The sequence below is a fragment of the Streptomyces sp. NPDC048523 genome (assembly GCF_043199815.1).
Classification (GTDB): domain Bacteria; phylum Actinomycetota; class Actinomycetes; order Streptomycetales; family Streptomycetaceae; genus Streptomyces.
Genome location: NZ_JBICWQ010000004.1, coordinates 789184 through 901137, shown reverse-complemented (window position 1 = coordinate 901137; position 111954 = coordinate 789184). Strand labels below are relative to the sequence as shown.

103 protein-coding genes and 3 pseudogenes (1 of these 106 only partly in view) are annotated in these 111954 nt (G+C 71.7%); 58 read left to right on the top strand and 48 right to left on the bottom strand.

Going from position 1 to position 111954, the window contains the following annotated elements:
• Window positions 1-57: 57 nt before the first annotated feature.
• Both ACGFWE_RS24920 and ACGFWE_RS24915 read right to left on the bottom strand, forming a co-directional pair.
• Window positions 58-1650, bottom strand: a complete 1593-nt coding sequence (locus ACGFWE_RS24920; RefSeq protein WP_393601802.1) for a cation acetate symporter — start codon at window positions 1648-1650, stop codon at window positions 58-60.
• Window positions 1644-2000 (bottom strand): DUF485 domain-containing protein, encoded by a 357-nt coding sequence (locus ACGFWE_RS24915; RefSeq protein WP_393601800.1) that lies wholly within the window; start codon window positions 1998-2000, stop codon window positions 1644-1646. The genes ACGFWE_RS24920 and ACGFWE_RS24915 overlap by 7 nt, the downstream gene beginning before the upstream one ends.
• Before the next feature lie 477 nt (window positions 2001-2477).
• Here ACGFWE_RS24915 and ACGFWE_RS24910 point away from each other — a divergent pair, with 477 nt between their 5' ends.
• From ACGFWE_RS24910 to ACGFWE_RS24885, 6 genes are all read left to right on the top strand, one after another.
• A complete protein-coding gene (locus tag ACGFWE_RS24910; protein ID WP_393601798.1) occupies window positions 2478-4019 on the top strand; it encodes an acyl-CoA carboxylase subunit beta in 1542 nt (513 codons plus the stop codon).
• Between the two features lie 25 nt (window positions 4020-4044).
• On the top strand, window positions 4045-5757 hold the full coding sequence (locus ACGFWE_RS24905; RefSeq protein WP_393601796.1) for a fatty acyl-AMP ligase: 1713 nt from the start codon (window positions 4045-4047) through the stop codon (window positions 5755-5757).
• Window positions 5754-9683 (top strand): beta-ketoacyl synthase N-terminal-like domain-containing protein, encoded by a 3930-nt coding sequence (locus ACGFWE_RS24900; protein ID WP_393601794.1) that lies wholly within the window; start codon window positions 5754-5756, stop codon window positions 9681-9683. The genes ACGFWE_RS24905 and ACGFWE_RS24900 overlap by 4 nt, the downstream gene beginning before the upstream one ends.
• A 22-nt stretch (window positions 9684-9705) precedes the next feature.
• Window positions 9706-10629 carry an alpha/beta hydrolase gene (locus ACGFWE_RS24895; protein ID WP_393601792.1) on the top strand — a complete coding sequence of 308 codons (924 nt, stop codon included), beginning with the start codon at window positions 9706-9708 and terminating at the stop codon, window positions 10627-10629.
• A 122-nt stretch (window positions 10630-10751) separates the two neighbouring features.
• Window positions 10752-11984: a PucR family transcriptional regulator gene (locus ACGFWE_RS24890; protein ID WP_393601790.1), complete on the top strand. Its 1233-nt coding sequence runs from the start codon at window positions 10752-10754 to the stop codon at window positions 11982-11984.
• Window positions 11985-12065: 81 nt separating this feature from the next.
• Window positions 12066-12707, top strand: coding sequence for a cutinase family protein (locus tag ACGFWE_RS24885; RefSeq protein WP_352389803.1), 642 nt, complete (start codon window positions 12066-12068; stop codon window positions 12705-12707).
• Between the two features lie 65 nt (window positions 12708-12772).
• Here the strand turns inward: ACGFWE_RS24885 and ACGFWE_RS24880 are convergent, their stop codons facing one another.
• The 3 genes and pseudogenes from ACGFWE_RS24880 to ACGFWE_RS24870 form a co-directional block, all read right to left on the bottom strand.
• Entirely contained in the window at window positions 12773-14485 is a 1713-nt protein-coding gene (locus ACGFWE_RS24880; protein WP_393601788.1) for a hypothetical protein, read from the bottom strand.
• Between the two features lie 136 nt (window positions 14486-14621).
• Window positions 14622-14771: pseudogene (locus ACGFWE_RS24875) on the bottom strand (PepSY domain-containing protein); the annotation flags it as partial.
• Entirely contained in the window at window positions 14764-15750 is a 987-nt protein-coding gene (locus tag ACGFWE_RS24870; RefSeq protein WP_352389805.1) for a helix-turn-helix transcriptional regulator, read from the bottom strand. The pseudogene ACGFWE_RS24875 and the gene ACGFWE_RS24870, both read right to left, overlap by 8 nt.
• Before the next feature lie 179 nt (window positions 15751-15929).
• Between ACGFWE_RS24870 and ACGFWE_RS24865 the strand changes: the two genes are divergently transcribed.
• A complete protein-coding gene (locus ACGFWE_RS24865) occupies window positions 15930-16328 on the top strand; it encodes an ANTAR domain-containing protein (protein WP_352389806.1) in 399 nt (132 codons plus the stop codon).
• A 180-nt stretch (window positions 16329-16508) separates the two neighbouring features.
• Window positions 16509-17678: an alanine--tRNA ligase-related protein gene (locus ACGFWE_RS24860; RefSeq protein ID WP_393601786.1), complete on the top strand. Its 1170-nt coding sequence runs from the start codon at window positions 16509-16511 to the stop codon at window positions 17676-17678.
• A gap of 3 nt (window positions 17679-17681) precedes the next feature.
• On the opposite strand, the gene ACGFWE_RS24855 is transcribed toward ACGFWE_RS24860, so the two are convergent.
• Both ACGFWE_RS24855 and ACGFWE_RS24850 read right to left on the bottom strand, forming a co-directional pair.
• The gene (locus tag ACGFWE_RS24855) at window positions 17682-20033 is read right to left on the bottom strand and encodes an ABC transporter permease (RefSeq protein ID WP_393601784.1); all 2352 of its coding nucleotides are present in this window, start codon (window positions 20031-20033) and stop codon (window positions 17682-17684) included.
• Complete coding sequence (locus ACGFWE_RS24850) at window positions 20030-20722, bottom strand: ABC transporter ATP-binding protein (RefSeq protein ID WP_352389809.1); 693 nt, start codon at window positions 20720-20722, stop codon at window positions 20030-20032. Before ACGFWE_RS24850 ends, ACGFWE_RS24855 begins: the two co-directional genes overlap by 4 nt.
• A 216-nt stretch (window positions 20723-20938) precedes the next feature.
• Between ACGFWE_RS24850 and ACGFWE_RS24845 the strand changes: the two genes are divergently transcribed.
• A complete protein-coding gene (locus ACGFWE_RS24845; RefSeq protein ID WP_393601781.1) occupies window positions 20939-22237 on the top strand; it encodes a sensor histidine kinase in 1299 nt (432 codons plus the stop codon).
• Window positions 22238-22409: 172 nt separating this feature from the next.
• Window positions 22410-23141 (top strand): response regulator, encoded by a 732-nt coding sequence (locus tag ACGFWE_RS24840; protein ID WP_393601987.1) that lies wholly within the window; start codon window positions 22410-22412, stop codon window positions 23139-23141.
• Here ACGFWE_RS24840 and ACGFWE_RS24835 read toward each other — a convergent pair.
• Window positions 23138-23590, bottom strand: coding sequence for a flavodoxin family protein (locus ACGFWE_RS24835; RefSeq protein ID WP_393601779.1), 453 nt, complete (start codon window positions 23588-23590; stop codon window positions 23138-23140). The genes ACGFWE_RS24840 and ACGFWE_RS24835 overlap by 4 nt on opposite strands.
• A 99-nt stretch (window positions 23591-23689) precedes the next feature.
• On the opposite strand from ACGFWE_RS24835, the gene ACGFWE_RS24830 reads away from it, so the two are divergent.
• Window positions 23690-24319: a class I SAM-dependent methyltransferase gene (locus ACGFWE_RS24830; protein WP_352389812.1), complete on the top strand. Its 630-nt coding sequence runs from the start codon at window positions 23690-23692 to the stop codon at window positions 24317-24319.
• 28 nt (window positions 24320-24347) lie between these two features.
• On the opposite strand, the gene ACGFWE_RS24825 is transcribed toward ACGFWE_RS24830, so the two are convergent.
• Together ACGFWE_RS24825 and ACGFWE_RS24820 are read right to left on the bottom strand one after the other, a co-directional pair.
• Window positions 24348-27329, bottom strand: coding sequence for a glycosyl hydrolase (locus ACGFWE_RS24825; protein WP_393601777.1), 2982 nt, complete (start codon window positions 27327-27329; stop codon window positions 24348-24350).
• A gap of 78 nt (window positions 27330-27407) precedes the next feature.
• Window positions 27408-29411: a BTAD domain-containing putative transcriptional regulator gene (locus ACGFWE_RS24820; protein ID WP_393601775.1), complete on the bottom strand. Its 2004-nt coding sequence runs from the start codon at window positions 29409-29411 to the stop codon at window positions 27408-27410.
• A 92-nt stretch (window positions 29412-29503) separates the two neighbouring features.
• Between ACGFWE_RS24820 and ACGFWE_RS24815 the strand changes: the two genes are divergently transcribed.
• A complete protein-coding gene (locus tag ACGFWE_RS24815; RefSeq protein ID WP_352389815.1) occupies window positions 29504-30382 on the top strand; it encodes an alpha/beta hydrolase in 879 nt (292 codons plus the stop codon).
• A gap of 60 nt (window positions 30383-30442) precedes the next feature.
• Here ACGFWE_RS24815 and ACGFWE_RS24810 read toward each other — a convergent pair whose 3' ends face one another.
• Window positions 30443-31060 (bottom strand): histidine phosphatase family protein, encoded by a 618-nt coding sequence (locus ACGFWE_RS24810; RefSeq protein ID WP_352389816.1) that lies wholly within the window; start codon window positions 31058-31060, stop codon window positions 30443-30445.
• 214 nt (window positions 31061-31274) lie between these two features.
• Here ACGFWE_RS24810 and ACGFWE_RS24805 point away from each other — a divergent pair, with 214 nt between their 5' ends.
• Window positions 31275-31493 (top strand): CbtB-domain containing protein, encoded by a 219-nt coding sequence (locus ACGFWE_RS24805; RefSeq protein WP_352389817.1) that lies wholly within the window; start codon window positions 31275-31277, stop codon window positions 31491-31493.
• A gap of 16 nt (window positions 31494-31509) precedes the next feature.
• The gene (locus tag ACGFWE_RS24800; RefSeq protein WP_393601772.1) at window positions 31510-32253 is read left to right on the top strand and encodes a CbtA family protein; all 744 of its coding nucleotides are present in this window, start codon (window positions 31510-31512) and stop codon (window positions 32251-32253) included.
• Between the two features lie 311 nt (window positions 32254-32564).
• Here the strand turns inward: ACGFWE_RS24800 and ACGFWE_RS24795 are convergent, their stop codons facing one another.
• Complete coding sequence (locus ACGFWE_RS24795; RefSeq protein WP_352389819.1) at window positions 32565-32801, bottom strand: hypothetical protein; 237 nt, start codon at window positions 32799-32801, stop codon at window positions 32565-32567.
• Between the two features lie 239 nt (window positions 32802-33040).
• Between ACGFWE_RS24795 and ACGFWE_RS24790 the strand changes: the two genes are divergently transcribed.
• The 5 genes from ACGFWE_RS24790 to ACGFWE_RS24770 all read left to right on the top strand — a co-directional run bounded on the left by ACGFWE_RS24790 (window position 33041) and on the right by ACGFWE_RS24770 (window position 37789).
• Entirely contained in the window at window positions 33041-33661 is a 621-nt protein-coding gene (locus ACGFWE_RS24790; RefSeq protein ID WP_352389820.1) for an L-threonylcarbamoyladenylate synthase, read from the top strand.
• 121 nt (window positions 33662-33782) lie between these two features.
• The gene (locus ACGFWE_RS24785) at window positions 33783-34538 is read left to right on the top strand and encodes a dienelactone hydrolase family protein (protein ID WP_393601769.1); all 756 of its coding nucleotides are present in this window, start codon (window positions 33783-33785) and stop codon (window positions 34536-34538) included.
• 110 nt (window positions 34539-34648) lie between these two features.
• Window positions 34649-36031, top strand: a complete 1383-nt coding sequence (locus tag ACGFWE_RS24780) for a DEAD/DEAH box helicase (protein ID WP_393601767.1) — start codon at window positions 34649-34651, stop codon at window positions 36029-36031.
• Window positions 36032-36225: 194 nt separating this feature from the next.
• Window positions 36226-36918, top strand: coding sequence for a 2-phosphosulfolactate phosphatase (locus ACGFWE_RS24775; RefSeq protein ID WP_393601765.1), 693 nt, complete (start codon window positions 36226-36228; stop codon window positions 36916-36918).
• Window positions 36919-37009: 91 nt separating this feature from the next.
• Complete coding sequence (locus tag ACGFWE_RS24770; RefSeq protein ID WP_393601763.1) at window positions 37010-37789, top strand: alpha/beta fold hydrolase; 780 nt, start codon at window positions 37010-37012, stop codon at window positions 37787-37789.
• A 47-nt stretch (window positions 37790-37836) separates the two neighbouring features.
• Here the strand turns inward: ACGFWE_RS24770 and ACGFWE_RS24765 are convergent, their stop codons facing one another.
• A complete protein-coding gene (locus ACGFWE_RS24765) occupies window positions 37837-38619 on the bottom strand; it encodes an SDR family oxidoreductase (protein WP_393601762.1) in 783 nt (260 codons plus the stop codon).
• A gap of 273 nt (window positions 38620-38892) precedes the next feature.
• Between ACGFWE_RS24765 and ACGFWE_RS24760 the strand changes: the two genes are divergently transcribed.
• The 3 genes from ACGFWE_RS24760 (at window position 38893) to ACGFWE_RS24750 (ending at window position 42528) form a co-directional block, all read left to right on the top strand.
• Window positions 38893-39771, top strand: coding sequence for an MHYT domain-containing protein (locus ACGFWE_RS24760; RefSeq protein WP_352389826.1), 879 nt, complete (start codon window positions 38893-38895; stop codon window positions 39769-39771).
• A 116-nt stretch (window positions 39772-39887) separates the two neighbouring features.
• Entirely contained in the window at window positions 39888-41396 is a 1509-nt protein-coding gene (locus tag ACGFWE_RS24755; protein WP_352389827.1) for a metallophosphoesterase, read from the top strand.
• A 103-nt stretch (window positions 41397-41499) separates the two neighbouring features.
• On the top strand, window positions 41500-42528 hold the full coding sequence (locus ACGFWE_RS24750; RefSeq protein ID WP_393601761.1) for an LLM class flavin-dependent oxidoreductase: 1029 nt from the start codon (window positions 41500-41502) through the stop codon (window positions 42526-42528).
• A 513-nt stretch (window positions 42529-43041) separates the two neighbouring features.
• Here ACGFWE_RS24750 and ACGFWE_RS24745 read toward each other — a convergent pair.
• Entirely contained in the window at window positions 43042-44007 is a 966-nt protein-coding gene (locus ACGFWE_RS24745) for a TauD/TfdA family dioxygenase (RefSeq protein WP_352389829.1), read from the bottom strand.
• Between the two features lie 84 nt (window positions 44008-44091).
• Here ACGFWE_RS24745 and ACGFWE_RS24740 point away from each other — a divergent pair, with 84 nt between their 5' ends.
• The 5 genes from ACGFWE_RS24740 (at window position 44092) to ACGFWE_RS24720 (ending at window position 49523) form a co-directional block, all read left to right on the top strand.
• Window positions 44092-44718, top strand: a complete 627-nt coding sequence (locus ACGFWE_RS24740; RefSeq protein ID WP_393601760.1) for a hypothetical protein — start codon at window positions 44092-44094, stop codon at window positions 44716-44718.
• A gap of 188 nt (window positions 44719-44906) precedes the next feature.
• Entirely contained in the window at window positions 44907-46316 is a 1410-nt protein-coding gene (locus tag ACGFWE_RS24735; protein WP_393601759.1) for an extracellular solute-binding protein, read from the top strand.
• Window positions 46313-47269 (top strand): carbohydrate ABC transporter permease, encoded by a 957-nt coding sequence (locus tag ACGFWE_RS24730; protein WP_393601758.1) that lies wholly within the window; start codon window positions 46313-46315, stop codon window positions 47267-47269. Before ACGFWE_RS24735 ends, ACGFWE_RS24730 begins: the two co-directional genes overlap by 4 nt.
• A 56-nt stretch (window positions 47270-47325) precedes the next feature.
• Window positions 47326-48159: a carbohydrate ABC transporter permease gene (locus ACGFWE_RS24725; protein WP_352389877.1), complete on the top strand. Its 834-nt coding sequence runs from the start codon at window positions 47326-47328 to the stop codon at window positions 48157-48159.
• Window positions 48156-49523, top strand: coding sequence for a glycoside hydrolase family 32 protein (locus ACGFWE_RS24720; RefSeq protein ID WP_393601757.1), 1368 nt, complete (start codon window positions 48156-48158; stop codon window positions 49521-49523). Before ACGFWE_RS24725 ends, ACGFWE_RS24720 begins: the two co-directional genes overlap by 4 nt.
• A gap of 21 nt (window positions 49524-49544) precedes the next feature.
• Here the strand turns inward: ACGFWE_RS24720 and ACGFWE_RS24715 are convergent, their stop codons facing one another.
• Window positions 49545-50609 (bottom strand): LacI family DNA-binding transcriptional regulator, encoded by a 1065-nt coding sequence (locus tag ACGFWE_RS24715; protein ID WP_393601985.1) that lies wholly within the window; start codon window positions 50607-50609, stop codon window positions 49545-49547.
• Window positions 50610-50703: 94 nt separating this feature from the next.
• On the opposite strand from ACGFWE_RS24715, the gene ACGFWE_RS24710 reads away from it, so the two are divergent.
• From ACGFWE_RS24710 to ACGFWE_RS24700, 3 genes are all read left to right on the top strand, one after another.
• The gene (locus tag ACGFWE_RS24710; protein ID WP_393601756.1) at window positions 50704-51534 is read left to right on the top strand and encodes an aldo/keto reductase; all 831 of its coding nucleotides are present in this window, start codon (window positions 50704-50706) and stop codon (window positions 51532-51534) included.
• Window positions 51535-51575: 41 nt separating this feature from the next.
• Window positions 51576-52157 carry a DNA polymerase ligase N-terminal domain-containing protein gene (locus ACGFWE_RS24705; RefSeq protein ID WP_352389835.1) on the top strand — a complete coding sequence of 194 codons (582 nt, stop codon included), beginning with the start codon at window positions 51576-51578 and terminating at the stop codon, window positions 52155-52157.
• A 108-nt stretch (window positions 52158-52265) separates the two neighbouring features.
• Complete coding sequence (locus tag ACGFWE_RS24700; protein ID WP_352389836.1) at window positions 52266-52700, top strand: cupin domain-containing protein; 435 nt, start codon at window positions 52266-52268, stop codon at window positions 52698-52700.
• A 9-nt stretch (window positions 52701-52709) separates the two neighbouring features.
• On the opposite strand, the gene ACGFWE_RS24695 is transcribed toward ACGFWE_RS24700, so the two are convergent.
• From ACGFWE_RS24695 to ACGFWE_RS24655, 9 genes are all read right to left on the bottom strand, one after another.
• A complete protein-coding gene (locus ACGFWE_RS24695; RefSeq protein ID WP_393601755.1) occupies window positions 52710-55058 on the bottom strand; it encodes a SpoIIE family protein phosphatase in 2349 nt (782 codons plus the stop codon).
• A 64-nt stretch (window positions 55059-55122) separates the two neighbouring features.
• Window positions 55123-55590: a peroxiredoxin gene (locus tag ACGFWE_RS24690; protein WP_393601754.1), complete on the bottom strand. Its 468-nt coding sequence runs from the start codon at window positions 55588-55590 to the stop codon at window positions 55123-55125.
• On the bottom strand, window positions 55587-55967 hold the full coding sequence (locus ACGFWE_RS24685) for a MauE/DoxX family redox-associated membrane protein (protein WP_393601752.1): 381 nt from the start codon (window positions 55965-55967) through the stop codon (window positions 55587-55589). The genes ACGFWE_RS24690 and ACGFWE_RS24685 overlap by 4 nt, the downstream gene beginning before the upstream one ends.
• 213 nt (window positions 55968-56180) lie before the next feature.
• Window positions 56181-56696 (bottom strand): MarR family transcriptional regulator, encoded by a 516-nt coding sequence (locus ACGFWE_RS24680; protein ID WP_352389840.1) that lies wholly within the window; start codon window positions 56694-56696, stop codon window positions 56181-56183.
• A 63-nt stretch (window positions 56697-56759) separates the two neighbouring features.
• Entirely contained in the window at window positions 56760-57947 is a 1188-nt protein-coding gene (locus tag ACGFWE_RS24675; RefSeq protein ID WP_352389841.1) for an FAD-dependent oxidoreductase, read from the bottom strand.
• Complete coding sequence (locus ACGFWE_RS24670) at window positions 57944-58138, bottom strand: ferredoxin (protein WP_352389879.1); 195 nt, start codon at window positions 58136-58138, stop codon at window positions 57944-57946. The genes ACGFWE_RS24675 and ACGFWE_RS24670 overlap by 4 nt, the downstream gene beginning before the upstream one ends.
• A 53-nt stretch (window positions 58139-58191) precedes the next feature.
• Window positions 58192-59424, bottom strand: a complete 1233-nt coding sequence (locus ACGFWE_RS24665) for a cytochrome P450 (RefSeq protein WP_393601749.1) — start codon at window positions 59422-59424, stop codon at window positions 58192-58194.
• 313 nt (window positions 59425-59737) lie between these two features.
• Entirely contained in the window at window positions 59738-60469 is a 732-nt protein-coding gene (locus ACGFWE_RS24660) for a response regulator transcription factor (protein ID WP_393601747.1), read from the bottom strand.
• Window positions 60470-60545: 76 nt separating this feature from the next.
• Window positions 60546-61199, bottom strand: coding sequence for a TetR/AcrR family transcriptional regulator (locus tag ACGFWE_RS24655; RefSeq protein WP_393601745.1), 654 nt, complete (start codon window positions 61197-61199; stop codon window positions 60546-60548).
• A gap of 268 nt (window positions 61200-61467) precedes the next feature.
• Between ACGFWE_RS24655 and ACGFWE_RS24650 the strand changes: the two genes are divergently transcribed.
• From ACGFWE_RS24650 to ACGFWE_RS24640, 3 genes are all read left to right on the top strand, one after another.
• On the top strand, window positions 61468-62943 hold the full coding sequence (locus tag ACGFWE_RS24650) for an MFS transporter (RefSeq protein WP_393601743.1): 1476 nt from the start codon (window positions 61468-61470) through the stop codon (window positions 62941-62943).
• 256 nt (window positions 62944-63199) lie between these two features.
• Window positions 63200-63391, top strand: a complete 192-nt coding sequence (locus tag ACGFWE_RS24645; RefSeq protein WP_352389846.1) for a hypothetical protein — start codon at window positions 63200-63202, stop codon at window positions 63389-63391.
• Window positions 63388-64071: a response regulator gene (locus ACGFWE_RS24640; protein WP_393601741.1), complete on the top strand. Its 684-nt coding sequence runs from the start codon at window positions 63388-63390 to the stop codon at window positions 64069-64071. Before ACGFWE_RS24645 ends, ACGFWE_RS24640 begins: the two co-directional genes overlap by 4 nt.
• Before the next feature lie 4 nt (window positions 64072-64075).
• Here ACGFWE_RS24640 and ACGFWE_RS24635 read toward each other — a convergent pair whose 3' ends face one another.
• Complete coding sequence (locus ACGFWE_RS24635; RefSeq protein ID WP_352389848.1) at window positions 64076-64783, bottom strand: TetR/AcrR family transcriptional regulator; 708 nt, start codon at window positions 64781-64783, stop codon at window positions 64076-64078.
• Between the two features lie 114 nt (window positions 64784-64897).
• Between ACGFWE_RS24635 and ACGFWE_RS24630 the strand changes: the two genes are divergently transcribed.
• The 5 genes from ACGFWE_RS24630 to hemC all read left to right on the top strand — a co-directional run bounded on the left by ACGFWE_RS24630 (window position 64898) and on the right by hemC (window position 69875).
• Window positions 64898-65647 (top strand): SDR family oxidoreductase, encoded by a 750-nt coding sequence (locus tag ACGFWE_RS24630; protein ID WP_352389849.1) that lies wholly within the window; start codon window positions 64898-64900, stop codon window positions 65645-65647.
• 161 nt (window positions 65648-65808) lie between these two features.
• On the top strand, window positions 65809-66789 hold the full coding sequence (locus tag ACGFWE_RS24625; protein ID WP_393601983.1) for an ATP-dependent DNA ligase: 981 nt from the start codon (window positions 65809-65811) through the stop codon (window positions 66787-66789).
• 131 nt (window positions 66790-66920) lie between these two features.
• Window positions 66921-67697, top strand: coding sequence for an NPP1 family protein (locus ACGFWE_RS24620; protein ID WP_393601738.1), 777 nt, complete (start codon window positions 66921-66923; stop codon window positions 67695-67697).
• A gap of 100 nt (window positions 67698-67797) precedes the next feature.
• Entirely contained in the window at window positions 67798-68823 is a 1026-nt protein-coding gene (locus ACGFWE_RS24615) for a questin oxidase family protein (RefSeq protein ID WP_393601736.1), read from the top strand.
• A gap of 116 nt (window positions 68824-68939) precedes the next feature.
• On the top strand, window positions 68940-69875 hold the full coding sequence (gene hemC / locus ACGFWE_RS24610) for a hydroxymethylbilane synthase (RefSeq protein WP_352389852.1): 936 nt from the start codon (window positions 68940-68942) through the stop codon (window positions 69873-69875).
• 13 nt (window positions 69876-69888) lie between these two features.
• Here the strand turns inward: hemC and ACGFWE_RS24605 are convergent, their stop codons facing one another.
• The 4 genes from ACGFWE_RS24605 to ACGFWE_RS24590 form a co-directional block, all read right to left on the bottom strand.
• Complete coding sequence (locus tag ACGFWE_RS24605) at window positions 69889-70404, bottom strand: hypothetical protein (RefSeq protein ID WP_352389853.1); 516 nt, start codon at window positions 70402-70404, stop codon at window positions 69889-69891.
• A 192-nt stretch (window positions 70405-70596) separates the two neighbouring features.
• The gene (locus tag ACGFWE_RS24600) at window positions 70597-71448 is read right to left on the bottom strand and encodes an ABC transporter permease (RefSeq protein WP_393601734.1); all 852 of its coding nucleotides are present in this window, start codon (window positions 71446-71448) and stop codon (window positions 70597-70599) included.
• Window positions 71408-72229, bottom strand: coding sequence for an ABC transporter ATP-binding protein (locus ACGFWE_RS24595; protein WP_393601732.1), 822 nt, complete (start codon window positions 72227-72229; stop codon window positions 71408-71410). The genes ACGFWE_RS24600 and ACGFWE_RS24595 overlap by 41 nt, the downstream gene beginning before the upstream one ends.
• The gene (locus ACGFWE_RS24590) at window positions 72226-72681 is read right to left on the bottom strand and encodes a MarR family winged helix-turn-helix transcriptional regulator (RefSeq protein WP_393601730.1); all 456 of its coding nucleotides are present in this window, start codon (window positions 72679-72681) and stop codon (window positions 72226-72228) included. The genes ACGFWE_RS24595 and ACGFWE_RS24590 overlap by 4 nt, the downstream gene beginning before the upstream one ends.
• A gap of 241 nt (window positions 72682-72922) precedes the next feature.
• Between ACGFWE_RS24590 and ACGFWE_RS24585 the strand changes: the two genes are divergently transcribed.
• Window positions 72923-73711, top strand: coding sequence for an RNA polymerase sigma factor SigF (locus ACGFWE_RS24585; protein WP_352389857.1), 789 nt, complete (start codon window positions 72923-72925; stop codon window positions 73709-73711).
• A 29-nt stretch (window positions 73712-73740) separates the two neighbouring features.
• Here the strand turns inward: ACGFWE_RS24585 and ACGFWE_RS24580 are convergent, their stop codons facing one another.
• A complete protein-coding gene (locus tag ACGFWE_RS24580; protein ID WP_352389858.1) occupies window positions 73741-74073 on the bottom strand; it encodes an ANTAR domain-containing protein in 333 nt (110 codons plus the stop codon).
• A gap of 171 nt (window positions 74074-74244) precedes the next feature.
• Between ACGFWE_RS24580 and ACGFWE_RS24575 the strand changes: the two genes are divergently transcribed.
• Complete coding sequence (locus ACGFWE_RS24575) at window positions 74245-75048, top strand: VOC family protein (RefSeq protein WP_393601728.1); 804 nt, start codon at window positions 74245-74247, stop codon at window positions 75046-75048.
• 200 nt (window positions 75049-75248) lie between these two features.
• Here ACGFWE_RS24575 and glgX read toward each other — a convergent pair whose 3' ends face one another.
• The gene (glgX, locus tag ACGFWE_RS24570; protein WP_393601981.1) at window positions 75249-77345 is read right to left on the bottom strand and encodes a glycogen debranching protein GlgX; all 2097 of its coding nucleotides are present in this window, start codon (window positions 77343-77345) and stop codon (window positions 75249-75251) included.
• Window positions 77346-77389: 44 nt separating this feature from the next.
• Window positions 77390-77884 (bottom strand): pep a2, encoded by a 495-nt coding sequence (locus ACGFWE_RS24565; RefSeq protein WP_352389860.1) that lies wholly within the window; start codon window positions 77882-77884, stop codon window positions 77390-77392.
• Window positions 77885-78179: 295 nt separating this feature from the next.
• Here ACGFWE_RS24565 and ACGFWE_RS24560 point away from each other — a divergent pair, with 295 nt between their 5' ends.
• The 6 genes from ACGFWE_RS24560 (at window position 78180) to ACGFWE_RS24535 (ending at window position 87039) form a co-directional block, all read left to right on the top strand.
• Entirely contained in the window at window positions 78180-78479 is a 300-nt protein-coding gene (locus tag ACGFWE_RS24560; RefSeq protein WP_393601725.1) for a DUF5133 domain-containing protein, read from the top strand.
• 73 nt (window positions 78480-78552) lie between these two features.
• Window positions 78553-80529, top strand: a complete 1977-nt coding sequence (locus ACGFWE_RS24555) for an alpha-1,4-glucan--maltose-1-phosphate maltosyltransferase (protein ID WP_393601723.1) — start codon at window positions 78553-78555, stop codon at window positions 80527-80529.
• A complete protein-coding gene (treS, locus tag ACGFWE_RS24550; RefSeq protein ID WP_393601721.1) occupies window positions 80526-82244 on the top strand; it encodes a maltose alpha-D-glucosyltransferase in 1719 nt (572 codons plus the stop codon). Before ACGFWE_RS24555 ends, treS begins: the two co-directional genes overlap by 4 nt.
• Window positions 82245-82270: 26 nt before the next feature.
• Window positions 82271-83632 carry a maltokinase gene (locus ACGFWE_RS24545; protein WP_352385830.1) on the top strand — a complete coding sequence of 454 codons (1362 nt, stop codon included), beginning with the start codon at window positions 82271-82273 and terminating at the stop codon, window positions 83630-83632.
• A gap of 3 nt (window positions 83633-83635) precedes the next feature.
• Window positions 83636-85843, top strand: a complete 2208-nt coding sequence (gene glgB / locus ACGFWE_RS24540; protein ID WP_393601719.1) for a 1,4-alpha-glucan branching enzyme — start codon at window positions 83636-83638, stop codon at window positions 85841-85843.
• 107 nt (window positions 85844-85950) lie between these two features.
• Complete coding sequence (locus ACGFWE_RS24535) at window positions 85951-87039, top strand: glutamate--cysteine ligase (protein WP_393601717.1); 1089 nt, start codon at window positions 85951-85953, stop codon at window positions 87037-87039.
• Between the two features lie 4 nt (window positions 87040-87043).
• Here ACGFWE_RS24535 and ACGFWE_RS24530 read toward each other — a convergent pair whose 3' ends face one another.
• On the bottom strand, window positions 87044-87277 hold the full coding sequence (locus tag ACGFWE_RS24530) for a DUF6480 family protein (RefSeq protein ID WP_352385836.1): 234 nt from the start codon (window positions 87275-87277) through the stop codon (window positions 87044-87046).
• Between the two features lie 152 nt (window positions 87278-87429).
• Between ACGFWE_RS24530 and ACGFWE_RS24525 the strand changes: the two genes are divergently transcribed.
• Together ACGFWE_RS24525 and ACGFWE_RS24520 are read left to right on the top strand one after the other, a co-directional pair.
• Window positions 87430-89334, top strand: coding sequence for an AMP-dependent synthetase/ligase (locus tag ACGFWE_RS24525; protein ID WP_393601715.1), 1905 nt, complete (start codon window positions 87430-87432; stop codon window positions 89332-89334).
• Between the two features lie 152 nt (window positions 89335-89486).
• Complete coding sequence (locus ACGFWE_RS24520; RefSeq protein WP_352387090.1) at window positions 89487-89891, top strand: ATP-binding protein; 405 nt, start codon at window positions 89487-89489, stop codon at window positions 89889-89891.
• A 15-nt stretch (window positions 89892-89906) separates the two neighbouring features.
• Here ACGFWE_RS24520 and ACGFWE_RS24515 read toward each other — a convergent pair whose 3' ends face one another.
• Complete coding sequence (locus tag ACGFWE_RS24515; RefSeq protein ID WP_352385840.1) at window positions 89907-90266, bottom strand: PRC-barrel domain containing protein; 360 nt, start codon at window positions 90264-90266, stop codon at window positions 89907-89909.
• Between the two features lie 279 nt (window positions 90267-90545).
• Here ACGFWE_RS24515 and ACGFWE_RS24510 point away from each other — a divergent pair, with 279 nt between their 5' ends.
• From ACGFWE_RS24510 to ACGFWE_RS24500, 3 genes are all read left to right on the top strand, one after another.
• Entirely contained in the window at window positions 90546-91913 is a 1368-nt protein-coding gene (locus ACGFWE_RS24510; protein ID WP_352385842.1) for an NAD(P)/FAD-dependent oxidoreductase, read from the top strand.
• Window positions 91914-92007: 94 nt separating this feature from the next.
• Window positions 92008-92220 (top strand): DUF4287 domain-containing protein, encoded by a 213-nt coding sequence (locus ACGFWE_RS24505; protein WP_352385844.1) that lies wholly within the window; start codon window positions 92008-92010, stop codon window positions 92218-92220.
• A gap of 61 nt (window positions 92221-92281) precedes the next feature.
• A complete protein-coding gene (locus tag ACGFWE_RS24500) occupies window positions 92282-94513 on the top strand; it encodes an FUSC family protein (RefSeq protein ID WP_393601712.1) in 2232 nt (743 codons plus the stop codon).
• A gap of 8 nt (window positions 94514-94521) precedes the next feature.
• Here ACGFWE_RS24500 and ACGFWE_RS24495 read toward each other — a convergent pair whose 3' ends face one another.
• The 5 genes from ACGFWE_RS24495 to ACGFWE_RS24475 form a co-directional block, all read right to left on the bottom strand.
• Window positions 94522-94956: a hypothetical protein gene (locus tag ACGFWE_RS24495; protein WP_352385848.1), complete on the bottom strand. Its 435-nt coding sequence runs from the start codon at window positions 94954-94956 to the stop codon at window positions 94522-94524.
• A 28-nt stretch (window positions 94957-94984) separates the two neighbouring features.
• Window positions 94985-95818, bottom strand: coding sequence for a DUF1206 domain-containing protein (locus tag ACGFWE_RS24490; RefSeq protein ID WP_393601710.1), 834 nt, complete (start codon window positions 95816-95818; stop codon window positions 94985-94987).
• A 55-nt stretch (window positions 95819-95873) separates the two neighbouring features.
• Window positions 95874-96092 (bottom strand): DUF5133 domain-containing protein, encoded by a 219-nt coding sequence (locus tag ACGFWE_RS24485; protein ID WP_352385851.1) that lies wholly within the window; start codon window positions 96090-96092, stop codon window positions 95874-95876.
• A 24-nt stretch (window positions 96093-96116) separates the two neighbouring features.
• Complete coding sequence (locus ACGFWE_RS24480) at window positions 96117-96974, bottom strand: SigB/SigF/SigG family RNA polymerase sigma factor (protein ID WP_352385853.1); 858 nt, start codon at window positions 96972-96974, stop codon at window positions 96117-96119.
• A 204-nt stretch (window positions 96975-97178) separates the two neighbouring features.
• The gene (locus ACGFWE_RS24475; protein WP_393601707.1) at window positions 97179-97622 is read right to left on the bottom strand and encodes an ATP-binding protein; all 444 of its coding nucleotides are present in this window, start codon (window positions 97620-97622) and stop codon (window positions 97179-97181) included.
• Window positions 97623-97853: 231 nt separating this feature from the next.
• On the opposite strand from ACGFWE_RS24475, the gene ACGFWE_RS24470 reads away from it, so the two are divergent.
• The 3 genes from ACGFWE_RS24470 (at window position 97854) to ACGFWE_RS24460 (ending at window position 100316) form a co-directional block, all read left to right on the top strand.
• Entirely contained in the window at window positions 97854-98063 is a 210-nt protein-coding gene (locus tag ACGFWE_RS24470; protein ID WP_352385857.1) for a hypothetical protein, read from the top strand.
• Window positions 98064-98122: 59 nt separating this feature from the next.
• On the top strand, window positions 98123-99601 hold the full coding sequence (locus ACGFWE_RS24465) for an aminotransferase class I/II-fold pyridoxal phosphate-dependent enzyme (RefSeq protein WP_393601705.1): 1479 nt from the start codon (window positions 98123-98125) through the stop codon (window positions 99599-99601).
• A gap of 259 nt (window positions 99602-99860) precedes the next feature.
• The gene (locus tag ACGFWE_RS24460) at window positions 99861-100316 is read left to right on the top strand and encodes a cyclic nucleotide-binding domain-containing protein (RefSeq protein WP_352385860.1); all 456 of its coding nucleotides are present in this window, start codon (window positions 99861-99863) and stop codon (window positions 100314-100316) included.
• 21 nt (window positions 100317-100337) lie between these two features.
• On the opposite strand, the gene ACGFWE_RS24455 is transcribed toward ACGFWE_RS24460, so the two are convergent.
• Entirely contained in the window at window positions 100338-101636 is a 1299-nt protein-coding gene (locus ACGFWE_RS24455; RefSeq protein ID WP_393601703.1) for an MFS transporter, read from the bottom strand.
• Window positions 101637-101746: 110 nt separating this feature from the next.
• Complete coding sequence (locus tag ACGFWE_RS24450; RefSeq protein WP_393601701.1) at window positions 101747-102364, bottom strand: LysE/ArgO family amino acid transporter; 618 nt, start codon at window positions 102362-102364, stop codon at window positions 101747-101749.
• Between the two features lie 80 nt (window positions 102365-102444).
• On the opposite strand from ACGFWE_RS24450, the gene ACGFWE_RS24445 reads away from it, so the two are divergent.
• Window positions 102445-103335: a LysR family transcriptional regulator ArgP gene (locus ACGFWE_RS24445; protein ID WP_393601699.1), complete on the top strand. Its 891-nt coding sequence runs from the start codon at window positions 102445-102447 to the stop codon at window positions 103333-103335.
• Here ACGFWE_RS24445 and ACGFWE_RS24440 read toward each other — a convergent pair.
• Window positions 103318-104053: pseudogene (locus tag ACGFWE_RS24440) on the bottom strand (TetR/AcrR family transcriptional regulator). The gene ACGFWE_RS24445 and the pseudogene ACGFWE_RS24440 overlap by 18 nt on opposite strands.
• A 121-nt stretch (window positions 104054-104174) precedes the next feature.
• Here ACGFWE_RS24440 and ACGFWE_RS24435 point away from each other — a divergent pair.
• Window positions 104175-105395 carry a saccharopine dehydrogenase family protein gene (locus ACGFWE_RS24435; protein WP_393601697.1) on the top strand — a complete coding sequence of 407 codons (1221 nt, stop codon included), beginning with the start codon at window positions 104175-104177 and terminating at the stop codon, window positions 105393-105395.
• Window positions 105396-105506: 111 nt separating this feature from the next.
• On the top strand, window positions 105507-105761 hold the full coding sequence (locus tag ACGFWE_RS24430) for a WhiB family transcriptional regulator (protein WP_352385870.1): 255 nt from the start codon (window positions 105507-105509) through the stop codon (window positions 105759-105761).
• 358 nt (window positions 105762-106119) lie between these two features.
• On the opposite strand, the gene ACGFWE_RS24425 is transcribed toward ACGFWE_RS24430, so the two are convergent.
• From ACGFWE_RS24425 to ACGFWE_RS24405, 5 genes are read right to left on the bottom strand one after another with little or no spacing between them, the layout of a single operon-like run.
• Window positions 106120-106569, bottom strand: coding sequence for a DUF6098 family protein (locus tag ACGFWE_RS24425; RefSeq protein WP_352385872.1), 450 nt, complete (start codon window positions 106567-106569; stop codon window positions 106120-106122).
• A gap of 58 nt (window positions 106570-106627) precedes the next feature.
• Window positions 106628-108478: a sensor histidine kinase gene (locus ACGFWE_RS24420; protein ID WP_393601694.1), complete on the bottom strand. Its 1851-nt coding sequence runs from the start codon at window positions 108476-108478 to the stop codon at window positions 106628-106630.
• The gene (locus ACGFWE_RS24415) at window positions 108475-109176 is read right to left on the bottom strand and encodes a response regulator (protein ID WP_393601692.1); all 702 of its coding nucleotides are present in this window, start codon (window positions 109174-109176) and stop codon (window positions 108475-108477) included. Before ACGFWE_RS24415 ends, ACGFWE_RS24420 begins: the two co-directional genes overlap by 4 nt.
• Window positions 109177-109194: 18 nt before the next feature.
• The gene (locus ACGFWE_RS24410; RefSeq protein ID WP_393601690.1) at window positions 109195-109938 is read right to left on the bottom strand and encodes a L,D-transpeptidase family protein; all 744 of its coding nucleotides are present in this window, start codon (window positions 109936-109938) and stop codon (window positions 109195-109197) included.
• A 41-nt stretch (window positions 109939-109979) separates the two neighbouring features.
• A complete protein-coding gene (locus ACGFWE_RS24405) occupies window positions 109980-111365 on the bottom strand; it encodes a M1 family metallopeptidase (RefSeq protein WP_352385880.1) in 1386 nt (461 codons plus the stop codon).
• A 141-nt stretch (window positions 111366-111506) separates the two neighbouring features.
• On the opposite strand from ACGFWE_RS24405, the pseudogene ACGFWE_RS24400 reads away from it, so the two are divergent.
• Window positions 111507-111832: pseudogene (locus tag ACGFWE_RS24400) on the top strand (DUF488 domain-containing protein).
• Here ACGFWE_RS24400 and ACGFWE_RS24395 read toward each other — a convergent pair.
• Window positions 111829-111954, bottom strand: partial view of an FAD-binding dehydrogenase gene (locus ACGFWE_RS24395; RefSeq protein ID WP_393601688.1) — the end only. The gene runs 1548 nt beyond the window's last position; 126 of the gene's 1674 nt are visible here — the last part of the coding sequence; its start codon lies off the right edge, out of view; the stop codon is at window positions 111829-111831. The pseudogene ACGFWE_RS24400 and the gene ACGFWE_RS24395 sit on opposite strands and share 4 nt — an antisense overlap.

The following is a 111954-nucleotide window of genomic DNA, read 5'->3' as shown; positions in this document are numbered from 1 at the left end:
TCGACGAAATATCCACGTGTTCGCCACACGGTTCCCGGAAAAGTGAGGGCGAAACAGCTAGTCGGCTCCTACAAGAGCGCGCACTTCGAAGTCCTCGTATGTCTCCTTTGCTTCGGGACGGCTGAGTATCGACCCCGTCCAGCCCAGCAGGAAGCCGGCCGGGATGGAGACGATTCCGGGATTCTGCAAGGGAAACCAGGCGAAATCGGCGTCCGGGTAGAGTGAGGCGGGAGCGGAGGAGACGACCGGGGAGAAGACGACGAGGAGGACCGAGGTGAGCAGTCCCCCGCAGAGGCTGAGGAGAGCGCCCTGCGCGGTGAACCGCCGCCAGAAGAGGCTGTAGACGAGGGTCGGGAGGATGGCGGACGCGGCGATGGCGAAGGCGAGGAAGGCGAGGGTCGCGGAGTTGGCGCCCCAGGAGACCAGGGCGAGCAGCATGCCGAGAACGCCGATGACGGCCGCCGCGAGCCGGGCCACGGCCAGCTCCTCCGTCTCGGTCGCCCTGCCCTTGCGGATCACCTCGCCGTACAGGTCGTGGGCGAGCGAGGAGGCGGCGGCCAGGGTGAGGCCCGCGGCGACCGCGAGGAGGGTGACGAAGGCGAGGCAGGACAGCAGGGCGGTCAGGACTGCGCCGCCCAGCTCGTGCGCGAGCAGCAGGACGGCCGCGTTCCCGGTGCGGTCGTTCTCCGCGATGGTGTCGCTGCCGAGGACGGCGGTGGCGCCGAGACCGAGGATGCCGGCCACGAGGCAGACGAGGCTGACCAGGCCCATGGCCCACACCACCGAGGTGCGCAGGACCTCGACCGACTTCGGGGCGAGCAGGCGCATCATCACGTGCGGGAGGGCGGCGAGGCCGAGCACGATGGCCAACTGGAGGCTGAAGAAGTCGAGTTTGCTGGTGGCGCTGCCCCCGTACCGCAGTCCGGGTTCCAGGAAGCGCGCGCCCTGCCCGCTGTTGTCGGCGGCCGCGGCGAGCAGGTTCTCGAAGTTCCAGTCGAAGCGGTGCATCACCATCACCCCGGCCACGGTGACGCCGCAGATGAGCATGACCGCCTTGACGACCTGGATGAAGGTGGCGCCGGGCATGCCTCCGATGGCGGCGTACACGATGACGATGGTGCCGATCACGACGACGCACAGAGTGCGGGTGGCGGCGCTGGGTTCACCGGTGAACTGGGTCAACAGCGCGACACTGCCGACGAGTTGGGCCACGAGGTAGAGGGTGGTGATGGCCAGAGTGCACAGCGCAAGGGCGAGGCGGACGGGGCGCCGCATGCGGGACAGGCGGATCGCCAGGGTGTCGCCGAGGGTGAACTTGCCGGTGTTGCGCAGGGGTTCGGCGATCAGCAGCAGGACCATCATCCAGGCGACCGCGGTGCCGCACAGGTAGAGCAGTCCGTCGTAGCCGGTCAGGGCGACCAGGCCGGTGCTGCCCAGGAGGGTCGCGGCCGACAGGTAGTCGCCGCACATCGCCAGCCCGTTGCGCAGCGGGGACATGGCGCGGTTGCCGAGGTAGAACTCGCCGATCTCGTCGCGTTGGGGCGCGGTCAGCAGCGCGGTGAACAGGGTCACGACGACCACGGACAGGAAGAGCACGAGCGTCAGCTGGAGGCTGAGGCGGTCCACGACGGAGGCGCCGAGCGTCACCACGGGCGGTACTCCTCGTCACGGGAGGTCGTGCGCGCCTCGAAGGCCGCGCGTTCGCGTTCCGTGCTCTCGTGGTGGCGGGCCAGGCCGCGCAGCCCGCGGACCACCGGGGTGACCTGGGTGCGCGTGTACACGAGGTAGCGCCACACGATCACGCCCATCAGCACGAACTGCCCCAGCCCCAGGGCCAGTCCGACCGTGAGATGGCCGCTCACGGAGGTGTTCATCAGGCCGGGCACGAAGCTGGACAGCAGGACGTACAGGAGGAAGCCGCCGACGGCGACGGCCGTGGCCCGGGCACCGAAGCGCCGGTGCCGGCCGCGCAGCGACTGGTACGCGGGCTGGCGGGCCACCGACCGGCATAGGGGGTCGGCGGCCCGCCGAGCCCCAGGGAGTGCCGTGACACATGCACCTTCTTCACTGCCATGTGCTGTGCGGACGTGTGGGGGATTCGTGAATCCGGAATTCCTGCGAAGGATGGCGCCGAGGCCAGGACCGGGATTCTCGCAGCGCCCCCGTTGAACTATCAACGGGACGGTCGAACCGAATCAGGGAACTGACTCATTCGCACGCTTCGATTCACGTACCCGGAATCCCGCGGCCTGCAAAAAGGCTGACCTCCGGAACAGGTCTGCACCTTTCCTCCGGGCAGGTTGTCTCAAATGCGGTGCACAGGGGAGGCCCGCGTCGTGCACCGGTCCTTGTCACGCACGGACTAAGGCCGGCCTCCCGGGACTCACCTCGCGCAAACAGAACGGCGTTGGGCTCGGCCCGCGCCGGAGGCGCTGCCATATTCGAAGGCCACTTCGGAGGTGGCTGTGACACTAGAGGTGACGACGACACGTCTGCCCGACCGCACCGCCGACCGCGTCCTCGCGCTCGAAGCCCGCCGGGCGCAGGCCGTGGCCGCGGACCGGCCGAGGAGACGCGGCAAGTTCGGCGCCCGGGAGCGGATCGACCTGCTGCTGGATTCCGGCTCGTTCACCGAGACCGGACTGTTCGTACGGGCCAGACCGGCCGGGGACGACGCCGACCGCCCTTACGGCGACGGTGTGATCACCGGGTACGGCACGGTCGACGGGCGTCCCGTCTGTGTCTTCTCCCAGGACTCCACGGTCTTCGGCGGCAGCATGGGCGAGGCATTCGGCCAGAAGACCGTGGCGCTCATGGACCTCGCCCTCAGAACCGGGTGCCCGGTCATCGGACTCAACGACGGCGGCGGCGCCCGCATCCAGGAGGGCGTCGTCTCGCTCGCTCTCTACGCCGAGCTGGTGCGCCGCAACGTCCAGGCGTCCGGGGTGATCCCGCAGATCTCCGTCGTCCTCGGCCCGTGTGCCGGCGGGGCCGCCTACTCCCCCGCCATCACCGACTTCACCGTGATGGTGGACGGTGCCTCGCACATGTTCGTCACCGGACCCGACGTCATCGAGGCCGTCACCGGGGAGCGCACCAGCGCCGAGGAGCTGGGCGGTGCCCGCACCAGCAACTCCCTCAACGGCAACGCCCACTTCCTCGCCGCCGACGAGACCGAGGCCCTGGACACCGTACGGGAGCTGTTGTCGTACCTGCCCGTCAACAACCTGGAGCGGCCCCCGCAGTACGCCCCGCTGCCGCCGCCTACCGACGTGCCGCTCGACGAAATCGTGCCGGACCGGCTCGGGCATGCCTACGACATGCGGGACATCCTGCGGGCGGTCGTCGACGACGGTGAACTCCTGGAGGTGCAGGAGCTGTTCGCGCCGAACATCATCTGCGCGCTGGCCCTCGTCGAGGGCACGTCCGTCGGAGTCGTCGCCAACCAGCCGCTGCACGCGGCCGGGGTGCTGGACATCGACGCCTCCGAGAAGGCCGCGCGGTTCGTGCGGTTCTGCGACGCGTTCGGCATTCCGCTGCTGACCTTCGCCGATGTGCCGGGCTATCTCTCCGGGGTCCGCCAGGAGCAGGCCGGGATCATCCGGCGCGGCGCCAAACTCCTGTACGCGTACGCCGAGGCGACCGTGCCGAAGGTGACCGTGGTGGTGCGCAAGGCGTACGGCGGCGGGTACGCGGTGATGGGATCCAAGCACCTGGGCGCCGACATCAACCTCGCCTGGCCCACCGCGCGGATCGCGGTGATGGGCGCCGAGGGGGCGGTGGGCGTCCTGCACCGGCGTGAACTCGCCGCCTCCGACGATCCCGAGGCGTTGCGGGCCCGTCTCGTGGACGCCTACGAGAGCACGCACGGCACGCCCTACCTCGCCGCCGAGCGCGGGTACGTCGACGCCGTCATCGCCCCGCGCGACACCCGTGACCACATCTGCCGTGCCCTGCGCGCGCTGCGCGGCAAGCGCTCCCCGATGCCGGAGCGCCGGCACGGCAACATCCCGCTCTGATCTGCCTCGCGAGGAGACCTGCCCGATGGACATCCCCCGTCCCCCGCTCGCCCCCGCGTTCCGGAGTCTGCCGGAGTACGTACGCCACTGGGCCCACACCACCCCGGACCGCCGGGCCTTCACCTTCGTCGGCCATCCCGCCCCGCATTCGCGCGGTGTCCACCGCACCCTGACCTGGCGCCGGCTGGACGTGCGGGTACGGGCGGTGGCCGCCCGGCTCTCCGAGGAGGCCGAGCCCGGGGCCCGGGTCGCCGTGCTGTGCCCCCAGGGGCTGGAGTACGTCACCGGGTTCCTGGGGGCGCTCGCGGCCGGGATGGTCGCCGTACCGATGTATCCGCCCGGTCTGCCCGGGCACGGTGACCGGCTCGCGGCCGTCCTGGCGGACGCGCGCCCCGCGGTGGTCGTGACGGTCAGTCAGGTCCTCGACGAGGTGCGGGACTTGTGCGGGGACAGCGCCGCGCAGGTCGTCGCCGTGGACCAGGTGCCCGACGGAGCCGCGAGGGAACTGCCGCCGCCCGAGGGGGAGATCGCCTACCTCCAGTACACCTCCGGGTCGACGCGCACCCCGGCGGGGGTGGAGATCGGGCACGCCAACGTCGTCGCCAACGCCCGGCAGGCGCTGGGCGCCTACGGTGCCGACGCCCACCCGGTAACGTGTGTGGGCTGGCTGCCGCTCTACCACGACATGGGCCTCGTCCTCAGTGTCGCCGCCCCCGTCGTGCGCGGGGTGCTGTCGGTGCTCATGGACCCGGTCGCCTTCCTGCACGAACCCGCGCGCTGGCTGCGGCTGTTGTCAGCGCATCCGCGGGCGCTGAGCGCGGCACCCAACTTCGCCTACGACTACTGCGCCTCGACGGTGACCGAGGCGCAGAAGGCGGATCTGCGGCTGGACGGTGTCGTCGCGCTGATCAACGGCAGCGAGCCGGTCCGTCCCACCACGGCCGACAGGTTCCAGGCCGCCTTCGCCGCCCAGGGGCTCGTCCCGGAGACCCACTGCCCGTCGTACGGGCTCGCCGAGGCGACCGTCTTCGTCAGCGCCGCCCGGCCCGGGGAGCCGGTGCGCCGGTTCGCCCTCGACCGGGACGCCCTCGCCGAGGGGAAGGCGCTGCCCGCGCGGCCCGACGATCCCCGGGCCGTACTGCTGGCGGGCTGCGGAACTCCGGTGGGCCAGGAGGTCCGCATCGTCGACCCGGTCTCCGGCGCCCACCTGTCCGAGGGTGAGGTCGGCGAGATCCAGGTGCGGGGTCCCAACGTGGGCCGCGGCTACTGGAACCGGGACGAGCAGACCCGGCGCGTCTTCGGCACGGACGGCCGGCTGCGCACCGGTGACCTGGGGACGGTCCTGGAGGGGCAGTTGATCGTCACCGGCCGGCTGAAGGACCTGATCGTCGTCGACGGACGCAACCACTATCCGCAGGACCTGGAGGCCACGGTCCAGGACACGCATCCGGCGGTGCGGCGCGACCGGCTCGCCGCGTTCGGGCTGGCGGGCGCCTCCGGTGAGCGGGTGGTCGTGGTGGCCGAGCACGCACGGACCACGAGCCTCGCCGAGATCGACGTACCGGCTCTGGTGCGGGCCGTGCGTGCGGCCGTGTCCGGGCGGCACGGGCTACGGCTCGCCGATGTGCTCCTGGTCCCGCCCGGCACGGTGCCGCGGACGTCGAGCGGCAAGGTGTCGCGGGCGCTGACGCGTGAGCGGTATCTGGCGGGTGCCTACGGGGCGGGCGGCGCCGCGTGAGGGCCGTGGACGCGGGCGCGGTGCGCCGACTGGTCGCGGAGCGCGTCGCCGGCTGGACCGGCTCGGCCGTCGCGGACGTTCCGATGGACCGGCCGCTGGCGGACCTCGGCATGTCCTCGCGGGACGCGGTCGTGCTGGCCGGGGACCTCGCCCGGCTCACGGGCCGGGAGCTGCCGCCGACGCTGCTGTGGGAGGCGCCCACCGGGGAGGCGCTGGTGGCGCACCTGTGCCGGACGCCGTCGCAGAGTGCGCCGCCGGCGCCGGTGCCCGCCACGGTGGCTCCCCCGCCGGAGCCCGTCGCCGTCATCGGCCTCGGCTGCCGTCTGCCCGGCGGGGTGCACGGCCCGGCGGACTACTGGCGGCTGCTGACCGACGGCGTCGACGCGATCAGACGGGTCCCCGAGGACCGGTGGCGCGACTTCACGCCCTTCCCGCCCGAGGACGCGCCCCGGTACGGCGGTTACCTCGACGACATCGCCGGGTTCGACGCGGACTTCTTCCGGATCACCCCGCGCGAGGCCGCCGTGATGGACCCGCAGCAGCGGATCCTCCTGGAGGTCGTCCACGAGGCCCTCGCCCACGCCGCCGTCCCGGCCGCCTCGCTCGCGGGCACCGCCACCGGTGTCTTCGTCGGGGTCTCCGCCCCGGAGTACGGCTCGCTCACCGGCGCCGACCCGGCGGCCGTCGATCCCTGGGCGCCGGCGGGCGGCGCGCTGAGCGTGACCGCGGGCCGGCTGGCGTACGTGCTGGACACCCGGGGGCCGAGCATGGCCGTGGACACCGCCTGCTCCTCCTCGCTGGTCGCGGTGCACCACGCCTGCGTGAGCCTGCGCACCGGCGAGAGCGACACGGCGATCGCCGCGGGCGTCAACCTGCTGCTCTCCCCCACCGTCAGCATGGCGTTCCGGCGGGCCGGGGCCCTCGCGCCGGACGGGCGGTGCAAGCCGTTCTCGCCGGACGCCGACGGCATCGGACGCGGTGAGGGCTGCGCGGCCGTGCTTTTGAAACGGTTGTCCGACGCCGAGCGGGACGGCGACCGCGTGCTCGCCGTCATCCGCGCCACGGCCGTCAACTCCGACGGCCGCTCCAACGGCCTCCTCGCCCCCAACCCGGCCGCCCAGCAGGCCCTGTTGACCACCGCGTACGCGCGGGCCGGGCTCGCCCCCTCCCACGTCGACTACGTCGAGGCGCACGGCACAGGCACCCCGCTCGGCGACCCGATCGAGGCGGGCGCGCTCGGCGCGGTGCTCGGCGCGGACCGCGACCCCGACCAGCCGCTGCTGCTGGGCTCCGTGAAGTCGAACCTGGGGCACCTGGAGTCCGCCGCGGGCATCGCCGGGCTGGTGAAGACGGTGCTCGCCCTGCACCACGACGTCATCCCGCCGTCCCTGCACTGCACCGCGGGCAGCGCCCTGGACGACGTACGCCTGCGCGTGGTCACCGAGGACGAACCCTGGCCGCGCTACGGCGGTACGGCCGTCGCCGGGGTCTCCGGTTTCGGGTTCGGCGGCACCAACGCCCATGCCGTACTGGAGGAATGGCGCCCCGGCGTCCTGCCCTCGCACCCGGCCGAGGAACCCGGTGCCCGCCTCCACCTCCTGTCCGACGTGGACGAGGAGCGGCTGCGGGACACCGCGGCCCGGCTCGCCGACTGGCTGCCGACAGCGGCCGCGCACCCCGCCGACGTGGCACGCACACTGGCCGGACGGACGGGCCGCGGAGGCGTGCGGGCCGCGGTGGTCGCACGGGACCATGCCGAACTCGCGGACGGGCTGGAGGCGTTGGCGCAGGGACGCCCGCACGGGCAGGTCGTGACCGGCGAGGGTGACCTCGTCGGTCCCGGCCCGGTGTGGGTCTTCTCCGGGTACGGCAGCCAGTGGGCCGGGATGGGACGCCGGCTGCTGGCCGAGGAGCCCGCCTTCGTCGCCGCCGTGGAGAAGCTCGACGCGGAGTGCGGACTGTCGCTGTACGACCGTCTCTCGTCCGGGAGCGGGCTCGACCGGCTGGAGGTGGCCCAGCCCGTCCTGTTCGGACTCCAGGTGGCACTCGCCGAGTTGTGGCGTTCCTACGGCGTCGAGCCCGCCGCGGTCATCGGCCACTCCCTGGGCGAGGTGGCCGCCGCGGTGTGCGCGGGCGCCCTGGACGTGGCGGAGGGCGCCCGGATCGTGGCTGTACGGGCCCGGCTGCTCAGCCGGCTGCGGGGCGGGGCCATGGCGGTCGTCGACCTCGGCGACGGTGAACTCGACGCCCTGGCGCGGGACTTCCCCGGTGTGCATGTCGCCGTCCACTCCTCGCCCGGGCAGAAGGTCGTCACCGGCGAGGAACCCGCGGTGGCACGACTCGTGCGGTGGCTGGAGGAGCGGGGGCGGACCGCTCGGTCCATGCGGGTCGTCGGCGCCGGGCACTCGCCCCAGGTGGAGCCGCTGCTGGGCGAGTTGACCGAGTCCCTGGCCGACGTCGGAGGCAGAGCGCCTCGGGTGCCCGTCTACTCCACCGTCCTGGACGATCCGCGCGGCGACTGCGTCTTCGACGCCGCGCACTGGGCCGCGAACCTGCGGCGGCCCGTACGGCTGGACCGGGCCGTCGCCGCGGCCGCGGCCGACGGCCACACCGCCTTCGTCGAGATCTCCCCCCACCCGGTCCTGGCCCGGGCCGTCACCGACAACGTGCCCGGTGCCCTCACGATCGGCACACTGCGGCGGGACGCCGGCGGATGCGCCGACTTCCTCACCCAGGTGGGGGCCCTGTACTGCGCGGGCGGGCGGCTCCCGCAGCCGCCCGGGCGGGTCGTCGACCTGCCCGTGCCGCGCTGGAAACATGTGCGGCACTGGTGGACGGACGGACGGGGGGCGTCACCCAAGGAGGTGCGGCCCCCAGCGGTCCACGCCGAGCTGGATACGTCCGTCGCCGCCCGCCTGTGCCATCACATCGCCACCGTCACCGGCCACCCCGGCGGCCGCATCACCCCCGCCACCGCGCTGGCCGACCTCGGGCTCGACTCGCTGATGGCGGTCCGGATCCGCACCGCCCTGCGGCGCGAGTTCGCCGTCGAGCTGCCGCTGCGCGATCTGCTCGGCGCCACCACGGTCCAGGACGTGGCAGACCGTGTCCGGACCGGCCCGGTACGCCCGCTGCGCGTCACCGGAAGCCGCCCCCCGCTCTTCCTCGTGCACGCCGCCGGCGGAACGACCGACGTCTACCGGACGCTCGCCGAACGCCTCGGCGAGGAGCGGCCCGTGTACGGTCTCGAACGCCTCGAGGACGCCCCGACGGTGACCGAGAAGGCGCGCCGCTACGCCGAGGCCATCACCGCCGTCCACCCCGACGGGCCCTGTCTGCTGGGCGGTTGGTCCTTCGGCGGCTTCGTCGCCCAGGAGACCGCGCGCCAACTGGCTGCCGCCGGACGGGACGTGGAGCGCGTGGTCCTCATCGACTCGGTACGGCCCCTCCCCCAGCCGGACCGCACACCGGCCGACCGGCTCCGCGCCCACTTCGAGGGGTTCGCCCACCACGTCCGTGACGCCTACGGGGTCTCCCTGGAGCTGCCGTACGACGACCTCGTCGCGATGGACGACGACGCCGAACGCATCGACACCGTGCTGGACATCCTGCGCGCGTCCGCCGATGTGCCGGCCGCCGCCCTGGAGCACCAGCGCTCCTCCTATCTGGACCTGAGGATCGGCGAGGCCCACCGGCCGGGCCGGTACGACGGGCGGGTGGTCCTGTACCGGGCCACGGAGCCCGCTCCGCACACCGTGCGCGACCCCGCCTACGAGCGCGAGGACCAGGCGCTGGGCTGGGACGAGGTGTGCCCGCGCCTGACCGTCGTACCGGTGGGAGGACACCACCTGTCACTGCTCGACCCGCCGTACGTCGACGAGATCGCCGCCCACCTGGGGCGCGAGCTCGCCGCAGGGACCCACTGAACGTGATCCGAGGAGAGCCGCCATGCACCGTCGCAGTACCGGAGTGTCCCGCCGTACCGTCGCCAAGGCCGCGGCAGGTGCCGGTCTGGCCGTCCTGTTCGGCGCCCGGACCGCCTCCGCGCTCGGGTCCCGCACCGTCGACGTGTCCGTGTCCTCCGCCGCGCTGGGCCGCAACGCCCCGGTGCGGCTGATCCTGCCGACGGGGTTCGACGCGCGGGCCACCCGCACCTACCCCGTGCTGTACCTGCTGCACGGCGCCCACGACGACTACACCTCCTGGACGCGGGAGACGGACATCGAGGCCTTCACCGCGGGCCGGGACCTGATCGTGGCGATGCCCGACGCGGGCCCCACGGGTATCCCCACCGCCTGGCGCGGCGGCCCCGACTACGAGACCTTCCAGCTGAAGGAGGTTCCGGCACTGCTCGCCCGCGACTACCGGGCCTCCGGGGTACAGGTCGTCGCGGGGGTCTCCACGGGCGGCTACGGTGCCATGGCGCACGCGGCCCGGCATCCCGGCATGTTCACCGCCGCGGCCTCCTACAGCGGGATCCTCGACACCAGGGCGCCCGGTGTGCCGACCTTGATGGACGCCATCGTGGCCCGCGAGAACCTGGTGCCCACCTCCCTGTGGGGCAATCCGTTCCTGAACCTGCTCACCTGGCGCGACTTCAACCCGCGCGACCGTGCGGTGGGACTGCGCGGCACCGCCCTGTACGTCTCCAGCGGCAGCGGGCTGGCGGGGGGCACGGGTGACTGGCTGCCGGAGGCCCTGGAGAGCGCGCTGTGGCCCTCCGCGCACAGCTTCACCGACACGCTCGCGCTGCTGCGCATCCCGGTCACCACGCACTTCTACCCAGGAGGAGGACACAGCTGGGCGTACTGGAAGCAGGAGTTCACCGCCTCGTGGCCGATGCTCGCGCGAGGGCTGGGGGTGCCGCAGTGAAGTCGGTACCGTCGGGACACGGAACGCAACGCAGGGGACGTCCGTCCAACACAGGACTTACCCCTCGTCCCACGGGCAACGGCCCGCGGGTGAGCCGCTTCCGGGTGAAAGGAGGGCCTCCTTTGGCCACCCCAGTCCCGCACGGTGCTCCGGAGAACCTCGGCGCCGCTCCGGTACCGCCCGACCTCGCCGAACTGCTGCGTTCCCAGCTGGCGGAGGTCGCCGACGAGGTCGAGGAGGAGGTCCGCCGGCAGGTGCCCGAGTACGCGCGCCCGGCCGACGGGACCTACCGCGAACACCTCAGAGCCGGTGTGGTGCAGGCGCTCACCCTGTTCGTCGACCACATCGCCGACCCGCGCAGGCGTGGGGACGAGATCGCGGCGACGTACTACGAGCTCGGCCGTGGTGAGGCCCTGGAGGGGCGCAGCCTGGACGCGTTGCAGTCCGCGCTGCGGGTCGGGGGGCTGCACGCCTGGCGGCTGATGGGCCGTACGGCGGAGGAGCTCGGCCTCGACTCCGCGGTGGTCACGGCGTTGGGCGAACTCGCCTTCCGCACGGTGCACGAGGTCGCGGAGGCGGCGGCGGCCGGGTACTCCGAGGCCCGCTCGCACAACACGGACGAGCTGGAACGGCGGCGCAGACGCCTGCTGGACCTGCTGCTCGGCGACGGGCCGGTGGCGCCGGCCGCGGTGCAGGATCTGGCGCACGGTGCCCGGTGGACGGTGCCCAAGCAGGTCGCGGTCGTCGCGCTCGCGGCCACCTCGGACCAGCGGGAGGAGGACTGGCCGCTGGCCGCCGCGGGGGCGCTGGTGGACATGGAGTCGCGGCCGCCGCGGATGCTGATCCCCGACCCGGACGGCTCCGCGCGTTTCGGCGGGCGGGCGTTCAGCCTCGCGCTGCGCGGACGGCCGGCCGCGATCGGGCCGACGGTGCCGCTCGCGGAGGCCGCCCAGTCGCTGCGCTGGGCCATCCGGGCACTGGGGTTGATGGGGCGGGGGATCCTCCCCCGGCAGGGCGTGGTGCGCTGCGCGGACCATCTGTCGACTCTGCTGCTGCACAGCGACGAGCCGATGCTCGACCAGTTGCGGGCGCGGGCCCTCGCTCCGCTGGAGACGGTGTCGGAGGGGCAGCGGGAGCGGCTCGCCGAGACCCTGCTGGCGTGGCTGCTCAGCGGCAGCAATGTGCCCGACGTCGCCGCCCGTCTCCATGTCCATCCGCAGACGGTGCGTTATCGGCTGCGTCAGCTGGAGAAAGTCTTCGGTGACGCCCTGCACGATCCCGGTGCCCGTCTGGATCTCATTCTGGCACTCACCACCGCACAAAAGAACGAGGAATTCTTGAATTCCCGTCCATAACACAGTGCTTGGTCAAGCGAATACCTTCGGGACATCCTTTCCACGGCGTTTCACACGCCCCACCCGCAAAAGGATCCCCCCATGCGCATTCGCTTGTACCTCGCTGCGCTCTCGCTGATCGGCGGAGCCGGAGTGGCCACCGTCACGGCACCGTCGGCATCCGCCGCGGCCTGCTCGGACATCGACGTCGTCTCCGCTCGCGGGACGTTCGAGCCGGGCAACCTCGGTCTGATCGTCGGCGACCCGGTGTACTCCTCCCTGCAGAGGAAACTCACGGGCCGGAGCCTGACCAGCTACAAGGTGAACTACCCCGCGGACCTGTCCCTCACCTCGGCCGCACAGGGCAACGCGGATCTGGTGAACCACGTGAACAGCCAGGCGTCCTCGTGTCCGAACCAGCGCTTCATTCTGGTCGGCTATTCGCAGGGCGCGAACGTCGTCGACAACTCCATCGGCATCAGCAGCGCCGGTGCGGTGGTCGGAAGTCCCATCGTGGCCACCATTCCCGCCGCACTTCAGTCACGGGTGGCCGCGGTGCTGCTGTTCGGCAACCCGATCCGGGCGATCGGCAAGAGCGTCACCGGCACGTACCAGAGCCGCACCATCGACTTCTGTGCCAAGGGCGACCCCGTCTGCGAGGCGGGCGGCGGCGACACGCTGGCGCACCTCGGCTACACGGCGAACGCCGACGCGGCGGCGACCTTCGCCGCGGGCAAGGTCTGAGCCGGGCGACGGCATACGGAAGGGCCCGGGAGGAACTCCTCCCGGGCCCTTCCCCCTTGTGGTGGTTATCGGGGTGTGCGGGCGAACTCGGTGAGGGCGGTGGACACCGGCTCGGGCCGGCCGTTGTTCTGTACCGGCGCCGCCGTCAGCACGTCGAGGTGCTGGTAGCCGTCCGCGATCACGGGGTGCAGGTCGGCGGGGGCCCGCCCGGCGAGCAGTCCGTCGCCCGCGAGGACGGTGAGCGTCGGATTGGCGGTGAGCCCGTCCGGGTGTACGACGAGCCGCTTGACCTGCGGGGAGGTGGACAGTTCGAGGTCGGTGACGAGCTTGGTCGGGAAGTACTGCTCGGTGAAGTCCAGCGGCTGTGCGGCCATGCTGCGCGCCAGCTCCTGGATGTCGGTGACCTCCTTGCCCGCCGCGGTGAACGGAGTCCCGTCCGAGGACCGGTACCCGGGGTCGTCCGGATCGCCGACGCGGTCGTAGTTGCGCCACGTGTAGAGCGGGCCGTGGGGCACGGCCGGGATGGCCTTGTACTCGGTGCCGAAGAGGCCCGGCTGCGACGAACTCCCGTTGGCGGCGGGGAAGTTCTTGTCGGTGATCGGCCCGCCGTCGAAGAAGCCCACGCTGCTCTGCAGGAAGGCGAGCGGTACGGACTGGTCGTCCATCAGCGAGCCAAGCACCGCCTGGTTGGTGAGCCGGAAGTCCTTCACCGCGGGGGAGCCGGTGAGGAAGGTGGCGGTGTCCTTGGAGAACAGGAAGCGGTTGGTGGCCTCGATGTTGGTGTTGGCGGGCAGATAGCTCGGCAGGTCTGCCTCACCGCCCGGATCCTGCAGGGCACCCACGCCCGCGATGGCGAGCAGGGTCATGGTCTCGGGGTTGAGCAGGACGGGCGCGGACAGGGAGCGCGGGAGCACTCCGCTGTCGAGTCCGGCCTGGACGACGCCGTACCCGAGGCCGATGTCGGGCAGGTTGGTGTCGTCCGGGATGCTGCCGCTCAGGTCACCGAGCGAGGTGGAGACGGTGGTGTCGAGGGCGAAGTAGCCGGCGCACTGATTGTGTCCGGCGTCGGCGGTGGTGGCGGGGTTGCCGTCGAAGTCGGCGGCGGCGAAGTAGCCGGTGATGACACCGCCGAGCGAGTGGCCGCCGCACAGCACCTTGTCCTTGCGGACGCTCCGGTCGGGCAGTTCGGCGGTGAGCAGGTCGTATTCGTCGCGGACGGTCTGCTCGATGCCGAGCTTGGCCATCCATCCGAGCTTGTCGTTGCCGACGAACCCGGCGAAGGTGCGGCCCTGGACCTGCTTGCCGCGGTAGTAGTAGTCGACGGCGGTGTGCTGGTCCCCGGAGGCGATCCCGGTGCGGTCCTCCAGGCAGTTGGAGCGCCGGTCCAGGGCCCAGAACTCGATGTGCCGGCCCTGCTCGGCGGCGCGGGTCACGGTGTTGCGGGCGACGCTGTCGAAGGCTCCGGCGCCTTCCAGGATGCCTGGCTGGGCGACCAGGACCCGGTCGGCGTCCGCCGATGCGGCGGGGCCGTCGGCGGACCGGTAGCGCAGGTACGACAGCCAGTCGCACGCCGCGGGCCGGGCGCCGAAGGACGCGGGCAGGGGGGCTTTCACCCGCACCACGGTCTCGGTGACGCCGGCGCTCGTGCCCACGGGGGTCTCGGTTCTCGCGCTGTCTCCCTGGGCGTCGGGGGACGACACGGTGAACGCCCCGGTGGTCAGCAGCACCGCCAGCGCTGCGGTGCGCCACCTGTTTCCTCTGCTGCGACTCGTGTTCATGCTGGGACCGTAGGGCGGCGCGGGCCACGCCCTCGGGAGTTGCTCACAAGAACGCAGGGCCCGGTGGACGCTTTGTCACCAGCCGCAGAGCAGGGTCGCCGGCAGGAGGACGAAGCCCGGCCGCGGCCGGGACGCCGACGCTGCCGCCCGCGATCACCCACAGCCAGGTGGCGGCGAACTCGCTGTAGAGGCCGTTCTCGTCGAGGTGGAACTCGTCGATCCAGGTGCGCAACGGCAGTGCACCGGTCGAGCCGTACTGCTCCAGCGCGCCGCGGACCTCAGCCGTCGCGCAGGGTATGGCGCGGTGAGCGGTCGTAGGTGTGCCGGTACAGGGTGGCGAAGCGGCCCGGATGGGAGAAGCCCCAGCGGGCGGCGATGTCGGTGACCGTGACACCGTTATCGGGGTCGGCGGCCGCCAGTTCGTCGTGGGCGTGGGACAGGCGGACCCGGCGGACGTACGCGAGCGGGGTGCTGTCCAGGTGACGGCGGAAGGCGTACTGGAGCGCGCGGACGCTGATGTGGGCCGCCTGCGCGATCTGGGCGACGGTCAGGGGCTGGTCGGCATGGTCGTCGATGTAGGAGAGGGCGCGGCGCAGGGCGGCGGGGTGGGCGTCCTGGCGGTCGGAGCCGGTGGGATCGGTGGACGCGGTGTTGGGGAAGGTGGCCAGGACGGCCGCGGCCAGGTGCTGGGCGGCGGTGGAGGCCACCAGCGGCTCGTCGGCGACGGCGGCGTCCGCCAGGACATGGTCCTGCACGTAGCGGATGGTCGCCCGCAGCCGGTTGCCCGCCGCGGGGCTGAGGGGTCGGTGGCCGGTGAGCCGGACCGGTTCCGGTCTGCGGGTGTCCGCGGTCGCCGCGACCTGGGTGAGCAGGTCGGGGTCCAGCATGGTGATGTTGTAGCGGGCCGCGTGGACACGGCCCGCGTAGGACAGCTCGGGCGGGGCGAAGGACACCACGTCGCCGGGGCCGAAGGAGTCCGAGACTCCTTGGTAGACGTGGTCCTCGATGGTGCCCTCGTGGACCACGCACAGGCAGATCCGGCCCAGCGGGGTGACGGCGTAGCTCATGTCGAAGTCCAGGTCGAGCTCGTCGACGCTGACCGAGTCGATGGCACTGCGGTGGATCCGCGCCCGGCTGCTGTCCGGCGTGCCGTTGCCGATGCGCATCCTCGCGTAGGCGTGACTGAGGAACGCCTCGGTCCGTTCCAGATCGTCGCTGTCGAACGTCAGCGTCTCCATCGCGCCGGGGCCTCCCACTCTCTGCATTTCTTTCGCACCTACCCGCGAATGGCGCGATGCTGCGGATGGCGTTTCGTTTTCTGTCCTGCCGGCTCACAGGGTGTGCGTCTGCCGGCTCGTCACGGGCGGTCCACGGTGTGCAGGCTGGAACGGGCGGCGACCGCCGGAGTCGCCGGGCAACGGGCGAAGAGGGCGACAGGCTGTACATGACGGAACGCGAAGAGCTGGTCGAGCAGATCGAAGAACTTCAGACGGAAGTCGCCCAGCTCCGGCAGGCCCTTGTCTCGCACGCCGTCGTCGATCAGGCGATCGGTGTCGTCCTCGCCCTCAGCGGTCTCCGCCCCGAGCAGGGGTGGGAGGTTCTCAAGACCGTGTCCCAGCACACCAACATCAAGCTGCGGGACGTCGCCCGGCACGTCGTGCGCTGGCCCGACTCCGGCAGCCTGCCCGCGGAGATCCGCCGGGCCCTGCGCAGGGCGCTGGTCGAGGCACAGGCCGCGCACGAGGGCCGGTCGCTCGTCGGCCGGTACATCGGTACACGAGTCCTGGCATCGCCCTCCCCGGCAAAATCGGGTGACGGGCAGGAGACCTGTGCGTACCGTTGATCACATGAAGGTCATCAGCCGTACCCACACCGCAGCCGCGCGAGCGACCAGCTCACCGGCTGCCGACGCCTGACCTCCCCCCTCTCCCCCGGCGGCCGGAAACGGACCGCCGGTGCAGGGCCTCTTCTCGCGCTGTTCCCGTGGTCGTTTCCGGTCCCACGAGACCGAAGGACCACGACCATGGACACGGACCGGACCGTAGGCGTCTTCACCGACTTCTACCGCGAGCGCGGACATCACCTGATCACGGGCAGCACGCTGCTGCCACCACCCGGGGACCCGGTGCTGTTCACCACCTCGGGGATGCATCCGCTCACTCCCTATCTGGAGGGCCGCCCGCACCCCCGGGGCCGCCGTCTCGTCAATGTGCAGCGCTGTCTGCGGACGACCGACCTCGACGAGGTCGGTGACTCCACGCACCTGACGGTGTTCGAGATGCTCGGCTCGTGGTCCCTCGGCGACTACGGCCACTCGCAGAGCCTGCGCTGGGGGTACGAGCTGCTCCGCGACGGTTTCGGCATTCCCCACGACAGCCTCCACGTCACGGTCTTCGGCGGTGACGAGCAGGTGGGCCCCGACCTCGAATCCCTGCGCACCTGGGAGGAGTTGGAGGTCCCCGTGGAGCTCACCGGGGAGGACAACTGGTGGTCCAACGGGCCCGTCGGCCCGTGCGGACCCGACTCGGAGATCTTCGTGTGGACCGGCGGCACCCCACCGCGGGGCACCCCCACGACCGACCCGCGCTGGGTGGAGATCTGGAACCACGTCGTCATGCGCTACCGGCGCCTCGAGGACGGCTCGCTCCAGCCCCTCGATCGTCCCGGCGTCGACACCGGGATGGGGCTGGAACGCCTGGTCACCGTCCTTCAGGGCCGCGACTCGGTCTACGACACCGACCTGTTCGAGCCGTGGATGCGACTGCTGCCGCTCCTGTGGCCGCTCGACGTGCCCTCGCTGCGTCTGGTCAGCGACCACCTGCGCTCCGGTGTCGTCGTCATCGGCGACGGGGTACGGCCGTCCAACACCGGCCGCGGTTACGTCCTGCGCCGCGTCGTACGCCGCCTGCTCACCACCCTGCGGCGCGACGACCCGTCCCGCACCCTCTCCGACCTGCCGGTCGAGCTCCTCCAGCACACGCTGGACCACTTCCGCACGGACTGCGGGACAGGGCTCGTCCGCGACGTGCTGCTGGAGGAGGAACGCCGGTTCGACAGACTGCTGGAGCGCGGTCGGCGTCTGCTGTCCGGGCCGCGGTACCGGAGGCCGCTGAGCGAGGAGGACTACGAGTACCTCCACGACACCCACGGTCTGCCCCGCGACCTGGTGCTGAGCCTGCGCCGAGAGGGGTGACGGCTACTCGGTGCGCAGGGCCGTCGCCGTGCGGGCCTTCGCCGCCCAGCCCGCCGGGAGCATCGCGCCCAGCAGGGCGATGACGACACCGGCCAGGCCCAGCAGGAGCAGCTGCGGGGTGTCGTAGACATCGAGGACGGACCTGGGCAGGCCGGTGCCCGCCGCGTGTCCCATCACCGGGAGCACGAAGCCGTGCAGCGCGTATCCGGCCGGGACGCCGACGAGACCGCCGAGCACGCCGATGCCGGCCACCGAGGCGAGGACGAGGCCCACGGTCTGCCGGGGCGACATGCCGAGCGCCTTGCACACGCCGAGGTCGTGGACGCGCTCCCGGGTGTCCAGGACGACGGAGTTGAGGACGCCCAGGGCCGCGACGGACACGAGCATCAGGGTGAGGAGGGCGGCCATCGTGTTCAGGATGACCACGAAGTTGTCCCCCTGGGAAGGGGCGTTGACCCGGGCTTCGGCGCCGAGGGGCTCGATCCGCGCGGCGAGCTTCTCGGCGTACGCGACGGGGGAGACGCCGGCTTTCACGTCGACGAGGAACAACTGGGGCCTGGTCGCGGGGAAGTCCGCGAGGTTCGCCTGGACCTCCATCACGTCGTCGGAGGTGCCGAAGGCCTCGCCGACGATCCTCAGGGTGGCCGTCTCCTTTCCGACGGTCACGCGTACGGTGTCGCCGATCTCGCTGCCGGTGGTGTCCAGGAACTGGCCGGGCACGACGACCTGGCCCGCGCCGGTGAGCCAGTGCCCGGAGACCATGGCGTAGCCGCCGCGGCTGGAGTCGCCCTGGTACAGGGTCGCCCGGACGATTCCGGAGACCCCGGCCACGGTGGCGTCCTGCTGGCCCATCCCGTAGTACGAGGCGGTGTCCGCCTGCGCCTTGATGGCGGCGCTCACCTTCGCCGGGTCGGCCGGCTCGGGCTCCGGGGCGCTGCCCGGCGCCGGGACGTGCTCGCCGCCCGCGATGCTCGGGCCGCCGGTGAAGACGGTGACCGCGGAACGGTTCTCGGGGTCCTGTACCGCGTTGACCTCGTTCAGTGAGGAGGTGAGTCCGACGGCGAAGGTCGCCGCGATCGTGCCGAAGGCCACGGCGAGCAGCATCGCCAGGGCACGGACCGGATGTGCGAAGGGGCTGGCGAGGCCGTAGGTCACCGCCCTGGGCAGCGGCAGCCGGCCCGCCGCGCGGTGCGCCCACTGCCCCCGTCCGGTGCGCGGTGCCCGGCCGACGGCGATGGCCTCGACCGTGCGCAGCCGCCCGGCCCGCAGCGCGGGGACGAAGGCCGCGATCCCGACGACCAGCAGCGCGCCGGCGGGGACCACGACGTCCACCCACCAGGCGACGGACAGGGTGGCGGTGCCGTACGCCTGCTCGGTGTCGTCGAGGAGGGGTACGGCCAGCAGGTTGCCGAGGACGACGCCGAGCGCGATGCCCACGGTTGCCGGGATGAGCGCCTGGGCCACGTAGGCGCGGACGACTTCGCGCGGGGTGAAGCCGACGGCCTTGAGGATGCCGATCCTGCGCAGGCCGGTACCGACCGCGCCGCTGATGACACTGCCGACGATGATCACCGACATGACGATGCCGAGGACCCCGAAGGCGACGAGGAACGGGATGGTCGGGGCGGCCCCCCGGTCTGCGGCGCGCTTGGTGTCGAGGTAGGACTGAGTGCCGAGGAGCGCCCCGGCCGGGACGGCGGCGAGGAGCTTCTTGCGGTCCGCGGCGATGTCGCCCTTCGAGCCCGCCGAGTCGAAGCGGTAGAGCATCTGGCTGCTGACCGGGGCGTCCTTCGCGTCGAGTGCCGTGACCTGTGCGGGAGTTGCCCACACGTCGGCGGTCCTGCTGGCCGAGGTGGCGAAGCCGACGACCGTGAGAGTCGTGCCGGAGGCCGTCAGGGTGCCGCCCACCTGGAAGGCGGGCCCCTGGTAGGAGGAGCTCAGCACGATCTCGCCCGGTTTCCTCGCCCACCGGCCGGCCGTGAGGTCCAGATCGTCCACTTCGGCCTGCGGGCCGGGGCGTCCGACCAGGGTCATGGCAGGAGGCCGGCGACCGGACGAGTCGGTCGCCCGCAGGATCGTGGTGGGGTACGGTCCCGCGCTCGCCGTGACACCCGCCAGCTTCCCGGTGGCCCCGAGCTGTTCGGCGCCGACCTTGGCCGGGTCGAACTCGGCGGTGACATGGGCGCCGTTCTGCTCGGCGAACGCGTGGTCGAAGGGCGCGTTGGAGACGACCATGAGGGAACCGGCGACCACGGCCGCCGCCACGGCCATCATCGTGGCGATGGCGATGACGACGGTCTGCACCCGGCGCCGGCTCACCCCGGAGCGTACGACGCGGACGAGCGGGCCGGTCATCGCACGGCCCCGGCGCGGGAGTCGAGGGCGACATGGCCGTCGACGAGGTGGACCGTGCGGCTCGCGCAGGCCTCGGCCAGGGCCGGGTCGTGGGTGACGAGGACGATGGTCTGGCCGCCGCGGTGCAGGTCGACGAGGAGTTCCCGGACGTCCTGTCCCGAGGCGCTGTCGAGGGCGCCGGTCGGTTCGTCGGCGAGCAGCAGGGCGGGCCGGTTCACCAACGCCCGGGCGACGGCGACACGTTGGCGTTCACCGCCGGAGAGTCGGCCGGGGTAGGCGTGGGCGTGCTTCTCGATGCCCAGGACCGCCATGAGCTCAAGTGCCCGGGCCTCCGTCTTGCGCCGTGCGGTCCCGGTGAGCTGGGCGGGAAGCCGGATGTTGTCCAGCACGGTGAGGTCGTCGAGGAGGTTGAAGAACTGGAAGACCATGCCGACGCTTTCCCGGCGGAACCGGGCCAGGGCATGCTCACCGAGTCGGTCGATCTGCTGCCCGGCGACGGTCACGGTGCCCTCGGTCGGCTTGTCGAGGCCCGCGACGAGGTTCAGCAACGTGGATTTGCCGCTGCCGGAAGGACCGGTCACGGCGAGGGCCTCGCCCTGGGCGACGGAGAGGTCGAGCGGTCCGAGCGCGGGTGCGCCGGCGGTGTCGTAGCGCTTGGCCACGCCCTTCAGTTCGATCACTGCGGTCATGGGAGGTGCCCGTCCTGTCGGTTGTCGGGTCGTGTCCTGGTCGGCGTGGCGAAGGTACGGGCGGGCGGGCGGCGGGCGCGTCGGCCGGGGCACCGACATGCGGCCCTCCGTGCGGAGGACCCGGCCTGGGGTCATCCCTGCGAAGTACGCCCGCAGAAGGGGGCGTTGGTCGTGGAGACGGACGCGCGGCGGGACGGGGGCCGCGACAATGAGCGCATGGAGACGGAGTACCTGCGGGGATGGCGTCGGCAGGTGCGTGTCGCGCTGCGGCCGGAGCCGAAGGGCGCCGCGCTGTCACGGCGGTCGGTGTGGTTCGACGTGCTGCTGGCCGTGCTGCTGACGGTGGTCGCGCTGGTGGTGGCGTCGCGCTATCCCGGCGACGGACCGGTGCGGGTGTCGAAGTTCGAGTACGGCGTGCCGGTGCCGCCCCGGCCTCCCGTGCTCCCGGGCGCGCGGATCGAGGAACCGGTCTCCGCACCGCCCTGGGTCCTGGTCGTGCTGTCGGCACTGCCGCTGGCGGCGCGCCGGCGGTTTCCCCTGACCGTGTTCGCGGTGGTGCTCTGCGCGGGGCTGGCCATCGGCGACGACGCCTCCTGGATCAACGTCCTGACCTGCGTGATCGGCACCTACAGCGCGGTGACGCACAGCCGGCACCGGGCGGGCGCGATGGCCGGGCTCGTCGTCGCGGCCGTCCTCGCCGGGGTGGCCTTCCGGTCGACGGAGCCGGTGCTGCCCGGCTGGTCGAGTCCCGGGGTGGTGCTGCTCGTGGCGGGGGTGCTGGCCAGCGTGGTGCGGATCGGGCGGCGGCGCCTCGCGGCCAGCCGGGACCGGTTCGCGGCGCTGGAGCGGACGCACGAGGAGGCGACGCGCCGGGCCGTGGCGGAGGAACGGGCCCGGATCGCCGCGGAGTTGCACGACGTCGTGACCCACAATGTGAGCGTGATGGTCATCCAGGCGGGCGCCGCGCGCAAGGTCATGGACGCGGCCCCGGAGCGGTCCAAGGAGGCGCTGCTCGCGGTCGAGGCCGGGGGCCGGGCCGCGATGGCGGAACTCCGGCACGTGATGGGCCTGTTGGCCGCGCCGGACACCGGCCGTGCGGACTCCCCCGCCGACGGCCTCGAACCGCAGCCGGGGCTCGGGCAGTTGGACGCCCTGATCGATCGGGTGCGGGCCGCGGGGACACCGGTCGGTGTCGCGGTCTCCCTGCCCCCGGAACCGCTGCCGCCCGGCGTGGACCTCACGGCGTACCGGGTGGTCCAGGAGGCGCTGACCAACACCCTCAAGCACGCGCCCGGCGCCGAGGCCGCCGTCACCGTCGGCTGGTCCGGCGGCCGGCTGGAGATCGAGGTCATGGACACCGGCGCGGTCCGCGACGGGGTGCCCGCGGACGGGAACGGACGCGGGCTGATCGGCCTGCGCGAGCGCCTCGCGGTCTACGGCGGCGAGCTGACGGCGGGCCCGACCCTCGCCGGTGGCTTCCGGATCAGGGCGGAGGTGCCGTGGCGGACGACGTGAACGGCCACGGCCGGGCCCACCCGGTCGGGTCGGCAGACCGACCGAACGGTGCGGCGGCCCCGGCAACAGCCCCGCGAACCCGGGGCACGGCCTCCTCGGCGGACCGGCGGATCGGTCGGGCCGCTTCGTCGGCGCACGGCACGGGCGAGGAGTGGCAGCGGTGACGGACGGCATGAACGGCATCCACGCCGGCACCGGCCTCGACGGCGACAGGCTGCGGGCCGTCATCGCCGACGACCAGGCCCTCGTACGGACCGGGTTCGGGATGATCCTCACCGCGGACGGCATCGAGGTGACCGCGGAGGCGGCGGACGGGGCGGAGGCGGTCGCCGCGGTCCGGCGGACCCGCCCCGACGTCGTCCTCATGGACATCCGGATGCCGGGCATGGACGGCATCGAGGCCACCCGGCGGATCTTGGCGGAGGACACCGCGGGCGAGATCCGCGTGATCATCCTGACCACGTACGACCTCGACCACTACGTCTACGCCGCGCTCACCGCCGGGGCCAGCGGTTTCCTCCTCAAGGACGTCACGCCCGAGCATCTGGTGGCCGCCATACGGCTGGTGCGGTCCGGGGACGCCCTGCTGGCGCCCACGATCACCCGTCGCCTGATCGAGCGCTTCGCCCGGCGGGAGGAGGCGGTGCCCTCGGCCGAGCTGCACCGGGACCTGTCCGGGCTGACCCCGCGCGAGCTGGAGGTGCTGCGGCTGCTGGCGACGGGGCTCAGCAACGCCGAGCTCGCGGATCGGCTCTTCCTCAGCCCGACCACGGTGAAGACGCACATCGGCCGGATCCTGTCCAAGCTGGAGCTGCGCGACCGCGTCCAGGCGGTCGTCCTCGCCTACGAGAGCGGGCTGATCACGCCGGGCGGTACCGCGGAAGGCGCCGTCCGGGACCCCTAGGACATCAGCCCGGCCGCGACCGTCGCCCCCAGCTCCCAGCACGCCTCGATGTCGGCCTTGCCCGGTTCACCGGTGACGGTCACCGGTTCGGCCGCACGCCGCCAGCCGAGACCGGTCGTGATCGACTCGATGCCGCGCAGGGCACCGGTGACGTCGTTGCCGCCGTGCACGTAGCAGCCGAAGGACCGGCCGCGCGTCTCGTCGAGGCACGGGTAGTAGATCTGGTCGCAGAAGTGCTTGAGGGCGCCGGACATGTAGCCGAGGTTGGCCGGGGTGCCGAGCAGGTAGCCGTCCGCCTCCAGCACGTCCGAGGCGGTGGCGGACAGGGCCGCGCGCCGTACGACCCGCACGCCCTCGATCTCCGGCGCCGTGGCCCCGGAGACGACGGCCTCGAACATCGCCTGGCAGTTGGGCGAGGGCGTGTGATGCACGATCAGCAAGGTGGCCACGGTCGAACCCTGCCCTGCCCCGGCTTTCGTCCGCAAGCCGTGCCCCGGCCGGGCACCGCCGGGCTACGATGCCGGGAACCGCGACGGGGGAGCGAAGTCATGGCCGACAAAGGGCAGCGGGCAGCAGCGGTCTTCGATGCGCTGGGTCTGGCGTACGAGAAGGCCTTCGCCCGTTCGGAGGCTCACCTGGCCTCGCTGGAGTGGCTGCTCGGAAGGCTGGCTCCCGGAAGCCGGGTCCTGGACGTCGGCAGCGGCACCGGCCGGCCCACCGCGTCGACGCTGACCGCCGCCGGCCACGAGGTGCTGGGGGTGGACGTCTCCCCCGTCATGGTCGACCTCGCCACGCGGCAGGTGCCGCAGGCCACCTTCCGTCACGCCGACATCCGTGAACTGCCGCTGGAGCAGGGCTCGTTCGACGCGGTCTGCGTGTACTTCTCACTGCTCCAGATGACCCGGGCCGAGCAGTCCGAGGTGATCGGACGGCTGGCGCGGGCCCTGCGGCCGGGCGGGACTCTGGTCTTCGCCACCGTGCCGGCCGACGTGGAGGACCTGGCGGTCGAGTTCATGGGCCAGCCTGTCCGGGCGACCAGTTTCGCCGCCCAGGACGTGGCCGCCGTGGTGCGCGACGCGGGTCTGACGGTGGAGTCCGAGCATTTCACGGAGTTCACCCCGGACCATCCCGAAGGCGCCACCGAACCGCATGTGTTCCTCTACTGCACTCTTCCGTAGGGACAGCGAGTACGCCGTCGTCGGTCGGTCAGCGCACGGCCACCTGCACGTACGGCACCAGCCGCACCGGCCCCACCAGACCGTGGTCCTGGCGGGTGACCCCGCCGAACACGGTGGGCTGCTCGACCCTGAGCCGGTTGATCAGCGGGGTCGCCACCTCGATCTCGAGGGTGTTCACACCGCGCCGTAGGAAGGGGCCGAGGTCGAGGACGGGGTGGAGCCGGTCGGCCGCGGGCAGCCGCCGGCCGTTGACGCTCACCCGGAACGTGTCGCTGACCTGGCCCAGCTCCAACTCGGCGCCGTGGGACGGCGTCCAGTCGGCCGGCAGGGTGACCGTGGTGCGGTAGCGGCCGACGCCCGCGGAGTCAGCCAGCTCGGGGATCTGGGACCAGGGCCTGAGCGTGTCGAGGGTGAGGCTGCGCCGGACGTGTTCGGTCCGGGTGGCGTCCGGGCCCGGGTACCAGTCGTCCACGTCCAGCTCCCAGCGGGCCGGGGTGATCGGCGCGGGCACGGCGGGGGTCCTGGTGGTGACAGTGCGGCCCCGGGACAGGCGTGTGGTCCAGGTACCGGCCGTGCGGGCGCGCACGGTCAGCCCGCGCTCGGTGAACAGCACCGCGTCGGCGTCGGTGGCCTCGGCGTGGGGTCTGCCGCCGTGCCGGTCGCCGAACAGGCCCGGCCGCCCCAGGGCGACGATCATCGTCTGCCCCGGCTGGAGCGTCACCCGCAGGGTGACATCGTCCCCGTCCTCGGTGTAGCGCGCGAGCCGGGTCGCCTCGCCCGTCCAGGGATCGAGCAGATACGGCACCGTCCGGCCGCCGTGTGTGCGGCGCAGCGTGACGTCGTGGTCGATCGCGGCCACGGGCGGCTTGACCGTCTCGGCGTGCTTGCCGTTGCACAGGTAGTAGAAGTCCGCGTCGGCGGTGACCCGGTGGGCGTTGAGGAGCGTGGACGCGGTCGCGTGCCGCACGTCGGCACTCACGCCCAGTGCGGTGAGGGCGTCGCCGACCGCGGCCTTGTCGGTGACCCGCACGACATGGGGCAGGGCGAGCAGTCGGCCCAGAAGCCCGCGCAGCCGGTCCGTCTCGCCGTGGTCCGGGACGCCGGGGGTCAGCGCCTGGTCGAAGGCACCGAACAGGACCACGGGGAGCTCCGCCTCCGCCAGGGCGAGGATCCTGCGGGCGTCCTCGACGGCGAGCGTGGGCGTGGAGCCGTAGAAGAAGTCGCCCTCGACGAACAGCGCCTTGTAGGCGGGTCCTTCGGGGGCGAGCCGACCGCCGGAGACGGTGGCGGAGGGCAGGTCGAGGAGGGGGCCGCTGAGGAACTGGTGGGTCCAGCCGAGCGGGACACCGGTCGCCGTGAACCAGGAGGCCCCGATGCCGGTGGCGGTGTAACCGGTCTGCCGGAACACGGCGACGTCCGCTCTGGCGGTGCCGCTCTGGAGCACCTGGTGCACGCGGCCCAGGTAACCGGAGATGTCCTCGACGTGCCGCCAGGTGGGCTGGCGCGGGCCCCACGACTCGCCGTAGCCCGCGGTGCCGTTGTACGGGCTGAAGGCCGCGAACCCCGGCCAGTTCACCCCGGGGGCGGTGGCGTAGGAGAAGCCGTGCACGACGGTCTGGTTGACACCGGCCGCGTAGGCGCCGCCCATGGTTCGCAGGAAGCGGTCCCAAGTGGTGCTGTACGCGGACCCGTTGTAGGCGCCCGCCTCGCAGGACAGGACGGTCCGTCCGGCCATGTCCCGGCCGCCGGCCAGGCAGCGGTAGTCGTCCAGGTTCTTGAAGCCGAGCGACTCGCCCTCGGGGACGTCGAGGATCGCGGCCGCGGCGATGGCGTCCGTCTGGAGGCCGTACGGCTGTGAGCGCAGGGTCATGCCGAGGGTGTGCGCCCAGTCCCGCAGGGCCGTCAGGTGGTTGCGGTTGAAGAGGCCGGAGACGGCCTCCCAGAAGTCGTGCCGGATCTGGCGGGTGAACTGGGCCTCGAAGGCGAAGACCTGATTGCCGTTGTCCAGGACGAGGGCGGGCAGGTACGGCAGCAGGGGCCGTCCGGTGTGCTTCTCGAAGGCCTCGGGCAGCAGGGGTGTCCAGGCCAGGCCGTCGGTCTCCAGCTCCACGGAGTCCTCGAAGAAGGAGCCGCCCGCGGCCCTCAGCAGGCGCCGCAGGGACGGGGTCAGCAGGTGGTCCTGCCAGTAGGAGGCGACCGCGGTAGTGCCGGCCGGGCTGAAGTGGTCGACGGCGTGGGCGGCCGGGGCGGAGTGGGGTCCGGACTCCGGCTGCTGGCCCGAACCACGTACCCAGTAGGAGATGAGCACCCAGTCCCCGCCCTCGGGCGCGGTCCAGGTCAGTGCGCCGTCGGCGACGGTGGCGGTGACGTCCTGGACGCTCGTGGGGTCGAGACCGGTCTCCTTGCGGGTCGAGTTGGCGGGCTCGACCCGGGCGGCGTGGACGGCGAGGAGCTGCTGGCGGCTCACCCCTGCGGCCGGGGCGTGGACGGGCGGTGGGACGGGGCCCTGGTAGGTGCTCCCGCCGGTCAACGGGACGCGGCCGTGGGCGAGTTCCTTGGCGGCGGCCTCGTCGTCGGGGGTGAGACCGGGGACTGCCACGGGCCAGCTGGGGCCGAGGGTGAGGTCGACGGTGAGCCCCCGTCTCGCCGCGCGGCGCAACGCGGCCTCGACACCGTCCCGCCAGGGTCCGCTCCCCCAGCCGTGGTGCGCGGTGTCCAGGACGGACTTGTCCCTGATGCTGTGGTGGACGGCGGCGATCTCCACACCGCCGAAGCCCGCGTCCGCGATCTGGTCGATCTCGCGGGCGATCTCGTCCGGGTCCACCAGACCGTCCGGCCACCACCAACGGAACCTGGGCCGCACGGACTTCACCGGGGCCGCGAACCAGTCGGCGGTCGTCCCCGAGGCCGGGACCGCCACGCCGAGCGCCGCGACGGCGCCGACGCTCAGTCCGGCGGCCAGGACCACGCGTCGGGATATCCCGCCGCGCCGCGGGATGGCTTCATGCATGTGGGCGCCCCCAGATGGGTATTGAATCGTTTCAATCACGGTGAACGCCCGAACGCTAAGCCTCCGTCTCGACCAAGGTCAAGATGCGTGCACCGCCAACGCGGTGGCCAGGGCGTCCAGATGGCCCGCGACGGGACCGGCGGTGAGCAACCCGCTCGCGGCGCCCGCGAGTTCACCCCTGGCGGGGCCGAGTGCCTCCTGGGCGCGTCGCATCAGCGGGCGGTCGTCCACCTGGACGGCCGCGCGGGCGAGCAGACTCCACAGGGCCTCATGCAGTAGGTCCCCCGGCGGGGAGGGGACAGCGGCCAGCGTACGTACGGCGTCCTGGTCGCGCCCCTCGGCGAGCAGCAACAGGGGGCGCACCCATGGCTCGTACGGGCCCCAGTCGGTGTGCGGGTCGGCGGTGGCGGGGAGGCCGTGGTGCAGCCGGAGGCACAGCAGGGCCAGCGGCAGCAGTCCGTGTTCCAGGCCGGGCATGCCGGCGCCGTCGAGGGACCTGGCGGCGGCGCGGTACGCGGACTCGCCGAGGTGCGGGGGCCCGGTGGCCGCGGTGCGCAGTGCGCGGTACCACGTGGTGAACACGGCGACGAGGGGCAGTGCGTGGCGTTCGGCGAGCGCGTCGGCGGCGGCCGCGTGCCGGTCGGCGGCCGTGAAGTCGGCGGTGGCGCAGCGGGCTTGCAGCCGGATGAGGTGGCCGAGGACCTCGTAGGTGAACAGGCCGTGCCGCGCGGCCACTTCGGTGATCTCCGCGCCGATCCCGTCCCGTCGGCCGGCGAGTCCGGCGCGTTCGAAGGTCTGCATGAACAGGCCGTTGAGGGCGAAGACGAGCAGGTTGGCGTCCTCGAGTCGGCGTGCGCCGGCCACGGCCTGGTGGGCCGCCTGGAGGGCGCGTGTCCCGTCGGGGAGGGTGCCGCGGGACTCCAGCGCCACGGTGGCCAGGAGCCGTGCCCTCGCCGCCTCGGGCGCGCCGGGCGGCAGGAGGCGCAGGGTGCGTTCCGCCGCGCCCACCAGCCGCTCGGCCTGGGCCGGGTCGTCGGAGCGGGTCCAGACGGCGGGGACGTCGTAGACGCCGATGACGCGGGCCGTCAGCTCCGGATCGCCCAGCTGCTCGGCCGCCGCCACGGCCGCGGCCCGGTGCCGTCGTGCCGCCTCCAGGCCGCCGCCCCCGGTGACGGCGAGATCACGCATCAGCCCGGCGGTCGACTCCAGACGGGTACGGGCCCGCAGCGGGACCATGCTCTCGTACGACGCCGAGGCCTCGGCCCAGACCTGTGCGGCCGTGTCCGAGGGGCCAGGGTCCAGGTGGTCGGCGTGTCGCAGGATGTCCTGCTCGGTCCTGCGCAGCCGCGGGCCCGGCTCCACGCCGAGGTGCTCGCGCAGCAGCTGCCGGGCACGCCGCAGGACGGACAGGGCGTCGGCCTGGCGGCCGGAGCGGTACAGGGCGAGGGCGAGCAGCTGCCAGGCGTCCTCCCGCCAGGGGTGCTCGGCCACGTGGGCGTCGAGGTCCGCGGCGGCGTCGGCGGGGGCGCCGAGGGCGAGCTGGGCCTCGGCCCGGCGTTCGACGGTGGTCAGCCGGAGCGCGGCGAGCCGGGAGCGTTCCGCGCGCGCCCATGGCTCCTCGGCGAAGTCGGCGTAGGCGGGGCCGCGCCACAGCTCCAGAGCCTCGGTCAGCCGGGCCACCGCCTGGGCGGGCAGCAGGTCCGCCGAGGCGGCGACGGCGTGCTCGAACCGCCAGGCGTCCACGTGGGCGGGTTCGGCACGCAGGGCGTAACCGGGGCCCTCGGTGACGAGGAGGCGGGACGCGGTCCGGCGGGGCCGCTCGGGTTCCAGCGCGCGGCGCAGCCCGGCGACGAAGGTCCGGACGGTGCCCACCGCGTCCGCCGGCGGCTCCCCGCCCCACAGGTCCTCCACCAGACGGGGGACGGGCACGACCCTGCGGCGGGCGACGAGGAGACGGGCCAGCACGGCGCGGTGCCTCGGGCCCTTGAGGGCGATCGGTTCCCCACTCTCGCCCCAGGCGGCCACGGCCCCCAGGACTCCGAACTCGACCACGCGCACGCACCTCAACGTACACGCGTTCATCCGTTGCTCATTCGCTCCCCGGACTCTGAGCACATGGGCGACTCCGGGCCCGGACGTCTCCCCCGTACAGCCCCAGCGAAGGAAGCCCTACCGTGAAAACCGTCATCCCCGGATTCGAGTACCACCGTGTGTCCGTCGCCGAGGACGTGTCTCTCCATGCGGCCGTAGGAGGCACCGGCACACCCGTCGTCCTGCTGCACGGCTTCCCGCAGACCCATCTGATGTGGCGCCACGTCGCGGCGGACCTGGCGGCCGACCACACCGTGATCTGCCCCGACCTGCGCGGTTACGGCGACAGCGACAAGCCGCGCGAGGACGGCCCCCACACCTACTCCAAGCGGACCATGGCCGACGACGTCGTCACCCTCGCACGCCGGCTCGGGCACCCCCGGTTCGCGCTGGCCGGCCACGACCGGGGCGCACTGGTGGCCTTCCGCGCGGGTCTCGACCACCCGGACGCGGTCTCCCACCTGGCCTGTCTGGACATCCTGCCGACGCTCGACATGTGGGACGCCCTGCACGGCACGTCGGCGGCGGTCGCCTTCCACCTCTACCTCATGGCCCAGCCGCCCGGCCTGGCCGAGCGGATGATCTCCGCGAGCGCGGACGCGTTCTTCGGCCACTTCCTCGACCTGTGGGCGAACCGGCCCGACGCGATCCCGCCCCACGTCCGTGCCGAGTACCTGCGGGCCTGTCGCGAGGCGGTGCCGTCGATCGTCGCCGACTACCGCGCCTCCGCGGGCATCGACGTCGAGCACGACGAGACCGACCGGGCCGCGGGGCACAGGCTCGGCATGCCGGTGACCGTGCTCCAGCAGGACTGGGGGTCCGCGCTCGGCTACGACGCCACCGCGCTGTGGGAGGCCTGGGCCGACGACCTTCGTCATACGACCGTCTCCTGCGGTCACTTCATGGCGGAGGAGGCGCCGGGTGACGTGGTGAAGGCCCTGCGGGAGCTCGTTCTTCGCTGACCGTGCCTCGGAGCCGGCGGCAAGGAGCGCACCATCCCGCGCGGGGCCTTGACCCGGCTCTCACCGTGGTGGACGAGGGATGGACGGCAGCTCGGCCATCCGCAGATTCCATCGGCCGCCGCGGCCGGTGAGTTCGACGGTGGACAGCGGCGGCACGTCGACTCTCCAGAACGCCTGGTGCGGTGCCCCGAGCGCGTGCACCACGGCGGCCCGCGCCACCGCCTGTTCGACCACCGCGAGCACGCGTCCCACGTCGGGCTGCAGCGCGTCCAGCCAGGCGGCGACACGGTCGCAGAGCTGCGTCACGCTCTCCCCGCCGTGCGGCGCCGCCCCCGGGTCGGCGAGCCAACCGGCCAGCCCCGACGCGTCGGCCGCCGCGATCTCGTCGAGTGTGCGGCCGTACCAGGAGCCCATGTCGAGGTCGCGCAGCGCCGGTTGCGAGGTGGCGGACTCCCAGCCCAGGGTCCGGGCCGTCTCGGTGCAGCGCCGGGAGGGTGCCGTGCAGCGGGTGGCGGCCTGCGGGAGGGATCCGGAGACGGCCCGCACCCGGTGCAGCGCGCGCTCGTCGAGGGGGTCGTCGGCGAAGCGGACGGCGCGTTCCGTACGGGCTGCGGCGCACAGCAGGGTGAGCCGGACGGTCATACGGGCCCTTTCGTCGAGTCGCCTGGGGTGGTTCATCGTAGGTGCCGTACGCCCTGTTGGCCGAGACGCTCATTGCCCCTACCATCTGGGACGACAAGGACGACGGCGCCACGGAAGTCCGGTGCAAGCCCGGCACGGTCGCGCCACTGTGTGCCACCCCTCGGCCGACGAGGTGTGGTGAGTCAGACCCCACGCCGTCGTCGAGTGCCCCACATGACACGGGACGCGTTGTTCCCGAGGAGGTCTCGCCATGGCGCAGTCCACTGCCGCCCCCACGCCCACCACCCCTGCCCTCGCACCACTGCCGGTGCGGGCGCTCGTCCCCTGGGCCGTCTTCTTCGGCGTCCTGATGCTGGTCCTGCTGTACTTCGTCGGCGCCGAACAGGGCGCCACCGCACTCGTCTCCGGCGAGGGCGTCCACGAGTGGGTGCACGACGCACGCCACCTGCTCGGCTTCCCCTGCCACTGAGGCGGGGCGGACCCTCATGAACTCCACAGTCGTACGTACCCTGTTGGCGCGCGGCATGCTCGCCGGGCTCGGCGCCGGCGTCCTGGCCTTCGTCTTCGCCTACCTGGTCGGGGAGGGCCCGGTGGACGCGGCCATCGCCTTCGAGGAGGCCGGCTCCCACGAACACGGCGAGGAACTGGTCAGCCGTTCCGTGCAGTCGACCGCCGGGCTGGCCACCGGCGTCCTCGTCTTCGGAGTCGCCATCGGCGGCATCATGGCGCTGGCGTTCTGCTTCGCGCTGGGCCGGATCGGCCGGTTCGGCGCCCGGGCGACGGCGGGTCTGGCGGCGCTCGGCGGATTCCTCACCGTCTACCTCGTGCCGATCCTCAAGTACCCGGCGAACCCGCCCGCGGTGGGTGACCCGGACACCATCGACAAGCGCACCGGCCTGTTCGTCCTGATGATCGCGCTCAGCGTGCTCCTCGGGATCGGCGCGGTCCTGCTGGGCCGCAGACTCGCCCCGGCCCGGGGCAACTGGAACGCCTCCACCGCGGCCGCCGTGGCCTTCGTCGCCGCGGTGTCGGTGGCGATGGCCGTCCTGCCCGCAGGGGACAACACCCCGAAGGGCTTCCCGGCCACCGACCTGTGGGAGTTCCGCCTGGCCTCCCTCGGCGTCCAGGCCGTCCTGTGGTCGGCGTTCGGGCTGCTGTTCGGCTACCTGGCCGAGCGGGTCCTCGAACCGGGGCCGACCCGGAGCGAGGTCTCCGCGCTCGTCGCCTGACGGCGTGGGTTCCGCCGGGGGCGCGCCCGGCGGAACCCACGCCGTGCCCGGCAGCTGCCGTATGGTCCCGCCCAGCTTGTTCCTGGCCTGTTCCAGATGCGGTACTGGGCCTGCGGGGAGTGGCACAGTCCCTCGCGCGCTTCGTCCGCGTCGATACGGATCTCGGCCTCGCAGCCGGCCGGCCCGGCGATCACCTCGACCCTGGCCGGGTGCCACGATGCCGGGTGCCACGATGCCGGCGGCGGGCGCCGCCTCCGGGCACGACGGAAGGGCCGGACACCCGTCTGTCCGGCCCTTCCGCACCTATCGGGTCAGCCGCCGTTCAGGCGGGCGCGCAGGAGCTTCTTGCCGATCTCGGCGCCCTTGCGGCTGTCCGCCTGGGCCTTGCGGAACAGGTCGGCGACCTCGGTGTCCTTGCCGCGTTCCGCGTCCTCGATGTAGCTCTCCAGTCGCAGCGCGTTGCTCAGGCACGCCTCCACATACCAGATCAGGTTGTAGTCCTTGTCCGGCGTGCCGGTCGCGCCGCCGGTCTCCGTGCTGCTGGTCATTCCGGCCTCCTCGAGCGGTAGTCGTTCCGGAGCCGGACGAGTACCCGTCGTGCGCAGGTCAGTCCACGCCGGGGCAGAAAATCCGCCACGGGAACGCGACCGGTCCCTCGCGGTGCGCGGTACGGAGGTGCGGGCGGGCGCGAAGGAAAGGGAGGGAAGGCGGCGCAGCCTTGAGGGCGCCGGTCGCCGCCGCCCCGGCCCTGCGTCGCCGCCGTGCGCCGACCGCATAAGCTCGACGGATGGCGAAGTACTTCGACGTGCACCCCGACAATCCGCAGCCCCGCACCATCTCCCAGATCGCCGAGAGCATCCGCTCGGACGCGCTGATCGCGTATCCGACGGACTCCTGCTACGCGCTCGGGTGCCGACTGGGCAGCCGCGACGGCATCGACCGGATCCGGACCATCCGGCGTCTGGACGACCGCCACCACTTCACCCTGGTCTGCCAGGACTTCGCGCAGCTCGGCCAGTTCGTACGGGTCGACAAGGACGTGTTCCGCGCGATCAAGGCGTCGACGCCCGGCAGTTACACCTTCATCCTCCCGGCGACGAAGGAGGTGCCGCGCATGCTCCAGCACCCGAAGAAGAAGACGGTCGGCGTGCGCATCCCCGACCATGTCGTCACCCAGGCGCTGCTCGCCGAGCTCGGGGAGCCGCTGCTGTCGAGCACCCTGCTCCTGCCGGACGAGGAGGAGCCGATGACCCAGGGCTGGGAGATCAAGGACCGTCTCGACCATGTGCTGGACGGGGTCGTCGACTCCGGGGACTGCGGCACCGAACCGACGACGGTGATCGACTTCTCGGGCGGCGAGGCGGAGATCGTACGGCACGGGGCGGGTGACACCAGCCGGTTCGAGTAAAGCGGCGCTCAAGCGGGAGGGGTCGCGGCGGGCCAGGTGGGTGGTGCGTGCAACCATGTGCTCCGGCCCGGTTCCGCCGGGTCGGCGACCCGCTCGCCCTGCCGCGCAGAGAGGCACCCCCATGACCTCCGTACAGGGAACCGCCGTCGACATCCCCACCGAGGACGGCACCACCGACGCCTATCTGGCCCACCCGGCCGACGGTGCGCCACGGCCGGCCGTCCTGCTCTTCCAGGACGCCTTCGGGCTGCGCCCCCAGCTCAGGTCGATGGCCGACCGGCTCGCCGGGGCCGGCTACACGGTCCTCGTGCCCAACGTGTTCTACCGTCACGGGCGCGCGCCGGTCTTCGAGCTGCCCGAGTTCATCGACCCGGGCGCGCGGCCGGAGATCTTCAGGAAGATCATGCCGGTCATGCAGGCACTGACGCCCGAACTGGCGATGCGGGACGCCGGGGCCTATCTGCGCTGGCTGGCCGACCGCCCCGAGGCCGCCGCCGGTCCGGTCGCCCTCACCGGCTACTGCATGGGCGCACGGCTCTCCCTGCTGACCGCCGGCACCTATCCGGACCGGGTGGCCGCGGCAGCCGGTTTCCACGGCGGGCGCCTGGCGACCGACGCTCCGGACAGCCCGCACCTGGTGGCCGGCACCATCACCGCCGAGCTGTACTTCGGTCACGCCGACGACGACCCGTCACTGCCCCCGGAGCAGATCGAGCGCCTCGCCGCCGCACTGACCGAGGCCGGGGTCCGCCACCGCTGCGAGGTCTACGACGGTGCCCCGCACGGTTTCACCCAGGCCGACACCGCCTCGTACCACCCCGAGGGCGACGAACGGCACTGGGCGGCACTGCTCGATCTGCTCAAGCGGACGTTCTAGACATTCACGCACCCGACCCCACCATCACTTTGTGTTACCGTTTAACGTTTGCGCGCTCATGACTTCCTGCCGGGCCTTCCTCGGTACGTCCCCTCTGCGGAAGGCTCCTCATGGACCACCCCGACCACCCGGACCGCCCCGGCACGGCGTCCCCCACCGCCTCCTTCGCCGACCTGGCACTCCCGGACCAGGTGCTGCGCACCCTCACCGAACGCGGTGTGCGCGAGCCGTTCCCGATCCAGGCGGCCACGCTGCCCGACGCCCTGGCGGGACGTGACGTCCTGGGGCGAGGACGCACCGGATCGGGCAAGACGCTCGCGTTCGGTCTCCCGTTGCTCGTCCGGACGGCCGGGCAGCGTGCGGAGGCGAAGCAGCCCCTCGCGCTGATCCTGGTGCCCACCCGGGAACTCGCCCAGCAGGTCACCGAGGCGCTGGCGCCGTACGCCGAAGCGCTCCGGCTGCGAATGGCCGCGGTCGTCGGCGGTATGTCGATCGGTCGGCAGATCGCCGCGCTGCGGGAGGGCGCCGAGGTGGTCGTGGCGACCCCCGGCCGCCTGCACGACCTCGTGGAGCGCAAGGCCTGCCGCCTGGGGCGGGTGCGGATCACCGTGCTCGACGAGGCCGACCAGATGTGCGATCTGGGCTTCCTGCCGCAGGTCACGGAGGTGCTCGACCAGGTGCGGCCCGAGGGTCAGCGGATGCTGTTCTCGGCCACCCTGGACCGCGATGTCGACCAGCTGGTCAGCGACTACCTCAGTGACCCCGTCGTCCACTCGGTCGACCCGTCCGCGGGTGCCGTCACGACGATGGACCACCACCTCCTGGTCGTGCACGGCCCCGACCGGTACGCCGTCACCACGGAGATCGCCGCCCGCGAAGGCCGCGTACTGCTGTTCCTGGACACCAAGCACGGCGTCGACCAGCTCACCCGGCATCTGCGGACCAGCGGGGTGCACGCGGCGGCCCTGCACAGCGGCAAGTCCCAGCCGCAGCGCACCCGTACGCTCGCTCAGTTCAAGGACGGGCAGGTCACCGTCCTGGTCGCCACCAACGTCGCGGCGCGCGGCCTGCACGTCGACGACCTGGACCTCGTGGTCAACGTGGATCCGCCGACCGACGCCAAGGACTATCTGCACCGCGCGGGCCGCACCGCCCGGGCGGGTGAGTCCGGAAGGGTCGTCACCCTGGTGCTGTCGGGCCAGCGCCGCGAGACGAGCCGTGTCATGACCGAGGCCGGCATCGAGCCCACCGTCACCAAGGTGCGCTCGGGCGAGGCCGAGCTGAGCCGGATCACCGGCGCCAAGGCGCCCTCCGGCACCCCGCTCGACCGCGGGCCCGCCGCGCCGCGGCCCAAGAACACCAACACCCCCTTCCGCGGGCTGGGCACCAGCAAGGACACCTCCCGCGGCGCCGGCGGCAAGTCCCGGAAGGTCGGCGAGGCCCACAAGCTCGCCGAGGCCCGCAGGGCCGCCCAGGTACGCCGCGGCGGCTGAGCGCGCGGCTGCTCTGCCTCGGAACGTCTCTGCCTCGGAGCGTCTTTGCCTCGGGGGTGGCCCCGGGCCGACCCGAAAACCCGAACTGGCGGAATATCGGCGGGCGGCCGACCAGTCGCCGTTGCGCAGCGGCGGCTTGTGCGCGCAGTGATATTCGTGACCGCGTACGGCCGCGCTCGGGCAGTATGGGCCGGATGCGCTCTCGTTTCCTCGGTATTCCGGAGGTGACGCGGACTCCCGCCGTCGCCGTCGTCATCGATGTTCTTCGCGCGTTCACCGTGGCCGCATGCGCCTTCGACGGTGGTGCCGAGAAGATCGTCCTGGCCTCCTCGGAGGAGGAGGCCCTGGAGCTGAAGGCCCGTCATCCGGGCTGGCTGGCCCTCAAGGACGGTGCGCCCGCGCCCGGGTTCGACGCGTTCAACTCCCCCGCCATGCTGGCGACGCACGACCTCTCCGGCCGCACGATCGTGCAGAAGACGACCTCGGGGACGGTGGGCGCCCTGGCCGTGGCCGACGCCCGGCTGCTGCTGTGCGCGAGCTTCGTCGTGGCCGGTGCGACCGCGCGGCTGTTGCGGGAGCGTGGCGTGCGGGAGGTGACGTTCGTCGTCACCGGCGAGGAGGGGCGGGCCGAGGAGGATCGCGCGTGCGCCGAGTACATCGGGCGGCGCGTCGAGTCCGCCGAGGTGGACGCGGAACCGTATCTCCGTCGTGCGCGGGAGTCCCGTTGGGCGGCCGAGCTGGCGCAGGGTGCGCGGCGGGGACTGCCGGGGGTCCACCCGGACGACGTCGGCCTCTGTCTGGAGGCCGACCGGTTCCCGTTCGCCATGCTCGCGGGGCGCGAAGGCCCCCTGATGGTGCTGCGGCCGGTACCCGCCCCGCCCACCTGACACCTCGCCGATGACTTCCGCGGCCGGGCAGGGTCTTCCTCACATAGGACTGCGTACCACCACTGCGTACGACTTCCGCAGGACGGATGTGATGACCATGCCGAACAGTTCCGCCTACGCCAAGGTCAACGGCCTGGAGATGTACTACGAGACTCACGGCGCCGGCCCCGAGGGCAGCCGCCCGCTGGTGCTGCTGCACGGGGGTGGCCTCACCGTCGGTCTGACCTTTTCCGCCGTACTGCCCACCCTGGCCGCCGGCCGGCGGGTCGTGGCTCCCGAACTGCAGGGGCACGGCCACACCGCCGACACCGACCGTGCGATGACGGTGTCGGATCTGGCGTCGGACGTGGTGGCGCTGCTCGACGAACTCGGCATCGTCCAGGCCGACTTCCTCGGCTTCAGCCTCGGCGGGCTGACCGCGCTGGAGATCGCGGTGCGGCACCCGGAGCGCGTGGGACGGCTTGCGCTCGCCGCCACCATGTACACCCAGGACGGGGTGCATGACGAGGTCCGCGTCCCGGACTACAGCTCGCCCCGGCTCCCGAGCCAGGACGACTTCCAGGAGATGGCCGACACATACGCGGCCCTCGCGCCCCATCCCGAGCACTTCCAGGACTTCCTCGCCAAGGTCTCGGCGGCCGCCCACGCCCCGCTGCCCTGGACCGCCGACGACCTGCGAGGACTGCGGGTGCCCACACTACTGCTCGTCGGCGACAGCGACTTCGTACGCGTGGAGCACGCGGCGGAGATGCAACAGCTCATCCCCGGAGCACAGTTGGCCGTCCTTCCCGCCACCACGCACATGGCCCTCATGCAGCGAACGTCCCTGATGGTGCCGCTCCTGGGCGAGTTCTTGGGGGACGGTGGCTGAGGCGCAACCGGCGACTGAGCCGCAATCGGCGGGTGAGCCGCAATGTTTTACCCGAAGCCCCCGTTGCTCTTCAACAGCTGCCCGTTGACCCACTGGCCCTCCCGCGAGCACAGAAAGTCCACCAGGTGGGCGGTGTCCTGCGGGGTGCCGAGGCGGCCGAGCGGCGTGGCGCCGAGACAGTGCGCGCGGACCCCCTCGGTCATCCAACCGGTGTCCACGGGCCCGGGGTTGATGACGTTTGCGGTCACGCCGAGGTGGCCGAGTTCGTGGGCGGCGGCAAGGGTTATGCGGTCCATGGCACCCTTGCTCGCCCCGTACGGCAGGTTCCCCACGGTGTGGTCGCTGGTGAGGCCGATGATCCGCCCGGTGCCCCGTTCCGCGGTGAAGCGGCGGCCGAACTCACGAACGAGCAGCCAGGTCGCGCGGGTGTTGACGGCGAAGTGGCGGTCGAAGCTCTCGACGGTGGTGTCGAGCAGGCCCGAGTCGACCGACTCGCAGTGGCTCATCACCAGCGCGGTGACGGGCCCGAGGCGTCGCTCCGCCTCGTCGAAGACCCGGGTCGGTGCCTCGGGGTCGGCGAGGTCCGCCTCGATGGCGGCGGTGGCCGCGCCCCGCTCGGACAGGCTCCTGCCGATCGCCTCGGTCGCGCCGGGCTCGGCGCCCCAGGCCATGCGGGCGTCGTACGGGTTCCAGTAGGTGAACGCGATGTCCCACCCCGAGGCCGCCAGCTGCTGGGCGATGCCGGCGCCGATACCGGCGGTGCGGCCCACACCGGTGATCAGGGCGAGGGGGCGGGCGGCGGAGGACGGCTGATCGGTGCGCGGGGTCACAGGCGGGATCGTTCACGAACGGCGCCGAACCGACAACCGCTTTTTCCTGATCGAACAGGTTCGCCGGAACCGCGGTAATGCTGAAAATTGCTCAACTCTCGCACACGCGCGAACCGCTGGAGTCCGCTTGGCCGAAACTCGTCCCCATGTGACTAAAGTTCAACAGCGCTCCTGGAGAGATAACCGCTTACCCCCGGTAATGCCTTGCTTTACCGGATCGCCAGCCGTAACCCTTCCTCAACAACCAGCCAAGACCCTGGGGGGAGTTGGCTTATGGAAGGCACGGTTGACGGGTTCCGCTATGGCGCGGTGACCCCGGTCGCCGCCTATGTGATGGCGTGCCTGGGAGGGGCCCTGGGGCTGCGCTGCATCGTGCGCACTCTGCTCAGCAGCCAGTCGTGGAAGGCGGGATGGCTGGCGCTCGGCGCCGCCTCGATCGGCTGCGGAATCTGGACGATGCATTTCATCGCCATGATCGGTTTCCAGGTCGTGGAGACCCGGATCCGTTACAACGCCGGTCTCACGGTCCTCAGTCTCGCCGTGGCCATCGTCGTCGTGGGCATCGGCGTGTTCATCGTCGGCTATCGCGGCGCCAGTGCCCTGAACCTGTCGTTCGCGGGCGTGATCACCGGAGTCGGCGTGGCCGCGATGCACTACCTCGGTATGGCGGCGCTGCACATCAACGGAACGATCCGGTACGACGCCGCCGCCGTCACCCTCTCCGTGGTCATCGCGATCGTCGCCGCGACCGCTGCGCTGTGGGCGGCCGTCACGATCCGGGGCTTCCTGACGAGCCTCGGCGCCAGCCTGATCATGGGCATCGCCGTGACGGGAATGCACTACACGGGCATGTCCGCGGTCAGCGTCCATGTGCACGACAGGACTGGGGGCTCGTGGGCGGGCGATTCGCCCACGTCGCTGCTGCTGCCGATGCTCCTGGGACCGGCGATCTTTCTGCTGCTGGCCGGAGTGGTGGTCATGTTCGACCCGCTCCTGGTGCTCGGCGACGGCGACTGGAACCGTCCGTCCCCCTCGGCCGCGCCCACCGCCCCGCCGTCCGGGTCGCTCGTCGAGGACCAGGAGGTCCGGGTGATCCACGCCCGCGCACCACAGGATCCGCAATGGGCCGCACCGCACACCCCGCAGAGCTGAGAGCCGTCCCCCTGGAGTACCCACGCATCCGGTGAGGTCCGGTCGAGCCCGGAGGGGGAGCGCTGTACGGCACTCCCCCCTCCGGGCCGGTTCTAGATCGTTGTTACGGTGCACCGGTGTCAGACTCCTCACGCGATACCGCTGAAGGCGCCGGCTGGGGCTCCACCCGACTCGGCGAGTACAAGCGGCTGATGCCGCCCAAGGTCGAGAAGATCTCTTGGTTGAACCCCAGGACGCTGTGGGCCGCCCGCAACGGCGTGGCCGCCTCCTGGTTCGGGGACCCCACGGGCCGTACCCGAAGCCGCTGGGTGGCCCAGCGCGCGGCGGCCGGCGCACCCGCCGACAAGGTGATCAGGCGGGCGGATCCGGAGCGCTTCTCGTTCATGGTCATCGGCGACACCGGCGAGGGCGACGACCCCCAGTACGCCGTCGTGCCAGGGTTTCTGAAAATCAGTCAGGACACCCGCTTCGCGGTCGTCGCCAGTGACGTGATCTACCCCGTGGGCAGCGCGGACGACTACGGCACGAAGTTCTTCCGGCCGTACCGGGACTACCCGGCGCCGATCTACGCGATACCCGGCAACCACGACTGGTACGAGGATCTCGACGCCTTCATGCGCGTCTTCTGCGGTGACGCCCCACCCCTGGACCCCGAACCCGCGCCCCGCCCCCTGACCCGCGCCTGGCTGCGCTCCCTGCTGTGGCACCGGCCGCGCGCGAACGACGGCCAACACCTCGACGAAGCGCGCCGGTTGCGTGCCGAGCCGTCCCAACAGGCCGCCCAGCCAGGCCCCTACTGGGCCGTCGACGCCGGCCCGCTGCGCATCATCGGCATAGACACCGGGCTGCTCGGCACCATCGACGCCGAACAGGGCGCCTGGCTGCGCGAGGTCTCCCGGGGCCCGCGCCCGAAGATCCTCATTACGGGTTCACCCCTGTACGTGGACGGCGAGCACCACCCCTGCGCCATCGACGGCGGCGGCACGGTCGACGGCATCGTGCGCGACCCGGACCACCACTACATCGCGGCGATAGGCGGCGACATCCACAACTACCAGCGCTACCCGGTCGACGTGGACGGCCGCACCATCCAGTACGTCGTCTCGGGCGGCGGCGGCGCGTTCATGCACGCCACGCACACCATCCCGCACGTCTCCATCGCCGACGTCACCGAGAAGGACTTCCGCTGCTACCCCCTGCGCGGCGACTCCCTGGCCTTCTACAGCAGGCTCTACGGCCGCCGACTGCACCTGCGCCGCTTCTTCACCCTCACCGAGGCCGAGGCCACCGCGGTGATCGCCGAGCGCCTCGGTATCCCGCCCACGCGCGTTCCGGGCGAGGTGCAGCGCGTCACGCTCCGCATCCGACTGGTGGCCAGTCTCCTGGGCGCGGGCGGCCGGCCGAACCGCACGTCGCGGTTCCGCCTCCCGGTGCGCAAGATCTACACCCAGCTGTTCTCGCCGAGCTCGGCGACGTACAGCCCGCCGTTCTTCAAGTGCTTCCTGCGGCTGGACGTCACCCCGGAGGCGGTGCGGCTGCGCTGCTTCGCGGCCACCGGCAACCTCGCCCAGGAGATCGACCCGCCGGTCGAGGACGAGGTGACCATTCCCCTGACCCGGACTTGATCTTCTCCTTGACCTTCACGGCCCGGCGAGCGGGAACATCACGCCTGACGGCCGGGTTGGCACAGCCGTACTACTTGATACGTCAAACAACCCGGAGGAGCCCGTGCCGCCGACCCCCCGCCCCCTGCGCAAGCTGGGCTTCCTGACCATCGGCCTGTTCGACGAGGCGGATCCACGACGCGGACACGAGTCCACGCTGGAGATCATCGAGCTGGGCGAACGGCTCGGCTTCGACAGCGCGTGGCTGCGCCACCGGCACCTCCAGTACGGCATCTCGTCCCCCGTCGCCGTCATGGCGGCGGCCTCGCAGCGCACCACCCGCATCGAGCTCGGCACGGCGGTGATCCCGCTCGGCTGGGAGAACCCGCTGCGGCTGGCCGAGGACCTGGCGACCGTGGACATCCTGTCCGGCGGCCGGATCAACCCGGGCGTGAGCGTGGGTCCGCCGATGCACTTCGACGAGGTCAAGGGGGCGCTGTACCCGGACACGGCCGACACCGAGGACTTCTCCCACGAGCGGGTACGGCGGCTGCTGGACCTCGTGCGCGGCGAGCCGGCCAGCGACTTCAGCGGGGTGCAGGGCTTCGAGGTCTTCTCGGACCGGGTCCAGCCGCACTCGCCGGGCCTCGGCCGACGTCTCTGGTACGGCGGCGGCAGCGTGAGCTCGGCGCGCTGGGCCGGTGAGCACGGCATGAACTTCCTGACCAGCAGCGTCGTCAAGGCGGAGGGTCCACAGGGGCCGTACGACTTCGCGGAGATCCAGCTGTCGCACATCCGCGCCTTCCGCGCCGCGCACCCGGACGGCGAGGCGGCCCGGGTGTCCCAGGGTCTCGTGGTGATCCCCACCGACTCGGCGTCGGCGGAGCAGCGGGCGCGGTACGAGGAGTACGCGGCGAAGCGCACCCCTCGTACCGCGGCACCGCAGGGTCCGGCGCGGTTGATGTTCGCTCCGGACATCGTCGGCACGTCGGAGGAGATCGCCGAACGGCTGCACGCGCACGCCGCGTTCCGGGAAGTGGACGAGGTTGCCTTCGCGCTGCCGTTCACCTTCGAGCACGAGGACTACGTACAGATCCTCACCGACATGGCGACCAAGCTGGGCCCGTGCCTGGGGTGGCGACCGGGCGCATAGACCCACGGCATGGGTGACGGGGCGGTCGGCTCAGCCGGCCGATCGGGCGCCGCCCCGGCTCCGCCGGTCGATCGCGGGCTGTGCGGCGTGTCCGGTCCGTCGGCCGTGCGAGGCGGGCCGCCGATGCCACGAGCCGACCGGACCCTGCTCCCGTGCCCCCGCTCGGAAGCCGCCGACCTCACAAGGCGGCCCGTCCCGCACCGCCCCTGCGAGGGGACCCCTCAAGCGACGGCCGCAATCAACCGGCGCCGCTGATCACCGAGACGTACCGGCCGGCCTACCGTCGACATGAGCACCCACGATCGCCCAGGACGCACCGCCCAGAGCCCTGAGCCGGTCCAGTCGGCACCACGGGCCCCGCGACGCAGCCTAGAAAGCTGACGACCGACACCAACCACAGCTCACGACCGCCCGACCCGCACCGCCCACACCCCCGAGCCCCGCCCGGCACCACCCCACGGCCCCTCTCCGGCCCGCCGCCCCCGCGCCCCGCGCCCCGCGCCCCGCGCCCGCTCACCAACGCCCCACCTCCGTCCCCGTAACCGCCTCCGACGGCTTCCCGTCCACCCCCACCGGCACGTCCCCCGCCAGCATCACGCGGTGCATGGTGCGGGGAAATCCGAGGTGGGCGTTGTCGCCGGGCGCCAGGTGGATGGTGGCGCGGTTGTCCCAGAAGGCCACGCTGCCCGGCTCCCAGCGGAAGCGGACCGTGTACTCGGGGCGGACCGCCTGTTCGAGGAGCATGTCGAGGATCGCCCGGCTCTCGGCGCGGGAGAGGTCGGCGATCTGCTCGACGTAGTAGCCGTTGATGTAGAGGATCCGCTCACCCGTCTCGGGGTGGACCCGCACCAGCGGGTGCAGGGAGGCCACCTGGTGGTCCAGGAGGTGCCGGAGGTAGGCGTCGTCGCCCGGCCGGGGCTGGTAGCCGACGCCGAGGCGGTGCTCCACGCGCAGGCCGTCCACGAACTCCCGCACCGGCGCGGACAGTCCGGCGTAGGCGGCGGCGAGGTTGGACCACTGGGTGTCGCCGCCGTACGGCGGTACGGTCTCGGCGCGCAGGATCGTCGCCGCGGGCGGGTCGATCCGGGCGCCGTGGTCGCAGTGCCAGCCGCGCAGCAGCGTGTGCCGCCGGCGCTGCAGCCACTCCTCGTGCTCCATGCCGAACTTCCCGCCCAGCTCCAGGCGGTCGGCGGTCGTCTCGACCTCCGGGAAGCCGGCGGGCGAGGCACTGCCACGCCTGCGCAGGACGACGGGCTCACCGAACTTCCGGGCGAAGGCCACGTGCCCGGTGTGATCGAGCTTCTGTCCGCGGAAGAACACCACCTTCCACCGCAGCAGCGCGGCCCGGATCGCGGCGACCACCGAGTCGTCGAGGTCACCCGACAGGTCGACCCCCGTGATCTCGGCACCGATGTGCCCGGCGACCGGGTTCACCTCGATGCCCGCGTCCCGCTCCGCCGTGCCCTTGTCCGTCGTCATGCGTGCTCCGTTGTTCGCCGGCGTCCGTACCTGTCCGGGGTGACGTGCCCCACGGGGCCCGTCACCCATGGTTGACTGCCCATCGTGGCCACCGCCTCAACGCCTCAAAACCCCAGCGCCTTCGTCCGACGCCTGCCGGCGGGCGAGCGGCTGCCCCTGCCCGCCGACTCGGTGGCCGACTGGGAGACCTTCCCCTTCGAGGGTGACCTCCGCGTCAAGCCCCTGCACCCTCCCGTCCTGCCCGAACCCGCTCGTCAGGGCGAGAGTGGCCCCGAAGAGTGCCGTGCGTGCCTCAAGCCGGTGACGCAATCCCTCTGGGCCGACGATCACTGGCGGCTGGACGCGGTCGGCACCGAGTCCCGGCTCCCGGCGGTCGTGATGCTCCAGCCTCGCGGCCACTACGACCTGGGCGACCTGCCCGCCGAGCGAACGGCCGAACTCGGCCCCCTCCTCCAGCGGGCCGAACGCGCGGTGCTCGGCCTGGACGGCGTCGCCCGCGTCCACGTCAACCGCTGGGGCGACGGAGCCGCCCACCTCCACTTCTGGCTGCTCGCCCGCCCCGCGGGGCTGCTGCAGCTGCGCGGCACCTTCCTCGCGGTGTGGGAGGAACTCCTGCCGCCCGTGCCCGACGAGGAGCGCCGGCAGGCGCATCGGCAGATCGCCGCAGCCCTGGCCGCGGACGGCGGCACGGCCCACGCCCTCGGAGGCTGAGCTCTCAGCCGCGAGTCAGGTGGAGATCAGGTAGGGGAGCGCCTCCGATGAGTGCCCGTACCCCGGCCCTCGTCGGCGAACGACCTAACTCGTTAAAGCTCATCTGTTCACGAGCCTTGACAGCGCCATGACCCGCTTTCCATCATCTGGGGCATCAGACTCTGACTAACACGAGTTAGGCCCTGTGGATGACCGACTCGCACTTCACCCGTCGCACCCTGTTGCGGTACGGCGCCTACGGCGCGGGCGCCGCCGCGCTCGCCGGTACCGCCGCGAGCTGGGACCGGCTCACCGGAGCCGACATCCCCGGCCGCGACGACGGCTCCCTCGTCGTCGCCACCCTCGGCCCCGCCTACGGCCCGGAGGCGATCCGCACGCTCACCGAGGGCTTCAAGAAGGTCCACCCGGACATCAGGCTGCGGATCAACGCGGTGCAGGCCACGGACTGGTCGGACTTCTTCGCGAAGATCCTCACCCAGATCGCGGCGGGCACCGCCCCCGACCTCGTCTATGTCGCCACCGAGGGCGTCCAGCTCTTCGCCCAACGGCTGGGCGTCGCCCTCGACAAGTGGGTGAAGCGGGACGCCGCCGAACTGCGCGAGTACTTCGCCGACGTCCATCCCTCGCTGGTGGAGTCGATGATGTACGAGGGGAGCCTCTACCAGCTACCGGTCGAGTTCAACGCGGCCGACATGTACCTGAACAGCCAGGTGCTGAAACGGGCGGGCGCGGGCTTCCCGGCGGCCGACTGGACCCGCGACGACTTCACCGAACTCCTGCGGGACATGAAGAAGTCCAGCGGCTCGCAGTTCACCCCCTACTTCTGGACCAACCGCCTGTGGGGCGGGGTCGTCCCCTGGCTGTTCGCCAACGGCACCAACCTGCTCGCCGAGTCCAAGGCGCCGGGCGGCGCGTGGCTGTGGGACGGCTTCTACCCGAGCGCCCAGCGTCAGGGCCGCGGGGGCGGCTTCCGGTGGACCACCCCGCAGGCCACGGACGCACGGGTCGAGGAGTCGTACGACTATCTCGCCTCGCTGATCCAGGAGGACCTGTGCACCCGCCCCGAGGGCGGCAACGGACAGAACCTCATCGGGGTGTTCTCCACCGGCCGGGTCGGCGTCACCCCCGCCGGCGGCTTCTGGGCGGGCGGCCTGCACCTGGCGGGGATGAAGCCGGGGAGCTTCGACGTGCAGTACTTCCCCCGCTGGCGCACCCAGCGCATGCAGTTCGGCGCCGCCGGTTACGCGCTGCTGCGCACCTCGAAGAAGCAGGACGAGGCGTGGGAGTTCATCAAGTTCGCGGCCCGCAGGGACACCCTGATGCGGCTGTTCGAGACCAACCAGACGACCCCGGCCCGCCGTTCGATGCTCACCGCGGACCGCTACCGGGAGATCGGCCCGAGGCACTGGCAGGTCTTCTACGACACCCTCGACAAGTTCCCCGACACCGGGCCGATCCCCGCGCCACCGCAGGTGGCCGAGGTCGAGCAGGTACTGCTCAAGCACACCGGGACCGCCCTGTCCTCGCGGCGCTCGGTGGGCCCCGCGCTGCGCCGGATGCAGAGCGATCTGGAGAAGGCCATGGAGCGTGACGTATGACGAACACTCAGATTCCCGCCGTACGGCCGTCACGGGCCGCGACCGCGCCCGCCGCCGGCACCGTGCGGCCCTCGGGCCGCGATCGCGGCAGCCGCCTGCTGGCCACCCTGTTCCTCACGCCCACCGTCGTCGGCATCGTGGTCTTCACGGTCGTGCCGATCGTCGGCTCGGTCGTGCTGAGCCTCTTCCACTGGAACGTGATCGACTCCCCCAAGTGGGCCGGGGCCGCCAACTACCGTGAGGTCTTCACCGATTCGACCGTCCTGGTCTCCTTCCGCAACACGCTCGTCTTCATGGTGCTCGCGGTGGCGCTGCAGCTCCTGGTCGCCCTCACGCTGGCGCTCGCGGTGAACGGGCGGATGCCGGTGTGGCTGCGCTCGGTGTTCCGCTCCGCGTTCTTCTTCCCGCTGGTGCTGTCGGCGGCGTCGATCTCGGTGGTGATGAAGTACCTGTTCAACCAGGACTTCGGAGTCGTGAACTGGGCGCTCGGACTGATCGGTATCGCCCCCGTGCCGTGGCTGACGTCCGAGAACTCGGCGATGGCGGCGGTGATCCTGGTCTACGTCTGGCAGCAGTTCGGCTTCTCGTTCCTGCTGTTCGTGGGCGGTCTGAACACCATCCCCAAGGAGATCCACGAGGCCGCCGCCCTGGACGGGGCGACCGGCCTGCGCAAGCACCTGCACGTGACGGTGCCGCTGCTGTCGCCGACCCTGCTGGTGGCGACCGTGGTCGGGGTCATCAACGCGCTCCAGGTCTTCGAGCAGCCGTACGTCCTGACCAACGGCGGGCCCGGCGACTCCACCCGCACCGTCGTGATGGTCATCTACGAGTCGGCGTTCGAGCAGCTGCGCTTCGGCGAGGCGTCCGCGGTGGGCGTGCTGCTGTTCGTGCTGATCATGGCGGTCACCGCCCTCCAGTTCCGGCTCAGCCGGCGTTTCGTCCACTACCAGTGAGCCGGGTGAGTCCCTTGAGCCAAGCGACCCTGAAGACCAGCGGCGCGCCCTTGTCCATGAGCCGTGCACGGTACTCGCTCGCCCCCTGGGCGCGGATCGCCGGTCTCGCGGCCGTCGCGCTGCTGACCCTCGGGCCGGTCATCTGGACGGTCTCGACGTCCCTGCGCACCCCGGCCGAGTCCTTCGACCTGCCCCCGAAGATCATTCCGACGCATCCGACGGTCGACTCGTACCGCGGGGTCTTCGACCAGATCGACGTGTGGCTGCTCGCTCTCAACTCCACGCTGGTGACCGCTCTGGTCGCGGTGGGCCAGATGATCACCGCGGGGCTCGCCGGTTACGCGTTCGCCCGGCTCGACTTCCGTTTCAAGAAGCCGCTGTTCGCTCTGGTGCTCGCGACCATGATGGTCCCCTTGCAGGTCACGATCGTGCCGGTGTTCCTCGTCCTCAAGTCGATGAGCCTGACGGACACCCTGCTCGGTCTGATCATTCCGGCGTTCCCGACCGCCTTCGGCACCTTCCTCATGCGCCAGTACTTCCTGGGCATGCCGAAGGACCTGGGCGAGGCCGCGATGCTGGACGGCGCCGGACCGTGGCGGACCTTCCGGTCCGTGTACGCGCCGCTGGCCACGCCCGGGCTCGCGATCGTCGGCGTCCTCGCCTTCAACTACCACTGGAACGAGTTCTTCCGGCCTCTGATCCTGGAGACCTCCGGCCAGAACTACACCCTGCCGCTGGGTCTGGTCTCGCTCCAGGGCAACCTCGGCACCGGCTCCATCTCGGTGGTCCTCGCCGGTGTGGTGCTCTCCATGATCCCCGCCGTCGCCGTGTTCCTCGTCGGCCAGCGCCCTCTCCGCGAGGGCATCACCTCCGCAGGAGTCAACCGTTGAGCCCCGACACCGACGCCCCGCGTTTCCGGGTCCGTCCGCCCGCCAACTGGGTCAACGACCCCAACGGGCCCTTCCGTTGGCGCGGCCGCTTCCACCTCTTCTACCAGCACAACCCGAACGCCCCGGTGCACGCCGACGTCCACTGGGGTCACGCCTCCAGCCCCGACCTGGCCCGCTGGGAGCACCATCCGGTCGCGCTCACCCCGACGCCCGGCGGTCCCGACGAGGCGGGCTGCTGGTCGGGGTGCGTGGTGGACGACGACGGTGTGCCGACAGCCGTGTACACCGGTGTCGACCGCACCCACGCGGGACTGGGCTCGGTCTGCCTCGCGGTGGCGCAGGACGACGATCTGGTGACGTGGAAGCCGGTTCCGGTACCGGTGGTGTCCGGTCCGCCGACGGGCCTGGACGTGACGATGTTCCGCGACCCGTTCGCCTTCCGCTTCGGCGGACGCCGCTGGGCGCTCGTGGGCGCCGGGCACGCGGACGGTACACCGTCGGTGCTGGTGTACGACTGCGAGGATCTGCACGACTGGCGGTTCGCCGGGGTGTTGCTGGACGGCCGGGATCCGGTGGCGGCCGAGGCCTTCGGCCCGGGAGCGACCGGGTGGGAGTGCCCGCAGCTGGCGCGGACGCCGGGGGGCGAGTGGGTGCTGGCGGTGGCATTGTGGGACGGCGACCCACGGGGCACGGCCTATGTGACGGGCCGGCTGGAACAACTGCCGGGCGCGGGGCCGACGTTGGTCCCCCGGTTCGGCGGCCGCCTCGATCTGGGGCGTGACTTCTACGCGCCCTCCGTCCTCCAGGACACCGAGCGGGACCGGGCGCTGCTGTGGGGCTGGTCCTGGGAGGCTCGTCCGCAGCAGGACGTCGACCGGGCGGGCTGGGCCGGGGTCCTCACGGCACCGCGAGTCGTGGACGTGCACGAGGACGGCTCACTGCGGGTGGTACCGGCACCGGAGCTCGAACTCCTGCACTCCGCCGAGCCGTTGGGCCCGGGACCGCTCCCGGACGCGTACGACCTGACGGTGACCGCGCGCTCGCCCGGCACCGTGAGCCTGCTGCGGGCGGCCTCGGGAGCCGAGCTGACGGTGCGGCTGGACCCCGCGGCGGGAACGGTGACGCTGGACCGCTCGGGGTGGCCCCGGTCGAGGCCCGACGGCTCCGCTCCTCTGGTCGTACGGATCCCCGAAGGCGAACTGACCGTGCGCGTCCTCGTCGACGGCTCCCTGCTCGAACTCTTCGCCGGGGAGCGGGCGATGGTCACCGAGCGGGTGTACCGGCGGCCCGGAGACACCGCCGAGCTGACGGTGTCGGGGGACGGGATCGAGGTCGCGTGCCGGGCTCTCGTGCACGGACGGTGAGGTCGGCCGGCTCGGCGCGCCTCACCCCGTCGGCGCCGGTCCCACCGAACCCCGGCCGACCACCGGGCAGGCGATGCGCCGTGCGGTGGCGGGGGGCGTGCGACCGGTGTCGATGGCGTCGAGGAGGAGACGTGCGGCGGCCTCGCCCATCTCCCGGTGCGGCAGCGCGACGGTGGTGAGGGGCGGGGACAGATACGCGGCCATGTGCTCCTGGTCGTCGTAGCCCACCACCGACAGCTCGTCGGGCACCGTGATGCCGAGGCGGGCCGCGCAGTGCAGGGCGCCCGCCGCGACCCGGTCGTTGTAGCAGAAGATCCCCGTCGGGCGCAGCTCGGCGGGGACGCCTTCGAGCAGACGGGCGGCGCCCTCGTAGCCGCTGGAGATCTCGCCGCCGGTGCGCACCACCCACTCCTTGGGCAGGTTGACGCCCGCCGCGCGCAGGGCGTCCCTGAAGCCGCGCAGCCGTTCGACGGAGGCGATGTCCTGTTGCCCCCCGACCAGCGCGATCCTGCGGTGCCCCTGGTCGAGGAGCAACCGGGCCGCCGTACGGCCGCCGGCCCGCTCGGCGGGGACGACGCACGGCAGGGAGTCGTCTTCGGGCAGGCAGTTGGCGAGGACCGAGTGGGTGCGGTGCAGGCCCTCGGGGACGCGGACGCGGCGCAGGGACATGGCCGCGTAGATGATCCCGTCGACGCGTCGGTCGAGGAGTTCGGCGACGGCCGCGTCCTCCTTGGCGCGGTCGCCGCCGGAGTCGACGGTCAGGACGAGGTGGTCCCTGTCCCAGGCCGTCTCCATGGCGCCGCGCAGCAGCCGGCCGGCGAAGGGCGAGGAGGCGATCTCGTCCGTGACCAGGCCGATCACGGCCGTACGGCGGCTGCGCAGACCGCGGGCGACGGGGTCGGGGCGGTAACCGAGCTGAGTGGCCGCCTGCCGGATGCGTTCCTGGGTGGCGGGCGAGAGGTTGCCCTCGGCGCGGCCGTTGAACACGAAGGAGACGGCGGTGTGCGACACGCCGGCGAGCCGGGCGACGTCCCGTGACGTGGGACGCCCGGATCCCGCCGACCGCTTGTCCTCGCTGCCGCCCATGCCGTCCGCTGCCCTCGTCCCGCCCGTCCGGTTGATCATTGCTCACCCTATCCGTGAGGCTGGGGGGACGACACAGTCAAGGGAAGGTCCGGACGTGATCAGCATCCCGACGCACACGCTCAACGACGGTACGAAGATCCCCGCCCTGGGTCTGGGCACCTGGCCGATGGACGACACCGAGGCGGAGCGGGCGGTCGCCACCGCCCTGGAGAGCGGCTACCGGCTCCTCGACACGGCGACGAACTACCGGAACGAGACCGGGGTCGGCCGTGGGGTGGCCGCCGGCGGGGTGCCACGCGAGGAGATCCTCGTGACGACGAAGCTGCCCGGCCGGCATCACGGCTACGAGGAGACCCTGGCCTCCTTCGAGGAGTCCCGCGCCCGTCTCGGCCTGGAGTACGTGGACCTGTATCTGATCCACTGGCCACTCCCCCGGGTCGACAAGTTCCTCGACTCGTGGAAGGCCATGATCAAGCTCCGCGAGGACGGTCTCGTACGGTCCATCGGGGTCTCCAACTTCACGGCCGCGCACATCGAGCGGCTGGAGAAGGAGACGGGGGTCCTGCCGTCCGTCAACCAGATCGAGCTGCACCCCCTGTTCCCGCAGGACGAGCTGCGCGCCTTCCACGCCGGCAAGGGCATCGTCACCGAGAGCTGGAGCCCGCTGGGCCGGGGCTCGGACCTCCTGGAGGACCCGGCGGTGGCCGGCGTCGCCGAGGCGCACGGTGTCACGCCCGGCCAGGTGATCCTGCGCTGGCACGTCCAGCTCGGCGCCCTGCCGATCCCGAAGTCCGGCGATCCCGAGCGGCAGCGCGCGAACCTCGACGTGTTCGGCTTCGAGCTGACCGAGGCCGAGTTGGCGGCGATCGGCGACCGTGAGCACCGGCGCCTGGGCGGGGACCCCGAGGTGCACGAGGAGTTCTGAACACCGGGAGGGGTACCCGGGAGGTCCGGAAGGAGCCGCAGGTGAGTGAGCGACTGAGGGACTACCACGGCAAGCGGGACTTCGGGCGTACTCGTGAGCCGGAAGGGCGGCGGGCCTCCATGGGTGACGCGCCCCGGTTCGTCGTGCAGATCCACGACGCCAGCACGATGCACTTCGACTTCCGGCTCCAGGTCGGCGACGTGCTGAAGTCCTGGTCGGTCCCGAAGGGCCCCTCCGACGTACCCAAGGACAAACGCCTCGCCGTGCCGACGGAGGACCATCCGCTCGAGTACGAGGACTTCGAGGGCGTGATCCCGCGGGGCGAGTACGGCGGCGGCACGGTGATCGTCTGGGACCGCGGGACCTACGAGCCGCTCAGCCATGACAGGAAGGGGCGTCCCGTCGACTTCGCCGCGTCGCTGGAGGGCGGGCACGCCACGTTCCGGCTGCACGGGACGAAGCTGCGCGGCGCGTACGCGCTCACCCGCTTCCGCGAGGACAACTGGCTGCTGGTGAAGAGCGCCGAAGGACGGGCGCGCGGACGCGGCTCCCCCGATCCGCGCCGGGCACGCTCGGTGCGGACCGGCCGGACCCTGGCTCAGGTCGCCGCCGAGGAGGCCTGAGCCGGAAGATCCACCGAATACCGCCCCGGCGGGCCTTCCCGGCCTCTATGTTCACAGCGACGCTGCGACACGTCGTCGCTCACGCACACGAGCCAGGAGGCCTTCCGTATGCGCATCGCGCTCCGTACCGCCCTGTCCGGCGCGGTCGTCACCGCCACCGTTTTCGTCGGCGGCACCGCCCAGGCGACCCCGCCCGGCCCCGGAGTGACCGGCACGCTGATCGCCCAGAAGACCGTGGGCGACACCGACTACGTCCTCAGAGAGATCACCGTCCCGCCGGGCCAGACGACCGGCTGGCACTACCACGACGGCGTCGTCCGCGGCTACGTCAAGCAGGGCACGCTCAGCCACTACCACTCCGACTGCGCCCGTGACGGCGTCTATCCGCAGGGCACCGTCGTGCGCGAGCCGGGCGGTCCGGGCGACGTCCACCTCGGCCGCAACGAAGGCACCACCCCGCTGGTCCTGGAGGTGCTGTATGTGCTCCCGCACGGCTCGCCGTACTCGGAGGACGTGCCGAACCCCGGCTGCTCCTTCCAGTGAGCGCGGTGATCAGAAGTCGGGCGGTTCCAGGGACTGTTCGGCCCAGATCGTCTTGCCGCTGCCGGTCTGCCGGCTCCCCCAGCGCTGGGTGAGCTGGGCGACCAGCAGCAGCCCGCGGCCGCCCTCGTCGAAGGCGTGGGCGCGCCGCAGGTGCGGCGAGGTGGAACTGCCGTCGGACACCTCGCAGATGAGGGTGCGGTCCCTGATCAGCCGCAGCTGGATGGGCGGTTCGCCGTAGCGGATGGCGTTGGTGACCAGTTCGCTGACGACGAGTTCGGTGACGAAGGAGGCCTCCTCCAGTCCCCAGACGGTCAGTTGCTCGGTGGCGGCCTGTCGGGTCGCGGCCACGTGGACGGGGTCCGGCTCGACGTCCCAGGTGGCGACCCGGTCGGCGCCGAGAGCCCGGGTACGGGCCAGCAGCAGGGCCACGTCGTCGCCGGGTTCTTCGGGCAGTACGGCCTTCAGGACGGTGTCGCACAGGTCGTCGAGGGTCTCGGACTTCGCCGTCAGCGCGCGGCACAGTTCGTCGGTGGCGTGGTCGACGTCGCGGTCCCGGTCCTCGATCAGCCCGTCGGTGTAGAGGGCGACGACGGCTCCCTCGGGCAGTTCGATCTCCGTGGCCTCGAAGGGCAGTCCGCCGACGCCGAGCGGGGGCCCCGCGCTCAGGGGGACGAGGTGCGCGGTGCCGTCGGGCAGGACGACGGCGGGCGGCGGGTGGCCGGCGGCGGCCGTGGTGAGGCGGCGCGAGACGGGATCGTAGACGGCGTAGAGGCAGGTGGCGCCCAGTTCGGCGGCGTCGTCCTCGCGGTCGTCCGAGGCGAGGTGGGTGACCAGGTCGTCGAGGTGGGTGAGCAGTTCGTCGGGGGGCAGGTCGACGTCGGCGAGAGTGCGCACCGCCGTGCACAGGCGGCCCATGGTCGCCGAGGACGGGATGCCGTGGCCGACGACGTCACCGACGACGAGCGCGACGCGGCTGCCGGAGAGCGGGATGACGTCGAACCAGTCACCGCCGATGCCGGCCAGGGAGCCGCAGGGCAGATAGCGGTGGGCGACCTCGACCGCGGCCTGTCCTGGCAGGCCGCGCGGCAGGAGGCTGTTCTGCAGGGCTAGTGCGGTGGTGCGTTCGCGGGCGAAGCGGCGGGCGTTGTCGATGCAGACGGCGGCCCGGCTGGCGAGTTCCTCGCCGAGGACGGCGTCGTCGCCGCCGAAGTCGTCGGGGTGGGCGATGCGGACGGCGACCACGACGCCCAGGGTGATGCCACGGGCTCTGAGCGGCACGGCGAGCAGGGAGTGGACGCCCTTGCGGTAGGTGCGGCCGGCCGGGGCGCGGGTGTTGCGTTCGGCGACCCAGCGCATGAAGTCGGGCTCGCCGGCCTGGCTGAGGGCGGCCCGGCCCTCCCGCACCGCGCGCGCGGGCGGTGAGGAGGCCAGGTAGATGTCCGTCTCACCCAGGCGGACGGCGGCCTCGGGGGTGCCCTCGTGGGCGGAGCCGTGCGCGACGCGGCGCAGGGCGATGTCGCCTTCCAGGACGGTGGGCGGTTCGTCCGCGCCCAGGACCCATTCGAGGAGGTCGACGCTGGCGAAGTCGGCGTAGCGGGGCACGAGGAGTCCGACGAGTTCCTCGGCGGTGCGCACCACATCCAGGGTGGTGCCGATGGTGGCCGCCGCCTCGTTGAGCAGGGCCAGTCGCTGCCGGGCCCAGTACTGGTCGCTGCTGTCGAAGGCGGCCAGGGCGACGCCGATCGGTTCCGTGGAGCCGGCGTCGCGGAGGGGCCACATCTCGCAGGTCCAGGCGTGTTCGTGGTTGAGGGCGGGGGCGCCCGTGAAGCTCTCGTAGCGGGCCGGTCTGCCGGTCTCGACGACCTGGCGCAGGTTGGCCAGGAATCCCCGGCTGTGTTCGGCGTCCTCGACGGTCTCCGAGAAGAAGCGGCCGATCAGGGCTTCCTCCGGCACCCCCATGACCCGGCAGGCCACGTCGTTGAGACGCACGTAGTGCTGCTGTGCGTCGAAGACCGACATCGACATGGATGCCTGCTGGAAGGCCTGACCGGCCAGGGTCGGCTCGGCGGCACCGGGGCGACGGCCCGTGATCACGTATCCGGCCGGCGTGCCGTCGCCGCCCAGCACGGGGCACGCGTCCAGGACGAGCGTGTGGAGGGAACCGTCGCGGTGGCGCAGTACGACGGTCCCCTTCAGCGCGGCCATGGCCGATCCCGGCGGGTCCTCGGCGAGCAGCTCCCGGGCCGCCCGCCCCACGACCTCCTCGGCCGTGTGTCCCGTCAGACGCCGGGCACCCTCGCTCCACCCCGTCACAATGCCTGCGGCATCGGTGACCGCCGTAGCGGAGACGTGCTCCATATCGTCCAGGATGGTCCTATTGTCGGACCACATCAACCGAAACGGGGCAACCGGGCCCCGTTCGTCACGCGTGGTGGGCGCGCAGGGCTTCAAGGGCGCGGTCGGCGTGGGTGTTCATCCGCAGTTCGCTGCGGACGACCTCCAGTACGGTGCGGTCCTGGGCGATGACGAAGGTGACCCGCTTGGTGGGTGCCAGGGAGAAGCCGCGCTTGACGCCGAACAGCTCGCGTATCTTCCCGTCGACGTCGGACAGGAGGGGCATGCCGAGGGTGTGGCGCCCGGCGAACTCCTGCTGGCGCTCGACGCTGTCACCGCTGATGCCGACCGGCTGGGCCCCGGCGGCGGCGAACTCGGCGGCCAGGTCGCGGAAGTGGCAGGCCTCCGCGGTGCAGCCGGCGGTCAGCGCGGCGGGGTAGAAGAAGAGGACGACCGGGCCGTCGGCGAGCAGCTCGGACAACTTGCGGCCGGCGCCGGTCTCGTCGGGGAGCTCGAAGTCCTCGACGGTGTCGCCGGTCTCGATCGCCTTGCTCATGCCTGGCCCTTCCCGTTCTTCGCGATGCCGCGTGCCCACAGCACGAGCGGCACTTGCAGCGGCAGCCGTCCCAGGGCCGCCGCCCTCTGGGGTGCGGGGCGGTGGCGCCAGTCGACGGCCATCTTGACGTTGGCGGGGAACACCCCGACGAAGAAGGCGGCGCTGGCGAGCGCGGCGGTCCGCCGGGTCTTCGGCAGCGCCAGACCCGCGGCGAGCGCGAGCTCCACGGCACCGCTGGCATAGGTCCAGGTCCGGGGCTTTCCGGGCAGGGCCTGCGGGATGGTCGCGTCGAACGAGCGCGGTGTGGCGAAGTGGGCGACACCCGCGGTGGCCAGTAGGCCGGCGAGCAGCAGGGGTGAGCGTGGGGACCGTGGCACGGTTCTTCCTCCTCGTGAGGGGGTTGCCGCGCACATTACTGGACGGTACAAGCACCTCGGACGGCGGCCTCCGCGCTCAGGGGGAACGGGGGTTGCGGGCGCCCAGGGCCGCGCGGGCCGTCGCGTCCGGCGCCAACAGAGGGGGCCTCGCTCGGCGTCCTGCTGTTCCGCGGTCCCGCTCCCGCCGAACGGCACGCCCGTGCCGGATGAGCCTCAGCCGGTGCCGGCCGGTGCCGCCTCGTGGGTCTCGTCGTCGACGGCGTGGGAGAGGAAGTCGTCGACCATGCGGTGGAACAGACCGGCGAGTTGCCGCAGCTCCTCCGGCGACCAGTCGGCCAGGGCCAGCTGCATGCCGCGGGCGCCGGCGTCACGGATGCGGTCGATGGCCTGCCGGCCGGTCTCGGTGAGCTGGATGCGCTGGGCGCGCCGGTCGTCGGGGTCGGGGACGCGGGTGACGTACCCCGACTTCTGCAGCTGCTGGACGGTACGGGTGACGTGGGAGGCCTCAACCCCCAGCCGGTTGGCCAGCTCCCCCGGACGCATCGGCTCGGTGTCGGCGACCTGCCGCAGCAGGGCCACGGCGGCCCGGTCCAGCGGCACCTCGGCCAGGGCCATCAGCCGGTCGTGCTGCCGGGCACGGGTGCTCAGGTAGGTGATGCGGGTGAGCGCCCGCTCGATCTCGATGACTTCCGGGGACGCGGGGACGCCGGGGAGCGGCTGTGAGGACATACTCGCCAGTTTACCATCTTGTTGCGTAACTCAAGTAAACTGCGGGCGGCGTGCGCACCGCCCTCAGACCTCGGCCGTCCGCGCCTCGGTCCGGACCGTGTCGCGCCAGGCCGCTCCGGCCGCGATGGTCTGCCGCCACTGCCGGATGACCCTGGGCGGCATGCCGATCGCGAGCGCACCGCTGACCCGGTCCCCCGTGCGGTACACGGCGACGAACCGGCGCTGCGCCACCTCGCCCTCCACCACGGCGACCTCCTCGTGCCCGCGCAGGAAGCCGTACGCCTGGACCTTCATGTCGTACTGGTCCGACCAGAAGTACGGCACCGGAGCGAACGGCTTGCGTGCTCCCGGAGCGGCCAGCAGGTTGCGGGCGGCCGCCATGCCCTGCTCGGCCGCGTTGGTGCGGTGCTCGACGCGCATCGAGGTGGCGAACAGCGGGTTGTGCCAGCGGGCGACATCACCGGCCGCGTACACGTTCTCCGCAGCCTCGCAGTACTCGTCGCACGCCACCCCGTCGCCCAGCGCGAGCCCGCTGTCCTCGAGCCACTCGGTGTTCGGCAGTGATCCGACGGCCACCAGCACATCGTCCGCCTCGACGATCTCCCCGCCGGCGAGCCGGACGCCCTCCTCGGTCACCTCGGTCACGGTGACCCCGCAGCGCAGGTCGATGCCTCTGTCCACATGGGCCCGGGCCAGCAGCCGCCCGACCTCCGTGCCGACCGCGTGGGCGAGCGGTACGGCGGCGGGTTCGAGGAGGGTCACCCGGACACCGAGGCGCCAGGCGACCGCGGCGGCCTCGGCGCCGAGGAAACCGGCGCCCACCACGACCAGCCGCTGCCCCGGAAACAGCCGCTTCCGCAGGGTGAGCGCGTCGTCGAGGGTGCGCAGCACGTGCGCGCCCTCGCCGGGCAGACGGCGGGGCCGCACGCCGGTGGCGATGACGAGTCCGTCGTACGGCACCTCGGAGCCGTCGGCCAACCGCACTGTGCGGGCAGGGAGTTCGAGGCCCGTCGCGGCGACTCCGAGCCGCAGGTCGAGGTCGAGCGCGGTGAGGTCGGCCGAGGTGCGCAGGGCGAGCCGGTTGGCCTCCCACTCCGCGGCGAGGAGCTGCTTGGACAACGGCGGCCGGTCGTAGGGGAGTTCGGGCTCCTCGCCGACGAGGGTGATCGTTCCGTCGTACCCCTCGCGGCGCAGCGTCTCGACCGCGGCGAGCCCGGCGGCGGAGGCACCGACGACGGCGATCCGCCTCACTGCCGGACCAGCCGGATGGCCGCGGCCGGGCAGACCGCGACGGCTTCCCTGACGTCGTCGAGTCGGTCCTCGCCGACCTCGTCCGTCAGGAGGATCGCGATGCCGTCGTCGTCCTGGTCGAACACCTCCATGGCGGCGACCACGCACTGCCCCGACGCGACACACTTGTCGGCTTCCAGCTCCACCTTCATGGGATTCCCCTCGCTCTTCTCGTGGTTGCGGCTCGTCTGCGGCGCGGAAGCCGTCACCAGGCGACCGGCAGCTCGTGGATGCCGTAGATGAACGCGTCGTGCTTGAACTTCACGTCCTCCAGGGCGCAGGCGAGCCTGAGGGTGGGGATGCGCCGGTAGAGGGTGCCGTAGACGACCTGGAGTTCCATGCGGGCGAGCGGCTGGCCGAGGCACTGGTGGACGCCGAAGCCGAAGGCGACGTGGCGGCGGGCGTCGCGGGTGAGGTCGAGGCGGTCGGGGTCCTCGAACACCTCGGGGTCGCGGTTGCCGATCTCGTTGACCATGATGACGCCCTCGCCGGCCTTGATGACCTGGCCGGCGATCTCGATGTCCTCGGTGACCGCGCGTCGGCGCCCCAGGTGCGTGATGTGGAGGTAGCGCAGCAGTTCCTCGACCGCGGAGGCCACCAGCCGGGGGTCGTCGGTCTCCCGCAACAGGGCGAGCTGGTCGGGGTGTTCGAGGAGGACGGCGGTGCCGAGCGCGATCATGTTGGCGGTGGTCTCGTGCCCGGCGATCAGCAGGAGGAGCGCCATCTCCGTGGCCTGCCCGTGGGTCAGTTCCCCGGCGGCGACGCGTCCGGCGATGTCGGAGAGCAGGTCGCCCCTGGGCCCGGTGAGTCGCTCGGCGAGCTGACCGGCCAGGTATCCGGCGATCTCCCGGGTGGCCGTGCCGCGCTCCTGGGGGCTCGCGGTCGTGCGGACCATCGTCTTGGTGTTCTCCTGGAACATCGCGTGGTCGTCGTACGGCACGCCGAGCAGTTCGCAGATGACCAGCGAAGGGATCGGCAGGGCGAACGCCTCGACGAGGTCGACCGGTTGGGGACCCGCCAGCATGTCGTCGACCAGGCCGTCCACGATCCGCTGCACGGCGGGCCTGAGCGCCTCCACCTTCTTGATGGCGAACGGTGCCGTCACCATCCGGCGCAGCCGCGCGTGTTCCGGGTCGTCCATCATGATGAAGCTGAGTTTTCCCTCGCCGGCCTCGGCGCTCGCCTTGGCCGGGTAGCCGGGCCGGTCGGTGTCGGCGCTGACCCGGGCGTCGCCCAGGATCGCCCGCTGCTCGGCGTAGCGGGTCACCAGCCACGGCTCGCTGCCGTCCCACAGCCGGACCTTCGTCAACGGCCCCTGCGCCTGGAGTTCCTTGAGGCCGGGCGGCGGGTCGAAGGGACAGCCGGAGGCGCGTGGCATGGGGAACTCGGGGGCGGTACCCGCGGCGTCGTGCGCGGGACCGGCCAGGGTGTCGGCCATGGTTCTCCTCGGTGATGGGGGGGCTCCGCGGGAGGGGACGGCGGAGCGCCGGGGCGAAGTGGTCGAGGCCTCGATGAGCACATGCAAACAGACCGGCCTGACACCGGCCCGCCAGGAACCTGACGGGAAGCTGACGTGACCCACGTCACATCGCAGGCGGACGTCAACCGCCGTCGGACACAAGGGGGTTACACAGACGCGCGGCGCCTCCCGCCTGCGGAAGTCGTCGACTGCGGCGTTTGCGCGGAGCTTTCACGGCAGGGCATGCCTTTCCGGGTAGGGCTCTCCCGGCGAGGCTTTCAAGGCAGGGCCTTCACGCACCGCCGTCCGCGCGCCCCAGCCAGTACCCGAATCCGCGACGGGTGTGGATCAGCTCCGGTGCACCCGACGGGTCCTGGTCCACCTTACGGCGCAGTCGGGAGACGAGCTGCTCGATGGCGTTGTCGCCGCGATGGTGACCCCAGACGTACCGGCCGATCTGCTCCTTGGACAGCACCCGGTGGGCGTTGACCAGGAGATGGCGCAGCAGCCGGTACTCGGCGGGCGTGAGATCGAGGGCGCGCGCTCCGCGCCGGGCCTCGCACAGGGCGTCATCCAGGACGAGGTCGCGGTAGCTCAGGGCTCGGCCCGCGGCCGGTCCCGCACCGGTGCCGCGCAGCAGGATCTGCACCCTGGCCAGGATGTCGGCCACACGGAACGGCTTGGCGACGTAGTCCCGCTCCCCCAGGCCGAGTTCGGGCACGATCCGGTCCAGGGACTCGTAGTCGATCAGCAGCAGCACCGGCGGCCGGCGGGCCAGTGTCGGCCGGGTACGGCCCAGTTCGGTCACGTCCGGCAGGGTCGCGTCGACGAGCACGAGGTCGAACCGCTCCCGCATCAGCAGAGCCACACCGTCGGCGGCGGCCGCGACGGTGACGATGCGGTAGCCCGCCAACTCCAGGGTAGTGGAGAGCAGTTCGGCGACGTCCGGGGCGCCGGCGACGATCAGGAGGCGCTGACCGGCACCGCGGGCGAGTGCCGGCCGGTGGCTGGGGGTGCCGTGCATGGAAGGGACCCATTCGTGGGGGAGCGTGCGCGCCTCCCCACCCTAGCGTCTCCTTGCCTAACTCAAGTAATGTTCTTCAGGACCTGGTCGGAGTGACCGGAGCCGTCCACATGGCGACCACGACGTCACCGAGGCCGGTGGCCGCGTCGTGCCAGGTGGCGCGGGGTGTCGGGGTGTTCTCGGCGAGGGCGCGCTCACGGTCGGCGGCCATGTGCACGATCAGATGGCGGGCCATCTCGGCGCGCTCGGCGCGGACGTCGGCGGGCAGTTCGGGCAGGCAGCGGTTCAGGCCCTCGACGATCTGCCGGAGCGAGGGCGAGGACATGGATTCCTCGACCATGATCTGCTGGAGCACGGGGTCGGTCATGACCTGTGCGCAGAACCGGGCGAACCAGGTGGGGCTGCCGAGCTCGGCCAGATGTTCGGGCACGGGCCGGACCAGGCAGTCCACCCAGTCTCGTACGTCCGTGGAACCCCGGGCCCCGGCCAGGAGCCGGGCGCGGATCGACTCGATACGGACGTGGTGCTTGCGGGCGATCGCCCGGACCAGGTCGGCCTTGGTGCCGAAGTGGTAGCCGACCGCGGCGTTGTTGCCCTGCCCCGCGGCCTCGCTGACCTGCCGGTTGGACACCGCGAGGACACCGCGCTCGGCGAAGAGGCGCTCGGCCGCGGTCAGGATCAGCTCCCGGGTCGCGTGGACCTGCTCCTCGCGTACCGTCCTGCCCGCCATGCTCACCACCGCACCGGGACTTCGCTGCCCCCTCCGGCGGCCAGCCCCTGGAGCCGCCCGGGGTCCGCCGACGGTGCGGCGCGTTCCAGTGCCGGAAGCCTACGCAACGGCACGCCGAGGACGGTGCGCAGGACCGCACGCCGAGGACGGTGCGCAGCACCGCACGGCCCCGCGGAGACCTGAGCACGGAGCCCGGTAAGCTAAGTCAATCACCTGACTTAAACGCGGTCCGGCTGCGGCCCCGCTTCCCTGCCCTGGAGGCCCTTTCATGTCCGACGCTCCCGCCGGATCCGCCGACGCGGGTGCCGTGGCCCCGCCGCGGCCGAACGCCGTGGTGGCGGTGCTGGCCTTCGCCGGAATCGTCGTCTCGCTGATGCAGACCCTGGTCATCCCGATCGTGCCGGAGCTGCCCAAGCTGCTCGACGCCCCGGCCTCGGACACCGCGTGGGCGGTCACCGCGACCCTGCTCGCGGCAGCGGTCGCCACCCCGGTCGTGGGGCGGCTCGGCGACATGTTCGGCAAGCGGCGGATGCTGCTGGTCAGCGTGGTGATGCTGGTGGCCGGGTCGGTGGCCTGCGGTCTCAGCGACGCCCTGGGCCCGATGATCGCCGGCCGTGCCCTCCAGGGGCTGTCCTCCGGTGTCATCCCGCTCGGCATCAGCATCATGCGCGACGAACTGCCCGCCGAGCGCCTGGCCGGCGCGACCGCGCTGATGAGCGCCTCCCTCGGTGTCGGCGGCGCCCTGGGGCTGCCGACCGCCGCGCTGATCGCGGACAACTTCGACTGGCACGTCCTGTTCTGGGCCTCGGCGGTGATGGGCGCGACAGCCCTGGTCCTGGTCCTGGTGTTCGTGCCGGAGTCCCGGGTGCGCACCGGCGGCCGCTTCGACGCGGTCGGCGCGGTCGGCATGGCCGCCGGACTGGTCTCCCTGCTGCTGGTCATCTCCAAGGGCGCCGACTGGGGCTGGACCAGCGGCACCACGCTCGGCCTGTTCGCGGCGGCCGTGATCATCCTGTTGGCCTGGGGCTTCTTCGAACTGCGCACCACCCAGCCGCTGGTCGACCTGCGCACCACCGCCCGCCGCCAGGTGCTCTTCACCAACCTCGCCTCGATCGCCATCGGCTTCTCGATGTTCGCGATGTCGCTGGTCCTGCCGCAGCTGCTCCAGCTGCCCACCCGGACGGGCTACGGCCTGGGCAGGTCCCTGCTGACCGCCGGTCTGGTCATGGCCCCGTCCGGTCTGGTGATGATGGCCCTGGCACCGGTCTCCGCGGCCGTCTCCAAGGCCAAGGGTCCCAAGGTGACGCTGATGATCGGCGCGCTGATCGTGGCCGCCGGCTACGGGCTGAACATCGTGCTGTTGTCCGCGGTCTGGCACCTGGTGCTGGTCTCCTGCGTGATCGGCGCCGGCATCGGGTTCACATACGGCTCCATGCCCGCCCTCATCATGGGCGCCGTGCCCGCTTCGGAGACGGCGGCCGCCAACAGCCTCAACACCCTGATGCGGTCCATCGGTACGTCGACGGCGAGCGCCATCGCCGGGGTCGTACTGGCGCAGATGACGATCGATCTGGGCGGCTACGCGCTGCCGTCCGAGAACGGCTTCAGGACCGTCATGGCGATCGGCGCGGGTGCCGCGCTCCTCGCCTTCGCCCTCGCCTCCTTCATCCCGCGCCCGCGCGCCGCGACCTTGGCGGCGGTCCCCGCACCGGCCGCGGAGACGTCCGCCGGGGCACCGTCCTGACGCGGTCGCTTCCCGCCTGACGGCCGCCGACCCGCGGCCGTCAGGTCCTGCGCAGGGAGGATCCCGCCGCCGCCGCGTACTGCGTTGTCAGTAGGCGCGTTGTCGGCGGTGGTACGACGCCGTACGGACCCGTGTCGGCGAGACTGGCGACCAGACCTGCGGACGGGGGCCGTGCGGTCCGCTCGGCCGGGACGGGTCACCGCGGCCGCACCCGGCGGGCCTCGGCCACCGTGGTTCCAGGACGACCGGAGAGCCCATGAGCACCCCCTTGCGGCGCTACGCCGACGATCATGTCCGTACGGTCGTCGCCAGGACGGCCGCGCTGCGGCTGCCCGGGCTCCGGTACGGCGGCGAGGGCCGGCCCCGCCCCCACCGGCCGGACCCGGTGGGGCACCCCCGCCTCCCCCTCGACCGCACCGCCCCGGAACGCCAGGAACGGACCCCATGACCATCCGCGTACTGCTCGCCGACGACCAGGCTCTGCTGCGGGCCACGTTCCGGATCCTCATCGACTCGTGCGACGACATGGAGGTGGTCGCGGAGGCCACCGACGGCGCCGCGGCGGTCGATCTGGCGCAGGTCCACCGTCCCGACGTGATCCTCATGGACATCCGCATGCCGGGGACCGACGGGCTGGCCGCCACGTCCGTGATCTGCGCGGATCCGGAGCTGTCGGACACGCGGGTGCTGATCCTGACCACGTTCGAGATCGACGAGTACGTCGCGCAGGCATTGCGGTCCGGGGCCAGCGGCTTCCTCGGCAAGGACGTCACCGCCGAGGCCCTGCTCGACGGCATCCGCACGGTGGCGGCCGGTGACTCCTTGCTCTCCCCCGGCGCCACCCGCACCCTGATCACGAGGTTCCTCGCGGCGCCGGGACTCGGCACCCGCCTGGCGGCCGCCGACGACCTTTCCGGGCTCACCACCCGGGAACGCGAGGTGATGGCGTGGGTCGCCGAGGGGCACTCCAACGAGGTGATCGCGGGGAAGCTCTTCGTCAGCCCCCTGACCGTGCGCACCCACGTCCACCGCGCGATGACCAAGCTGGGTGCCCGGGACCGTGCCCAGCTCGTCGTGATGGCCTATCAGTCGGGTCTGGTGCAGCCGCTTCCGCCCGGGGAACGCTGATCCCTCATCTCTCGGAGAGTTCCTCCAGCCACTGCTGAAGCAGGGCCGACTCCGCGGTCGTGAGCGTCGGCGGCAGGTCGGCACGCAGACGGGCCGCGAGGGTGGCGGCCGCGGCGGGCACCGAGCTGTCGTCTCGCGCCGCGTCCACATCGGTGTCGGTGTCGGTGTCGGCGGGCCGGGTCACCGAGTCCAGCACCGCGTCGCGCAGCCGCTGCGAGAACTTCATGTCCGTGTACTGCTCGGGTCTGGTCAGCATCGACAGGGCCGCCCCGACGTTGGCGGACATGATCATCTGTGTGGCCAGCGCGGGCGGCACCGTCAACCGCCCTTCCGCCGCGCAGCGTTCGAGGATGCCGTGCAGCAGGTCGTGCGCCTCCTGGGCCGCGGCCGGGGGGACGGTCAGCTCGGGCGAGTACATCAGGCGGTAGTGGCTGGGGTGCTCCAGCGCGAAGCGCATATGGGTGTCCCAGCCGCTCTTCAGATCCTCGACCGGATCCGCGCTCGGTCGCGCCGCCCGCTTGGACGCGAGGTACCGCTCGAATCCCCGGTCGACGACGGCGGCCAGCAGCCCGGCCTTGTCGCCGAAGAGCCGGTAGAGCATCGGCGCCCCCACCCCGGCCTTCTCGCACACCGCGCGCGTGGAGACATCGGCGGCCGACGCACCGGCCAGCAGCTCGGTGGCCGCGGTCAGGATCTTTTCCCTCGCATCCATGCCCCCCACCGTACGACACTCGTAGCATTGATACGAGAGGAGGGTTACCGTCGCTACGAAATGTGTTATCGTCGATACGAGCAATCCGTAGCAGCGCTAACAGAGGATGCAGCCATGACCACCCAGCCCCGGACGGAACAGCGTGTCGCGATCGTGACCGGCGGATCGCGCGGCATCGGACGGCAGATCGCCCAGCAGCTCGCCGCCGACGGCTTCGCGGTCGTCGTCGGGTACGCGGGCAACAAGGACGCCGCCGACGAAGCCGTGCGGGCCATCGAGGAGGCGGGCGGCACCGCTCGCGCCGCCCGCGCGGACGTCGCCGACGAGACGGCGGTCGCCGCCCTGTTCGACCTCACGGAGACCACGTACGGCGGGGTCGACGCGGTGGTCCACTCCGCGGGCCGGATGCCCCTCTCCCCGATCGCCGATCTCGACCTGGCGGAGCTCGACGCCCTGTACCGCACCAACATCCGCGGCACCTTCGTCGTCGACCAGCAGGCCGCGCGCCGACTGCGCCCGGGCGGCGCGCTCGTCAACCTCTCCAGCTCGGTCGTCGGGCTCGCCTTTCCCGGATACGGCGCCTACGCGGCCAGCAAGGGCGCGGTCGAGGCCGTGACCCTGATCCTCGCCCGTGAGCTCCGCGGCCGTGACGTCACCGTCAACGCGGTGGCCCCCGGTCCGACGGCGACCGACCTCTTCCTCGACGGCAAGGACGAGGAGACCGTCGCCCGCCTGGCGGCACAGCCCCCACTGGAGCGACTCGGGACGCCGAAGGACATCGCCAACGTCGTGTCGTTCCTGGTGAGCCCGGCGGGCCACTGGGTCAACGGCCAGGTACTGCGGGCCAACGGCGGCATCATCTGACCCCGCCGACGCCGCTCCTTCTTCTCCACCCGAGGCATGGAGTCGCCCAGGGTGTCGAGATCCTCAAGCCAAGGTCTGAGCAGCCCCCGGGGCGGCGCCCGTTCAGGGGAAACCGGGGCGCGGAGAGCGTGACCGCCCGTGCTCGCGTCGACAAGTCACCCGTGACCCTCCCCCTGATCCCGCCCATGCTCGCCACCCCCGGTACCCTGCCGCCCGCCTCCCAGGACGCGCGCTGGGCCTACGAGACCAAGCAGGACGGCCAGCGGGTGGTGGTCTACCTCGCCGGGAACGGCGAGGTGGTACTGCGCGCCCGGTCCGGGGAGGAGATCACCGGCGCCTATCCCGAACTGCGGTCGCTCGGCGGTGCGCTCGGCACCACCCCCGCGGTGCTCGACGGAGAGATCCTGGCACTGGACGAACAGGGCCGCGCCGACTTCCAGTTGCTGCAACCGCGCATGCAGCTGGCCCACGCCCCCGGCAGAGCCGCACGCCGGGCGGCCGAAGCACCGGTCCATGTCGTGCTGTTCGACCTGATGCACCTGGGCCGAAGCTCGCTCCTCGCCCTCCCCTACGCGCGGCGGCGGGCGCGACTGGACGAGCTGGGACTCGCCGGACCGCACTGGTCCACACCCGCCGCCCTCGTCGGCCACGGCGAGCAGGCCCTGCGCGCCACTCGTGAACACGGCCTGGAAGGCCTGGTCTGCAAGCGGCTCGACTCGGTGTACGAACCCGGGGTGCGCTCCCGCGCCTGGATCAAGATCCGCAACATGCGCAGCGAGGACGTCGTCGTGGGCGGCTGGCTGCCCGGCAAGGGCCGGCTCACGGGCCTGCCGGGCGCGGTGCTGGTCGGACAGCGGGGCGCGGGGCGGCTGCGGTACGTCGGCAGCGTGGGCACCGGCTGGAGCGAGAGGGAACGGACGGAGCTGGCCTCGCTGTTGGCCGCCGCGGCGACGGACGTATGCCCCTTCGATCCCGTGCCGCGGGTCCCGGGCGCACGCTGGGTGCTGCCCCGGCTGGTCGGCGAGGTCCGCTACAGCACCCGTACCCGGGCGGGGTTGCTGCGTCAGCCGTCCTGGCTGCGGCTGCGCCCGGATCTCGCGCCGGAGGACTCCGCCGCCGACCTCCCCGACCCGCCTGCGTGATCCGGCTGTTGGGCGGACCGTAACCGGAGCGACGCCTTCTACCTCTTGGCGTGGACATGGAAACCGGGGAAGCTGAACCCCCCAGTAACCCCACAGCCGTTGGGCTGCGCCCGGACCACGAGGAGGACGCAGTGGCGTCACCGTCGTTCAAGAAGCACCGCACGAGATGGTTCACCGGCCTGGCCGGCGCCGCCGCGCTCGTCGTCGCCTTCCCCTCCGCCGCGTTCGCCGCCCCGCCCAAGGCGCTGCCCGCCAACGCCGAGAGTGCCGAGTACACCTACCAGCCGGCCTTCGACTACGACACGGACGGCTGCTACTCGACGCCCGCCATCGGCCCCGACGGCACGATCAACGGCGGTCTGAACCCGACGGGTTCGCTCAGCGGCGAGTGCCATGACGCCTCGGACCTGGACAACACCAACACGTACTCGCGCTACAAGTGCAACAACGGCTGGTGCGCCTACATGTACGGCCTGTACTTCGAGAAGGACCAGGCCGTGGCGAACAGCAGCATCGGCGGGCACCGGCACGACTGGGAGCACGTCGTGATCTGGGTGCAGAACGGCACGATCCAGTACGTGTCGACCTCCGCCCACGGAGGGTTCACGGTGAGCGCGACCTCCGCAGTCCGCTTCGACGGCACGCACGCCAAGATCGTCTACCACAAGGACGGCGTCCGAACGCACTGCTTCCGGCTGGCCAACTCCAACGACGAGCCGCCGGAGAACGCCAAGGGCACCTGGCAGTACCCGCCCCTGGTCGGCTGGAACGGCTATCCGTCGGGACTGCGCGACAAGCTGAGCGCCTACGACTTCGGCAGCGCCAACTTCGGTCTCAAGGACGCCAACTTCGCCGCCCACCTGACATCGGCGAAGCCGTCGGGGATCTCGTTCGATCCCAACGCCTGACCGGTGACACGATCGGGCGCCGGACGTAGGTCCCCCGCTCCCGCGGGTTCCGTCCCGCGCCCGATCCCCGCCGGCCCGCCCCCGGCATAGCGTCCAGTTCATGGACACGACCAATACGAGCGACACCAGCGGGTACCTCGAAGAAGCCCTGGACCGCGTCCACGCGGCGGGCCCGGAGCGAGAGGGCTGGCTGAGCAACCACGCCCCCATGGTGGTCGAGGCGCTCGCCGCACACGGACAGGCCGGCTCGGTGCACCGCTGGCTGGACCTGTACCGGGACAAGCTGGAGGACTTCCCCGACCGCACCAACCCGGTCACGGACGTCAACTGGCCCTCGGCACTGGGTGATCCGCGCCGGATCACGGACTGGACCGACTATTTCTCCCGCACCCTCGCCGAGCGCCCGTGGCAGGACGTCCTCGCCGAATGGTGGCCCCGCCTGCTGCCGGGCATGTACGGCGGTGCCACGCACACCGTCATCCGCGTCGGCCACGCCGTCCGCGCCCTGGCGGCCCACGAGAACGCGCCCCGGGTCACCGAACTGGCGCACGCGCTGGGCTACTGGGCGGCACGGCACCAGCCCGTGACCGGGTTCGTGGAACTGCCGGGTGCGACGAGGGCCGCGGACGCCCTGGAAGCCGTACCGGCCATCGAGCCGGGGCACGTGGGGTTCCTGAACCGCCTGTCCGCCGTACGCCGACTGCCCGTGTGGGCCCATGACGTCACCGACCCGGACACCGCGAAGGAGCGGCTGACCGAACTGGTCCGCGCCGCGACCCACCGCTACGCCACCCACGGCCACGGCGAGCCGACCATGCTCGTACACGCGGCCACGGCCCCCAACGCCGTACTGCGGACCCTGGATTCCCTGCCCCGCGACCAGTGGGTGCCGAGCCTGCACGCGGCCTGGACGGCGTCGGCCGCGGTCACGGCGATGTACGCGCCGACGGCACCGGTCGCCCGCGTCCCTCCCGCGCGCCTGACTCCCGAGGAGGTGGTGGAGCGAGCACTCGCCCACGGCGACGAACACGTCATCAAGCTCACCGACACGGCCCTGGACGTCGGCGACGAGCAGGCTCTCGCGGCCGCCCTGCGCTCGGTCGAACTCAGCGAGCCGCTCACCTGAGGCCTGCGCGGAGGTTCTGGTGGACGCGTCCGCCCCGGGCAAAAGATGCGCTGCTCCTTACCCGTTGGCCCCTGAGCGTCAAACGCCGAACCTCCGCAGGGTCTATCGTGTCCCGCATGTCCCTCCCGGAACTGATCCGCATCGTCTCCCGTGACTCTCCGATGGCGCTGGCCCAAGTGGAGCGTGTCAGAAGCGAGTTGGCGTCCCTCTACCCCGGTGTGCGCACCGAGGTCGTGCCGGTGAAAACGACCGGGGACAAGTGGATGGGCGACCTGTCGAAGGTCGAGGGCAAGGGCGCGTTCACCAAGGAGGTCGACGCCGCGCTGCTGGCCGGCGAGGCCGATCTCGCGGTGCACTGTGTGAAGGATGTCCCCGCCGACCGGCCGCTCCCGGCGGGCACCACGTTCGCGGCGTTCCTGAAGCGGGACGACGTCCGTGACGCCCTGATCCACCCGGGCGGCCTCACTCTGGACGAGCTCCCGGAGGGCACCCGCATCGGCACCTCCTCGGTGCGCCGCGTGGCCCAGTTGGCCGCCACTCACCCGCACCTGGAGTGCGTCCCGTTCCGCGGCAACGCCAACCGGCGACTGGCGAAGCTGGCGGCGGGTGAAGCCGACGCGCTGCTGCTCGCGGTCGCCGGCCTGGAGCGCATCGGCCGCGAGGACGTGATCAGCGAGGTCCTCTCCCCAGAGACGATGATGCCGCCGATCGGCGCGGGCATCCTCGCGCTCCAGTGCCGGGAGGGCGACACCGAGCTGATCGAGACGGTCAGCGCCCTGGGAGACCCGGACACCTTCCGGGAAGCCACCGCCGAGCGCATGTTCCTGCACGTTCTGCAGGGCCACTGCAACAGCCCCATCGCGGGGTACGCGCGCGTGGACCACGCCGGCGAACTGTCCCTGAGGGCCTGCGTGTTCACGCCGGACGGCAAGACGCGGCTGAACGCCCACGAGTGGGCGGGCCGCCTCGACCCGGCCACGCTGGGCACCTCGGTCGCGGTGGCGCTGCTGCGTCAGGGTGCCCGCGAGATCATCGACGGCATCCCGCACTGACGCCCACGCGGGATCAGGCGGTGCCCTCTTCGGCCTGGTCCCGCAGGAAGTTGCTGATCTGGCAGGCCAGGCCCTCGCGGCCCACGCCCACGTGCGAGGCACCCTCGTCGAGTCCGATGCCGCCCGCCCACAGCCGGCGGTCGGCCCACTCGTCGTCGACCCGCAGCTGGATCTGCACGTCGATCTGGTTCAGGCTCGTCTCCGGTCCCGCCGCGAACAGTACGGCGGTGGCGCGGCGCAGCGGGTAGACGTCGAAGCCCTCGATGAACTGCGAGTTCCGCCAGTCGATGAAGGCGCTCTCGCCGTCCGGGCCGATCCGCACGTCGATCTGGCCGTCCTCGAGATGGACGGTCGGATGCAGGTCCCCGCGGTTCTCGACGGTCACCCGGACGCTGAAATAGGTGAGCCCTTCGGCGGCGTCGTCGCGTCCACGCGGCGGCTCGGCCGCCTCCAGACGGTGGACGCGGACACGCAGACCGGCATGCTCGTCGTACTCCTGCCAGTCCCCGACCACGTTCGGCTCGTACACAGTGCACCCCATCGACCTCAGAGAGCTGCTTCCTATCTGTGTGCTCAATGCACTGTCAAATGAGCAGAATGCGCTGTGGCCAGGTACTTCACCCCCTTTGATCGCTGATCAAGCCGTGCGCAGGAAGAATCCGCCAGGCGGCCGGAAAAATCCTTCCACGGGCGTGCCGCACATCACGTTCCGCACGCATGATCAACGGGCCAGTCGGCCGAGGAGCGAGGAGGCCGCGGTGATGCCGAGCGCGGCGGCCAAGGCCAGCACCCCGAAGTCGAGCGCCAGATGGGCGGGCGTGCCGAGGAGGAGGCCCCGCAGGGCGTCGACTTCGTAGCTGAGCGGGTTCACCTTGCTGACGGCCTGGAGCCAGCCCGGCATGACGGACAGCGGGTACAGGGCGTTGGAGCCGAAGAACAGCGGCATGGTGATGGCCTGCCCGATGCCCATCAGGCGGTCCCTGCTGAGCACGATGCCGGCGATGGTCATCGACAGGCAGGAGAAGAACGCCGAGCCGAGGATCACGATCACGCCGACGCCGAGGAGCTTGAGCGGGTTCCAGGTCAGGGACACCCCAAGGAGGGCGGCGATGACGATCACGACGACGGCCTGGATCAGCGACTTCACGCCGGCCGCGAAGGCCTTCCCGGTGGTCAGTGCCGAGCGCGGAGTCGGGGTGACCAGGAGTTTGTTGAGGATGCCCGCGTCCCGCTCCCAGATGATCTGGATGCCGTAGAAGATCGCGATGAACATCGCCGACTGGGCGATGATGCCGGGCGCCAGATAGTCGATGTAGGGGATGCCCTGGGTGGGGATCGCCTTGATGCGGGTGAAGGTCTGGCCGAAGATCAGCAGCCACAGGGCGGGCTGGACCGCGCGGGTGTAGAGCTCGGTGCGGTCGTGGCGGAGTTTCTGGAGCTCGACGGCGCACATCGCCACGACCCGGGCGGGCAGCAGTCGCCAGCCCGCGCGGGGCTCCGGCGGGCGGAGCAGCAGGCTGATGGAGCCGGGGTCAGCCGACACGGTTCGCGGTGCGGCGGGTGCTTCGGACATCGCGGAAATCCCCTCCTTCGTCTTCGAGTCCGCTGCCTGCGACGTCACGGAAGACGTCCTCCAGGGTCGGCAGGGTGTCGGTGCCCCGCTTCTCGGCCAGTGACCGCCTGAGCTCGACGGGGGTGCCGAGGGCGCGGACGCGGCCGCGGTGCATGAGGCCGACCCGGTCGCAGTACTGGTCGGCCTCGTCCATGTAGTGGGTGGTCACGAGGACGGTCATGCCGGTCGCCTCGCGTACGGCGTTGATGTGCTCCCACACACCGGTGCGGGCGATCGGGTCGAGGCCGATGGTCGGCTCGTCGAGGATCAGCAGCCGGGGCGCGCTGACCAGGGCCTGGGCGAGCTCCAGCCGGCGGACCATGCCGCCGGAGTAGGTGCCGGCGAGCCGGTCGGCGGCGTCGGTGAGGTCGACGGCGCCCAGGGCCTGGGCGACGCGCTCGGCGCGTTCCTTGCGGGCGACGTCGAAGACGCGGGCGAACAGGGTGACGTTCTCCCGGCCGGTCAGGTTGGCGTCGGCGGACAGCTGCTGGGGGACGTAGCCGAGCAGCCGGCGTACGGCCATCGGATCGGCGGCGGTGTCGCGGCCGAACACGTGGATCATGCCGGCCGGGACGGGGAGCAGGGTGGTGATGCAGCGGATGGCGGTGGTCTTGCCGGCGCCGTTGGGGCCGAGCAGTCCGAAGACCTCGCCCTCCTGGACGGTCAGGTCCAGAGCGTCCACGGCCTTCGTGTCACCGAAGGCGTAGGTCAGCCCCGTACAGGAAACAGCTTCGGGTGTCATGCGTCCTCGGCCTCCTCGTGGAGATTGACGGCGAGCGCGCGCAGGGCGGGGAGCGCGGCGCGCAGGGCCTCCTGATCGGCCGCGTCCAGCCGGGTGACGTGCCGGCCCACGAGCGCGACCCGACGCTGCTTCCAGTCCCTGAGCCGCGCCTCGGCCTTCTCGGTGAGCAGCAGCCGGGCGGCGCGCCGGTCGGCGGGGTCGGTCTCGCGGACCAGGTGGCCCTCCTTGACCAGCTGGTTGACCAGGGTCGAGACGGAGTTCCCGGCCAGCATCAACTCTCTGGCGGCGTCGGAGACGCCGATGCCGGGCCGTGACTGGACCAGGCGCAGCAACTCGACCTCGGCGCCGCGCAGGCGTGGCACGGTCAGTCCGGCGCGCAGCCTGCGCCTGAGCAGCCGCTGGACGCCCACGAGGGCGTCGGCCAGCTCTTCGGGGAAGGTTTCTTCGTCCACACCATCGAGATTACCTCTGAGTCAGAGGTAATCTCCCCCAAAGATCGGTCAAGCACATACGTGATGATTGGCGTATTTGTTTCATTTCATCCGAGAGCGGGAATCCACTCAGAAGTGCTTCGGACATGAGGCACGTCCGTGGGAGCCCCACCGAGCGGCCCCGGATGTCTCGTCGCAGGTCCGAGTGCGCGCTCCTCCCACGATGTCTGTCCATCCAGCACCGCTCAGGGAGGTGCGCGACATGTCCGTCGCCACCAGAACAAAGCCGCATCCGCACGACGACGCCCCCGACACCAACGCGGCGTTCGAGCGCATGGCCCAGCTGCCCGACGGTCCGGAGCGCAAGGTTCTGCGGGACGAGCTCATAGAACTCTGGCTGCCCATGGCCGAACGGATCGCCGTCCGCTTCCGCGGCCGCGGGGAGTCCCTCGAAGACCTCTACCAGGTGGCCGCCCTCGGCCTCGTCAAGGCGGTCGACCACTACGACCCGGCGCGCGGCAGCGCCTTCGAGGCGTACGCGGTGCCCACCGTGACCGGCGAGATCAAGCGGCACTTCCGCGACCACATGTGGACGCTGCACGTGCCGCGCCGGGTGCAGGACCTGCGCAACCGGGTGCGGCAGGCCTCGAAGGAGCTGTCCCAGGTCGCCGGACGGACGCCCACCGTCGCCGAGATCGCCGAGCGGGCGCATCTGACCGAGGACGAGGTGCGCACCGGCGCGGAGGCCCTGGACTGCTTCTCGGCGCTGTCGCTGGAGGCGGAGATGCCCGGCACCGACGGCTACGCCCTGGGCGACGCGCTCGGCGGCCCGGATCCCGGCTACGACGTCGTCGTCGACCGTGTGGCCATCGGGCCCTGCCTCAAGGCCCTGCCGGAGCGTGAGCGGACCATCCTGTACCTGCGCTTCTTCCGGGGCATGACCCAGAGCGGAATCGCCGAGGAACTCGGCATCTCGCAGATGCATGTCTCCCGGCTGCTCAGCACGTGCTTCGCGCACCTGCGGGAGGAGGTCCTGGCCGACGCCGACTGAGCCCTCGGGGCGCGGTCACTCAGGAGAAGTCACTCGGACGACGCCCCGGGGACCTGTGTGGGGCCGTACCGGTCGAGAGCCTCTTCGAGCTCCACGCGGATCTCCCTGGGGATCTCTCCGGACCGTGCCCAGATGAGGATCAGCTCCGCGACGTTGCGCAGCTTGATGTTCGTGTGCTGGGAGACGTCCTTCAGTACTTCCCAGCCCTCGTCCGGGGTGATCCTGCCGAGCGCGACGACCATGCCGATGGCCTGGTCCACGACGGCGTGGGAGGCGACCGCTTCCTTGAGCTGGCCGATCTCCTCCTGCAGCGCGAAGATCCGGTCCGACTCGTCGGCGGGTTCGCTCGGTACGACTGGCACGCTTCCATCCTGTCACCCGGACGGGTCCGCGCCACCGGGGCGGAGGCGAACGGGGCCACCGTTTCGGCGGCGTCCCCGGGGTACTCGGCAGGCGCCCGAGGTGGTTCCGGACGGACACTGGGCGTAGACCGGCCGGTGGCCGCCGGCCGACGAGAGCGGGACACGACTGCCATGAACCACGATTCGAGACATCCCGCCGCGACCGCGGACGTCGTCTCCACCCACCATGTGTTCGGCGCTCCCTGCTGGGTGAGCCTGACCAGCCGCGACCAGCAGGCCACGGAGGACTTCTACGGGGCCGTTCTCGGCTGGGAGTGGAAGCCCGCGAAACTCGGCGAGCGTTTCCGGGTCGCGCTGGCGGACGGCACGCCGGTCGCCGGGATCGCCGCGGTGGCGTCGATGTGGCAGATGGCGGTGGCCTGGACGCCGTACTTCGCGGTGCCCAGCGCGGACGAGGCGGCGGCCCGCGTGCAGGAACGCGGCGGCACGCTGGCGGTCGGCCCGCTGTCCTTCCCGCCGGGGCGGGCGGCTCTGCTCTCCGACCGTGACGGAGCGGCCTTCGGTGTCTGGGAGGGCGATCTCGTCGCGAGCTGGGAGATGTGGCACCGGGCCCAGCCGGCCTTCGTACGGCTGCACACCCGCGACGCGTTCGACGCCGCGATCTTCTACGGCGAGGTCCTCGACTGGGCGACGGAGCGCCCCGAGTGCTGCGAGGTCCGCTACGAGGGCGGCGAGGTGGTGCTGCGCAGCCGCGGCGACGTGGTGGCGCGCATCGAGTCGGGGGCGCTGGGCTCGGCCCCCGACCCCGCGATCCGGCCGCACTGGCAGGTCCACTTCGCGGTCGCGGACGTGGCGGCCTGCGCCAAGGCGGCGGAGGTCCACGGCGGCAGCGTCCTCTCCCACGACACCACCGAGGCCGTCCTGCGCGACCCCGACGGCGCCCAGTTCACCGTGACCTCACGCCGCACACGCTGAAGGCGAGCGCACGGCCCCGCCCCACCCCCGGTCGCAGACATCGCGGCCCACCCCAAGGCCGTCAAGACCCACGGCGACGGCGTCCCCGAAGCCGTCCGGCACGACCCCGCCCCTCGCGCCGGAGGCGAGGGGCCGGCGCGCGAAGCCGTCCGGCACGACCCCGCCCCTCGCGCCGGAGGCGAGGGGCCGGCGCGAGGCCTTCAGGTGGTCGCGCGGGACGGTCTCGAGAGGAGTACGAGGCTGCGGGCCTCGACCGTCATCTCCGTGCCCGCCTTGTGTTCGGCCTCGTCGGAGCCCTGGGGTTCGGCCGTGTCGAGGACGGTCGTCCAGCGTTCGCCGTAGGCGGGGTCCGGCAGCCGGAAGTCGACGGGTTCCCAGTGGCCGTTCAGCAGCAGCAGGAACGAGTCGTCGACCACCCGGTTGCCCCGCGCGTCGGGTTCGGCGATGGCGTCGCCGTTGAGGAAGACGCCGACCGCGTGCGCGTCGGAGCGCTGCCAGTCCGCCTCGGCCATCTCGCCGGCGTCCGGCAGCAGCCAGACCAGGTCGGGCAGCGGCTGCCCCGCGTGCGTCACGGTCTCCCCCCGGAAGAACCGGCGCCTGCGCAGCACGGGATGCGCCGCGCGCAGGCCGATCACGTACCGTGTGAAGTCGGCGAGTTCACGCTGTTCCTGACTCAACTCCCAGTCGATCCAGGACACTTCGTTGTCCTGGCAGTAGGCGTTGTTGTTGCCGCCCTGCGTACGGCCGAGTTCGTCGCCGTGACAGAGCATCGGAATGCCCTGGGAGAGCAGCAGGGTGGCGAGGAAGTTGCGCTGCTGGCGGGCCCGCAGCTCCAGCACGGCCGGGTCGTCGGTCTCCCCCTCCGCCCCGCAGTTCCAGGACCGGTTGGTGCTCTCGCCGTCCTGACCGTCCTCCCCGTTGGCCTCGTTGTGCTTGTCGTTGTAGGAGACCAGGTCGCGCAGGGTGAAACCGTCGTGCGCGGTCACGAAGTTGACGCTCGCACGCGGGCGCCGCCGGCTGTGCTGGTACAGGTCGGAGGAGCCGGTCAGCCGGGAGGCGAACTCACCGAGCGTGTGCGGCTCGCCCCGCCAGAAGTCCCGTACGGCGTCCCGGTACATGCCGTTCCACTCCGACCACAACGGCGGGAAGTTGCCGACCTGGTAGCCGCCCTCCCCCACGTCCCACGGCTCGGCGATCAGCTTGACGCGGCTGATCACCGGGTCCTGCTGGATGAGGTCGAAGAACGCCGACAGCCGGTCCACCTCGTGGAACTGCCGGGCCAGCGTGGCCGCGAGGTCGAAGCGGAAGCCGTCGACGTGCATCTCGGTCACCCAGTACCTGAGCGAGTCCATGATCAGCTGGAGCACGTAGGGATGCCGCATCAGCAGGCTGTTCCCAGTGCCGGTGGTGTCGTAGTAGTGCTCCCAGTCGCCGTCCACCAGGCGGTAGTACGAGGCGTTGTCGATGCCCCGGAAGGAGAGCGTGGGCCCCTTCTCGTTGCCCTCGGCGGTGTGGTTGTAGACGACGTCGAGGATGACTTCGAGGCCGGCCGCGTGCAGCGCCTTCACCATCGCCTTGAACTCGGTGACCTGCTGGCCCCGGGTGCCGTGGGCGGCGTAGGCGTTGTGCGGCGCGAAGAAACCGATCGTGTTGTAGCCCCAGTAGTTGGCGAGGCCGCGGTCCTGGAGCACCCCGTCCTGCACGAACTGGTGAACCGGCATCAGCTCGACGGCGGTCACGCCGAGCGAGGTCAGATGGTCGATCACCGCGGGGTGCGCGAGACCGGCGTAGGTGCCGCGCAGTTCCGGCGGGACGTCCGGATGGGTGCGGGAGAGTCCGCGGACGTGGGCCTCGTAGATCACGCTGTCGGCGTAGGGCCGCCGGGGCGGCCGGTCGTCGCCCCAGTCGAAGGCCGGGTCGGTGACCACGCCGAGCATGGTGTGCCCGGCGCTGTCCGCCTCGGGGGTGTACAGCGAGGGGTGGTTGACCACCTGCCCGTCCACCGCCTTGGCGTACGGGTCGAGGAGCAGCTTCGCCGGATCGCACCGATGGCCGAACGAGGGCTGCCAGGGGCCGTGCACCCGATAGCCGTACCGCTGCCCCGGTCCGACGCCGGGCACGTAGCCGTGCCACACGAAACCGTCGACCTCGGTCAGCGGGACGCCGGTGTGGGCGCCCCGCTCGTCGACCAGGACGAGTTCGACCCGCTCGGCGACCTCGCTGAACAGCGCGAAGTTGGTGCCCTCGCCGTCGAACGACGCCCCCAGCGGGTAGGGGTGCCCGCTCCAGGCCGGCACCCGCTTCCCGTTCTTGTACGGCTTCTTCCTGGACGACGGCACGCTCAGCACCCGCCATCGGCAGTGGTGGCGGCCAGGACCGCGACCGGCATCTCGCGCGGCACCTGGAGCACCTCCCGCAGGGTGGGCTCGGGGGCCGTCGGCACGAGGGGGACGCGCTCGCCGGCGCGGGCCCGCTGCGAGAACCAGATGACCTTGCTGCCGGTGTCGGTGGCACAGCAGCCCCAGCCGTCGCTCATCGCGGCGATCCGCTCGAGGCAGGCGCGCAGATCCAGATCCGGGCGCAGCTCGCTGTCGTTCCCGGCGACGGCGGTGATGAGGTGCTGGCCGTTCCACCACAGCTCGATCGAGGTGTTCTTGTCCCTCGCGTGCTCGTCGATGGCCTTCAGCAGCAGTTCGGCACCACTGCAGACGGGCTCGACCAGGGTCTCGAGGTCCCAGAGCCGTAGGTGGGCGGCCAGGATGCGCCTGACCTGTCCGACCCGTTCCGGGCTGACCTCCACGTCGAGGTGGTAGTAGCAGGGCACTGCGGTCTTCATCGTCACTCCTCACCGGCGAAGCTCCCGCTCCTCCCGGCCCCCGCGGGGCCGGGCCCCGAAACACAGAGCGTGAGCGCTGATCGCTTCAGAGTCACTCCAGCGTGGGAGAGCTACGCCATTCGTGCAACACGAGCGGCCGACGAGGTAGTTGAAGAACCAACAAGACGTTGGGTCGTCATCCATGCACCATGAGTGAAGATCTCTTGAATCCCGGATCTTCTTGAGCCCTGGATCTTCCCGAGCCCGGACCCTTCCGCGCCCTGGATCCTCCCGAGTCCGAAAGGTGAACGGCGCCATGCTGCTACCGGCCAAAGCCGAGGTCGCCCGGCAACTGCGGCGCTATCGCGCCTGGGAGCGCGTGATGCTCGCGTCCCCCACCGACCGCGATGTCCGGGCCACCTTCGAGGACTCGGGCTACACGCTGTGCGTTCTGATGGGCAAGCGCTGCGCGCGTGAGGCGGCCGAGGCCGCCGAGCGCTATCTGCGCAGCAGCGTGGTGGCCTACCGGCAGGAGCAGAGCGACCTCCCCCGCACGGGTGCCGTCGCGAGACGTGGTCCGCCGAGGTCCGCGGACCGTTCCCCCGCGGGGAGGTAACCCTTCCGGCGCAGCTTCGATCCCCGGCCGGGCGCAGTCAGCGTCCGGCCTCGAGCACGGCGGAGGCGAGAGCATGAGTTCCACCCCGGTCATCGGCCGCATCCCGGTTCGGGACGTCCGCCCTGCCGTCGATTCCGGCAGGCGCCCGGCGAAGGCGGTCGTGGGAGAGACGTTCCAGGTCACCGCGACGGTGTTCCGCGAGGGTCATGACGCGGTCGCAGCGAATGTCGTCCTGACCGACCCGGAAGGGCGGCACGGCCCCTGGACGCCGATGCGGGAACTGGCTCCCGGCAGCGACCGCTGGGGCGCGGAGGTCACCCCGGACGTCGAGGGCCACTGGACGTATCGCGTCGAGGCCTGGAGCGATCCGGTCGGCACCTGGCGCCGCGTCGCCCGCATAAAGGTTCCTGCCGGTCTCGACACCGGGCTGGTCCTGGAGGATGGCGCCGAGCTGTACACCCGCGCGGCCGCGGGGGTCCCGGAGGGGCCGCAGCACGCGGTGCTGCTGGCCGCGGCGAAGACGCTCGCGGACGACTCCCTCCCGGTCGCCACCCGTCTGGCGGGGGCCCTGACCCCGGACGTGGACGCGGTGCTCGCCCGCCATCCGCTGCGGGAGTTGATCACGGCGTCGGAGACGCTGCCGCTGCTGGTGGAGCGGGAGCGGGCGCTGTTCGGGTCGTGGTACGAGTTCTTCCCGCGTTCGGAGGGCACGCCGGAGCACCCGCACGGCACGTTCCGTACCGCGGCCCGGCGGTTGCCGGCGATCGCCGCGATGGGTTTCGACGTGGTCTATCTGCCGCCGATCCATCCGATCGGCACGACGTTCCGCAAGGGCCGCAACAACACCCTGTCCGCGGGCCCGGACGATGTGGGCGTGCCGTGGGCGATCGGTTCGCCGGAGGGCGGGCATGACGCGGTCCACCCGGATCTGGGCACGATCGAGGACTTCGACTGGTTCGTGCAGGAGGCCAAGGGGCAGGGTCTGGAGATCGCGCTGGACTTCGCCCTGCAGTGCTCCCCGGACCACCCCTGGGTGCACAAGCACCCGGAGTGGTTCCACCACCGCCCCGACGGCACCATCGCCTACGCGGAGAACCCGCCGAAGAAGTACCAGGACATCTACCCGATCGCCTTCGACGCCGACCTGGAGGGGCTGATCGTGGAGACGCTGCGGGTGCTGCGGCACTGGATGGACCACGGGGTGCGGATCTTCCGGGTGGACAATCCGCACACCAAGCCGGTGGTGTTCTGGGAGCGGGTGATCGCGGACATCAACGCCACCGACCCGGACGTGATCTTCCTGGCGGAGGCGTTCACCCGGCCGGCGATGATGCACACCCTGGCGCAGATCGGCTTCCAGCAGTCGTACACGTACTACACCTGGCGCACCACCAAGGAAGAGCTCACCGAGTACCTGACGGAGCTCTCCGGTGAGGCGGCCTCCTACATGCGGCCGAACTTCTTCACCAACACCCCCGACATCCTGCATGAATTCCTCCAGCACGGCGGCCGTCCGGCGTTCGCGCTGCGCGCCGTCCTGGCCGCCACCCTCTCGCCGACCTGGGGCATCTACTCCGGCTACGAACTGGCGGAGAACACCCCGGTGCGGGAGGGCAGCGAGGAGTACCTGGACTCGGAGAAGTACCAGCTCAAGGCCCGCGACTGGGACCGCGAGGACAGCCTCGCCCCCCTGATCACCCAGCTCAACACCAGCAGACGCCGCCACCCCGCCCTCCAGCGCCTGCGGAACATCCGCTTCCACCACACCGACAACGACGCGGTCATCGCCTATAGCAAGCGCACCGGTGACGACACGGTCCTGGTGGTCGTGAACCTCGATCCGCACCACACCCAGGAGGCCACGGTCTCGTTGGACATGCCGCAACTCGGCCTGGAATGGCACGAGTCCCTGTCCGTCCACGACGAACTGACGGGTGAGACCTACCGCTGGAGCAGAAACAACTACGTGCGCCTGGAGCCCGGCCGGGCACCCGCGCATCTGTTCCAGGTCCAGAGGTCGGCACCGCAGATCGGAGGATCCACAGCGTGACTGTCAACGAGCCCGTCCACGACACCTTCGAGGACACCCCGGCCAAGGACCGGGACCCCGACTGGTTCAAACGCGCGGTCTTCTACGAGGTGCTCGTCCGCTCCTTCCAGGACAGCAACGGCGACGGTGTCGGCGACCTCAAGGGCCTGACCGCCAAGCTGGACTATCTCCAGTGGCTCGGTGTCGACTGCCTGTGGCTGCCGCCGTTCTTCAAGTCACCGCTCCGGGACGGCGGCTACGACGTCGCCGACTACACCGCCGTGCTGCCGGAGTTCGGTGACCTCGCCGACTTCGTGGAGTTCGTCGACGCCGCCCACCAGCGCGGCATGCGGGTCATCATCGACTTCGTCATGAACCACACCAGCGACCAGCACCCGTGGTTCCAGGAGTCCCGCAGGGACCCCGACGGCCCCTACGGCGACTACTACATGTGGGCCGACGACGACAAGCAGTACCAGGACGCCCGGATCATCTTCGTCGACACCGAGGCCTCCAACTGGACCCACGACCCGGTCCGCGGCCAGTACTACTTCCACCGCTTCTTCTCCCACCAGCCGGACCTCAACTACGAGAACCCGGCGGTGCAGGAGGAGATCCTGGCCGCGCTGAAGTTCTGGCTCGACCTCGGCATCGACGGTTTCCGCCTCGACGCGGTCCCCTATCTGTACGCGGCCGAGGGCACCAACTGCGAGAACCTGCCCGCCACGCACCAGTTCCTGAAGCGGGTGCGCAAGGAGATCGACGCGATGTACCCGGACACGGTGCTCCTCGCGGAGGCGAACCAGTGGCCGGAGGACGTGGTCGACTACTTCGGCGACTACCAGGCCGGCGGCGACGAATGCCACATGGCCTTCCACTTCCCGGTCATGCCCCGCATCTTCATGGCCGTCCGCCGCGAGTCGCGCTACCCGGTCTCGGAAATCCTCGCCAAGACCCCGGCCATCCCGGCCAACTGCCAGTGGGGCATCTTCCTGCGCAACCACGACGAGCTGACCCTGGAAATGGTCACCGACGAGGAACGCGACTACATGTGGGCCGAGTACGCCAAGGACCCGCGGATGCGCGCCAACATCGGCATCCGGCGGCGCCTGGCCCCCCTGCTCGACAACGACCGTGACACGATCGAGCTGTTCACCGCCCTGCTGCTGTCCCTGCCCGGCTCGCCGATCCTCTACTACGGCGACGAGATCGGCATGGGCGACAACATCTGGCTCGGCGACCGGGACGCCGTACGCACCCCGATGCAGTGGACACCCGACCGCAACGCGGGCTTCTCCACTGCCGACCCGGGCCGGCTCAACCTGCCGATCATCATGGATCCGGTCTACGGGCACCAGGTCACCAACGTCGAGGCGTCGATGGCCTCGCCGTCCTCCCTGCTGCACTGGACCCGCCGGATGATCGAGATCCGCAAGCAGAACCCGGCGTTCGGTCTCGGCACCTTCACCGAGCTGCACTCCTCCAACCCCGCGGTGCTGGCCTTCCTGCGGGAGTACGAGGACGACCTGGTCCTGTGCGTGAACAACTTCTCCCGATTCGCGCAGCCCACCGAACTGGATCTGCGCGCGTTCGACGGCCGGCACCCGGTCGAGCTGTTCGGCGGGGTGCGCTTCCCGGCCATCGGTGAACTGCCGTATCTGCTGACCCTCGGCGGGCACGGCTTCTACTGGTTCCGGCTCTCCCGAGTCGCATCCCGCATCGGCCGACGCCTTTGAGCGTGCCGACGAAAGGACGCGTCACCATGCCGAAGACCGCACCCCTCAGCCCGAGACCCGCGCCCGCGGCCGATCTCATGGCCTCGCTCGGCGACCTGCTGCGCCAATGGCTGCCGCGGCAGCGCTGGTTCGCGGGCAAGGACCGGCCTGTGAGCGAGCTCGGTCTGCTGTCGATGACCGAGCTGTTCCCGGGCTGTCTGCATCTGCTGGTCCACACCGGTCACGGCGGGGTGCCCGCGCCGGGCGGCGGCGCCCCGGCAGGCGACTGCTACCAGTTGCTGCTCGTTGTGCGCAAACACCTCTTGCCACGTCTCGGGCGCGCCCTCATCGGCCGTGCGGAGCAGGGCCCCTTGGCCGGTCTCACGGTGTACGACGCCCTGCACGACCCGCGCTCGGCACAACTGCTGCTCGAGCGGCTCCGGCATCCCGGCACGGCCGGCCCGCTGCGCTTCGAGCGCGCCCCCTCGGTGCCGGTGCCCGCCGGTCTCCCGCCACGGCTGCTGGAGGCCGAGCAGTCGAACACCTCGCTGGTGTACGGCGACGAGTTCATCCTGAAGCTCTTCCGCCGCATCCAGCCCGGCGTCAATCCGGACCTGGAGGTGCCGGTCGCACTGGCCGGACAGGGCTGCCGCCGGGTGCCGGCGCCGGTCGCCTGGTTCCGGACCACGCATCCGCAGGAGGCCACGCTCGGCGTGCTCCAGCCGTATCTGCGCGACGCGTCCGACGGCTGGGCGCTGGCGCTCCAGGCGCTCGCCGCGGGCGACGACTTCACCGTGCAGGCACACGAACTGGGGCGGGCCATGGCGGAGGTGCACCTCGCGCTGGCCGCCGCCTTCCCCGGCAGCGGCCACGACGACAACGCCTCCACGGCGGCAGCGATGACCGAACGCCTGGACTCCGCCGCGCACAGCGTGCCGGCGCTGCGGCCGTTCGTCCCCGGCCTGCGCAACGCCTTCGGCGCACTCGCCACCTGCGACTCCGGGCCGCCCGCGCAGCGCGTCCACGGTGACCTGCACCTGGGGCAGGTGCTGCGCGCGGGCCGCGAGTGGTTCGTCATCGACTTCGAGGGCGAGCCGTCGCGCCCGCTCGCCGACCGGTGCACCGCCCAGTCCCCGGTCCGGGACATCGCGGGCATGCTGCGCTCCTTCGACTACGCGGCCCGGCAGCGCCGGCCCTGGCGCCCGGAGTGGGCGCGCCGCTGCCGGGAGGCCTTCTGCGGGGGCTACGCCGCTCTCGCCGGATGGGATCCGCGCAAGAAACACGGACTGCTGCGCGCCTACGAGACCGACCGGGCCGTCTACGAGGTCCTGTACGAAGCACGACACCGGCCGGACTGGCTGCCCGTGCCCATGGCGGCGATCGAACGCCTCGCCGTGAGAGGAGACTGAGCCGTGGCCCTGCGAGACACTTCCCTGCCCGAGCCGTCCGGACCGGCGCCCTGTGCCCCGGCCCCCGCGCTCGACCCCGCGGACCGGGGCCGGCTGCTGGCCGGCGCCCACCACGACCCGCACGCCCTGCTCGGCGCCCACCCGGTCGAGGGCGGGGTTCTCTTCCGGGCGTTGCGTCCCTTCGCCCGTGCGGTGAGCGTCGTGATCGACGGCGAGCGCAGACGGCTGGCGTCGGAGGGCGACGGTCTCTTCTCCGCTCTGCTGTCCCTCGACGCGATCCCCGACTACACGCTGCTTGTGTCGTACGCGGACGGCGAACAGGAGGTGCACGATCCCTACCGCTTCCTGCCCGCGCTCGGCGAGACCGACCTCCATCTCATCCGCGAGGGCCGCCACGAACAGCTGTGGAAGGCGCTCGGCGCCGAGCCCATGACCCACGAGGGAGTGACCGGCACCCGCTTCACGGTCTGGGCGCCCAACGCCCAGGGCGTCCGGGTGGCCGGGGAGTTCACCTTCTGGGACGGACAGCAGTTCCCGATGCGCTCGCTCGGCGCGTCCGGAGTGTGGGAGCTGTTCCTGCCCGGGATCGGTGAGGGCGCCCGCTACAAGTTCGAGATCACCTCGCGCCACGGCGACCGGTTCCTCAAGGCCGACCCGATGGCCCGCCGCTCGGAGGTGCCGCCCGACACGGCGTCCATCGTGACCTCCTCGCGCTACGAGTGGGGCGACCAAGACTGGATGGCCCACCGCGGGGACACGCCCGTGCACGTGGCGCCGTTCTCGGTCTACGAGGTCCATCTCCCGTCCTGGCGCCCAGGACTGACCTACCGGCAACTGGCCGACGAGCTGCCGTCGTACGTCAGGGACCTGGGCTTCACTCATGTCGAGCTGATGCCGGTCGCGCAGCACCCCTTCAGCGGCTCCTGGGGCTACCAGGTCACCGGGTTCTACGCGCCGATGGCCCGGCTCGGCACCCCGGACGACTTCAAGTACCTGGTCGACGCCCTCCACCGGGCCGGCATCGGCGTGATCATGGACTGGGTGCCCGCCCACTTCCCGAAGGACGACTGGGCGCTGGCCCGCTTCGACGGGGACCCGCTGTACGAGCCGGGAGACTCCCGGCGTGCCGAGCACCCGGACTGGGGGACGTACGAGTTCGACTTCGGTCGCGTCGAGGTGCGCAACTTCCTGGTCGCCAACGCCGTGTACTGGTGCGAGGAGTTCCACATCGACGGCCTGCGCGTGGACGCGGTCGCCTCGATGCTCTACCTGGACTACTCGCGCGACTCCGGCCAGTGGAGCCCCAATGTGTTCGGGGGGCGGGAGGATCTCGACGCGGTCGCCTTCCTCCAGGAGATGAACGCGACGGTCTACCGCCGGGCGCCGGGTGTCGTCACCATCGCCGAGGAGTCCACGGCCTGGGACGGGGTGACCCGTCCCACGGACAGCGGGGGCCTGGGTTTCGGCCTGAAGTGGAACATGGGCTGGATGCACGACTCCCTCGGCTACATCAGCCATGAGCCGGTGCACCGCAAGTACCACCACAACGAGATGACCTTCTCGATGGTGTACGCGTACAGCGAGAACTACGTGCTGCCGATCTCCCACGACGAGGTCGTCCACGGCAAGCAGGCGCTGGTGTCCAAGATGCCGGGCGACTGGTGGCAGCAGCGCGCCAACCACCGCGCGTATCTCGGCTTCATGTGGGCCCACCCCGGTAAGCAACTCCTCTTCATGGGCCAGGAGTTCGCCCAGGGCGCCGAGTGGTCCGAGTCCCACGGACCCGACTGGTGGCTGCTCGACCCGGCGTACGGGGCCGAGGCCGACCACCGGGGCGTCCGCGATCTCGTGCGCGATCTCAACGCCGTCTACCGCGCGACCCCCGCCCTGTGGGAGCGCGACACCGACCCCGGCGGTTTCCGGTGGGTGGTCGGGGACGCGGCCGAGGACAACGTCTTCGCCTTCCTGAGGTTCGACGCGGCGGGCGGTCCGCTGCTCGCGGTCTCCAACCTCTCCCCCGTCGTGCGCGAGGACTACCGCCTCGCCGTCCCCGACGGTCTCCCCCTGTGGCAGGAGTCCCTCAACACCGACGCCGCGCGGTACGGCGGCGGCGACATCGTGCGGCGCGACCCGGTCAAGGCGGAGGACGGGGCGCTGCGGCTCACCCTGCCGCCGCTGGCGACGGTGTGGCTGGTCCCGGTGCCCGGCTGAGCCCACAGGCGACGCGGAGGTGTCCGACCGGCCCGAAGGGGCAGTCGGGGTCGTACGAGAACCCGCATCCTCGTCGTCGCCGAGGGCCACAGAAAGGGCTATGTCACGTGCGCACCGTGGGAGTGGAGGAGGAACTCCTCCTGGTCGACCCCGAGACCGGCGAGCCGCAGGCGCTGTCCGCGGCCGTACTCGCGCGAGCCGCGCAGGACGAGCCGGGCCAGGACGTCTTCGAGAAGGAACTGCACAACCAGATGCTGGAGTTCGCCACCCACCCGCAGTCGGGCATGGACGAACTCCGCGCGGAGATCGTGCGCTGCCGCAAGGAGGCCGCCCGGCTCGCCGGCGACAGCGGCTGTGCCGTGGTCTCCCTGGCCACCTCGCCGCTGCCCGTCAGCCCTTCCGTGGGCGTCGGCCGCCGCTACCAGTGGATGGCGGAGCAGTACGGCATCGCCACCCAGGAGCAGCTCGTCATGGGCTGTCATGTCCATGTATCCGTGGAGTCGGACGAGGAGGCCGTCGCCGTCGTCGACCGGATACAGCCCTGGCTGACCGTGCTGGCCGCGCTGAGCGCCAACTCGCCCTTCTGGCAGGGCAAGGACTCCGGTTACAGCAGCTACCGCAGCCGGGTGTGGCAGCGCTGGCCCTCGGCCGGTCCGACCGAGCCGTTCCGCTCGGCGGAGCGCTATCACCGACGGGTCGCGGACATGGTGGCGACCGGCGTCATCCTGGACGAGGGAATGATCTACTTCGACGCCCGGCTGTCCCGGACCTACCCCACGGTGGAGATCCGGGTCTCGGACGTCTGTCTGCACGCGGACACCGCCGCGCTCCTCGCGACCCTCGCCCGCGGGCTGGTGGAGACGGCCGCGCGCGAGTGGCGGGCGGGCAAGGAGCCGGTGACGCACAGTGTGAGCCTGCTGCGGCTGGCGGCCTGGCGGGCCGCGCGCTCCGGCATCACCGAGGAGCTGCTCCATCCGGCGACGATGCACCGCATGCCCGCCGAGACCGTGGTGCGAGCCCTGCTGAAACACGTCGAGGACGCGCTCGCCGACAGCGGCGACCTGGACCGGGCGCGCGAGTCGTGCGCCGAACTGCTGCGGCGCGGCAACGGCGCCCGGGTGCAGCGCGAGCTGCTGGAGCGCACCGGCAGCCTGCGCAGCGTGGTCACCGAGTGCGTCCGGCTGACTCAGTCGTAGGTCCTCACAGGGCCAGGACGACCGCGTACACCAGGAAGAACGCGGCGACGAGGACAACCAGGAGCAGGATCAGGGCCAGCGGCCCCTTGGCCCAGCCCCTGGTCGGGTTGTGCGTCTCCCGCGGGCCGGCCTCGGGCATGCTGCTCTCGGCGGGCGGGGTCTCGCCCGGCGGTACGCCGCCGCCCGGTTCCAGTCCGGTGGTGCGCTCGGGTTCGGGATCGGGGTTCACGTGACTCATGCGGTCCGAGTGCCCCGATCTCGACGAGATCACGGCTGACCGCTTACTTCCGTATTCCAGGTACCACTCGCTCGCGCCTGGGCTAGATTCGAGCACCGCGGATGACCGAACTCGTCCGCGCAGTCACAGCCCGTACACGTCAGGAGCAGCGCATGCGCGACTTCGCCCTCGCTCCCCGGACCATCTCGCGCTCCAGCGGCGGTCTGGCCGACAGCGTGTTCGAGCGGGCGGAGCTGGACCCCACCCTGCCGGTGCTCGCCCGCCGTCCCGAGGGCTCCTCGGGACGCTGGCAGGAGGTCACGGCCGTGGAACTGCGGGACGAGGTGGTGGACCTCGCCAAGGGACTGGTCGCCTCGGGGATCTCGCCGGGCCACCGGGTGGCGATCATGGCGCGCACCCGTTACGAGTGGACGGTTCTCAGCTACGCGCTGTGGACGGTCGGCGCCGAGGTCGTACCGATCTATCCGACGTCCTCGCGCGAACAGGTCGAGTGGATCCTGCGCGACACCGACTGTGTGGCCGTGGTGGTGGAGGACGAGCAGGCGGTCATGACGGTCGGCTCGGTGTGCGCCTCGCTGCCCCGGCTCCGCCACGTCTGGCAGCTGGATGCGGACGCGCTCGAGAACCTGACGCAGCGGGGCCGGATGATCCCGCTCGCCACGGTCGAGTCGCTGCGCCGTATCGTCCTGCCGGACTCCACGGCGGTCATCGCCTACACCTCCGGCGCCACGGGTCATCCGCTGGGCTGCGCACTCAGCCACCGCGGCCTCGCGAGCCCCGTCGACACCCTCCTCGAAGGCTGGCGCCAGATCACGGCACCTCCCGGAGAGCAGCCGTCCGTCCTCGCCTTCCTGCCCTTCTCCCATGTCTACGGCCTCATGATCCAGAGCGTGTGCATCCGCGGCGGTCTGCTCATGGCCCACGAGCCCGATCTGAGCGAGGAGGCGCTGGCGGCCGCTCTGCAGTCCTTCCGCCCCACCTACTTCTACGCCGTCCCCTCCGTCTTCGAGAAGATCTACAAGAACTTCCTGCGTGCCGCCCAGCAGTCGGGCCGCGGCGCCCTGTTCGAGCGGGCCGCCGACACGGCACGGGACTTCGCCCTGGCCTGCGAGCGGCAGCGGCTGGGCGAGGGCCCCGGCCCCGGGTTCGACCTGCGGCTCCAACACGCCCTGTACGAGCGGACGGTGTACCGCAGACTGCGGGCCGCGATGGGCGGCCGGGCCCGCCGGGCCACCTCGGGCGGCTCCACCCTCAACCGTGAGCTCTCCCTGTTCTACGAGGGCATCGGCGTCTACGTCCACGACGGATACGGCCTCACGGAGACCTGCGGCGGGATCACCATGCAGCCGCTGGGCCGGGAGAGGTCCGGGACCGTGGGCCGGCCCCTGCCGGGCGTGGATCTCCGGGTGGCGGACGACGGGGAGATCCTGGTGCGCGGGCCGTCGGTCTTCCAGGGCTATGTCCATGACGAGGCCGCGACACGGGCGGCGCTGTACGGCGGCTGGCTGGCCACCGGGGACCTCGGGCAGCTGGACGCCGACGGCTATCTGACGATCACCGGCCGCAAGAAGGACATCATCGTCACCACCAGCGGCAAGAGCGTGGCCCCGGCCGCCCTCGAGCACCGGCTGAGGATGCATCCGCTGATCCACCAGGCGGTGGTGGTCGGTGACAACCGGCCCTGCGTGGGCGCCCTGCTCACCCTGGACCCGGTGTTCCTGGCCCACTGGCGCGGAGTCCTGGTGGCCCAGCAGGACCCCTCGGCGCGCGGGGCCCGGGAGGAGAACGCGCTGCGGGAGGAGATCGCGCGGGCCGTGGCCGCCGCCAACAGCACGGTCTCGCGCTCGGAGTCGATCCGGGTGTTCCGGGTGCTGTCGGAGCCGTTCGACCTGGCCAACGGCCTGCTGACGCCGTCGATGAAGCTGCGCCGGGACGAGATCGTGCGCCGGTACGCGATGGAGATCGACGCGATGTACCAGGCCCGCTCGGCGAACGCCCGGCGCGGTCCGGCGGAGGACGTGCTGGGCTGGGACGACTCGGACGACGTGTTCCGGTGAAACCTCGCCGTCGGCCGCGTTCCCCGAGGTGAGGACGATTGGGCGGCCCGCCCTAGGGAACACGGCTCAGTGGCGACATGAGAGAGTACGAAGAATCCGCTGACGCCGGGTCGTGAGAGCGGCACGGCACCGAGCCGCATTGGGACGAGACACTGACTTCCGAGGCGATTCCGAGCCGCACCACCCGTTTCGCGGGCGAGCCGCATTGCGTGACGGGTGCGCGGCTCGCCGCTGAGGAATTCTTGGGCGACCTCGGCCAGAGCGTGCCGCCCACGACTCCCGAGCACTGGGACGACATCCTGCTGGTGGTCACCGAACTCGCCGCCAACGCCGTCCAGTACGCACCCGGTCCCTTCGTCCTGCGGTTGCGCCGCACCTTCGACGGTGTGCACGTGACGCTGCGCGACACCAACCCGACGCCGCCGGCCCCCCGTTCCTTCGATCCGCGCACGGGCGGCGGCGGCATCGGCTGGCACCTGGTCCACGCGCTGTGCGACCAGGTCAGCGTGGTGACGGACGAGCGCGGCAAGGACGTCCACGTCTTCCTGCCGTGGTGACCTGGCCCGCTTCGGTCAGGCGGTGGCCGTGAGCCCCAGATAGTAGGCGCCGACCGCCGCGAGGTATGCACGGTCCCTGGTCTCGCTGTCGGTACGGAAGCGGGGGGCCGCCTTCACCTCCGACTCCGTGCAGGCCAGGGTGATCCGCCGGTCATGGGTGTCGACGCGGGTGACGACGCCGACCGGGACCAGGACGCTGCGGCCGAAGATCCAGACACCGGTGTCGACGACGAGGTGCTCCATGCCGTCGGGGGCGGCCTGTCGGTCCACGTGTCCGATCGCGCCGTCGCTCGCGACGACGCTGAAGCCCGTCAGGTCCTGTCCCTCGACGTAACCGCTGTCCGGCACGTACGACCAGATTCTGTCGGTGGTCACGCTGCTCCTTCCCTCCCGAGCGCTGCACGGACCCCGGCTCTCCACTGCGAGCGGGCCCACAGCACCCCAATACCCTTCTGCCGCACACGCATTCGGCTACGGGCACCCTCACAAGCGGTTTCCCCGCGTCCGGTCCGCGCACCTCCTTCACCTTTCTCCCGGTGCACTTTCGGGCGCGGGCGGGCATGGTGGTCCTCGACGCATTCGTCGCGCCCGCACGGGCACACGAAGGGCGTTCGAGGCAGAACCGCCTGGAGCCGCAGAAAGGGATGAAACACCGTGACACGACCCAGGATCCTGGTGGTTGGCGCCGGCTTCGCCGGAGTCGAATGCGTTCGCCGGCTGGAACGGAAACTCTCCCCGGACGAAGCCGACGTCACCCTGGTGACGCCGTTCGCCTACCAGCTCTATCTCCCACTGCTGCCCCAGGTCGCCTCCGGCGTGCTGACGCCCCAGTCGATCGCCGTCTCGCTGCGCCGCAGCAAGAAGTACCGCACCCGGATCATCCCGGGCGGCGCGATCGGCGTGGACCTCAAGTCCAAGGTCTGCGTGGTCCGCACCATCACCGACGAGATCATCAACGAGCCCTACGACTACATCGTGCTGGCTCCCGGCAGCATCACCCGCACCTTCGACATCCCCGGTCTCACCGAGCACGCCTTCGGCATGAAGACCCTCGCCGAGGCCGCCTACATCCGCGACCACGTCATCTCCCAGCTCGACCTCGCGGACGCCAGCCAGGACCCGGACGAGCGGGCGGCCCGGCTGCAGTTCGTGGTCGTCGGCGGCGGATACGCCGGCACCGAGACCGCCGCCTGTCTGCAGAAGCTCACCCACGCGGCGGTCAAGCGCTACCCGCGCATCGATCCGTCGCTGATCAAGTGGCATCTGATCGACATCGCCCCGAAGCTGATGCCGGAGCTGGGCGACAAGCTCGGGCGCAGCGCGCAGGAGATCCTGCGCCGGCGCGGCATCGACGTCTCGCTCGGTGTCTCGATCGAGAAGGCGGGCCCCGAGGAGGTCACCTTCACCGACGGCCGGGTGATCCCGACCCGGACCCTGATCTGGACGGCCGGGGTCGTCGCCAGTCCGCTCATCGCGACGCTCGGCGCCGAAACGATTCGCGGACGGCTCGCCGTCACCGCCGAGATGACCCTGCCGGGCCAGGACGGCGTCTTCGCGCTCGGCGACTCCGCCGCCGTGCCGGACAAGGCCAAGGACGACGACAGCGCGATCTGCCCGCCCACGGCACAGCACGCCATGCGCCAGGGCAAGGTGGTCGCCGACAACGTCATCGCGACGCTGCGGGGCCAGGCGCTGAAGCCGTACGTCCACAAGGACCTGGGCCTCGTCGTCGACCTCGGCGGCAAGGACGCCGTCTCCAAGCCGCTCGGTATCGAACTGCGGGGCCTGCCCGCCCAGTTCGCCGCCCGCGGCTACCACTGGATGGCGCTGCGCACCAACGTGGCCAAGGTCCGCGTGGCGACGAACTGGACGCTCAACGCCCTCGCGGGCGACGATTTCGTCCGCACCGGCTTCCAGGCCCGCAAGCCCGCCAAGCTGAAGGACTTCGAGTACACCGACGCGTACCTGACCCCGGAACAGGTCAGGGCGCAGGTCGAGGGGACACCGCGGCTGGACCCGTAGGCGTGACGCGGATCACTCCGGACCGCCGGTCGGTTCCCCGCCGGCCGGCGGTCTTCGGAGGGACAGCACAGCTTCCCTCCGAAAGGACACCGTCATGGCCGAGACCGTGAAGGGCCCCGCGAGCTACTTCCCCTCCATCGAGAAGAAGTACGGCCGCCCGATCGCCGAGTGGCAGGACCTCATCCGCTCCTCGCCGCTGACCCGGCACATGGAGCTGGTCGCCTGGCTGAAGACCGAGCACGGGCTGGGACACGGTCACGCCAACGCCCTGGTGGCCCACACCCTCGCCGAGGCCGAGGGCAAGTGATCCACCCCGCCGTGCCATGCTGGAACGGATCATGACGTGACACGGGAGTGAGTACGGCGGAGTGAACACAGCGAGGCTGCGCGATCGGGTTTCGGCGTCGGACCCGGGGCTGCTCCGGCTGGCCGCCGGTCTGCGCACGGTGGTGGCGATCGCCCTCACCCTGGCCGTGCTCGGCCTGCTGGGGACGAGCGTCCCGCACCTGGTGGCGGGCGCCATCGCGGCGATGGTCGCGACCTTCGCCATCCGGGAGAAGCAGCGTGCCCAGCAGGCAGTGACCCTCGCCCTGGGCCTCCCGGTGGCCGTGGCCTCGATGTCACTGGGCGCGCTGCTGAGTTCCCGGGTGCTGGCCGGCGACCTCTTCTTCGTCGCGCTGATCTTCTGCGCCGTCTACGGCCGCCGCTTCGGTGAGCGCGGCACCACGCTCGGCCTGATCGGCTTCCAGGTCTACTTCGTGTCCCTGTTCGTCGGTGCCACCGTCTCCGGCCTGCCCGCCCTGTACGGCGTCCTCGGCGTCGCCTTCCTGTGCAGCGCGGCGGCACGCTTCCTGCTGGTGCCGGAGACCCCCGCAGGCCTCCTCGAACGCCTGCGGGAGGCGTTCCGGGTCCGGCTGGCCCAGCTGGTCTCCGCGCAGCTCCGGCTGCTGGACGCCGGGCCCGAGGAGATCGACGAGGCGCTGAAGGACGTACGCGAGGGCACCGCGCGGCTGCACGAGACCGCGCTGATGATCCAGGGGCGGCTGGAGGAGGGGACCTCCGACGCGGCGGCGGCGCGGCTCGTGCAGCGGCGGATCGCGGACGCCGAGATCACCGCCGAGCGGCTGGGGCTGTTGCTGCTGAGCGCCCGCAGCTCCGAGCGCGCGGACACTCTCACCCTGCATCTGCCGGGTGCGCCGGCCCCGCGGGCGGACCGGATGCCCGGGCGGGACGAGGTGATGGCCACGGTGCGCCGGGACCTGGAGGCGCTGCGGCTGCTGGTGCTGCGCCCGGTCGCCGCCAGGTCCAGCACGGCCCTGTCCCAGGTCCGCAACCGGCTGCTCGGCTACCGCGAGGAGGAGAACCTGCCGCCTGCGCCGCCCGCCGTCCAGGACGTGTTCCGGGGCGTCGGCGAGGCCGCCCGCGCGGTCCTGGGCCTCCGGATCGCCCTCGACGGCCCGCAGGACGAGTCGGACGACTCCCCCGCGACGACCCGCTCGCGCGAGGAGCTGGACGCCGAGGACGCCGTCATCGACGCCCGCGAGGCGGACGGCGGGACGCAGGAGGAGCTCACCGGGCTCAGGCGGCCCACGACCCGGGCCGCGGTGCAGGTCGCCGTGGGGTCCACGCTCGCCATCGTCGGGGGCGAGTTCCTCTCCAGCCAGCGCTGGTACTGGGCCGTGCTGACCTGCTGGATCGTCTTCATCAACACCGCGTCCACGGGCGAGATCCTGGTCAAGGGCTATCGCCGGCTGCTGGGTACCGTCCTCGGCGTGGTCGCCGGGATCGTGCTGGCGGGAGCGGTCGGGCAGCACACCTGGACGGCGTTCGCCCTGGTACTGGTCCTGGTGTTCGCGATGTTCTACACCGCGCCGCTCTCCTACACCCTGATGTCGTTCTTCGTCACCGCGGCGCTGGGGCTGCTCTACACCCTGCTGCACACCTACAGCTTCTCGGTGCTGGTGCTGCGCGTGGAGGAGACCGCGCTCGGCGCGGCCTGCGGGGTGATCGCGGCGGCGTTCGTCCTTCCGGTGCGCACGGACCGCCGTACCAACGAACTGCTCGTCACCGTCCTGGAGCGGCTCGACGAGGTCACGGAGGCCGCCGTGGACCAGCTCAGCGGCGGCTCCCCCGCCGATCTGCTCGACCAGGCGCGCGACCTGGACCAGGCGCTGGCCGACCTGCGGGCGGCCACCCGGCCCCTCACCCACCCGATCACGCCACTGCGGGCCCGGCGGGACACCGCCCGCTATGTTGTGGCGCTCCTGGAGACCTGCGCGTACCACGCGCGCTCGCTGGCGGCCACGGCCGAACTGCTGCCCACGCATCCCTCGATCGCGGCGGATCCCCGGCTGCGCCGGGCCGGCCGGCGCATCGGGGACAACATCGCGGCCATCGCCGCGCATGTCGCCGACGAGCGCTCCACCGCCCGGGTCGAGACCGGGCCGAGCATCGCGTCACTGCTGGAGACCGAGGTCCCCGGTACCCCGCGCTTCGGCCGGATCACCGACCGCGTACTGCGGCACGTCCAGCGGCTGGACGAGACCCTGGTGGGCCTGGCCCGGCCGCTGGACGTGCCGGTCGCGGCGCCCCGGCGATAGGGCGGCGCTCAGAGGTCGGTGGGCAGACCGCTCACCTCGGCGATGCCGCGCAGTTCGTCGTCGAGCCGTCGGCGTTCGCGGATGTATTCGGCGATCTCACCGAGGCGGACCGGGTCGGAGGCCGTGTCCGCGTCGGTGACCACCCGGATCGGGCCGGCGCTTTCATCGACATGGAGTTCGATCACCTTGTTGTCCATACGGCCGGTCACCGCCGTGGCGATGACCAGGGCGGCCTCGTCGCGGATCTCCTGGGGCAGCCCGTCCTGCCGGCTGTCCTCGAGCGCGAAGTCCAGAGCGGGCAACTGATGCTCGTCGATCGCCCGCAGCACCGGACGGACCACGTCGAGCAGCAGCTCGTAGTCCTCCGAGGCCATACGGATGCGCAACAGATTCAGGTAGACGTCCACGGGCCTGCCGTCGGACGGAAGCTCGGGTTCGTTCATGCACCCCGGGTTCCCCGTATGCCGCGGCTCAGACCCTGCGCCAGCGGGCCATCGCGAACGAGAACACCCCGAACAGCACCAGCCCGACGGCGACCAGCACGAGCAGCCACGGCCCCATCGGGGTGCCGGCGAACGAGCGGAGCGTGTCGTCGAGGCCCTTCGCCTTGTCGGGCTGGTAGTCGACCGCGGCACGGACGGCGAACGCGCCCGCCGCGGTGAACACCACGCCACGCGCCACTCCGCCGCCGACACCCGTCACGTCGACCAGCTTCCTGATCCGCGGGCTCATCTCGGCGAGCTTGAGCTTGTCGTGGAAGGACCTGCGCACCGCCTGTGCGGCGATCCACACACCGGCTATCGCCACACCGACGCCCGCGACGCCCACCAGCCACTGCCCGCCGGGCCACTCCAGGACCCGCGCGGTGACGTCCTTGGACTGCTTGTCGCTCGATCCGCCACTGCCGGAACCGACGGTGAAGGCCAGCACGGAGTAGGCGACGAAGGCGTAGAAGACGCAGCGGGCCGCCGACAGCAACCGTTTCGTGGCTTTGCGCCCGTCGGGTCCGACCGCGCCGAACACCACCTCGGACAGTCGCCACAGGGCCATGCCGACGAGCCCGATGCCCAGCGCCCACAGGACGACGGAGCCGAACGGCTTGTCGGCGAGGGCGGCGAGAGCGCCGCCGCGGTCGGCCTGGCGCTTGCCGTCGCCGAAGGCGATCTGCAGCGCCAGTACACCGACCAGCAGATAGATCACTCCGCGGGCGGTGAATCCCGCGCGGGCGGCGCCCTCCGTGACGGAGCCGCGTGCCGCGCGTCTGGCCTGGATCCGGCCGGTCGTTGCCGTGGAGCTGGTGGTCATGTCGGTCTCCTGGAAGTCCGGATGCCGTCCTGGCGGACGGTCACACGGGATGCGGTCAGTCGGCCAGTCGCGCGGGTTCGGACATGGCCGCGAGCAGGCGGTGAGCCGTCTCCAGGGCCAGCCGCACGTCCCGCGTGCCGGTGGATACACACAGCGTGTAGGCGAGGTCCCGGGCGCGGGGGCTCGGTTCTGCCGCGTTCGCGGACTCCTCGGCGCGCAGCGTCTCGTACTCCTGTACGAGTTGCCGCAAAAACGTCGGATTGGGTATCAGCATCTGGTTCTCTCTCCCCCCGTGCTCTCAAGCCTCGGTCGGTCCGTCGGCCTGCCGCCGCGAGCGGTCGGCGAGCGCCTCGTCGCGCACGCGTGCGCAGCTGCGGCTGATGAGCCGGGAGACGTGCATCTGCGAGATGCCGAGCTGGTCGGCGATGCGGCTCTGTGTCATGTCCTCGAAGAAGCGCATGTACAGAATGGCGCGCTCGCGCTCGGGCAGCCGACGCAGACCTTCCTTGGCGGACTCGCGGTCGACCACGACGTCGTACGACGTGTCCGGGCCGCCCAGGGTGTCGGCGAGGCTGTAGCCGTCGTCGCCGGCCGAGAGCTCGGCGTCCAGGGAGAGGGTGCTGAAGCTTTCGAGGGCCTCCAGTCCGGTGACGACCTCTTCCTCGGTCAGGCCGGTGTGGGCGGCGAGGTCGGCGGGCGTCGGTTCGGGGGAACCGGGGTTCTGGGTGAGTTCGCGTCGGGCCACCCGCACCTTGTTGCGCAGTTCCTGCACGCGGCGGGGCACCCGCAGGGCCCACATGCGGTCGCGGAAGTGGCGCTTGACCTCACCGGTGATGGTGGGCACGGCGTAGCTCTCGAAGGCCCCGCGTTCCGGTTCGAACCGGTCGATGGCCTTGACGAGCCCGAGGGCGGCGACCTGGCGCAGGTCCTCGATCGACTCGCCGCGGTCGCGGAACCGGCCCGCGATGCGGTGGGCCATGGGGAGCCAGGCGGTGACGAGTTCGTCGCGCAGGGCATCACGCTCGGGGCCTTCTTCCAGCCCGGCCAGCCGGGCGAAGAGGGCCATGGTGTCGGGGGCGTCGTCGTGCCGCCGCCTGCCGGCGGCGGTGGGGCGGTCCTGAGTGGTGGGACGGCTGGTCGACGTGTCGGTGAGCATGCGGATTCGCTCCTGAAGAACGGGTTCAGGGTCTGACCGCGGGAGGAACGACGCCGGGACCGCCGAAAGGGGCCCGCAGCAGCCGTACAGCTCCCGCTGGCGCGCCTCCGGTCCGAAGCACGAAACTGCGTCTGCCCTGCTGTATGGGTCCCAAACTGCGTCAGTGAAACTCCGTTTTCCGGCGGCTTTCCCAGGGGTGCCGGATCAGCTCAGGGGCACCACGGCGGTGATGCACTTGCCGCCCGCGGGCAGGTCGGTCACGCGGACGTCGCGGGCCAGCCGGCACACGATCGGCCAGCCGTGGCCGCCGGGGTGCCACCTGCCCTGCGGGTCCACGGGCGCTTTGGCGACGGGCAGGGCGGTGCTGCGGTCGCTGACCGAGACGGACACGCCCCGGCCCTCGACGGTGACGCGGAAGTCGGTGACGCCGCCACCGTGCAGGATGGCGTTGGTGGTGAGCTCCGAGGCGACCAGCAGCGCGTCCGAGAGCGCCTGGGCGTCGCAGGGGGCGTGTGTGGCACGGCAGCATTCGGACACGGCCCGCTCGACTGCCTGGCGTGCCTCGGCAGGCCGGCGCGGCCCGGGCCGAACGAGGGGACGGGCGACAGAGAGTTCGGGGGCGGCTTCGGTCCTGTGCTCGTCGCACATGACGTGGCTCCTGATCAGTGGATCGAGTGGGGGGTTCTCAGGTCGGTGAGGAAACAGAAGCCGGGCCCGGCCGGACCCACGGACACGGTGACCGTGATGTGCGGTGCGCGCCCTCCGTAGGCCTCCAGTAATCGGCTGACCTCTGCACGCCGGGCCAAACCTCCGCCTTTCGGGCGGCACGGGGGGTCGCCAGGGGGCCATTCGATCGCGTTCCGGGGGTACGCGACCTGCATGACGGATGTCGTGGACTCAGATGAACTGATGCGCCGAATTCAGCGCGCCCGGGCCTGCGCGGCGGAGGAGGAGCAGTCCTGGCGGGCGCGCAGCGACGAGCTGGCGCCCTCCGATCCGGAGGGCGCCCGGGACGCCGCCGTGCGCACCCTGGCCTACGAGGCGGTGACCCGGGTGCTGGACGAGGTGCTCAGGCCGGGCAGCCGCTGACCGCGGGGCCGTCCGGGCCGGGCTGATTGACCTGCGTCCGGGCCGGGCACCCGCGGCCCATGACTGTCGATCACACCCAAGCGCCGGTTCTGGAAGCCCTGACCGACTACCACCGCCGGGGACAGCTGTCCTTCACGCCGCCGGGACACAAGCAGGCCCGCGGGGCCGACCCGGAGGTGCGGGAGGTGCTGGGTGACGCGGTCTTCCTCGGGGACGTGCTGGCGTCGGGCGGTCTGGACGACCGGCTGACCCGGGGGCGGGTGCTGGACCGGGCCGAGGAGCTGATGGCCGACGCCGTCCACGCCGACCACACCTTCTTCACCACGTGCGGGAGTTCCCTGTCCGTGAAGGCGGCGATGCTGGCTGTCGCGGGTCCGCACGAGAAGCTGCTGATCGGGCGGGACGCGCACAAGTCGGTGGTGTCCGGGCTGATCCTGTCGGGGATCGAGCCGGTCTGGATCGAACCCCGGTGGGACGCCGAACGCCACCTGGCGCACCCGCCGTCGGCCGCGGAGTACGAGCGGGCCTTCGAAGCCCACCCCGACGCGAAGGGCGCCCTGGTCACCAGCCCGACGCCGTACGGCAGTTGCGCGTCCCTCGCGGACATCGCCGAGGTCTGCCACCGCCGTTCGGTCCCGCTGATCGTCGACGAGGCGTGGGGCGCGCACCTGCCCTTCCATCCCGATCTGCCGTCCTGGGCCATGGACGCGGGCGCCGACATCTGCGTGACCAGCATCCACAAGATGGGCAGCGGTCTCGAGCAGGGGTCCGTCTTCCATCTGCAGGGCGATCTCGTACCGCCGGACCTGCTGAAGATGCGCGCCGACCTGCTGGGCACCACCAGCCCCTCGGTACTGCTGTACGCCGGTCTGGACGGCTGGCGGCGGCAGATGGCCCTGCGGGGCAAGGAGTTGATGGGCGGGGCGCTCGAACTCGTGACCCGGGTCCGTGCCGCGATCGAGGAGATCGACGGGATGCACGTCAACGGTCGCGACGACTTCTGCGGGCCCGGCCTGGCGGACGACTTCGACCCGCTGCCCGGCGTCATCGACCTGGACGGGCTCGGGATCACCGGGTTCCAGGCGGCGGACTGGCTGCGCGAGCACCGGCACATCGATGCCCACCTCACGGACCACCGGCGGATCGGGATGCAGATCACCCATGGCGACGACGAGGGGACGACCGGCGAGTTGCTCGCGGCGCTCAGGGATCTCGCCCGGGCCGCACCGGAGTTGGACCCGGCCCCGCGGGTGGAGGTCCCGCCGCCCGCCGAGCTGCGGATGGAGCAGGCGAGGCTTCCCCGGGACGCCTTCTTCGGCCCTGCGGAGAACGTGCCGGTCACCGAGGCCGCCGGGCGGATCGCGGCCGAGATGATCACGCCGTACCCGCCGGGGATCCCCGCCGTACTGCCCGGTGAGCTGCTGACCGAGCCCGTACTGGCGTATCTGCGGACCGGGCTGGCCGCGGGCATGAACCTGCCCGACCCCGCCGACGCCGAGCTGCAGACGATCAGGGTGGTCAACGCGTCCGCCGAGTGAAACGGGTCACGCACCCCGGATCCGATTGCGCGAAATCTCCCTGGATGGTTTACGGTTCATTCATACGTGGTGACGGGGTTGACCCACCGTCCTCCGACACCACCTCTTACTGCCCTGGCTGGTCTCCCCCGTCCAGCCAGGGCTTTTTTCTGCCCGGCGCGGATCCTCGCCTCCGCCGAGGTGCCCCGGACGGCCGCAGCCGCTGAAATGGGGCGTAGGCACAACACCGGAATCCATCGCCGGCGAGGAGCCCCGCGTCATGACCAAAGCGATAAAACTGCTGACCGCACTGCCGCAGCCGCAGCGCCAGAGCCTGATGACGCTCGCCAAGGAGGTCTCCTTCCCCGAGGACTCCCACATCTTCGAGGCGGGCGGTACGGCCGACCGCTTCTGGGTCATCCGCTCCGGAGCGGTCTCGCTGACCCAGCAGGTGACCAGCCACCACCGGGTCACCGTCGCCACACTCGGCTCGGGCGACCTGCTCGGCTGGTCCTGGCTGTTCCCGCCGTACCGGTGGGACTTCGGCGCGGAGGCCTTCAGTCCGGTGCGGGCCCACGAGTTCGACGCGGCGGCGGTGCTCCGGCTGTGCGAGGAGGACCGGCAGCTCGGCATGATCCTGGTCCGCAGCGTCGCCGAGATCCTCGCCCACCGCCTGGAGACGACCCGGGGCAAGCTGATGGACCAGTACGGCTCCCACCGCAGGAGCGGTCTGTAGGCCTCGGACGCGGTAGCGCCCTCAGACGCGGTAGCGGCGCAGTGCCGGCACGGCGAAGGCCAGCAGCAGCATGACGGCGACGACCAGGACACCGCCGCCGGCGACCGCGGCGCGGGCGCCGAAGACCGAGCCGGCACTGCCGTGCAGGACGTCGGCGAGGCGGGGGCCGCCCGCGACGACGACGGTGAAGACGCCCTGCATCCGGCCGCGCATCTCGTCGGTGGCGGCGGAGAGCAGGATCGCCCCGCGGAAGACCATCGAGACCATGTCGGCGATTCCGGCCACGGCCAGGAACACCACGGCGAGCCACAGACTCCCGCTCAGCCCGAACCCGGTGATGGCCACGCCCCAGGCGACGACCGCGCCGATGACCATCCAGCCGTGTCGGCGCACGCGCGAGAACGTGCCGGAGAACAGCCCGCCGACCACCGCGCCGATCGGGATCGCGGCGAACAGCAGACCCAGCGCGAGCCCTTCGCCGTACGGGGCGTAGGTCTCGGAGGCGAGCTGCGGGAACAGGGCCCGGGGCATGCCGAAGACCATGGCGATGATGTCGGCGAGGAAGCTCAGCAGCAGCACCTTGTGCGCGGAGATGTACCGGAAGCCCTCGGCGATCTCGCGTACGCCGGCCCGGCGTACCGTCGAGCCGGCCAGCGGTGGCAGGGAGGGCAGCCGGTACACCGCCCACACCGTGACGCACAGCGCCAGGGCGTCGAGGAGATACAGCTCCGGCAGGCCGATCACCGGGATCAGGACACCCGCGAGCAGCGGGCCCATCACCTGGCCGGTCTGCATGACGGTCGAGCCGAGGGCGTTGGCCGCGGGGAGCTGGTCCTTGGGCACCAGACGGGCGATGGAGGCGTTGCGGGCAGGGGAGTTGAGGCCCCAGAACGCCTGCTGCACCGCGAGCAGGACCATCAGGGCCGCCACCGAGTCGAGTCCGCTCACGGCCTGGAGCCAGAACAGGACCGAGGTGACGGCGATGCCGCTGTTGGTGATCAGGAGGAGCTTGCGGCGGTCCATGGTGTCGGCGACCGCTCCGCCCCACAGCGCGAACACGATCAGCGGCAGCAGTCCGGCCATGCTCGCGGCGCCGACCCAGGCCGAGGAGCCGGTGATGTCGTAGATCTGCTTCGGCACCGCGACGGCGGTGAGCTGGCTGCCGACGGCCGTGACGATGGTCGAACTCCACAGCCGGCGATAGGCCGGGATGCGCAGCGGACGGGTGTCCATCCCCCAGCGACGCCAGCCCCGCCGGGGTGGGGGTGCCTCGTCCGGGGCCGGTGTCCTGGGTTCGGTGCTGCTCTCGCCGGTGTCCACGCGCTTCCTGGTTGCTCGTTACATCCAACGGGTCCGGGGTTCACTATCGCAGCACCCCCCAGGAGTCCGGGACGCGGTATCTCAGCGGGTGGACCCGGCCGTTGACTACGTCATGCTCCGGCCACCAGCGTGGCGCCGAGGGCGATCATCGTCGCGGCGACCAGTCCGTCGAGCATCCGCCAGGCGGTCGGCCTGGCGAGGAAGCGGCTGAGCAGCCGGGCCCCGAAACCGAGGGCGGCGAACCAGCACAGGCTGGCGAGTACGGCCCCGAGCCCGAAGGTCCAGCGCAGCGGGCCGCGGTCGGCGGCCACGGAACCGAGCAGGAACACGGTGTCGAGGTAGACGTGCGGGTTGAGCCAGGTCATCGCCAGACAGGTCAGCACCGCCCGCCGCCGTGAGCCCGTGGCCTCGCCCTCGGCCCGCAGACCCGACTGGCCGGGCCTGAGGACCCGGCGGGCGGCGAGGGCGCCGTAGCAGAGCAGGAATCCGCCGCCGATCCAGCCGACCAGGGTCAGCGCGCCCGGCCAGGCGACCACGACGGCGCCGACACCGCCGACGCCCAGAGCGATGAGGAGGGCGTCGGACAGGGCGCAGATGCCGACGACGGCGAGGACCGCGTCGCGGCGGATCCCCTGGCGCAGCACGAAGGCGTTCTGGGCGCCGATGGCGACGATGAGCGAGAGGCCGGTGCCGAAACCTGCGGCAGCGGCGGACAGAGAAGCGGGCATGGCTTCGACGGTACGGAGACGATCACTGCACGTACAGCTAAAGATTCTTACGTATCATTAGTTGTCGTGATGGTGTCGTGATGATGACCGAGCTTCCTCTGGATCAGGTCCGGACACTGCTCGCGGTGGTCGACGAGGGCACGTTCGACGCGGCGGCGGCCGCTCTCCATGTGACGCCTTCGGCGGTGAGCCAGCGGGTGAAGGCGCTGGAGCAGCGCACGGGGCGGGTGCTGCTGGTGCGCACGAAACCGGTGCGGCCGACCGAGTCGGGCGAGATCGTGGTGCGGTTGGCCCGCCAGTTGGCCCGCCTCGAGCGGGACGCGCTCGCCGAGCTGGGCCTGCCCGGCGAGGGGGAGGTGACCCGGGTGTCGGTCGCGGTGAACGCGGACTCCCTGGCGACCTGGTTCCTGGGAGCACTAGGGCGGGTTCCGGAGCGGGAGCGGCTGTGTTTCGAGCTCCGGCGCGAGGACGAGACCCGTACGGCGGAGCTGCTGCGGGAGGGACTGGTGATGGCGGCGGTGACGTCTTCTCCCGAGGCCGTGGCGGGATGCTCCGTGCGGGCACTGGGGCGGATGCGGTATCTGGCGGCGGCGAGCCCCGGATTCGTGTCGCGACATCTCGAGGGGTCCTCGCTGGAGGGGCTCACGGAGGCGCCGGTGGTGACGTTCGACCGCAGTGACGACATTCAGAACGGGTTCCTGCGGGAGCTCGGCCGGGGCGGGGCGAGCCGGGTGCGGCACGCGGTGCCCACCTCGGAGGGGTTCGTGGAGGCCGTCACGCTGGGGCTGGGGTGGGGGATGGTGCCCGAGGTACAGGCGGATCCGCTGCTGCGGACCGGCCGGTTGGTCTCGCTGGCGCCGGACCGGCCGGTCGACGTTCCGCTGTACTGGCAGCAGTGGAAGCTGGACTCGCCGGCCCTGGCCGCGGTGGCCGAGGCCGTGACGGCGGCCGCCTCAGAAACCCTTCGCTGACACTGCCGACCCTTGACGGGTACTGCCCGCCTGCCTCTCCACACTGTCCAGAAGCATGTCCAGCGCCGTCGGGTACGCGCTGGTGACCATGCGGGTGGCCAGGAGAGGTGCCGCCTCCGCGAGGCGGGGGTAACGGTCGCCGGGCAGGTGGGCGTACGTCGAGCGCCACTTGTCCTCGTCGGCGTCCAGCGCCGCGCTCGGGAGGGCCAGGGAGGCCGCGTCCAGGGCCGCGAAGGCCAGCGTCTGGTCGATGAAGGCGTGGTAGATCCGCACGGTGTCCGCGAGAGGGAGGCCCGCCCCGCGCAGGATGTCCAGGACCGCCTCGTCCGCGGCCAGTTCGTTGGCCCGGCCGGTGACCCTGCTGGTCGTCAGGCACGGCGGCCTGGGGGTGGGACACGTACGCCCCGTGGATGCGCAGGCCCACCTCGCGCAGGCCGTGCCGCCACTCCCCCGTCGGCGCCCAGCCCTGCAGCGCCTGGCCGATCAGGGCGTCGCGGATGGCCAGCGTCAGGTCGTCCATGCCGCGGAAGTAGCGGTAGAGCGTGCTCGGGTCGGCGTCCAGGGCCAGGCCCAGGCGGCGGGCGGTGAGGCCGGCGCTGCCGTGTTCGCGGAGCATGCGCAGGGCCGTCTCAACGATCAGCCGCTCGGACAGCACGGTCCCGCTCCTGGTGGGCCTGCGCCGACGGCGTCTGTCCTCGGGCACCACGGGCTTCGGCACGGCTGCCTCCAGGCACCCCAGTCTTTATGCCAACGCCATTGACCTTATGCGAGGGCACGGCGTTGTATCTCCGCCAGGGGCCCCCGCATCTGCGACCTCGACCCGTCAGGAAGTGTTTGTCATGCGTGTACTGCTCGTGGGCGCCGGGGGCGTCGGCACCGCCATCACCCGGATCGCCGCCCGGCGGCCCTTCTTCGACGCCATGGTCGTCGCCGACTACGACCCGGCCCGTGCCGAGGCCGCGGTGGCCGCGCTCGGCGACCGGTCCGGCCGGTTCCGTGCCGAGCGCGTGGACGCGAGCGACGAGTCGGCCGTGACCGCCCTGCTGGAACGGCACGCCTGCGACGTCCTCCTCAACGCCACCGACCCGCGGTTCGTGATGCCCCTGTTCCGGGCGGCGCGCTCCGCCGGGGCGACCTATGTCGACATGGCGATGTCCCTGTCCCGTCCGCATCCCGAGCGGCCGTACGAGGAGTGCGGGGTCAAGCTCGGCGACGAGCAGTTCGCGCAGGCCGAGGAGTGGGAGAAGGCGGGTGCGCTGGCCCTGGTCGGCATGGGCGTGGAGCCCGGCCTGTCGGACGTCTTCGCCCGGTACGCGGCCGACGAGCTCTTCGACGAGATCGAGGAGATCGGTGTCCGCGACGGTGCGAACCTCACCGTCGCCGGTTACGACTTCGCCCCTTCCTTCAGCATCTGGACCACCATCGAGGAGTGCCTCAACCCTCCCGTCGTCTACGAGGCCGATCGCGGTTGGTTCACGACGGAGCCCTTCAGCGAGCCGGAGGTCTTCGACTTCCCCGAGGGCATCGGTCCGGTCGAGTGCGTGAACGTGGAGCACGAGGAGGTGCTGCTCGTCCCCCGCTGGGTCGGCGCCCGCCGCGTCACCTTCAAGTACGGCCTGGGCCGCGAGTTCATCGAGACGCTGAGGACACTGCACCTGCTGGGCCTGGACCGCACCGATCCGGTGACCGTGCCCGGTCCCGCGGGCCCGGTCGCGGTCTCGCCGCGGGACGTCGTGGCCGCGTGTCTGCCCGACCCGGCGACCCTGGGCGACCGGATGCACGGCAAGACCTGTGCGGGCACCTGGGTGAAGGGCGTCAAGGACGGGGCGCCGCGCGAGGTGTACATCTACGACGTGGTCGACAACCAGTGGTCCATGGCGGAGTACGGCTGTCAGGCCGTGGTGTGGCAGACCGCCGTGAACCCGGTCGTCGCCCTCGAACTCCTCGCCACCGGCGCCTGGACGGGCGCGGGTGTCCTCGGTCCCGAGGCGTTCGCGGCCCGTCCCTTCCTGGATCTGCTGACCGCGTACGGCTCTCCGTGGGGCGTCCGGGAGCAGTGACCGGACGCGTCCCACGAGACCCGGTTGTTTCACCGCGCATCGACAGGTCACCCGAAAGCGAGTAAATGCATGCACGAGGGCACGTACGACTTCGATCGCAGGTGACTTTTGATGGACAACTGGCGAACCCATGCCGCGTGCCGCCGCGAAGACCCGGACCTCTTCTTCCCGATCGGCACCACGGGCCCCGCACTGGTCCAGACGGAACAGGCCAAGTCCGTCTGCCGACGCTGCCCCGTCCAGGAGCAGTGTCTTCAGTGGGCCCTGGACACGGGGCAGAGCATCGGCGTCTGGGGCGGCACCAGCGAGACGGAACGCCGCTCGCTCGCCCGCCGCGCGGCCGCCGCGCGGAGAAGGTCGGGCTGATCGGGTCCGTTCAGCGCGGGTCCACCGACCGGGCTCGGCAGACGCAAGGACCGCGTCGACCGGGCCCGGTCCACTCATGGGCGGCTGACCGGGCCCGGTCGATGTAAGGGCGGACCACCGGGCACGGCCAGGGCGTAGGCCAACCACCGCGCAGGGCCAGTGCAAAGGCCAGCGACCGGGCCTGGCCTACGCAAAGGCTGGCGACCGGGCCTGGCCAACGCAAAGCCCGACCACCAGGCCCGGTCAACACACAGGGCGCCGACCTGCCCCGGCCAACACACAGCCCGATCACCAGGCCCGCTCAACACACAGGCCACCTACCAGACCCGGTCAACCACAGGTCGGCGACCAGGCCCGGTCAGCGGCCCGTGCGGCGCAGTGGGCCCCAAGGATTCTCCTGCCCGTCCACCGCGCTCCGTGCCTCGTCGATCACCTGGTCGTCGATCCAGCACATCGGGCGCACGTCCGCGACGAGCGGCTCGTTGTCCGGCCCCCGGCCCCGCTCTCGCCCCTGGAGGACCCAGGGGCGTACACCGAGGCCTTTTTCGTGCGGCAGGTGGGAGTAGTCGTACAGCCGCCGGGCCACCCACAGCTGCACGGGCCGGCCCTGCCACCAGTCCTCGACGTCGAGCGGGTTCGCCGACAGTCCCGGCAGGGACAGACCGGTGAGTTCGTCGGTGCTGGACGCTCGGGCCAGATCCACCTCGGGACCGCGCGACCAGCGGACGTACAGCCGCTCGTGCCGTTCGGTCAGGGCCGCGAGTTCAGCGAGTGTCCGCACCACCGGCATCCCGTCCGCCACGGTCATGACCCGACCTCCCTTTCTCTCCGCGGGCATACGGGGTACCCGCACGCCACGTGGGGAATCAGCCGTCCGGCGAGGGCGCAGGACCGCCAAGCATCCGCAGGGTGAAGACACTGCCGGTGCCGGGCTCGCTCGCCGCCCCGACCGTTCCGCCGTGGGCCGCGACCAGGTGGCGGACGATGGGCAGGCCCAGGCCCGAGCCGCCGGTACGACGGCTGCGGGACTTCTCCGCGCGCCAGAACCGGTCGAAGACGTGCGGCAGGTCCTCGGAGGAGATGCCGGTACCGGTGTCGGCGACCTCCAGGACGATGTCGTCGCCGTCCCGGCGCCCGGTCAGGGTGACCGTCCCCCCGGCCGGGGTGTGGCGCAGCGCGTTGGAGACCAGGTTGCCGAGCGCCTGCCGCATCCGGACCGGATCGGCGTCCAGCCAGGGCTCACCCTCGACGTCGGTGCGCAGTGCGACCCGGGCCGCGTCGGCGGCGACGCGGTGGGCCGCGGCGACCTGCTGGAGGAGTTCGTCGCAGCGCACCGGCTCCCGGTGCAGGCGCAGGGTGCCGGCGTCGGCGTCCGCGAGGTCCTGGAGGTCGTCGATGACGCGCTGGAGGACGAGGGCCTCGTCGTGCAGGGAGGCGAGCAGGACGGGGTCGGGCTCGACGACACCGTCCCGGGTGACCTCCAGCCAGCCGCGGATGTTGGTGAGCGGGCTGCGCAGTTCGTGGGCGATGTCGCTGACCATCGCCTTGCGCTGGGCCTCCAGGCGCTCGCGGCGCTCGGTCAGGTCGTTGAAGGCGACGGCGAGGATGCCGGTCTCGTCCCGGGTGGTGACGGGAACGCGCACATGGAGCTCGGGCGGCTGCTGGGCGGCCGCGGTGAGCGCGCGCAGCGGCCGCACCAGCCGGGTGGCGACCAGGGCGGTCGCGGCGACGGTGACGGCGAGCACGAGACCCGCGGTGCCGACGACCTTGGCCTTGTTGGCCGGGGACATGTCGAACAGCACCGCGGGGGTGTCCCCGGTGCCGAGGAAGAGTTCCGCCGCCGGTGCCACATAGGGGTCGAGCTGGGTACGGCGGGCCTCGTCGAGGCAGGGCTGGACCGCACGCGCCTCCTTGGTGCCGAGCTTGCTGCCCAGGGGGTCGCGCGAGTCCAGCCCGGCCGGTGCGCTCCCCAGCAGCACGGCCATCGCGGGGTCCAGCCCGGCCTTGGTCAGGCAGGCGCGGGCGAGCGCCTTCACCGCCTTCAGCGCCTTGTCCTCCGTCGGAGTGGGCGTGTTGAGCAGCCCGTCGGCGCAGGCGTCGGGCACATAGTCGGGCTGGGAGCCGGAGTCCGCGTCGGTGAGGACCGTCCGCCCGCTCGGCGTACGGCTCAGGCGGGTCTGCACACCGGACCGGGAGAAGCAGAGCTGCCGCTTGCGGGCGAGGGCGGCGACCTTGACGCGCTCCGCCTCGGTGAGCCGGTACGGGCCCACCGCTCGCGGGTCGATGCCGGGGATCTGGGCGCCGCGCTCACTGTAGGTGTCGGTGTGCAGCGGGTCGACGGCGGCGGCCGCGCTCGGGGGCAGGGAGGTGCCGGGCGGCGCGGAGTCGGCGATGACCCGGCGGTCCGAGGCGGTCAGGGCGATACGACGGCCGGTCCTCGCCGACAGCTCCCGCACGGTTGCGGCCGCTTTCGTCCAGTCGGGGTGGGTCGCCGCGTATCCGCTGAGCTCGGCGAGGACGTCCATGTCGTCGGCGAGCGCCTGCCCCTGTTCCTCGCGCAGGGCCTGGGTGGTGGTGGCCACGGCCAGCCAGGCCGTCGCGGCCACCGAGCACACGGCGATGAGCCCGGACGTGATGAGCAGGCGGACCAGCAGCCGTTTGTGCAGCGGTATGCGAGGGCGCAGAGGTGTCTGTTCCGGTGTCGTCCGGGCACTCATCCGCGGCCGCCGCTGAGCTTGTAGCCCACGCCGAACACCGTCAGCAGTCGCACCGGGCGGCGCGGATCGGCCTCGATCTTGCGGCGCAGGTTCATGATGTGCACGTCCACGGCCCGTTCGGTGGAGGCCCGGTCGGTGCCCCGCGTGACCTCCAGCAACTGGCGCCGTGAGAAGACCCGTTCGGGTTCGGCGGCCATGGCCAGCAGGATCTCGAACTCGGCCGGCGTGCACTCCACCGGCGCCCCGTCGCACCGCACCTCGTGCCGTACGGGATCGACGGCGAGGCCCGCGGCGCGGACGGCAGGGTCCTCGCGCCGGTCGGACACGGCACCCCGTCCGCTGCGTCTGAGGACGGTCCGGATGCGGGCCATCAGCTCGCGCGGGCTGTACGGCTTGGTGATGTAGTCGTCGGCGCCCAGTTCCAGGCCCAGCAGGACGTCGTCCTCGTCGGACCGTGCGGTGAGCATCACGACGGGGATGTCCGCGTCGCGGCGCAGCACCCGGCACACCCCGAATCCGTCGATCACCGGCAGCATGAGGTCCAGGACGACGAGGTCGGGGGCGACCCGCCGGGCCGCGTCCAGGGCGGCCCGCCCGTCGTGGACCACGGTGGCGGTGTGGCCCTCCGCGAGCAGGGACCGCCGTATGAGTTCGGCCTGCATCTCGTCGTCCTCGGCGACCAGCACATGTGCGCACACCTGGCGGATCCTAAGCGCTCAGCGGTTCAGGGACTCGGCGTCGCCCATGACGACGACAGGGTGGCGATCCGGGTCCAGGGCCAGGAGCAGCTCCTTCATGTGCTCCTCGGCGATGCTGACGCAGCCGTGCGTGGGCCCGCCGTGGTCCACGTGCAGCCATATCCCGCCGCCGCGGCCGGCGCCCAGCGGTCGTGTCCAGTCCAGGGGTGAAGTGCCGGGCTGCCGGTTGTAGTTGATGGCGATCACGTAGTCGAAGGACCCGGCCAGCGGCTCGCCCTCGAAGCCCGTGCCGGGCGAGGTGAAGCCGACCCCGCGGTCGTACGTCAGCTTGGTGCCGGGGTCCTTCAGCAGTCCTCCGGCGTCCGTGAGGGTGTACACGCCGATCGGTGAGCGCAGGTCGCCGGCCAGGTGGTGGTCGGTCCAGCCCTTGAGGGCGTTGTGCGCGGGCCACTTGGCGCCGGCCCGCCAGCCGGCCGCGGTGCGCTCGTAGAGCACCACGGTGGAGGCCGAGGAGTCGCGGCCCCGCCCGGTGACCACGACGGCCTGCCGGGCGGCGGCCGGCACCTTCGCCCACGTCTTCGGGCCGAGGCCCGGTATCTGCTGGGGAGCGACCTCGACGGAGATCTCCGGCGCGGGAGTGGTCCTCGAAGGCTCCCCGGACGGCGTGGGCATGCCGTCCGTACTCGCCACGGCACCGCCGCCGCATCCGGTGAGAAGCACGGATGCGGCCAGCAGTGCGACATGGGTTCTGCGTGTGATCATGGAACGACTCTGGCCGACACTTGTAAGGAACTGGTCAGGTTCTAGGACTGGTTCGGCTTGCCCGCCGCGTAGAGCCAGGTCTGGAACAGTGCGTCCAGGTTCTTGCCCGACACCCGCTCCGCGAGGCGCTCGAACTGCGCGGTGGTGCCATGGCCGGCGCGGTGTCCGGTTGCCCAGGCGCGCAGGATCAGGAAGAACGCCCGGTCGCCGACGGCCGTGCGCAGGACCTGCAGGGTCATGGCGCCGCGGGCGTAGACGGGGGTGCCGAAGATGTTGCCGCCGCTGCCGGGGTTGCCGGGCGGGTACTCCCACAGGTCGTCGCTCGCGGGCTTGGCGTAGAGATCGTCGAAGGTCTTCTGCGCGCTGTCGCCGCCGTGCTGCTCGGCGTAGAGCCACTCCGCGTAGGTCGCGAAGCCCTCGTTGAGCCAGATGTCCTTCCAGGAGGTGAGCGAGACGGAGTCGCCGAACCACTGGTGGGCGTTCTCATGGACGAGGGTGCTCAGGTCGGGCGCGCGGTCGTAGACGGGACGGGACTGGGTCTCCAGCGCGTAGCCCACGTTCGGAGCGTGGTCGACGATCGACCCGGCGGCCCGGAAGGGGTAGGGCCCGAACAGCTTGCTCTCCCACTCCAGGACGGAGGGCAGCTTCTTGAGCACGGGTGCCGCGGCGGCGCCCTCGCGCGGGTCGACGGCGTTGTAGACGCGGATGCCGTTCCTGGTGGTGAACTGCTCCACCGTGAACTTCCCGACGGTCGCGGTGGCCAGGTAGGCGGCCATGGGCTCGCTCTGGCGCCAGCGGAACGTGGTCTTCCCGTGCGTGGTCCGCCGGGAGACAAGCAGGCCGTTGGCGACCGCGGTGCGCCCCTGGGGGACGGTGATCGTGAAGTCGTACGACGACTTGTCGGTGGGGTGGTTGTTCGCCGGGAACCAGGTCATCGCGCCCTGCGGTTCGCCTGCGACGAAAGCTCCGTCGTCGGTCGGTATCCAGCCGTCGAGCGAGCCGTCCGGGTCGGTGACGGGGCCGGGCTTCCCCTTGTACGTCACGGTGATGGTGAAGCGTTCCCCCTTGCGCAGAGCGCGCTGCGGGGTGACGACGAGTTCCTGTCCGGAGCGGCGGAAGCCCGCTTTGGAGCGGCCGACGGTCAGGCCGGTGACGGTCAGTCCCTTGAAGTCGAGGTCGAGCCGGGTCAGACGCTGGGTGGCGCGGGCGGAGAGGACCGCCTTGCCGTCGAGGTGACCGCTGCCGGGGTCGTAACGGAGTGTCAGGTCGTAGTGGCCGACGTGGTATCCGCCGTTTCCGGCGAGCGGGAAGTACGGGTCTCCCGCCCCGGACGAGCCCGTCGGCGAAGGCGCGGCGGCCCCCAGCAGAGCGGTGAGTGCGAGGGGGGTGGTGGCGAGGACGAAGGTGCGTCTGACGGCCTTCGGCACCTGCTCTCCTACAGGTCGGGGGGTGGCCAAAGCTTCACCCTAAAGGCCCCCTCCCCCGCAACTCTCCCCTGATCAGGTCAAGTCGCGCCGGACTGCGCAGTACGCTCCCGACGCCGTCACCCCTTCGTCGAGAGGCCGCCCGTGAGCGTGCGCATCCGCCGTGTCTACGAACCTCCCGAGCCCGAGGACGGCGTCCGCGTCCTGGTCGACCGGCTGTGGCCGCGCGGCCTGTCCAAGGAGGCGGCCCGCGTCGACGAGTGGCCCAAGGCGCTCACCCCGTCGACCGAACTGCGCCGCTGGTACCACGCGGGCGAGGGCTCGTACGAGGAGTTCGCCGAGCGGTACGAGGCGGAGCTGTCCGGGAGTTGGCGGGCCGGGGCGACGTGACCCTGCTGACCGCGTCGAAGACGCCGGAGCAGAGCCACGCCGCGGTGCTGGTGCGCCTGTTGAACACCGGGGACTCCTAGCCGACCTGCTTGGCCGCCGCCCGCCCCGCCGCGCGTCCCGAGAAGAGGCAGCCGCCGAGGAAGGTGCCCTCCAGCGCGTTGTAGCCGTGGACGCCGCCGCCGCCGAAGCCGGCGACCTCGCC

What these genes read in the sequence shown, in the direction of transcription:
- ACGFWE_RS24905 (WP_393601796.1), top strand. Translation starts at nt 4,045, where the DNA reads ATGGACATCCCCCGTCCCCCGCTCGCCCCCGCGTTCCGGAGTCTGCCG.
- ACGFWE_RS24895 (WP_393601792.1), top strand. Translation starts at nt 9,706, where the DNA reads ATGCACCGTCGCAGTACCGGAGTGTCCCGCCGTACCGTCGCCAAGGCC.
- ACGFWE_RS24885 (WP_352389803.1), top strand. Translation starts at nt 12,066, where the DNA reads ATGCGCATTCGCTTGTACCTCGCTGCGCTCTCGCTGATCGGCGGAGCC.
- ACGFWE_RS24880 (WP_393601788.1), bottom strand. Translation starts at nt 14,485, where the DNA reads ATGAACACGAGTCGCAGCAGAGGAAACAGGTGGCGCACCGCAGCGCTG.
- ACGFWE_RS24870 (WP_352389805.1), bottom strand. Translation starts at nt 15,750, where the DNA reads ATGCAGAGAGTGGGAGGCCCCGGCGCGATGGAGACGCTGACGTTCGAC.
- ACGFWE_RS24865 (WP_352389806.1), top strand. Translation starts at nt 15,930, where the DNA reads ATGACGGAACGCGAAGAGCTGGTCGAGCAGATCGAAGAACTTCAGACG.
- ACGFWE_RS24860 (WP_393601786.1), top strand. Translation starts at nt 16,509, where the DNA reads ATGGACACGGACCGGACCGTAGGCGTCTTCACCGACTTCTACCGCGAG.
- ACGFWE_RS24855 (WP_393601784.1), bottom strand. Translation starts at nt 20,033, where the DNA reads ATGACCGGCCCGCTCGTCCGCGTCGTACGCTCCGGGGTGAGCCGGCGC.
- ACGFWE_RS24850 (WP_352389809.1), bottom strand. Translation starts at nt 20,722, where the DNA reads ATGACCGCAGTGATCGAACTGAAGGGCGTGGCCAAGCGCTACGACACC.
- ACGFWE_RS24845 (WP_393601781.1), top strand. Translation starts at nt 20,939, where the DNA reads ATGGAGACGGAGTACCTGCGGGGATGGCGTCGGCAGGTGCGTGTCGCG.
- ACGFWE_RS24840 (WP_393601987.1), top strand. Translation starts at nt 22,410, where the DNA reads ATGAACGGCATCCACGCCGGCACCGGCCTCGACGGCGACAGGCTGCGG.
- ACGFWE_RS24830 (WP_352389812.1), top strand. Translation starts at nt 23,690, where the DNA reads ATGGCCGACAAAGGGCAGCGGGCAGCAGCGGTCTTCGATGCGCTGGGT.
- ACGFWE_RS24825 (WP_393601777.1), bottom strand. Translation starts at nt 27,329, where the DNA reads ATGCATGAAGCCATCCCGCGGCGCGGCGGGATATCCCGACGCGTGGTC.
- ACGFWE_RS24820 (WP_393601775.1), bottom strand. Translation starts at nt 29,411, where the DNA reads ATGAACGCGTGTACGTTGAGGTGCGTGCGCGTGGTCGAGTTCGGAGTC.
- ACGFWE_RS24810 (WP_352389816.1), bottom strand. Translation starts at nt 31,060, where the DNA reads ATGAACCACCCCAGGCGACTCGACGAAAGGGCCCGTATGACCGTCCGG.
- ACGFWE_RS24805 (WP_352389817.1), top strand. Translation starts at nt 31,275, where the DNA reads ATGGCGCAGTCCACTGCCGCCCCCACGCCCACCACCCCTGCCCTCGCA.
- ACGFWE_RS24800 (WP_393601772.1), top strand. Translation starts at nt 31,510, where the DNA reads ATGAACTCCACAGTCGTACGTACCCTGTTGGCGCGCGGCATGCTCGCC.
- ACGFWE_RS24795 (WP_352389819.1), bottom strand. Translation starts at nt 32,801, where the DNA reads ATGACCAGCAGCACGGAGACCGGCGGCGCGACCGGCACGCCGGACAAG.
- ACGFWE_RS24790 (WP_352389820.1), top strand. Translation starts at nt 33,041, where the DNA reads ATGGCGAAGTACTTCGACGTGCACCCCGACAATCCGCAGCCCCGCACC.
- ACGFWE_RS24785 (WP_393601769.1), top strand. Translation starts at nt 33,783, where the DNA reads ATGACCTCCGTACAGGGAACCGCCGTCGACATCCCCACCGAGGACGGC.
- ACGFWE_RS24780 (WP_393601767.1), top strand. Translation starts at nt 34,649, where the DNA reads ATGGACCACCCCGACCACCCGGACCGCCCCGGCACGGCGTCCCCCACC.
- ACGFWE_RS24775 (WP_393601765.1), top strand. Translation starts at nt 36,226, where the DNA reads ATGCGCTCTCGTTTCCTCGGTATTCCGGAGGTGACGCGGACTCCCGCC.
- ACGFWE_RS24770 (WP_393601763.1), top strand. Translation starts at nt 37,010, where the DNA reads ATGACCATGCCGAACAGTTCCGCCTACGCCAAGGTCAACGGCCTGGAG.
- ACGFWE_RS24760 (WP_352389826.1), top strand. Translation starts at nt 38,893, where the DNA reads ATGGAAGGCACGGTTGACGGGTTCCGCTATGGCGCGGTGACCCCGGTC.
- ACGFWE_RS24745 (WP_352389829.1), bottom strand. Translation starts at nt 44,007, where the DNA reads ATGACGACGGACAAGGGCACGGCGGAGCGGGACGCGGGCATCGAGGTG.
- ACGFWE_RS24735 (WP_393601759.1), top strand. Translation starts at nt 44,907, where the DNA reads ATGACCGACTCGCACTTCACCCGTCGCACCCTGTTGCGGTACGGCGCC.
- ACGFWE_RS24730 (WP_393601758.1), top strand. Translation starts at nt 46,313, where the DNA reads ATGACGAACACTCAGATTCCCGCCGTACGGCCGTCACGGGCCGCGACC.
- ACGFWE_RS24725 (WP_352389877.1), top strand. Translation starts at nt 47,326, where the DNA reads ATGAGCCGTGCACGGTACTCGCTCGCCCCCTGGGCGCGGATCGCCGGT.
- ACGFWE_RS24715 (WP_393601985.1), bottom strand. Translation starts at nt 50,609, where the DNA reads ATGGGCGGCAGCGAGGACAAGCGGTCGGCGGGATCCGGGCGTCCCACG.
- ACGFWE_RS24700 (WP_352389836.1), top strand. Translation starts at nt 52,266, where the DNA reads ATGCGCATCGCGCTCCGTACCGCCCTGTCCGGCGCGGTCGTCACCGCC.
- ACGFWE_RS24695 (WP_393601755.1), bottom strand. Translation starts at nt 55,058, where the DNA reads ATGGAGCACGTCTCCGCTACGGCGGTCACCGATGCCGCAGGCATTGTG.
- ACGFWE_RS24690 (WP_393601754.1), bottom strand. Translation starts at nt 55,590, where the DNA reads ATGAGCAAGGCGATCGAGACCGGCGACACCGTCGAGGACTTCGAGCTC.
- ACGFWE_RS24680 (WP_352389840.1), bottom strand. Translation starts at nt 56,696, where the DNA reads ATGTCCTCACAGCCGCTCCCCGGCGTCCCCGCGTCCCCGGAAGTCATC.
- ACGFWE_RS24670 (WP_352389879.1), bottom strand. Translation starts at nt 58,138, where the DNA reads ATGAAGGTGGAGCTGGAAGCCGACAAGTGTGTCGCGTCGGGGCAGTGC.
- ACGFWE_RS24665 (WP_393601749.1), bottom strand. Translation starts at nt 59,424, where the DNA reads ATGGCCGACACCCTGGCCGGTCCCGCGCACGACGCCGCGGGTACCGCC.
- ACGFWE_RS24660 (WP_393601747.1), bottom strand. Translation starts at nt 60,469, where the DNA reads ATGCACGGCACCCCCAGCCACCGGCCGGCACTCGCCCGCGGTGCCGGT.
- ACGFWE_RS24655 (WP_393601745.1), bottom strand. Translation starts at nt 61,199, where the DNA reads ATGGCGGGCAGGACGGTACGCGAGGAGCAGGTCCACGCGACCCGGGAG.
- ACGFWE_RS24650 (WP_393601743.1), top strand. Translation starts at nt 61,468, where the DNA reads ATGTCCGACGCTCCCGCCGGATCCGCCGACGCGGGTGCCGTGGCCCCG.
- ACGFWE_RS24645 (WP_352389846.1), top strand. Translation starts at nt 63,200, where the DNA reads ATGAGCACCCCCTTGCGGCGCTACGCCGACGATCATGTCCGTACGGTC.
- ACGFWE_RS24640 (WP_393601741.1), top strand. Translation starts at nt 63,388, where the DNA reads ATGACCATCCGCGTACTGCTCGCCGACGACCAGGCTCTGCTGCGGGCC.
- ACGFWE_RS24635 (WP_352389848.1), bottom strand. Translation starts at nt 64,783, where the DNA reads ATGGATGCGAGGGAAAAGATCCTGACCGCGGCCACCGAGCTGCTGGCC.
- ACGFWE_RS24630 (WP_352389849.1), top strand. Translation starts at nt 64,898, where the DNA reads ATGACCACCCAGCCCCGGACGGAACAGCGTGTCGCGATCGTGACCGGC.
- ACGFWE_RS24615 (WP_393601736.1), top strand. Translation starts at nt 67,798, where the DNA reads ATGGACACGACCAATACGAGCGACACCAGCGGGTACCTCGAAGAAGCC.
- hemC (WP_352389852.1), top strand. Translation starts at nt 68,940, where the DNA reads ATGTCCCTCCCGGAACTGATCCGCATCGTCTCCCGTGACTCTCCGATG.
- ACGFWE_RS24600 (WP_393601734.1), bottom strand. Translation starts at nt 71,448, where the DNA reads ATGTCCGAAGCACCCGCCGCACCGCGAACCGTGTCGGCTGACCCCGGC.
- ACGFWE_RS24595 (WP_393601732.1), bottom strand. Translation starts at nt 72,229, where the DNA reads ATGACACCCGAAGCTGTTTCCTGTACGGGGCTGACCTACGCCTTCGGT.
- ACGFWE_RS24585 (WP_352389857.1), top strand. Translation starts at nt 72,923, where the DNA reads ATGTCCGTCGCCACCAGAACAAAGCCGCATCCGCACGACGACGCCCCC.
- ACGFWE_RS24575 (WP_393601728.1), top strand. Translation starts at nt 74,245, where the DNA reads ATGAACCACGATTCGAGACATCCCGCCGCGACCGCGGACGTCGTCTCC.
- ACGFWE_RS24565 (WP_352389860.1), bottom strand. Translation starts at nt 77,884, where the DNA reads ATGAAGACCGCAGTGCCCTGCTACTACCACCTCGACGTGGAGGTCAGC.
- ACGFWE_RS24560 (WP_393601725.1), top strand. Translation starts at nt 78,180, where the DNA reads ATGCTGCTACCGGCCAAAGCCGAGGTCGCCCGGCAACTGCGGCGCTAT.
- ACGFWE_RS24555 (WP_393601723.1), top strand. Translation starts at nt 78,553, where the DNA reads ATGAGTTCCACCCCGGTCATCGGCCGCATCCCGGTTCGGGACGTCCGC.
- ACGFWE_RS24545 (WP_352385830.1), top strand. Translation starts at nt 82,271, where the DNA reads ATGCCGAAGACCGCACCCCTCAGCCCGAGACCCGCGCCCGCGGCCGAT.
- ACGFWE_RS24530 (WP_352385836.1), bottom strand. Translation starts at nt 87,277, where the DNA reads ATGAGTCACGTGAACCCCGATCCCGAACCCGAGCGCACCACCGGACTG.
- ACGFWE_RS24525 (WP_393601715.1), top strand. Translation starts at nt 87,430, where the DNA reads ATGCGCGACTTCGCCCTCGCTCCCCGGACCATCTCGCGCTCCAGCGGC.
- ACGFWE_RS24505 (WP_352385844.1), top strand. Translation starts at nt 92,008, where the DNA reads ATGGCCGAGACCGTGAAGGGCCCCGCGAGCTACTTCCCCTCCATCGAG.
- ACGFWE_RS24495 (WP_352385848.1), bottom strand. Translation starts at nt 94,956, where the DNA reads ATGAACGAACCCGAGCTTCCGTCCGACGGCAGGCCCGTGGACGTCTAC.
- ACGFWE_RS24490 (WP_393601710.1), bottom strand. Translation starts at nt 95,818, where the DNA reads ATGACCACCAGCTCCACGGCAACGACCGGCCGGATCCAGGCCAGACGC.
- ACGFWE_RS24485 (WP_352385851.1), bottom strand. Translation starts at nt 96,092, where the DNA reads ATGCTGATACCCAATCCGACGTTTTTGCGGCAACTCGTACAGGAGTAC.
- ACGFWE_RS24480 (WP_352385853.1), bottom strand. Translation starts at nt 96,974, where the DNA reads ATGCTCACCGACACGTCGACCAGCCGTCCCACCACTCAGGACCGCCCC.
- ACGFWE_RS24475 (WP_393601707.1), bottom strand. Translation starts at nt 97,622, where the DNA reads ATGTGCGACGAGCACAGGACCGAAGCCGCCCCCGAACTCTCTGTCGCC.
- ACGFWE_RS24470 (WP_352385857.1), top strand. Translation starts at nt 97,854, where the DNA reads ATGACGGATGTCGTGGACTCAGATGAACTGATGCGCCGAATTCAGCGC.
- ACGFWE_RS24465 (WP_393601705.1), top strand. Translation starts at nt 98,123, where the DNA reads ATGACTGTCGATCACACCCAAGCGCCGGTTCTGGAAGCCCTGACCGAC.
- ACGFWE_RS24460 (WP_352385860.1), top strand. Translation starts at nt 99,861, where the DNA reads ATGACCAAAGCGATAAAACTGCTGACCGCACTGCCGCAGCCGCAGCGC.
- ACGFWE_RS24450 (WP_393601701.1), bottom strand. Translation starts at nt 102,364, where the DNA reads ATGCCCGCTTCTCTGTCCGCCGCTGCCGCAGGTTTCGGCACCGGCCTC.
- ACGFWE_RS24445 (WP_393601699.1), top strand. Translation starts at nt 102,445, where the DNA reads ATGATGACCGAGCTTCCTCTGGATCAGGTCCGGACACTGCTCGCGGTG.
- ACGFWE_RS24435 (WP_393601697.1), top strand. Translation starts at nt 104,175, where the DNA reads ATGCGTGTACTGCTCGTGGGCGCCGGGGGCGTCGGCACCGCCATCACC.
- ACGFWE_RS24430 (WP_352385870.1), top strand. Translation starts at nt 105,507, where the DNA reads ATGGACAACTGGCGAACCCATGCCGCGTGCCGCCGCGAAGACCCGGAC.
- ACGFWE_RS24425 (WP_352385872.1), bottom strand. Translation starts at nt 106,569, where the DNA reads ATGACCGTGGCGGACGGGATGCCGGTGGTGCGGACACTCGCTGAACTC.
- ACGFWE_RS24420 (WP_393601694.1), bottom strand. Translation starts at nt 108,478, where the DNA reads ATGAGTGCCCGGACGACACCGGAACAGACACCTCTGCGCCCTCGCATA.
- ACGFWE_RS24410 (WP_393601690.1), bottom strand. Translation starts at nt 109,938, where the DNA reads ATGATCACACGCAGAACCCATGTCGCACTGCTGGCCGCATCCGTGCTT.